The 103,062-nt window shown below is 45.9% G+C and carries 96 protein-coding genes (1 of these 96 running past the window's edge); 22 read left to right on the top strand and 74 right to left on the bottom strand.

From position 1 onward, the window contains the following. From tnpA to FHS57_RS21820, 3 genes are all read left to right on the top strand, one after another. The coding region (gene tnpA / locus FHS57_RS21830) for an IS200/IS605 family transposase (RefSeq protein ID WP_183977381.1) at positions 1-288 on the top strand (288 nt) is incomplete at its 5' end. A gap of 223 nt (positions 289-511) precedes the next feature. After that, entirely contained in the window at positions 512-805 is a 294-nt protein-coding gene (locus FHS57_RS21825) for a type II toxin-antitoxin system HigB family toxin (RefSeq protein ID WP_122932810.1), read from the top strand. Positions 806-808: 3 nt separating this feature from the next. After that, positions 809-1,204: a helix-turn-helix domain-containing protein gene (locus FHS57_RS21820; protein ID WP_122932811.1), complete on the top strand. Its 396-nt coding sequence runs from the start codon at positions 809-811 to the stop codon at positions 1,202-1,204. Here the strand turns inward: FHS57_RS21820 and FHS57_RS21815 are convergent. From FHS57_RS21815 to FHS57_RS21795, 5 genes are all read right to left on the bottom strand, one after another. Next, entirely contained in the window at positions 1,201-4,326 is a 3,126-nt protein-coding gene (locus tag FHS57_RS21815) for an efflux RND transporter permease subunit (protein WP_183977379.1), read from the bottom strand. The genes FHS57_RS21820 and FHS57_RS21815 overlap by 4 nt on opposite strands. Positions 4,327-4,490: 164 nt before the next feature. After that, entirely contained in the window at positions 4,491-4,856 is a 366-nt protein-coding gene (locus tag FHS57_RS21810) for a four helix bundle protein (protein ID WP_183977377.1), read from the bottom strand. 222 nt (positions 4,857-5,078) lie between these two features. After that, on the bottom strand, positions 5,079-6,869 hold the full coding sequence (locus FHS57_RS21805) for an efflux RND transporter periplasmic adaptor subunit (protein WP_183977375.1): 1,791 nt from the start codon (positions 6,867-6,869) through the stop codon (positions 5,079-5,081). After that, a complete protein-coding gene (locus tag FHS57_RS21800) occupies positions 6,866-8,059 on the bottom strand; it encodes a TolC family protein (protein WP_183977373.1) in 1,194 nt (397 codons plus the stop codon). The genes FHS57_RS21805 and FHS57_RS21800 overlap by 4 nt, the downstream gene beginning before the upstream one ends. Positions 8,060-8,280: 221 nt before the next feature. Next, positions 8,281-8,724 carry a hypothetical protein gene (locus tag FHS57_RS21795; protein WP_183977371.1) on the bottom strand — a complete coding sequence of 148 codons (444 nt, stop codon included), beginning with the start codon at positions 8,722-8,724 and terminating at the stop codon, positions 8,281-8,283. A 134-nt stretch (positions 8,725-8,858) separates the two neighbouring features. Here FHS57_RS21795 and FHS57_RS21790 point away from each other — a divergent pair, with 134 nt between their 5' ends. Continuing rightward, positions 8,859-9,272, top strand: a complete 414-nt coding sequence (locus FHS57_RS21790; protein WP_183977369.1) for a DoxX family protein — start codon at positions 8,859-8,861, stop codon at positions 9,270-9,272. Between the two features lie 711 nt (positions 9,273-9,983). On the opposite strand, the gene accC is transcribed toward FHS57_RS21790, so the two are convergent. The 4 genes from accC to FHS57_RS21770 all read right to left on the bottom strand — a co-directional run bounded on the left by accC (position 9,984) and on the right by FHS57_RS21770 (position 12,674). Further along, entirely contained in the window at positions 9,984-11,483 is a 1,500-nt protein-coding gene (gene accC / locus FHS57_RS21785; RefSeq protein WP_183977367.1) for an acetyl-CoA carboxylase biotin carboxylase subunit, read from the bottom strand. An 86-nt stretch (positions 11,484-11,569) separates the two neighbouring features. After that, entirely contained in the window at positions 11,570-11,995 is a 426-nt protein-coding gene (locus FHS57_RS21780; protein ID WP_183977365.1) for a heavy metal-binding domain-containing protein, read from the bottom strand. Beyond that, complete coding sequence (locus FHS57_RS21775) at positions 11,992-12,198, bottom strand: hypothetical protein (RefSeq protein ID WP_183977363.1); 207 nt, start codon at positions 12,196-12,198, stop codon at positions 11,992-11,994. Before FHS57_RS21775 ends, FHS57_RS21780 begins: the two co-directional genes overlap by 4 nt. Further along, entirely contained in the window at positions 12,162-12,674 is a 513-nt protein-coding gene (locus tag FHS57_RS21770) for an acetoacetate decarboxylase family protein (RefSeq protein WP_183977361.1), read from the bottom strand. The genes FHS57_RS21775 and FHS57_RS21770 overlap by 37 nt, the downstream gene beginning before the upstream one ends. Positions 12,675-12,824: 150 nt before the next feature. Between FHS57_RS21770 and FHS57_RS21765 the strand changes: the two genes are divergently transcribed. Together FHS57_RS21765 and secDF are read left to right on the top strand one after the other, a co-directional pair. Then, the gene (locus tag FHS57_RS21765; RefSeq protein WP_183977359.1) at positions 12,825-13,193 is read left to right on the top strand and encodes a hypothetical protein; all 369 of its coding nucleotides are present in this window, start codon (positions 12,825-12,827) and stop codon (positions 13,191-13,193) included. A 174-nt stretch (positions 13,194-13,367) separates the two neighbouring features. Continuing rightward, positions 13,368-16,439 carry a protein translocase subunit SecDF gene (gene secDF, locus FHS57_RS21760; RefSeq protein WP_183977357.1) on the top strand — a complete coding sequence of 1,024 codons (3,072 nt, stop codon included), beginning with the start codon at positions 13,368-13,370 and terminating at the stop codon, positions 16,437-16,439. A 70-nt stretch (positions 16,440-16,509) separates the two neighbouring features. Here secDF and FHS57_RS21755 read toward each other — a convergent pair whose 3' ends face one another. Further along, the gene (locus FHS57_RS21755; protein ID WP_157607557.1) at positions 16,510-16,683 is read right to left on the bottom strand and encodes a hypothetical protein; all 174 of its coding nucleotides are present in this window, start codon (positions 16,681-16,683) and stop codon (positions 16,510-16,512) included. 83 nt (positions 16,684-16,766) lie between these two features. After that, the gene (locus FHS57_RS21750; RefSeq protein WP_183977355.1) at positions 16,767-18,251 is read right to left on the bottom strand and encodes a xylulokinase; all 1,485 of its coding nucleotides are present in this window, start codon (positions 18,249-18,251) and stop codon (positions 16,767-16,769) included. Between the two features lie 72 nt (positions 18,252-18,323). Here FHS57_RS21750 and FHS57_RS21745 point away from each other — a divergent pair, with 72 nt between their 5' ends. Beyond that, positions 18,324-19,175, top strand: a complete 852-nt coding sequence (locus FHS57_RS21745) for an alpha/beta hydrolase (RefSeq protein ID WP_183977353.1) — start codon at positions 18,324-18,326, stop codon at positions 19,173-19,175. Here FHS57_RS21745 and FHS57_RS21740 read toward each other — a convergent pair. From FHS57_RS21740 to FHS57_RS21720, 5 genes are all read right to left on the bottom strand, one after another. Then, positions 19,126-19,716, bottom strand: coding sequence for an NTP transferase domain-containing protein (locus tag FHS57_RS21740; protein ID WP_183977351.1), 591 nt, complete (start codon positions 19,714-19,716; stop codon positions 19,126-19,128). The genes FHS57_RS21745 and FHS57_RS21740 overlap by 50 nt on opposite strands. After that, positions 19,713-20,702 carry a YheT family hydrolase gene (locus FHS57_RS21735; RefSeq protein WP_183977349.1) on the bottom strand — a complete coding sequence of 330 codons (990 nt, stop codon included), beginning with the start codon at positions 20,700-20,702 and terminating at the stop codon, positions 19,713-19,715. Before FHS57_RS21735 ends, FHS57_RS21740 begins: the two co-directional genes overlap by 4 nt. Positions 20,703-20,762: 60 nt before the next feature. After that, positions 20,763-23,513, bottom strand: a complete 2,751-nt coding sequence (locus tag FHS57_RS21730; RefSeq protein WP_183977348.1) for a S8 family serine peptidase — start codon at positions 23,511-23,513, stop codon at positions 20,763-20,765. Positions 23,514-23,599: 86 nt separating this feature from the next. Beyond that, entirely contained in the window at positions 23,600-27,634 is a 4,035-nt protein-coding gene (locus FHS57_RS21725; protein WP_221225695.1) for a S8 family serine peptidase, read from the bottom strand. Positions 27,635-27,679: 45 nt separating this feature from the next. After that, positions 27,680-29,788 carry a molybdopterin oxidoreductase family protein gene (locus FHS57_RS21720; protein WP_183977347.1) on the bottom strand — a complete coding sequence of 703 codons (2,109 nt, stop codon included), beginning with the start codon at positions 29,786-29,788 and terminating at the stop codon, positions 27,680-27,682. Positions 29,789-29,928: 140 nt separating this feature from the next. Between FHS57_RS21720 and FHS57_RS21715 the strand changes: the two genes are divergently transcribed. Beyond that, on the top strand, positions 29,929-30,171 hold the full coding sequence (locus tag FHS57_RS21715) for a type B 50S ribosomal protein L31 (RefSeq protein WP_183977346.1): 243 nt from the start codon (positions 29,929-29,931) through the stop codon (positions 30,169-30,171). A gap of 71 nt (positions 30,172-30,242) precedes the next feature. Here the strand turns inward: FHS57_RS21715 and FHS57_RS21710 are convergent, their stop codons facing one another. The 33 genes from FHS57_RS21710 to rplC all read right to left on the bottom strand — a co-directional run bounded on the left by FHS57_RS21710 (position 30,243) and on the right by rplC (position 50,419). Next, on the bottom strand, positions 30,243-31,016 hold the full coding sequence (locus FHS57_RS21710; RefSeq protein ID WP_183977345.1) for an SDR family NAD(P)-dependent oxidoreductase: 774 nt from the start codon (positions 31,014-31,016) through the stop codon (positions 30,243-30,245). A 25-nt stretch (positions 31,017-31,041) separates the two neighbouring features. Next, positions 31,042-31,962 carry a bile acid:sodium symporter family protein gene (locus FHS57_RS21705; protein WP_183977344.1) on the bottom strand — a complete coding sequence of 307 codons (921 nt, stop codon included), beginning with the start codon at positions 31,960-31,962 and terminating at the stop codon, positions 31,042-31,044. 83 nt (positions 31,963-32,045) lie between these two features. Further along, positions 32,046-33,701: a carboxylesterase/lipase family protein gene (locus FHS57_RS21700; protein WP_183977343.1), complete on the bottom strand. Its 1,656-nt coding sequence runs from the start codon at positions 33,699-33,701 to the stop codon at positions 32,046-32,048. A gap of 113 nt (positions 33,702-33,814) precedes the next feature. Continuing rightward, positions 33,815-34,915, bottom strand: coding sequence for a glutamine-hydrolyzing carbamoyl-phosphate synthase small subunit (gene carA, locus FHS57_RS21695; RefSeq protein WP_183977342.1), 1,101 nt, complete (start codon positions 34,913-34,915; stop codon positions 33,815-33,817). A 119-nt stretch (positions 34,916-35,034) separates the two neighbouring features. After that, positions 35,035-35,778, bottom strand: a complete 744-nt coding sequence (rplQ, locus tag FHS57_RS21690; RefSeq protein ID WP_028523609.1) for a 50S ribosomal protein L17 — start codon at positions 35,776-35,778, stop codon at positions 35,035-35,037. A 111-nt stretch (positions 35,779-35,889) separates the two neighbouring features. Beyond that, positions 35,890-36,879, bottom strand: coding sequence for a DNA-directed RNA polymerase subunit alpha (locus FHS57_RS21685; RefSeq protein ID WP_028523608.1), 990 nt, complete (start codon positions 36,877-36,879; stop codon positions 35,890-35,892). A gap of 131 nt (positions 36,880-37,010) precedes the next feature. Next, on the bottom strand, positions 37,011-37,622 hold the full coding sequence (gene rpsD / locus FHS57_RS21680; protein ID WP_028523607.1) for a 30S ribosomal protein S4: 612 nt from the start codon (positions 37,620-37,622) through the stop codon (positions 37,011-37,013). A gap of 103 nt (positions 37,623-37,725) precedes the next feature. Continuing rightward, on the bottom strand, positions 37,726-38,121 hold the full coding sequence (rpsK, locus tag FHS57_RS21675; protein WP_183977340.1) for a 30S ribosomal protein S11: 396 nt from the start codon (positions 38,119-38,121) through the stop codon (positions 37,726-37,728). A gap of 85 nt (positions 38,122-38,206) precedes the next feature. Further along, complete coding sequence (gene rpsM / locus FHS57_RS21670; RefSeq protein ID WP_028523605.1) at positions 38,207-38,584, bottom strand: 30S ribosomal protein S13; 378 nt, start codon at positions 38,582-38,584, stop codon at positions 38,207-38,209. 8 nt (positions 38,585-38,592) lie between these two features. Next, entirely contained in the window at positions 38,593-38,709 is a 117-nt protein-coding gene (rpmJ, locus tag FHS57_RS21665) for a 50S ribosomal protein L36 (RefSeq protein ID WP_028523604.1), read from the bottom strand. Positions 38,710-38,801: 92 nt separating this feature from the next. After that, positions 38,802-39,020: a translation initiation factor IF-1 gene (gene infA / locus FHS57_RS21660; protein WP_013927416.1), complete on the bottom strand. Its 219-nt coding sequence runs from the start codon at positions 39,018-39,020 to the stop codon at positions 38,802-38,804. Between the two features lie 21 nt (positions 39,021-39,041). After that, entirely contained in the window at positions 39,042-39,836 is a 795-nt protein-coding gene (gene map / locus FHS57_RS21655) for a type I methionyl aminopeptidase (protein WP_183977338.1), read from the bottom strand. A gap of 8 nt (positions 39,837-39,844) precedes the next feature. Then, positions 39,845-41,158: a preprotein translocase subunit SecY gene (secY, locus tag FHS57_RS21650; protein WP_183977336.1), complete on the bottom strand. Its 1,314-nt coding sequence runs from the start codon at positions 41,156-41,158 to the stop codon at positions 39,845-39,847. A 62-nt stretch (positions 41,159-41,220) separates the two neighbouring features. After that, positions 41,221-41,667, bottom strand: a complete 447-nt coding sequence (rplO, locus tag FHS57_RS21645; protein ID WP_122932842.1) for a 50S ribosomal protein L15 — start codon at positions 41,665-41,667, stop codon at positions 41,221-41,223. 14 nt (positions 41,668-41,681) lie between these two features. After that, the gene (gene rpmD / locus FHS57_RS21640) at positions 41,682-41,861 is read right to left on the bottom strand and encodes a 50S ribosomal protein L30 (RefSeq protein ID WP_028523600.1); all 180 of its coding nucleotides are present in this window, start codon (positions 41,859-41,861) and stop codon (positions 41,682-41,684) included. Between the two features lie 12 nt (positions 41,862-41,873). Further along, a complete protein-coding gene (rpsE, locus tag FHS57_RS21635) occupies positions 41,874-42,389 on the bottom strand; it encodes a 30S ribosomal protein S5 (RefSeq protein ID WP_028523599.1) in 516 nt (171 codons plus the stop codon). 6 nt (positions 42,390-42,395) lie between these two features. Then, positions 42,396-42,749 carry a 50S ribosomal protein L18 gene (gene rplR / locus FHS57_RS21630; RefSeq protein ID WP_028523598.1) on the bottom strand — a complete coding sequence of 118 codons (354 nt, stop codon included), beginning with the start codon at positions 42,747-42,749 and terminating at the stop codon, positions 42,396-42,398. Between the two features lie 29 nt (positions 42,750-42,778). Then, positions 42,779-43,336, bottom strand: a complete 558-nt coding sequence (gene rplF, locus FHS57_RS21625; RefSeq protein ID WP_028523597.1) for a 50S ribosomal protein L6 — start codon at positions 43,334-43,336, stop codon at positions 42,779-42,781. 16 nt (positions 43,337-43,352) lie between these two features. Beyond that, positions 43,353-43,751, bottom strand: coding sequence for a 30S ribosomal protein S8 (gene rpsH / locus FHS57_RS21620; RefSeq protein ID WP_037300144.1), 399 nt, complete (start codon positions 43,749-43,751; stop codon positions 43,353-43,355). A 78-nt stretch (positions 43,752-43,829) separates the two neighbouring features. Continuing rightward, a complete protein-coding gene (rpsN, locus tag FHS57_RS21615) occupies positions 43,830-44,099 on the bottom strand; it encodes a 30S ribosomal protein S14 (protein WP_028523595.1) in 270 nt (89 codons plus the stop codon). Positions 44,100-44,126: 27 nt separating this feature from the next. Next, complete coding sequence (gene rplE, locus FHS57_RS21610; RefSeq protein ID WP_183977334.1) at positions 44,127-44,681, bottom strand: 50S ribosomal protein L5; 555 nt, start codon at positions 44,679-44,681, stop codon at positions 44,127-44,129. Positions 44,682-44,740: 59 nt separating this feature from the next. Continuing rightward, positions 44,741-45,094: a 50S ribosomal protein L24 gene (gene rplX / locus FHS57_RS21605; protein WP_028523593.1), complete on the bottom strand. Its 354-nt coding sequence runs from the start codon at positions 45,092-45,094 to the stop codon at positions 44,741-44,743. A 3-nt stretch (positions 45,095-45,097) separates the two neighbouring features. Continuing rightward, complete coding sequence (gene rplN / locus FHS57_RS21600; protein ID WP_028523592.1) at positions 45,098-45,466, bottom strand: 50S ribosomal protein L14; 369 nt, start codon at positions 45,464-45,466, stop codon at positions 45,098-45,100. 2 nt (positions 45,467-45,468) lie between these two features. Beyond that, on the bottom strand, positions 45,469-45,747 hold the full coding sequence (rpsQ, locus tag FHS57_RS21595) for a 30S ribosomal protein S17 (RefSeq protein ID WP_028523591.1): 279 nt from the start codon (positions 45,745-45,747) through the stop codon (positions 45,469-45,471). Between the two features lie 39 nt (positions 45,748-45,786). After that, positions 45,787-45,987 carry a 50S ribosomal protein L29 gene (gene rpmC, locus FHS57_RS21590; protein WP_028523590.1) on the bottom strand — a complete coding sequence of 67 codons (201 nt, stop codon included), beginning with the start codon at positions 45,985-45,987 and terminating at the stop codon, positions 45,787-45,789. Between the two features lie 11 nt (positions 45,988-45,998). Further along, complete coding sequence (gene rplP, locus FHS57_RS21585; protein ID WP_122932845.1) at positions 45,999-46,433, bottom strand: 50S ribosomal protein L16; 435 nt, start codon at positions 46,431-46,433, stop codon at positions 45,999-46,001. A gap of 50 nt (positions 46,434-46,483) precedes the next feature. After that, the gene (rpsC, locus tag FHS57_RS21580; RefSeq protein ID WP_183977332.1) at positions 46,484-47,296 is read right to left on the bottom strand and encodes a 30S ribosomal protein S3; all 813 of its coding nucleotides are present in this window, start codon (positions 47,294-47,296) and stop codon (positions 46,484-46,486) included. A 16-nt stretch (positions 47,297-47,312) separates the two neighbouring features. Next, complete coding sequence (gene rplV / locus FHS57_RS21575; protein ID WP_051397943.1) at positions 47,313-47,681, bottom strand: 50S ribosomal protein L22; 369 nt, start codon at positions 47,679-47,681, stop codon at positions 47,313-47,315. Positions 47,682-47,698: 17 nt separating this feature from the next. Continuing rightward, complete coding sequence (gene rpsS, locus FHS57_RS21570) at positions 47,699-47,977, bottom strand: 30S ribosomal protein S19 (protein WP_028523586.1); 279 nt, start codon at positions 47,975-47,977, stop codon at positions 47,699-47,701. Positions 47,978-47,987: 10 nt separating this feature from the next. After that, on the bottom strand, positions 47,988-48,812 hold the full coding sequence (gene rplB / locus FHS57_RS21565; RefSeq protein ID WP_028523585.1) for a 50S ribosomal protein L2: 825 nt from the start codon (positions 48,810-48,812) through the stop codon (positions 47,988-47,990). Between the two features lie 36 nt (positions 48,813-48,848). Then, positions 48,849-49,139, bottom strand: coding sequence for a 50S ribosomal protein L23 (gene rplW, locus FHS57_RS21560; RefSeq protein WP_028523584.1), 291 nt, complete (start codon positions 49,137-49,139; stop codon positions 48,849-48,851). Between the two features lie 4 nt (positions 49,140-49,143). Further along, complete coding sequence (gene rplD / locus FHS57_RS21555; RefSeq protein ID WP_183977329.1) at positions 49,144-49,773, bottom strand: 50S ribosomal protein L4; 630 nt, start codon at positions 49,771-49,773, stop codon at positions 49,144-49,146. A 25-nt stretch (positions 49,774-49,798) separates the two neighbouring features. Then, positions 49,799-50,419: a 50S ribosomal protein L3 gene (rplC, locus tag FHS57_RS21550; RefSeq protein ID WP_028523582.1), complete on the bottom strand. Its 621-nt coding sequence runs from the start codon at positions 50,417-50,419 to the stop codon at positions 49,799-49,801. Between the two features lie 447 nt (positions 50,420-50,866). Here rplC and FHS57_RS21545 point away from each other — a divergent pair, with 447 nt between their 5' ends. Beyond that, positions 50,867-51,730: an outer membrane beta-barrel protein gene (locus tag FHS57_RS21545; protein WP_183977327.1), complete on the top strand. Its 864-nt coding sequence runs from the start codon at positions 50,867-50,869 to the stop codon at positions 51,728-51,730. Positions 51,731-51,736: 6 nt separating this feature from the next. Here the strand turns inward: FHS57_RS21545 and FHS57_RS21540 are convergent, their stop codons facing one another. From FHS57_RS21540 to FHS57_RS21530, 3 genes are all read right to left on the bottom strand, one after another. Next, entirely contained in the window at positions 51,737-53,095 is a 1,359-nt protein-coding gene (locus FHS57_RS21540) for a CotH kinase family protein (RefSeq protein ID WP_183977325.1), read from the bottom strand. Positions 53,096-53,210: 115 nt separating this feature from the next. After that, the gene (locus FHS57_RS21535) at positions 53,211-53,834 is read right to left on the bottom strand and encodes a response regulator transcription factor (protein WP_183977323.1); all 624 of its coding nucleotides are present in this window, start codon (positions 53,832-53,834) and stop codon (positions 53,211-53,213) included. A 25-nt stretch (positions 53,835-53,859) separates the two neighbouring features. Beyond that, a complete protein-coding gene (locus FHS57_RS21530) occupies positions 53,860-56,691 on the bottom strand; it encodes a sensor histidine kinase (protein ID WP_183977321.1) in 2,832 nt (943 codons plus the stop codon). A gap of 189 nt (positions 56,692-56,880) precedes the next feature. Here FHS57_RS21530 and prfA point away from each other — a divergent pair, with 189 nt between their 5' ends. The 3 genes from prfA to FHS57_RS21515 all read left to right on the top strand — a co-directional run bounded on the left by prfA (position 56,881) and on the right by FHS57_RS21515 (position 59,711). Further along, positions 56,881-57,957, top strand: coding sequence for a peptide chain release factor 1 (prfA, locus tag FHS57_RS21525; RefSeq protein WP_183977319.1), 1,077 nt, complete (start codon positions 56,881-56,883; stop codon positions 57,955-57,957). A 129-nt stretch (positions 57,958-58,086) separates the two neighbouring features. Continuing rightward, positions 58,087-58,521 carry a (4Fe-4S)-binding protein gene (locus FHS57_RS21520; protein WP_183977317.1) on the top strand — a complete coding sequence of 145 codons (435 nt, stop codon included), beginning with the start codon at positions 58,087-58,089 and terminating at the stop codon, positions 58,519-58,521. A 65-nt stretch (positions 58,522-58,586) separates the two neighbouring features. Further along, positions 58,587-59,711 (top strand): acyltransferase family protein, encoded by a 1,125-nt coding sequence (locus FHS57_RS21515; RefSeq protein WP_183977315.1) that lies wholly within the window; start codon positions 58,587-58,589, stop codon positions 59,709-59,711. Between the two features lie 293 nt (positions 59,712-60,004). Here FHS57_RS21515 and rlmN read toward each other — a convergent pair whose 3' ends face one another. Together rlmN and FHS57_RS21505 are read right to left on the bottom strand one after the other, a co-directional pair. Further along, entirely contained in the window at positions 60,005-61,072 is a 1,068-nt protein-coding gene (gene rlmN, locus FHS57_RS21510; RefSeq protein WP_183977313.1) for a dual-specificity RNA methyltransferase RlmN, read from the bottom strand. Between the two features lie 78 nt (positions 61,073-61,150). After that, positions 61,151-62,164, bottom strand: a complete 1,014-nt coding sequence (locus FHS57_RS21505; protein ID WP_183977311.1) for a quinone oxidoreductase family protein — start codon at positions 62,162-62,164, stop codon at positions 61,151-61,153. Between the two features lie 116 nt (positions 62,165-62,280). Between FHS57_RS21505 and FHS57_RS21500 the strand changes: the two genes are divergently transcribed. Beyond that, positions 62,281-63,426 (top strand): hypothetical protein, encoded by a 1,146-nt coding sequence (locus tag FHS57_RS21500; protein WP_183977309.1) that lies wholly within the window; start codon positions 62,281-62,283, stop codon positions 63,424-63,426. 5 nt (positions 63,427-63,431) lie between these two features. Here the strand turns inward: FHS57_RS21500 and FHS57_RS21495 are convergent, their stop codons facing one another. From FHS57_RS21495 to FHS57_RS21485, 3 genes are all read right to left on the bottom strand, one after another. Next, complete coding sequence (locus FHS57_RS21495; RefSeq protein ID WP_183977307.1) at positions 63,432-64,451, bottom strand: PorP/SprF family type IX secretion system membrane protein; 1,020 nt, start codon at positions 64,449-64,451, stop codon at positions 63,432-63,434. 79 nt (positions 64,452-64,530) lie between these two features. After that, a complete protein-coding gene (gene crtD / locus FHS57_RS21490; RefSeq protein ID WP_183977306.1) occupies positions 64,531-66,000 on the bottom strand; it encodes a 1-hydroxycarotenoid 3,4-desaturase CrtD in 1,470 nt (489 codons plus the stop codon). Positions 66,001-66,027: 27 nt separating this feature from the next. Continuing rightward, complete coding sequence (locus FHS57_RS21485; RefSeq protein WP_183977304.1) at positions 66,028-66,873, bottom strand: MOSC domain-containing protein; 846 nt, start codon at positions 66,871-66,873, stop codon at positions 66,028-66,030. 59 nt (positions 66,874-66,932) lie between these two features. Here FHS57_RS21485 and FHS57_RS21480 point away from each other — a divergent pair, with 59 nt between their 5' ends. Then, the gene (locus tag FHS57_RS21480; protein WP_183977301.1) at positions 66,933-67,631 is read left to right on the top strand and encodes a YjjG family noncanonical pyrimidine nucleotidase; all 699 of its coding nucleotides are present in this window, start codon (positions 66,933-66,935) and stop codon (positions 67,629-67,631) included. On the opposite strand, the gene FHS57_RS21475 is transcribed toward FHS57_RS21480, so the two are convergent. Next, the gene (locus FHS57_RS21475; protein WP_221225694.1) at positions 67,620-68,693 is read right to left on the bottom strand and encodes a patatin-like phospholipase family protein; all 1,074 of its coding nucleotides are present in this window, start codon (positions 68,691-68,693) and stop codon (positions 67,620-67,622) included. The genes FHS57_RS21480 and FHS57_RS21475 overlap by 12 nt on opposite strands. 64 nt (positions 68,694-68,757) lie before the next feature. Between FHS57_RS21475 and FHS57_RS21470 the strand changes: the two genes are divergently transcribed. After that, the gene (locus tag FHS57_RS21470; protein WP_183977297.1) at positions 68,758-71,049 is read left to right on the top strand and encodes a T9SS type A sorting domain-containing protein; all 2,292 of its coding nucleotides are present in this window, start codon (positions 68,758-68,760) and stop codon (positions 71,047-71,049) included. Here the strand turns inward: FHS57_RS21470 and FHS57_RS21465 are convergent. Continuing rightward, on the bottom strand, positions 70,969-72,246 hold the full coding sequence (locus FHS57_RS21465) for a hypothetical protein (protein WP_183977296.1): 1,278 nt from the start codon (positions 72,244-72,246) through the stop codon (positions 70,969-70,971). The genes FHS57_RS21470 and FHS57_RS21465 overlap by 81 nt on opposite strands. A gap of 6 nt (positions 72,247-72,252) precedes the next feature. After that, entirely contained in the window at positions 72,253-73,269 is a 1,017-nt protein-coding gene (locus FHS57_RS21460; RefSeq protein WP_183977295.1) for a CobW family GTP-binding protein, read from the bottom strand. A gap of 127 nt (positions 73,270-73,396) precedes the next feature. On the opposite strand from FHS57_RS21460, the gene FHS57_RS21455 reads away from it, so the two are divergent. The 4 genes from FHS57_RS21455 to FHS57_RS21440 all read left to right on the top strand — a co-directional run bounded on the left by FHS57_RS21455 (position 73,397) and on the right by FHS57_RS21440 (position 81,084). Continuing rightward, a complete protein-coding gene (locus FHS57_RS21455; RefSeq protein ID WP_183977294.1) occupies positions 73,397-75,376 on the top strand; it encodes a M1 family metallopeptidase in 1,980 nt (659 codons plus the stop codon). Between the two features lie 164 nt (positions 75,377-75,540). Beyond that, a complete protein-coding gene (locus FHS57_RS21450; protein ID WP_183977293.1) occupies positions 75,541-78,135 on the top strand; it encodes a carbohydrate-binding domain-containing protein in 2,595 nt (864 codons plus the stop codon). Positions 78,136-78,293: 158 nt separating this feature from the next. Further along, positions 78,294-80,279 carry a family 10 glycosylhydrolase gene (locus FHS57_RS21445; protein WP_183977292.1) on the top strand — a complete coding sequence of 662 codons (1,986 nt, stop codon included), beginning with the start codon at positions 78,294-78,296 and terminating at the stop codon, positions 80,277-80,279. Positions 80,280-80,361: 82 nt separating this feature from the next. Then, positions 80,362-81,084 (top strand): SIMPL domain-containing protein, encoded by a 723-nt coding sequence (locus tag FHS57_RS21440; RefSeq protein ID WP_183977291.1) that lies wholly within the window; start codon positions 80,362-80,364, stop codon positions 81,082-81,084. A gap of 64 nt (positions 81,085-81,148) precedes the next feature. On the opposite strand, the gene FHS57_RS21435 is transcribed toward FHS57_RS21440, so the two are convergent. Further along, positions 81,149-82,858, bottom strand: a complete 1,710-nt coding sequence (locus FHS57_RS21435) for a VRR-NUC domain-containing protein (RefSeq protein WP_183977289.1) — start codon at positions 82,856-82,858, stop codon at positions 81,149-81,151. A 744-nt stretch (positions 82,859-83,602) separates the two neighbouring features. Between FHS57_RS21435 and FHS57_RS21430 the strand changes: the two genes are divergently transcribed. Continuing rightward, on the top strand, positions 83,603-85,159 hold the full coding sequence (locus FHS57_RS21430) for an OmpA family protein (protein ID WP_183977286.1): 1,557 nt from the start codon (positions 83,603-83,605) through the stop codon (positions 85,157-85,159). A 104-nt stretch (positions 85,160-85,263) separates the two neighbouring features. On the opposite strand, the gene FHS57_RS21425 is transcribed toward FHS57_RS21430, so the two are convergent. The 3 genes from FHS57_RS21425 to FHS57_RS21415 form a co-directional block, all read right to left on the bottom strand. Beyond that, entirely contained in the window at positions 85,264-85,668 is a 405-nt protein-coding gene (locus FHS57_RS21425) for an Hsp20/alpha crystallin family protein (RefSeq protein WP_183977285.1), read from the bottom strand. 87 nt (positions 85,669-85,755) lie between these two features. Further along, positions 85,756-86,271 (bottom strand): uridine kinase family protein, encoded by a 516-nt coding sequence (locus tag FHS57_RS21420; protein ID WP_183977283.1) that lies wholly within the window; start codon positions 86,269-86,271, stop codon positions 85,756-85,758. A 112-nt stretch (positions 86,272-86,383) separates the two neighbouring features. Beyond that, positions 86,384-88,177 (bottom strand): acyl-CoA dehydrogenase, encoded by a 1,794-nt coding sequence (locus FHS57_RS21415; RefSeq protein WP_183977281.1) that lies wholly within the window; start codon positions 88,175-88,177, stop codon positions 86,384-86,386. Positions 88,178-88,434: 257 nt separating this feature from the next. Here FHS57_RS21415 and FHS57_RS21410 point away from each other — a divergent pair, with 257 nt between their 5' ends. Beyond that, complete coding sequence (locus FHS57_RS21410; RefSeq protein ID WP_183977279.1) at positions 88,435-89,433, top strand: glycoside hydrolase family 43 protein; 999 nt, start codon at positions 88,435-88,437, stop codon at positions 89,431-89,433. Positions 89,434-89,491: 58 nt separating this feature from the next. Here the strand turns inward: FHS57_RS21410 and FHS57_RS21405 are convergent, their stop codons facing one another. The 3 genes from FHS57_RS21405 to aat all read right to left on the bottom strand — a co-directional run bounded on the left by FHS57_RS21405 (position 89,492) and on the right by aat (position 92,926). Beyond that, positions 89,492-91,645, bottom strand: coding sequence for a xanthine dehydrogenase family protein molybdopterin-binding subunit (locus FHS57_RS21405; RefSeq protein ID WP_183977277.1), 2,154 nt, complete (start codon positions 91,643-91,645; stop codon positions 89,492-89,494). A gap of 26 nt (positions 91,646-91,671) precedes the next feature. Beyond that, positions 91,672-92,163, bottom strand: a complete 492-nt coding sequence (locus FHS57_RS21400) for a (2Fe-2S)-binding protein (protein ID WP_183977275.1) — start codon at positions 92,161-92,163, stop codon at positions 91,672-91,674. Between the two features lie 142 nt (positions 92,164-92,305). Continuing rightward, positions 92,306-92,926, bottom strand: a complete 621-nt coding sequence (aat, locus tag FHS57_RS21395; RefSeq protein WP_183977273.1) for a leucyl/phenylalanyl-tRNA--protein transferase — start codon at positions 92,924-92,926, stop codon at positions 92,306-92,308. Between the two features lie 62 nt (positions 92,927-92,988). On the opposite strand from aat, the gene FHS57_RS21390 reads away from it, so the two are divergent. Beyond that, on the top strand, positions 92,989-93,681 hold the full coding sequence (locus tag FHS57_RS21390) for an SGNH/GDSL hydrolase family protein (protein WP_183977271.1): 693 nt from the start codon (positions 92,989-92,991) through the stop codon (positions 93,679-93,681). A 6-nt stretch (positions 93,682-93,687) separates the two neighbouring features. On the opposite strand, the gene FHS57_RS21385 is transcribed toward FHS57_RS21390, so the two are convergent. From FHS57_RS21385 to FHS57_RS21355, 7 genes are all read right to left on the bottom strand, one after another. Next, positions 93,688-94,797 (bottom strand): hypothetical protein, encoded by a 1,110-nt coding sequence (locus FHS57_RS21385; protein WP_183977269.1) that lies wholly within the window; start codon positions 94,795-94,797, stop codon positions 93,688-93,690. A 192-nt stretch (positions 94,798-94,989) separates the two neighbouring features. Continuing rightward, positions 94,990-95,604, bottom strand: a complete 615-nt coding sequence (locus tag FHS57_RS21380; RefSeq protein ID WP_183977267.1) for an outer membrane beta-barrel protein — start codon at positions 95,602-95,604, stop codon at positions 94,990-94,992. 13 nt (positions 95,605-95,617) lie between these two features. Further along, a complete protein-coding gene (locus tag FHS57_RS21375; protein WP_183977265.1) occupies positions 95,618-97,402 on the bottom strand; it encodes a serine/threonine protein kinase in 1,785 nt (594 codons plus the stop codon). Between the two features lie 24 nt (positions 97,403-97,426). Beyond that, entirely contained in the window at positions 97,427-98,275 is an 849-nt protein-coding gene (locus FHS57_RS21370; protein WP_183977263.1) for a Stp1/IreP family PP2C-type Ser/Thr phosphatase, read from the bottom strand. Between the two features lie 14 nt (positions 98,276-98,289). Then, complete coding sequence (locus FHS57_RS21365) at positions 98,290-99,180, bottom strand: serine/threonine-protein kinase (protein ID WP_183977261.1); 891 nt, start codon at positions 99,178-99,180, stop codon at positions 98,290-98,292. A gap of 6 nt (positions 99,181-99,186) precedes the next feature. Then, entirely contained in the window at positions 99,187-100,863 is a 1,677-nt protein-coding gene (locus tag FHS57_RS21360; RefSeq protein WP_183977259.1) for a trypsin-like peptidase domain-containing protein, read from the bottom strand. Positions 100,864-101,431: 568 nt separating this feature from the next. Continuing rightward, positions 101,432-103,062, bottom strand: partial view of an ABC transporter ATP-binding protein gene (locus FHS57_RS21355; protein ID WP_183977257.1) — the 3' portion only. It continues 151 nt past the right edge of the window; only the last 1,631 of its 1,782 coding nucleotides appear in the window; its start codon lies off the right edge, out of view; it ends in the stop codon at positions 101,432-101,434.

Below are 103,062 nucleotides of genomic sequence, written 5' to 3'. Positions count from 1 at the left end.
CTTAAAGAAATCATTCGGCAAGTGGCAATAGAGAATGATTGGGAAATTGCCACTTTAGACGTAATGCCCGACCATATCCACGTATTTGTAAAGGCGACTCCCATGGATAGCCCTGCCAATATTGTAGCCAGAATGAAGGGACGTTCTTCTTTTGAATTAAGAAAAGAGTTTCCTTACTTAAAAAGCCGACTACCCTCTTTGTGGACACGTTCTTACTATTGCGAATCAATCGGAAGTATTTCAGCCTCGGCTATTACGAAGTATATTGAGAATCAAAAGGCGCGCTAATGAATCGCCTTCGCACAAACCTAAATATCCTTCGGTATATTATCGCTTACATCCCCATTCTAAAGATTGGGGTTTTACGCTAAATTTTCATAAAACACGTTCTTGGGAAAGTCAGGTAAGTGTTGAATTTGGGTGATGGGTGGGTTTGGCAAAAAAGAAAAATTTTGATTTTGATTATTTAATTTTGTTTTTTGTATTTTTATAACCCAAAGCAAAAACGCAATTGGTCATCATTTCAAAAACAATCATTCGTGAGTTTGGACTAAAGCACGCTGATGCAAACGATGCGCTTAATGATTGGTTTGCTACTGTCTCAGAAGCAAACTGGTCAAATTTTACTGACATAAAACAAACTTTTAATTCAGTTGACTATGTGGGCAATGAGCGATTTGTTTTTAACATAAAAGGCAATCGTTATCGCCTAGTAACAATGATTTTTTTAGACATTCGTACAGTATTTATTCGTTTCATAGGAACTCACGCAGAATACGACAAAATTGACTCAACCACTATTTAAACAATGACTTCCCCACTAAAAACCGAAGCTGAATACAAGCAAGTAATGGCTGAAATTGAGACGTTTTTACAAAAAGCTACTCATAATGAAGGTTTTACAAGCCTTTCTCCTGAAGAAACAGAACGTCTCCGAAATCTATCTTTACAAGCAGAAGCTTACGAAGACGCTATCCCAATCATGCCTTTACAAATTCCTACCCCTCAAACACTTTCTGACATGCTGAGTTTAAAAATGTTTCAGTTAAAATTGAAACAAAAAGACTTAGCAGCACTACTTGACATCACGCCTACCCGACTCTCAGAAGTGATGACGGGCAAGCGTAAAGTCAACATGGATTTAGCTAAACGACTTTATCAAAAATTAGCCATCGACCCTGCGTTTATTTTAGAACATGCTTAAAACTCCCGAACCTTATTTTTCTCTTTGAAATAAGTATCAAGGGCTTTTTGTCCAAAAACATAAAACACAACGGGGGTCACTACCATATCAAGTAACGTACTAGATATTAACCCTCCCAAAATCACCGTCGCCACAGGGTAAAGAATTTCTTTCCCTGCGGCTTGGGAATCGAGGGTAAGGGGAATGAGCGCTAGGGCTGCCACCAAGGCCGTCATCAGCACTGGAACGAGGCGTTCGAGCGATCCGCGGATAATCATTTCTTTTCCAAAATGCTCACCTTCGTGCTCGACAAGGTGGATGTAATGCGAAATCATCATGATACCGTTACGGCTTGCGATTCCCGTTAGGGTAATAAAACCCACCAACGTTGCTACCGAAAATACCCCTCCTGAAAGCAACACCGCCACTACACTCCCCACCAGTGCCAAAGGGACATTGAGCATGATTTGAAGCACAATACGGCTTGATTTGAAATGGGTAAAAAGTACCAAGAAAATACTAACAATCGAAATAAGACTCAGTAAGCCAATCAATTGTGTCGCCGACTCTTGGCTCTCAATCAGTCCGGAATAAACGACATACGTACCTTGTGGAAGTTGCAACTTGCCTACTTGCTTTTTTATTTCTTCGACGGTACTCCCCAAATCTCGTTCTTGAACATTGGCCGAAATCACCATGCGCCGCTGCGTATTTTCGTGCATCACTTGGTTGACGGTTACGGTTTGTTCGATGTCAGCAATCTGTTCCAAAGGCACCAGTGTCCCGTCGGGAGTACTGATTTGAGTACTGCGAATGGCTTCAAGGTTTGAACGTTCGTGTTCGTTGGCACGAATGAGAATATCAAACGTTTTCTGTCCGTCGTACATCTGTCCCGTTACTTTTCCGTTGTAAAACACCTCTAGCTCTTCTGCCACTTTTCCAGCCTGCAATCCAAAACGTTGGAGCGCATCGCGTTTGATACGAATCTGCAACTGAGGCACCATCACTTGGCGCTCGATACTCAAGTCCACCACCCCCTCAACGCCTTGCATCACATTTTTGATTTGTCCTGCGGTGGTACGAAGTTCGGCTAAATCGTTTCCATAGAGTTTAAGCGCTATTTGCGCCTGCACTCCCGAAAGCAAGTGCTCAATTCGGTGCGAAATAGGCTGTCCCACGCCAATGGTAACGCCCTTCATCACCGACAGTTTCTCTCGAATTTCAGCGATGATTTCATCCCGACTTCGCTTGGTATCGGGTTTTAATTCTACTTCAATTTCGGAACGGCTGACAGGCTCGACGTGCTCGTCGAGTTCGGCTCGCCCCGTGCGGCGACTGGCATATTCTACCTCGGGGACTTCCAACATGCGTTTTTCGGCCAACGTCCCCAACCGATTCGACTCCTCCAACGAAGTTCCAGGAGGAGCAATAAGGTTAATGGTAAACGAGCCTTCGTTGAAAGGTGGCAAAAACTCCGTTCCTAAAAAAGGAAGCGTACCAACCGAAGCCATAATCAACAAAATAGCCGTAACTAGAATAGCCTTGGGACGCTGCAATGCCCACTGCAACAGCCTCATATCCTGCTTTTTAAGCCACCGCACCATCACAGTATCTTGCTCCTCGCCCTTTTGTCCCTTGCTTTTTGCCTCTTTGCCTTTCAACAAAAAACTACACAACACAGGCGTAACGGTAAGCGACACCAGCAATGAAGCAATAATCGAAGTGATGTAAGCCAAACCTAACGGCGCAAAAATCCGCCCTTCGACGCCTTCCATAAAGAACAAAGGCACAAATACGAGAACCACAATGATGGTAGCATAGACAATCGAATTGCGCACTTCGGAACTGGCTTCATATACTACCCGAAGCGTTGATTTGGGATTGCCTGCGGCTTGGTTTTCTTTCAAACGCCGAAAGACATTCTCAACATCGACAATGGCGTCATCGACCAACTCACCGATGGCAATGGCCAGCCCGCCCAACGTCAGGGTATTGATAGAAATATCAAACAATTGAAAAATAATGGCCGTCATCACCAAAGACAGCGGAATGGCAGTCAGCGTAATAACCGTCGTACGGAGATTCATCAAAAACAGGAATAAAATCACCACCACCAATATAAACCCATCCCGCAATGCTTCGGTGACGTTGTGGATGGAGTTTTCGATGAATGATTTTTGCTGAAAAATCTTCGGGTTCAACGACACATCACGCGGCAACGCAGGCCGAAGTTCTAGGCAGGCTTTTTCTACCTCATCGGTCAAGGCTACGGTATTGGCACCTGGCTGTTTTTCTACCGCCATAATCACCGCAGGCTTTCCGTTGATGCTTCCGTCACCTCGCTTAAAAGCCGCTCCAAATTTTACGTCGGCCACTTGTTTGAGTAACACAGGCTGGCCATGTCGGCTGGTTACGACCGTATTGGCCAAATCGTCCAGCGATTCCGCCCGCCCTACGTTTCGGATCAAGACTTCCGAACCGTATTCGTAGTAAAAATTCCCCGTGGTATTGCGCGATGAAAGCGACAATGCTTTTTCCAATTCGTCGAGTCCTACGCCAAATTGTTTGAGCTTACTACTCGATACTTGCACTTGGTACTGCAAACGGTCTCCCCCAATCGGAATCACTTGTGACACTCCTTTGATAGTCAACAATCGACGCCGAACGGTAAAATCGGCCAAGGTTCGAAGTTCGGCAGGCGAAGTACTGTCTGCGCTCATTCCAACGTACATAAACTGTCCCATTACCGACGAAATAGGCCCCATAATCGGCTTAATTCCGTTGGGTAAGGTCACGGTTTGGAGCTTTTCGGCCACCAACTGCCGTGCTCGGTAAATTTCGGTATTCCAGTCAAACTCCACATAGACCATCCCCAAGCCAATCGCCGAACTACTTCGCACCGACTCTACTCCAGGTGCGCCATTGAGGGCGGTTTCGACGGGTAATACAACTTGAGTTTCTATTTCTTCGGGAGCTAAGCCGTTGGATTCCAAGAATATCGTCACGCGGGCACGGTTCAGGTCGGGCAATACATCAATGGGCAGTCGAATCGCCGTGTAGGCCCCTCCTACCAACAATATCCCCGCAAACGCCAATACAATCAGCCGATTGTTTAGCGAGAATTTTATCAAAGTGTTTAACATTTTTTCTCAATCTGTAAGTGAACAAAGGGCAAGAGGCAAACATGCCAAAGGCAAAGGGCAAGTATGCACAAGACAAATGTGAAAAGGGAAAACCGAAAATATGCAAGAAGCAAAAGCAAGTATGAAAGGGGCGAATCATTAACGAGTCAATTCACTTGTAAGCTTTAATACTTTTCTGGAAATGCCATCATATGGTTTAACAGTCGTCCTATTTCATCACTTTTTAAAGACAAGTCTTCAAACTGGGCTTTTGACACATATCGACATGCCAATGAAAAATCAAGCCAAACTTGAGTTTCTGTATTTTCCATATCAGCGTCCGAAACTTTCGATATAAAGTGGGCGGGATAACGTCTCTTCCGAAAAGCTTCACCCAAATTAGCGCAAACACTTCGCGATGAACGGCGTATTTGGTCTGTTAAAGCATACTTTTCTTCTTGGGGAAATCCCTTAGAAATAGTGTATATCAGCATCGCTAACTCAAATGCTTTTTTATAAACTGACAATTCTTTGAAGTGACTTGCTGGCATTGTGAATAAAAGCTAGTAATTGAAGAAGTAGGAATACTTCAAAAAGACTACTACTACAACTAAAAGTAACTTTTTACGTGCTTTAAGCGGGTTGTGAGCAACCCTTAGCACCGCGCATCACCACTCTTTCACCCTTCGCCAACTTTCCATTTGCCCCTCGCCAACTTGCCTCTTACCAACTTGCCCTTTTCCTATTTGCATTTTGCCAATTTGCCATTTGCTTTACTGGTTTAGGAAAATCATTTTCAATTGATACGAAGAAGTAACTACTACTTTTTCTCCCGAATGTACACCCTTCAAAATAGTCGTAGATGCTCCGTTGTTGTTGCCAATCGCCACATATTCCACCCTGAAACGCTCAGGCGACTCTTTTACAAACACACAAGGTTTGCCGTTGAGCTGGCTTAACGCGCTATTGGGCAACGCCAACGTCCGATTTTCGTCGCGTGCTTGCGCCCGCACGGTCACGTATTCGCCAATTTTAAAATCACCGTCGGGGTTTTCAACTTCAAAGAGCATTTTTTGCGATTGGTTGGCGTTTACGACTTGCGCCGCCGACAATAACCGCACTCGGTTGGTTTTATGCTTTTCGCTCTCTCGCTGACATTCCACCTCAAAGCCCGTTCCTAAGCGAACTTTGTCGGCATCTTGCTCAAATACTTGTGCTTCGACATATACTTTGCTGAGGTTGGTAATGGTAAAAAGCGTTTCGCCTGTACCCACTGTCGAGCCAATCGCCACCGCAAACGGTGCCACTACGCCCGAAATCGGTGCCGTAAGCGCAACCAAACGGCTATTACCTTTGCCATTTTTAGCAATGTTGTTAAACACTTTGAGGTTTTCTTGCGCTTTGCGAAGGCGGGCTTCGGCTTCAACCATGTCACGTTTGGCAGCAATGTCCTCGATTTTTTTCAAGCGGTCGTACTCCTTTTGAGCCGTCGCCAATTCCACTTCCAAATTGTTGCGTTCGGCTTGCAAACTCACTTGCGTACTGGCGTCGATGGTCTGTTCGACGACCGCCAACGTCTGTCCTTTGTTGACACGCTGCCCCACTCGGGTAGTAAGCGAAACGATACGCCCCACTTGCGGTGTCTGCACCACCGCCATCCCCGTCGAAGCAGGAATCACCGTTCCATATAGCTGGGTTGTTTCGCGGAAGTTGCCCGTTTCAACAGGATTGGTCAGTACTTCAAATAGGAATTGTGTCTCTTTAGGTACTTCAAACGCATCACCATTAGCTTGTTGTCCTTTGGCATTTTGCTCCCCCTCGTGATTATGACCGTCGTCTTGGGCTTGACTAGGCTGATAGGTCGGAAAAAGGCAAGCACCGATGAGAAGAATCGAAAAAAGGGTTCGGTTTTTTCTCATGGCCAAAAACATGGCGATTAAACCGATTACCAAACCACCGCCAAACATCACCCACATTCGCCAATTTCCTATTTGCCACTCACCCGTTTGTTCGTTGGCTTCCTCGTGGGCGTGTTCCGACTCGTCGTGGCCTACCAGTACCCCTTTCAGCACCATCAAATCGGGGCCATTGATGCCTTCAATTTTAGCAGTGAGTGAAAAAGTGCGCTCCCGACTAAACCGCGACGTAACCTCATAGATACCCGCCTCCTTGGGTTTTATGTCAAACGTAGCTTTGGAATCTAACGAGGCCGAAAGTGCGATTTTCGCATTGCTAATAGGTCGATTGGTAGCAGGGTCGGCGACGTAGAGCGTCAGTTTTCCCGCTTCGTTGGCGTGCAAGTGTTCATATTTTAAAACCAATTCATAGCGGTCCGATACCGCTTCGGCCTTTTTGGCTTTGATGGTTTCAGCCGCTGGCTCATGAGCTCCGTGGTCATGGTCATCGTGCATGGTACCATCGGCGTGCATGTGCTGAGCGTACGTAAAGCCCCCCATTCCCCAAAGGAAGCATATCAACAAACAAATGAGCTTATTTAAGTTTGCAAAGAGCCCTCTAACAATTCCTCCATCGGGGGTTAGGGGGCTGCTATCTATCTTTTTCATAAATTTCCTGTTAGGTGTTGTATGGTCAAAATCGACTGAAAATAGCTACGTTGGGTTTCGATGTAGCGAAGTTTGATAGTGTAGGCGTCGTTGGTCGTTCGTAGAAAATTGATGTAATCGGTTTGACCATTTTCAAAAAAACGGCGGGCTGTTTCAATAATCGTATTGGCTTGTGGTAGGGCCACACTTTGGTAGTAGGCTAGTGACGTTTTAAATTTCGTCGCCTCATTTTGAGCCATTTGCAAGTCGAGTGATACTAGCTGTTTTTGCGATTCCGTCCGCTCATGGGCGACTTCTTGCGCCGTTTGAGCGGCCTCAATTCGGCTTTTGTATTGCCCCCACCAAAGCGGAATACTCACCCCCGCCCGCAGACGAAGCCCCATCCGCGTTTCTGGCGTACCTTGATTGTAATAGCCTACCACAAAACTGGGCAGTCGGCTGCTTTTTTCTACCCCAACTACCTTTTGACCAACCACTTCCATTTGCTTGGCCATTTCTACAAGCGGAGCAGAATCCACATCACCTAAAGTATCCATAAGCAGCGGTATTTTGTCCAACGGAAGTACTGCTACCTCTGGCGCGAGCGCATTCCCCATCAATATCCCTAGTTGATTTTTTTGCAAGATTACCTCTTGACTAGCCATCGCAACTTGGTTACGGAGTTCCGCTGCTTGCGTTTCTGCAAATACCAACGCTAGCTTGTCGATGGTGCCTACTTCAAAGCTCCTCTTTGCGGCAATGGCGATTTGGGCGTAAGCGCTGTCCTGACTTTGAAGTTGTCGAAGGTACGACTGCCCAAATTGCGCATTGAGATACGTCCATTTTACCCGAAATTTCAGCTCGTTTTCGGTAATTTTTTGGTCTTTTTGGGCCAACCCCACGTACGCTTGCTGTAATTGTGCCTGCTGATGATAGACCGTAGGCAAACGGAAACTTTGCTGCACGCCCAACGTATAAAACACCCCTGTCGGACTATCGAACGTCAGTTCAGGGTTAGGAACCGCTCGGGTGGAACGGATGAGTTGCTCGTTTTGCTTTATCACCAAACTCGAAGCTTTCAACGCACGGCTGTTCTTGAGCGCTGCTTCCACGGCTTCTTCGGGCGTCAGCGTACGTTGTGACCACGCGCAAGTACTCAACACCCACCCAAGTCCGACCGTCAAGGCTGACTTTTGCCAATAAGTGTTCATCAAAAATGAAGATTTGATTTAAAAATTGAGAAAAAGTAAGAGGCGAGTTTGCAAGGGGCAAGGAGCGAATTTGCAAAGGGCAAGGGGCGAGTTTGCAAGGGGCAAGCCCTCTTGCCTATTTGCTTTTTGCAAACTTGCCTTTTTGCCATTTGCTTATTTGCCTTTTGCCTACTTGCTATTCGCCTTTTGCTTACTGCTTTTTGCACACTCGTGCTTTTTTTCTAAATCAAAAAGCGCTGCACCAGCACGAGAAGAAAACGCCCGTACGTTCGTCGAAAAACGTAGGGTGGTTCAAAAAAAGCAGTACGTATCTCTTCTTTTTGGAAGAAAGTAGTCCTGTAGAAAAATGTAGAAAAAGAGGGAATAAAAGGAGCAAAAACCGTAGAGGAAAACGCCAAAGCTTTGGTCGTAACTTCGGCATAACAGTACACAAAATTGACTTGCCCTTCTTCTTCGTGAGACTGAAAACCCGAAGCGGCCTCGTGATGATGATGTTCATCTTCGTGCTCTTGGTGTTCACACGATGTTTCCGCCCAGCTTGAAAGAATATGCCGATGCGTTCCATGCTCCTGACACGAATGTTCCAGCACGCCATAGCCATTGCCCGCCCAAAGGGCCAGCAACGCCATTGTCAACGCCAAAAACTGTTTCAGAAGCTTTTTCATCAAAACCGATTTTTAGCAAAAATAAATCAAAAGCGCGTGCAACAGGGTTTCAGGTAGTAAAAAGCGTAAAATAAGTCTGTCAAAACCTCTTTGGTTTTAGTATAATTGCACCAAAAGATAACTCCTAAACGACCATGACACTACTCGGCTTTCCTGTATTGGTACTTGCAAAAATCCTGTTTGCGGCTTTCAATGGCATTTTGTTTACACAATCGGGCTTAGACAAGGTTTTTCACTACCAAGGCAACCTCGACTATTTTAAAGACCATTTTAAAAAATCGCCGTTGGCTTCCAGCGTTGGGGCGCTGATGCCTACCATTACCTTGCTTGAGACATCAGCGGGGTTGGTCTCCTTGGTTGGCGTAGTACTTTTGCTCATTGGGAGTGACTTGGCCAATGTGGTAGCGGCTTCGGGTATGTGTTTGGGGGGAGTTTCGTTGGTGTGTTTATTTTTTGGACAACGGCTGGCGCAAGACTACGCAGGTGCCGCATCGCTAGTGCCTTATTTCTTAATGGCCGCAGGTGGATTGGTTCTGTATTCTTTGTAAGCATTCGGGTTGTGAGCAACCCTAGGCACAAGAGTGCTGTGTGTTTGGATACTACTATCCAAACATGGGGTTTCTCAAAACCCAATTCAAAAATCGAGGTTGTGAGAAACCTCTGTCACAGTTAAGAATTCGGGTTGTGAGCAATCCTAGGCACAAAAAAGAGGGTTGTAAGCAACCCTCTACACAAGTAGTACTGTGTGTTTGGATACTACTATCCAAACACAGGGTTTCTCAAAACCCAATTCAAAAATCGAGGTTTTGAGAAACCTCTGTCACATCTGAGTATTCTGATTGTGAGCAACCCGAAACACGAAAAAAGAGGGTTGTAAGCAACCCTCTACACAAGAGTGCTGTGTGTTTGGATACTCCTATCCAAACACGGGGTTTCTCAAAACCCAATTCAAAAATCGAGGTTTTGAAAAACCTTTGACACAGCTGAGCATTCGGGTTGTGAAAAACCCTAGGAACGAAAAAAGAGGGTTGTAAGCAACCCTCCACACAAGAGTGCTGTGTGTTTGGATACTACTATCCAAACACGGAGTTTCTCAAAACCCAATTCAAAAATCGAGGTTGTGAGAAACCTCTGACACAGCTGAGTATTCGGGTTGTGAGCAACACGAAAAAAGAGGGTTGTAAGCAACCCTCTACACAGTAACCCGCCACACAATCTCGTAATTCCTCATTCGTAATTCGTAATTCCCCACTCCTTCCTTATTTCACTCGATTGGTTTTCCACTTGCTTTTGGCAGCCACAGGAACCGTCGTACTTCCACTGGTAGGTTGTTTGGTTTGATTCATTAAATAGGCTACCAACGCCGCCGCGACTTCTATTTCTTCCTGATTGGCTTCTCTTTTGAGGACTTCGGGGATGAAGTAGTGTTTGACAAAATGCGTATCGAAGTTGCCCGAAGTAAAAGCTTCGTGCAACATCACAAAACGGCAAAACGCCAACGTTGTTTGTACCCCCGTGATTTCGTATTCGTCAATGGCCCTTACCATTTTATCAATCGATTCCTGGCGCGTCGCCGCGTGGGTGATAAGTTTGGCAATCATAGGGTCATAATAAATCGGGATGTCCATGCCTTGCTCAAATCCATCGTCCACCCGAACTCCATTTCCTTGCGGACGCACGTACGTTTTCAGGTTTCCAACATCGGGCAGGAAGTTATTCGTTGGGTCTTCGGCATACACCCGAATCTCCATCGCGTGCCCGTTGATTTCAAGGTCTTCTTGCTTGAGCTGAAGTTCTTGGCCTTCGGCAATATAAATCATCTGGCGCACCAAGTCCACTCCCGTAATCATCTCGGTAACTGGGTGTTCTACTTGAAGACGCGTATTCATTTCGAGGAAATAGAAGTTCAGTTGGTCGTCCACAATAAACTCCACCGTCCCTGCGCCATAATACCCGCACGAGCGAGCTACGTCCACGGCGCATTTGCCCATTGCTTCTCGGATTTCGGGCGTAAGGCACGACGAAGGCGCTTCCTCTACTACCTTTTGGTGACGGCGCTGCACCGAACACTCCCGTTCAAAAAGGTAAATAATATTTCCGTGCTGGTCGCCCAACACCTGAATTTCGATGTGCCGTGGCGAGGCCACGTATTTTTCGACAAACACCGCTCCATCGCCAAAAGCCGAAATAGCTTCACTGACGGCGCGCTCCATTTGTTCGTCAAACTCTTCTTCGTTTTCGACAATACGCATTCCTTTTCCACCCCCACCCGCACTTGCTTTAATCAACACAGGATAACCGATTTGACTCGCAATCGCTTTGGCTTCGGCGCGGTCGGTAACGGCATCGGGGGTACCTGGCACCATGGGAATTTTATATTTTGCCGCCGCCCGTTTTGCCGACAGCTTATCGCCCATAATTTCGATACTCTCTGCCGATGGCCCCACAAAAAGAAGCCCTGCGTCTTTGACCATTTGTGAGAACTTGGCATTTTCGGACAAAAACCCGTATCCTGGGTGAATGGCATCTACGCCCAATTTTTTACATACGTCTATAATTTTGTCACCCCGCAAGTACGACTCTGAAGATGCCGCTGGGCCAATACATACCGCCTCGTCGGCATAGCGTACGTGCAACGCGTTGCGGTCGGCTTCACTATAAACTGCCACCGTTTTAATGCCCATTTCGCGGGCAGTTCGCATGACCCGAAGAGCAATTTCCCCACGGTTAGCGACCAGAAGTTTGTTGATTTTGCGCATGAACAGCTAGATATTTTTCTATAAAGGCACCGAAAGTTACAACATATCGTTCAGTGTCATAGAATTATCTTGGTAAAACAGTATAGCTATTGGTTCCCGTACTTCACGGCAGTTCCTGCCATGACAAAACCTTGGTAATCTTTTCCTGTGTAATATTGGTATTTGACGTTTACGATGGCATGGGCGCCCATGCTTGTCGCCTGAATGATTAATTGATCAAGCAAAGCCTTTTTTTGTTCTTCGTCATTGCCACGGTACAGCATTCGTCCGCCTTTGGTTTGCTGGTTGCTCAACGGCACTTCCTTTTCTACTTTCACGGGGCCAATGGGTGTGTAAACCCGCGTTGTAGGCTGATTTTCGTAAAATACATCAATCGGATACGTTGCATCCGCCAATTTGATAGGAATTCCCAAACCTCCGTCGGGGGTTGTTACAGGTCGCGCACACGAAAATGCACCCAGCACAATGACTACCAAATACGTAAAAGGAAGAAGTTGTCGAAGAAATCTCATGGTTCAATTTTTCTAAAGTTTGCAACGGGAAACGTCATCGTAAAGTTTTTTACAACCAACACTCCCCACGGTTTGAAAAGAGCAATGTCAGGAAACAAGGCCGCATTTACCTTGATGTCGGTCAGTTTTCCAAAATAAGCCTTTCCTTTCGCGCTGGGCTGCGTCACTACCCACTCGTCGCGGAGTTGCTGCGTGATACGCACAAAGGCAGAAAGGCCGTTGTTAAAGGAAACGAAAAACTCCCTCGGCGTATTGTCGCTTCAAAGAAGGGCTCATCTCCCTGTTTTGCTACCAACTTGTCGGTACGTTCATCAAGGGCTTGAAAGTCAAAATCACACAATTCTTTGGGAATGCCCCAATTTTCGATGCCGTTCCAGACACTATTTGCGTCAGAAACGTAAATTTTTGAAATCGAAAACGTGTTTTTTTCCAACAATTCAAATACCCCTGGAATAAACAGCAATTCGCGGTAAGGACCAACGGGTGTAGTATGGTAATCGACCAGCATCATACTTGCTAGTAAACCTTTGTAGTTATCTCTTTGATAATCAAATAAAAAACACTTTTCTCTAACAAATTTTTCGGGCAAACGGTACAAGAAAATATAGCCATTTCCTGTCAGCGACCACGGCGCAGGAGCTATTAGAGAAGGCGTCGGTAAGTGTTCGGTAGAAAGCATCTTTTTCAATAAAAAAGGGAGGCAAATGCCCGTTTTGTAACATTTTCAAGAAAGATATAGACGAAACAAGCAATATAAAAAATAGAGGCACTTGTTTAACAAAAAAAATGGTACGAAATTTGTCACCGCTTTTCTGAGCAAATTATTTTTATGAAACAACGGAAACTTTACACACGGGTTTTTTCTGCGGCGCTGGCCTTTTTGTTGCTTTTTACAGCAACAGCGGGAAAAGCATTGTCGCTTCGTAAAGTTAGCCCGAAAAAGCCCGTTGCCGAACAAACTGCTAAAAAACAACAAAACAACGACGAGCGTCCTGTCATTCAGGCAATGTCGTTGGAGGCCGTAGTAGCTCCTGCTATTTCGTTTGATTTTGAGCAAACATTCTACCTTCTTCCCAGCATTTGGTGCATCGAACTCCCTTCGGTCAGTCTTCTTCCGAAGCGTTTTGATGTTTTCTACTACTTTTTCTCCTTTTTCCGAAACGTTTTCGGCCACTTTATTGCCACAAACGCCCCCTAATAGGTACGTCACGGTAGCTTTGTACCCATTGCTTGTTATCCATTGAGGTAAAAGCTGGGACGAAGTCCTATTGCCATGTTTTTTACTCCCAATTTATATCAACTTTCGAAAGTTAAACGCTTTCGTACAACTTCAATTCAATTAGTGTAAACCAATTTTATCAATCATAAACTAATGCAAAACAGACTTGGTATTTGGATTTTGACAGTGGTAGTAGCGCTTTTGAGCATTTACTACTTGTCATTTACGTTTGTAGCGCGCAGCATCCGTAGCGATGCCGACGCATTTGCTACAGGCAAGGATGGTGTTGTTGACACCAAGAAAAAAGAACGCTATTTAGATTCACTTCGCCGCGAGCCTGTTTATTTGGGTTCTACCTACCAAGAAGTGACCCAACGCGAGCTTGGCTTGGGTCTTGACCTTCAAGGTGGGATGCACGTCGTGTTGGAAGTAGCCCCTACTGATATTATGAGAGGCTTGGCAGGTGGCAATGCCCGCAACAGCCAAGTAAATGAAGCCTTGAAAAAAGCCGTTGAAGCTCAGAAATCAAGCCAATCTAACTTCGTTGATTTGTTTGTAACTGAATTTAAGCGTTTGGCGCCTTCAACTTCATTGGCACAAATTTTTGCAAACAGCACCAACCGTGGCAAAATCAACAGTACTTCTTCTGATAGCGAAGTAACCGCTTTCTTAAAAACAGAAGTGGATGGTGCTACTAGCCGTGCGTTCCAAATCATCCAACAACGGGTGGACAAATTTGGGGTTGCTAACCCGAACATTCAGCGTTTGCCAGGAACAGGCCGCATCTTGATTGAGTTGCCAGGTGTGGACAACCCTGAGCGTGTGCGTCGCCTTTTGACTGGTTCTGCCAAATTGGAATTCTGCGAAGTATATACACTTAACGAAATTTCTCCTGCCCTCAATTCACTTGGAGCGTATTTGACGCAGTTGGATTTGGAGAAAAAGATTGCTACCAAAGGTTCGGCTGCTGCTGACACTAGCAAAGCATCTGACCTTGCATCACAATTGGCAAAAGGAGCAAAAGCAGATACAACCAAAACAGACACAACGGCCAACCAAACTGGTTTAGCAAGCTTGTTTGTGCCTATTTCGCAAGGCCAGTTAGGTGTTTATGCCAAAGATACCGCTCGTGCAAACGACATTTTGGCCCGCCCAGAAGTAAAAGCCATGTTCCCATCAGATGCCATCATCATGTGGGATCGTAAGGGAATGGAAACAACTGACAAGCGTAATGAAATTGTGGGTGTTTATTTCATCAAAAAATCAGGCGGTAAAGCACCACTTGAAGGAGATGTGATTGTGGACGCTGGAAACGACTACGACGACCGTGGCCGTCCAGAAGTAACAATGCGTATGAATGCCGAAGGTGCTCGTAAATGGAGAAACCTTACGGCCGCCAACGTAGGTCGCCAAGTAGCGATTATCCTCGATGGTTTTGTTTATACAGCGCCTAACGTACAAAACGAAATCCCGAACGGAAACTCAAGCATCACAGGAAGCTTTACGGTAGAAGAAACCAAGGATATGTCCAACGTGTTGAAAGCAGGTAAATTGCCAGCTCCAACTACAATTGTTGAAGAAGCTATCGTGGGTGCAACCCTTGGTTCTGAGTCTATCAATTCAGGCGTGATTTCTTCGTTGGTAGGGTTATTGGTAGTATTAATCTTTATGTTGTTCTATTACAACAAGTCTGGATTTGTTGCCGACATTGCCTTGGTTATCAACCTATTCTTCTTGATGGGTATCATGGCATCGTTGGGTGCAGTTCTTACACTTCCTGGTATTGCAGGTATTGTTCTTACAATTGGTATGGCCGTCGATGCCAACGTACTTGTCTATGAACGTATCAAAGAAGAGCTATTAACAGGCAAAGACATAAAACTTGCCATCGCAGACGGTTTCAAACACGCACTTCCTTCTATCTTAGACTCCAACATTACAACTTTACTTACGGGTGGAATTTTGTTCTTCTTAGGTACTGGTCTTATCCTTGGTTTTGCTACTACCCTCGTGATTGGTATCGTTACCTCACTTTTTGCTGCGCTATTTGTATCACGCATCATTTTAGAATGGTGGGTTGGCAAAGGAAACAAAATTGAGTTCTTCTCTAATTTCTCAAAAAATTGGTTCCAAGATACTCACTTTGACTTTATCTCTCGCCGCCGTGTTTATTACACTATTTCATCGGTGATTGTCGCTGCGGGTATTATCTCAATGATTTTCAAAGGATTTGGTCTAGGCGTTGACTTTAAAGGTGGACGTAGCTACGTCGTACGTTTTGAAAAATCAGTTACTACGACTGACGTCAGAGAAGCATTGACAGAGCCTTTTGGTGCTGCACCAGAAGTAAAAACATACGGTGGAACAGGTATTGGTGCCAACGAGCAGGTCAAAATCACTACCAGTTATTTGGTGGAAGACACTGCACCTGATGCCGATAAGCGTGCTGAACTTAAACTCAATGAAGGTCTAAGTAAACTTGGAAATAAAGCAACCATCCAAAGCTCACAAAAAGTAGGACCAACGATTGCCCATGACCTTATCATGACCTCGTTGAAGTCTATTTTACTGGCTATATTAATCGTTGGGATTTATATCTTCCTTCGTTTCCGTCGAATGGGCTTTGTGTGGGGATCTGTGGTCGCATTGTTACACGACGTACTCGTTACAATGGCCGTGTTCTCTATTTTCAACGGAATTCTTCCATTCTCATTGGATGTTGACCAAGCGTTTGTGGGTGCGATGTTGACCATCATGGGTTATTCAATGAACGATACTGTCGTTATCTTTGACCGCGTTCGTGAGTACCTCAACGACAACCGTGGTAAAAAAGAAACGATCTCTACGGTTATCAACAATGCCTTGAACAGCACCCTTAGCCGTACTGCCGTAACGGGTATTGCCACGATTTTAGTACTCCTCATTCTCTTCCTTTTTGGAGGTGAAGTAATTCGTGGATTCTCATTTGCTATGTTGGTGGGTGTTATCGTAGGTACCTATTCTTCATTGTTTGTGGCGACACCTATCGTGGTTGACTCGCTTACACGTGCGCAAGCAAAAGAAGATAGCCTTCCTGCTGATGCAACAAAAGCTGCGCCAGCTCGCCTTATCTCTGATTTTCCAGATGGTGTAGGTGAATTGGAAGCTCCGCAAGACGACGAGCAACAAGAAAAACCTAAAAAAGAGAAAAAGGCGCCATTGATTAAGCCTTCTTTGAAAAAATAAGGGACATCATTCGTCACCAAACAAAAAACGGAAGGCATTTGCCTTCCGTTTTTTGTTTGGTTGATCTTAGCTATTCAATGCTTTTGTGAAGGCTATTATAGTATCCTGCAAAAACTGCACTTTGGATGAGTGTACCAACAATACCCGTCAATACATCACCAAAAGTAAACAACAATACTACAATCAAAACATAGAATGTAATCAATACGCCTGGACCAACTTGTTGTTCCTTATGTGCTTCCATTGAAATCAATGTTTGAGTGGTTGAAGAAAAATATCGTCGCAATTTAGGCAAAAAAACGTTTGACGCTCTTCTCCTTTTGTGATTTATTCTCCCAATGCTTTATTCAGTGCTTGCTCCCAACGGGCATAATTTTCGGCATAGACTGCGCGAAGTGCCTCGTTTGGCTCAAAAGTTGCGATTTGATTTAAACCTTCAAACGCCGACTTCACATCGTAAACTCCCACGCCAATTCCTGCCGCACGCGCTGCTCCTTGCGCTCCGTCGGTGTCGTACAATTCGATGGTAGCGCCTGTTGTATTGGCAAAAGCTTCGCGGAAAAGTGGGCTCAAAAACAAGTTGGCATGACCCGCCCGCACCGTCTGCGTTTCTACGCCCATTTGGCTCATGACTTGTAATCCGTAATTAAGAGCAAAGACGATTCCTTCTTGAGCGGCTCTGAAAACGTGCGCCGACGAATGGGTATTGAAGTTCAACCCTTGCAAATGCCCTCCTACCAATCGGTTTTCTAAAACACGTTCGGCTCCGTTTCCGAATGGCAAAAACGTGAGTCCTTCTGCTCCAATCGGCGTCTGAGCTGCCAGCTGATTCATTTCATCATAACCTAGTCCACCCGCAAAACGGCGCACCCAACTGTTCAAAATCCCCGTTCCGTTGACGCACAGCAATACGCCGTTGCGTTGTGCTTCGGGCGTGCTATTGACGTGGGCAAAACTATTTACCCTCGAAAGTGGATCGGCTGTAGGTTGGGCATTGATTCCATACACTACCCCCGACGTTCCTGCCGTCGTAGCCACTTCGCCTGGGTTGAGGACATTAAGTGAAAAAGCATTGTTGGGCTGGTCACCTGCGCGGTAGGCAATCGGGATGCCCGCTTTTAGTCCTAATTCTGCCGCCGCCGACGCCGAAAGCTGGCTTTGAGGGGCAAACGTGCCAACGATTTCGGGAATAAATGAATTGTCGAATCCGTAATAATCCAACAATGCTTGCGATACTTTCTGCTCCGCAAAATCCCAGAAAATCCCTTCTGACAAGCCCGAAACGGTCGTTTGAGGCGTACCCGACATCCGAAGTGCTAGGTAGTCGCCTGGGAGCATAAAATGCCGAATTTGCGAATAAATATCAGGTTCGTTGTCTTTTACCCATTTGAGTTTCGACGCGGTGAAGTTGCCTGGAGAGTTCAGCAAATGCCCCAAACAAGCATCGTCTCCCATGTCGGCAAACGCTTTATTTCCAATTTCTACCGCACGACTATCGCACCAAATAATCGAAGGACGCAACGGGCGCAAGTCTTTATCGACCACCACCAAACCGTGCATCTGGTACGAAATCCCAATCCCTGCGACCAAGTCGGCCGAAAAATTGTATTTATTTTTGAGTTTGTGCGTGGCGTTTACGGCTTCTTGCCACCAGCTATCGGGATGCTGCTCTGCCCAGCCTGCACGGTGCGCAATCATGCCCATTTCTTGCTCAGGCGAAGTGGCAGTTGCTACTGCTTTTCCCGTTTCAATGTCAAGTAATGCAACTTTTACCGACGAGCTGCCTACGTCATAGCCTAAAAGATATTTCACTGATACGTTTGATTTTGGTGGTTACAATAAAAGAAAAATTGTTATTTTCGTAGAAAAAATTATCCAAAACAAATGCTTGATTTTTTTACTACCGAACGATTGGTTTGGATTGGAGCCATTTACCTCGTTTTGTGCTTGTTGGCGTACTTTATTCAACACAAATTTATCTTTAAACCCGAAAAACTCCCGCAAGATTTTATTTATAATTACGAAGACTCCTTTGAAGAACTGTTTTTTGAGCCCGAACCTAACGTCCGTATCAACGCACTTCGCTTTTATCAAGACGACATTTCCCGAGGGCTCGTGGTCTATTTTCACGGCAACACGCGAAGCATCAAAGGTTGGTCAAAATATGCCAAAGACTTTACCCAACACGGCTACGACGTACTGATGATTGATTACCGAGGTTTTGGCAAAAGTACGGGAAAACAAACCGAGGAAGGGCTCAAAAACGATGCGCAACACATCTACAATAAAATGCGCTCCAAATACGGTTATTCCGAGGAGAAAATCATCATTTATGGACGCTCGTTGGGGTCGGGCTTTGCCACAAAACTGGCCTCGGCCAATCACCCAAAAATGCTTATTTTAGACGCTCCTTACTACAGTTTTACCCGCCTCACTACCCGATTTTTACCTTTTTTACCTGTTTCCTACATTCTCAAATTTTCGATTCGTACCGATGTCTGGATTCGTTACGTCAAATGCCCCATTTACATTATTCACGGAACCAAAGACCTGCTCATTCCCTTTCGTTCGAGTGTGCGGTTGATGAACCTTATTCCTCAATCGGCTCGCCTTATTCCGATTTATGGCGGCGGGCACAACAATCTTCCGAATTTCCCAGATTATCACCGTCATTTGGATGACATTCTCAACGACCGTTTTGATTTGATTTTTGACAAGTACGAAAAGCCGTTTTGACTTTATCACACTCATCAGGCGTATTGATATTTTGTAACCAACGTTCGTCAGGACAAGCAAGCCCTTGGATGCCCATTTTTCGCAACAGTTTGGTGGGTGAAAACTCCCCCTTGGCCATTGCTTCTCTCAACCATTTTTCGGACGTTGGCTCCCAAATCCCCACCAAAGGCTCTAAAAATCCCGTGGAAGGATGTCTAAAAACAGTGGCAGGCAAGTGCGCCTCCCGATGAGCCACCAAATAGTCCACTGTTTTTTGGTTGACAAAAGGCATATCACAGGCCACCACCAGCCACGGGGTAGATGGTTGGGAGAAAATAGCGCTCGCAATTCCTCCCATTGGCCCGACCTCCAACGAATCTAACAAAAGCGGCGCATTTTCGAACAAGTCTTGTTGCTCTTTCCGACATGATAGGTACGTCGGGGCAACACCTGAAACCAATTCAAATAAGTATTCCCACTGAGGTTTCGCGTGATAAGAAAGCTGGCTTTTGTCAGCCCCCATGCGCGTACTACGCCCTCCTACCAGAATGAGCCCGTTCATGGTTTTTGTAAGAACTCTAGTGCCCTTACTTCCGACCAATAAGCCCCTTTTTGGTCAAAACGTCGGGGTCGAAACCCGCAATGCCCGCCTTGCGCAGTAAGTTCTAGCCACACATTGGGCATAGCTGTAATAGTCTTGATGGGCAAACTTTGGTAAGGAACCAACGGATCGTTTTCGGCATTCACAATGAGGGTTGGCACCGCAATTCCTTCGACAAAATAGGTAGAACTACAGCGCCGATAGTAGTCATCCGCTCCTAAAAACCCATGCAATGGCCCCGTATAAATATGGTCAAAATCCCAAAATGTTTTCACCTTCTCCCATTGCGAAACATCGAAACGGTCGGGATATTGGGTAGCTTTGGCTTCAATTTTTGGCTTTAGTGTTTGCAAAAAACGCCATAGATAAACCTTATTTTCTGGTTTTTCGATGTTTCGGCTACAGCCCAACAAATCCATTGGCACGCTAAAAACCACCACTTTATGAATCTGCTTGGGCAACGTTTTTCCTCGTTCGCCAGCGTACTTTAGCGTTACGTTCCCCCCCAAACTAAAGCCCATCAGTGAAATCTCCGTATAGCCTTTGGCAATGGCATACTTCACCACAAAGTCCAAATCAGAGGTTTCGCCACTGTGATAAAACCGAAGCTGACGATTGATTTCTCCGCTACAACTGCGGTAGTTCCACGCCAAGCAATCGTATCCATGATGATTCAGCAAACGGACCATTCCTGTGATGTACTGACGCGTGCTACTTCCTTCCAATCCATGCGAAAGAATCACCAAGGGTGGCTTTGAAACAATGTCAGTAGAAGTTGAGGGTGCGAAACTCCAGTCAATATCCAGAAAATCATCGTCGAGCGTCGTGAGACGTTCACGCTGATACGGTGGTTTAATTTTCCGAAACAAGGCAGGAAATATGCTCTGATAGTGGCCATTGGGAAGCCACCGTGGAGGCTGGTGGGTGTGCGTACGCAAAAGAGGCATAAACAAAACGACTTTACAAAGACAAACATAACTTTTCTTTGTCAAAGTTCAGCGTTGTTGTTAGTGCTTAATAAAAGGCTTTGCAATCACCCGTCGCCCGTCGCTTACCCGAATAAAATACTGCCCAGTGGGCAATTCTGATACATCAAACTGGTTCAAGAAAACGCTTCCGTTGTCATAAAGAAGCTTTTGCGCGAGCGTTCGTCCATCGTTGGTGATAATTTCGGCCGTTAAATCATACGTATTGTCCGATTCGTACGCTACCGTCAAGGCATCTACCACGGGATTGGGATACAGCGAGAGCTTTTCTTTTAAGATTAAAATTTCGGGTGGGCTGTTCGTAATCGGGCTATTAGGCGCGTATTGGGTATTGGTCAGTTCAAGTACTTTTGACGCAATCGAACATCCTCGCTGGGTAATTTCTACGCTATATTTTCCTGCGAGGGCTGCCACCAATCGTGGCCCCGTTGCAGTAGGAATCACCGTCCCATTCAAAAACCAGCGATAGGTCATTCCTTCTCCTGTACTCGTTGTAAGACGAATACTTCCGCTTGGCGGAATAATTGTCCCGCTATTGGTTGAAATGACGGGACGTTGTAGCGACGAAACAAGTTGGGTGGACGGGGTTGTGACCACACAACGCCCTGCCGTAATCACCACACTGTAATTGCCTGCTTCGGTAGGATTGAGGGTTGAGGTGGTTGCGCCAGCAATATTTTCTCCATCCCGACGCCATTGATATCTATATCCCGAACCCGCACTGGCTGTCAGTAAAATAGGGGTACCCGCGCAAATGGTCGCGGTACCTTCTGGGGTTATTTTGGCATTGACATTGGTCACGGCGACCGATATTGTTTTCGATTGTGCCGAACACTGGTACCCAATGGCTTTTACACTATACACTCCTGCTTGCGTAATTTCGTAGGTAGGCGTGGTGGTGGTGCCAACCACGTTTCCATCTTTCAGCCATTGGTAAGTGATGGCGTTGTCTCCCTGCACTTGCAACTGCACTTTATTGCTGCTACAAATGGTAGTGTCTTGTCCTTTCAGCATTTGCACTGCTGCCACACAATCTTGCGGCTTTACACCGCTCATAATCAGTGTGTAGGGCTGTCCGTTATTTCTCAAGGTACGTTTATGCCGTACGGTCACGGTATAAACCTTCCCCGTCGGAGGAGTCAGAATAAGTACCTGCTCTACATTATCTCGAATGTTGTCACCGCCCGTAGCTGCCTGAGTGGGCTTCGTAGGGTCGAGCACCCAAGGGAAGTAGGTTGTTCCAGCTTCGTCGGTCAAGCGAACGTCCAAATCATTGATTAATTTCAACGACGGACTATCTACATTTTGGGTAGAAATACCCGTCGCAATCCCCTCTGGGTCGGTCCAAGAGAGTGTTACAATCAGCGGTTCGGTACCTGCGGCGATGACTTTTTGCTGGTAGGTTTCGTTTTGTTTCAACGTATTTTCCAACAATACGTGTCGGTTCACCGTATTAAGCACTACTTGAGCAGCTTTTTCGGCGTTCAGCAAACCCCATCCGTACTCATAACTTGGCCCCACTTTTCCTTTTGGGGTACTTGCAGTATGAAGCACCAGGCCCTTCAACGTAGCCGAACGCATAAAATAATTTTGACGACGGTAAAAAAGCTCTTGCAGCAAAATCAACGACCCTGATACATTGGCGCTGGCGGTAGAAGTCCCCGACATGGTCGCGTAGGCATTGTTGGAGGAGGCAATCGAGGAAATAATGTTGCTCCCAACCCCCAGCAAATCGGGTTTAATACGCCCGTCGTCTGTAGGGCCCCAACCACTAAAATCAGCCACTTTAAAATCAGTAATGGTCGTTCCTTGCAGTTGAATAGCGGCACCGCCCACCGTTAAAATATTTTTAGCATTCGCCTCCGACGGAATAGCGTCATAGGCATCATTGCGGCTGCGTTCCAGCAAACTAGTTTGGCTAGTATTTCTCAAAAAATAAGGAGAACCAATAGGGGGACCCGTTTCGGCATGTTTGTTATCGGCCGATTTTACGATTAAGTAATAAGGGCTGTTTGCGGCCAGTTGGTCTAAATCGCGGGCTTTGTCGTCATAAAACCCAAAACGATAATCTTCTGTTGCGCTAATTGACGTATTTCCCCACCATTCCCATTTAAGGTTGGGGTTGGTTCCTGGGCGATTTTCGTTAAAAACCCAACCCACCACGGGGCCATAAGCATGATTTGAAATGAGCATTCGAGTCGCTTCTCGGGCCATTTCTACCAAATCGTCGGTATAGTCCCAAACGTCCAATTTTGCCCCGAAGGCCATTCCTTTCACTTGCGGATTAACCCCTGCGGCAGCCATCGTTCCCGACAAGTGGGTGGCATGATCACTCAAGACCGTACTTTGGTCTTTTAGTCGTACCCTACCTCCAAATTCAACGTGAGACAAGCGCGGCAAGCCACCATCCCAAATACAAAGGCGCCCGTCGAGCTCAGGCAAATCCCCTTTTAAGTCCACACCCAGCCCCCCACCAACGTAAAGCCCCGTGGTATGTGTTCCCATCGAAGCGACGACATTATGGCTGGTATAATAGACAGGCTCGCCGACTGCGTCCACTCCTTGTAAAGTCAAAATTCGTCCGTTGGCATATTTTTTGCTAGTAAACCAACCTTTCTTTTTTGCATTTTTGAGCGCCCATTGACGATTTTGGGTATAGCGTTGTTGAAGACTGTTGACGAAGAAATGAGAGACAGAATCGTTCTTCAAAAGTGGTACAACTTGCGCTTGAACGCCAACGAAGAATGTAGCGGCTGATAAACAGAGCACCATAAAACACCTGTTTATCAGCCGAGTAAAAAAAAATAATAGTGTAAGGGGTAAAATAATTGCCATTCCTATCAAGTACAGCGCGCGCTCTAAAGCTTCTGTATCGTATGCACAACGCGCATTGGTGTACCCTCCTCTTCGAATATAGCAAAAAACGTACCGCTTTGCAAAAAAGTTACGTTAAACTGCGTCCGAAATGTTTTTTCAATTTTTTCCATTTGCTGTTGTCCTACCATTCGGCCGCCTAAGTCGTAGAGCGTTGCTCTGATGGCTGTCGGTTTGGTATTGGTCGGCGGTACGTATTCACATACCAAAAATGCGTGCGCAGGATTGGGATACACCCTAGAGGTTGCAACGGTCGAGGTAGCATTGTCCTCCAAAGCTGTAATGGTAATTCTGACTTCATCCGATACCACTTCTCCGCAGCCACTCACGTTGGCCCTTACGGAATAACTGCCCGTTTGAAACGCCGTAAACGTAGCCGACGTTGCGCCAGGAATTGGCAAACCATTGATCAACCATTGATTACTTGTCGTCGCATTAGAACGAAGCGTAATTCCATCCACAACGGTGATGGTAGGCTTCTCGGGCTTACGGGTAGTCAAGGCGACGGGCGTCGATAACGTTGGCAAACAATTATTGACCGAAGTGCTTACCGCATAATTACCCGCCTGGATTGCATCAAAACTGTTGCCGACGGCTCCGCTAACTGGCTGACTGTTGAAATACCACTGATAAATCCCCGCATTTACTGGTGCTTTCAGGGTCAGAGAACTACCTTCACAAATACTCGCAGCCCCGTCAAAACTAATGCTTGGGGTGGACTTAGTAGCGGTTTTGGCGGCAATTGCCACTCTTTCACTCGGACAGCCAAATGATTTAACTTTCAAATCGTACAAATAATAATACGCATTGGTAAGGGTATCCACGGTATTGTTTTGGGCAAACAGCGCTCCGCGCAACGCAATCACCCCAGGAATGCTATACGGGAAACCCGTGACCCCCACATTGCTACGGTAAATCGTGGCACCGTTTTCGTATTCAATGGTGATTTTATAATTCCCCGCTTGCGGAATCGACAGATTGAGCGGATAGACTTTCCCTTCGTCCGAAGGGTCATCCGCATATTGTCCCGCAGGTGCGCCCGTATTCGGTACATTGGGGTTTCGGCTGGCCGTCACGTCTATTGTCGTACTCGACACGAATCGGTCGTCCAGCCCCATGACGGTAAAAGTCAATCGACCCGACGTAGCCGTGTATAATCGGGCACTTTCAAGAATCAAAGGTACTTCGGTTTTAATCAACGGCGCAGGGCCAAAATTTCCCGCGTAAGACCCTCCTCCGTGAAGCGACTTAGATGCTGGGCCTACATTCCCACTGAAGTCATTTAATGCCACATAAAATGTTCCGTTGGGGACTTTCAACGAGCTACTTGCAAAATTTCCAATCGCAAATGGCTTTGCTTCCGTGGGACTATCGTACCAAAAAGCCGTGCCCGAATCCCGCGAAATCAAGGATAACGGATCCGTATCACAGTAAGTCGCGGTGGCCAAAGTAACCGTTGGAACGGCGGCAACAGTCCGAACCTCACGAAGAACGTTATTGGCCGTATCTTGATCATTTGCAAGGTTAGTACGGCAAATAAACTGGTAATTTTGACCAGACACCAATTTACTTAACAGTGCATCAGAGAGTGTCATCGTAGCCGTTGAAAAAGGAGCAATCGCTTGATTAACATTCCCGTTTATTGTTCCAACCAATGCACCAGAGGCATCCCGCACTTGCACCGAAACGGGGATATTTTGTTGCGTTTCGGTTCCTACATTTCTCACCTGTACGGTGATATTCTTCAGTTGGTTACCACAAAAATTATTTTCTGGAGTTACCAACGACGCCAAGGCTACATCCCGCGTTGGACGGACATAACGGACTAGGTATTCTTGCGTTTCGCCCTTGGCATAGACTCCGCACGCCACCACCGACGAAGGTGTGTTGGTTTCGACGCATACAATCCGAACACGTGCCAAATTTCCTACCACTAACCCAGAAGGCGCTTTTACATCCGCTTTGAATGTCGCATTACCTTTTAGTACATCCGACGTTGCCACATTTTCATTGGGGTCGTCAAAATCACCGTCACCATTCCAATCCACAAATGCTTTTACTACTTTGTCAAAATCGCCGCCACAGCTTGTTAGTTTCACTTCCAATGGCAACGTTTGTCCTGCCGCCACAGCGACTACTTGCGTTGTAAAATCGCTGTAGTCTTGGCAACCCTCTTTTCCTGCTTGCACCACATTGCCGAATGTCACTTGGGCAATTTTGGTATCTGCGTTTGAATTTGCCTTCGATTCGCAAAACACCTTCCCGCCTATTCCACTCACAATCAAGGCATAAGCCTGTGATGTATTGGTTAACGTGGTTCCTTTGTGCTTTACGGTAATTGTATAAGTACGCCCAGGAACGGGATTGGTAATACGTATTTGTTCGACGTTATCCCGAATATTATCACCCTGCGTTGCATTCTCCGACGGTTGATTCGGATCTAGTATCCAAGGCAGCGATTCCATCGTTCCATCACTCACACGTATGTCTAGGTCATTAATTAGTTTGGGAGTTCGGTTGTTGAAATTCGCCGCCGATACGCTACTCGCTTGGGCTTCGGGGTCCGTCCAGCAAATGGTAGCCACCAACGGACCACGTCCCGACGCAACCACTTGCGTACTATAAACTTCATTGATCGCCAGCGTACGCTCTGTCAATACATGGTTCAAATCACGGTTCAATATCACTTCGGCAGCCTGCTTCATATTCAAAAGCCCCCAGCCATATTGATAGTCAGGCCCAGGATTACCCGCATCGTCGGCGGTATGAATTGCCAAGCCTTTCAGCGTTGACGAACGCATAAATTTCTTGTTTTGCTGCTGATAAAGTTCCTGTAACAAAAACAACGACCCTGATACGTTTGGCGATGCCATTGAGGTGCCACTGAGCACTGTATAAGCGTTATTGGACGTGGACGTTGTCGAAAAAACACTCACTCCAACGCCTACAATATCGGGTTTAATGCGACCATCGTCCGTCGGTCCCCAACTACTAAAACTTGAAATTCGGGGGTCTGAAATTTGGTTGTAGCCATTGCTTAACACACTCACCGCACCCACCGTCAAGATATTTTTGGCATTCCCGTAGGTCGCAATCAAATCATATCCATCCTGATTAGCTCGTTGGATGGTGCTAGTCCGAGTTGAGCCTCCCAAAAAATACGGCGTTCCCGCAGGAGGGCCATTTGAGCCTCTTGCATTTCCTGCGGCATTGACAATTAAATAATAGGGCGCGTTATAAGCAACACGATCCCATTCTCGCGCGCGGGTGTCGTAGAACCCCATTTTATAGTCGTATTGCTCATTAACCGTTGAATCGCCGTACCATTCCCATTTACGGTTCACATCGGTACCAGGGCGGGCTGAATTATAACGCCAGCCAGAAACTGTTCCGTAAGAATGGTTAGAAATCAACACATCAGGGGCCAAGTTGACCATTTCTGGGGTATCGTTGCTAAAATCATGGGCCAAAAGCGTCGCGGCATTCGACATTCCTTTAGCCCGAGGATTCACCCCCGTTGCGATCATGGTTCCACTGACGTGCGTAGCGTGGGCATCTGTCGTTGTAACATTATCTACCTGAGTCACACGCCCTGCCAGTTCGGTGTGCGTTCCAAGTACCTGTCCACCGTCCCATATTGCCAAGCGGTCTTTCATCGGCGCACTACCTCCTGTCAAATTTAGTCCAAGGCCGCCATCGTTATAAAGTGTATTTGTGCGTGTTGTGAAGGCAGCCCCAACGTTGGTCGTGGTAATATCATACAAAGGTTGTCCCGTTTCGCTTACCCCTGCCAGAATCATCACCGACCCATCGGGAAAGGACTGTCGTTCTACCCAATTATTCTTCTTTGCTAATTGCTGCAACTCAGCCGCCGCTAGTCGGTATTGATTATCAATTGATTGTCGTACATTTCTAATCTTTTGCTGCTGTTCGGTCGAATATAGTGGCGAGCGCTGGGCATACATAGTTGACCCAATCAGTGCCGACACACAGAAAATCAAGTAAAAACGAAAGTGCATGATGAAGCGATTTTTCTTTTTAAAACGTGAAAATGGGGCTTGAAGTTATACAAAACTCCGCAAATCATAGCAGTTTTGTACACGTACTGGCACGCCTCCAAATACTGCATTCCCCGTCAAGTCATCCAGCACTTGTTCATCCGTTAAGTCATTTACGCTAACCCCTGCGTGAGCCTGCGCCACATTTAGCCTAACTCCGCCTCGCCCATGCCCATAACCGTGCGGCAAACTCACCACCCCTCGCATTATTTTTTCGGTCAGTTCCACCTCTACCTTCAGTTCTCCTACCCGTGATAGTACCTCGACTTTCGCTCCCGTTTCAATCCCTCGTTGTTGGGCATCTTGTGGGTGCATCAATAGTGTACAACGGTTACGTCCCTTCACCAAGCGTTCTGAATTGTGCATCCACGAATTGTTATCTCGAACATGGCGTCGATTGATAAGCAATAAATCAAAATCTGAAGACGCAGGTTGTGCCAACGCTTTTTTGATTCGTTCTACATCTTTGACCAATAACGGTGGCGCCAACCCAACTTTTTTATTTGAAGTCTGCAAACGTGCGGGTAAACAGGGTTCTAAAGCTCCCAAATCCAAGCCGTGCGGATGTTGTCGAAGCGTATCTAAACTTAATTTATATTTCCCAAAACGCAGGGCTAAATCGACTTTTGCGTGCGGGTCTTCGGGAGTAAATGAGGGAGAATAATGGCCCGTCAAACGAGCTGTTAGTTCCTGAAAAATCTCCCAATCATATTTCGTACCTGTTTCTTTGGAAAATAATGGCTCCGACCATCGTGCTACATTTCGGATGGCCAAGGCATTAAAAGTCAAATCATAATGCGCTACTTCCAAGCCTGTCGCAGGGGGTAAAATGAGGTGGGCATGGCGGGTTGTTTCATTGATATAGATGTCGATGGAAACCATAAATTCCAACGTTTCAAACGCCCGATCCAACTGCTGCCCGTTTGGCGTCGAGAGAATTGGGTTTCCGCAACTCGTAATCAGCGCTTTTATTTGTCCCTCACCTTCCGTCAAAATTTCTTCTGCCAAGGTCGAAACGGGAAGTTCACCCATGAACTCAGGCAATCCACGTACCCGACTTTGGTAACGGTTGTATTTGTTGTACTCCCCTTTGGAGGCAGCTAAAATATCCATGGCAGGCTGGGTAAACATGGCTCCACCCGCTTTATCAAGGTTTCCAGTGACACAGTTGAGGGCATTCACCAACCATTGACAAGCGCCTCCAAAAGCTTGGGTTGACAACCCAATTCTCCCATACGCAACCGCCGATGGGGCATTGGCAAACTCCCTAGCCAACTGTCGAATGTGTGCTGTTTCAATCCCCGTACGTTCAGTTACCTGTTCAGGTGAAAAAGCCGCTACTAGCGCTTTCAACTCCTCCAATCCATCAGCATAGGCTGGCACTTTTTCTAGTTTTTCTTCAAAAATCACCTGTAACATAGCCAACAATAAGAATACATCCGTAGCAGGACGAATGAAGAAATGGGCGTCGGCCTTGGTGGCAGTTTCGGTATAACGCGGGTCAACGACCACCACTTTGCCACCGCGCTGTTGAATCGCTTTCAAACGATTTGCCACGTCAGGTGCGGTCATCAAACTTCCATTAGAGGCAAGGGGGTTGGCTCCCAAAATCAACCAAAAATCGGTACGATCAATGTCAGGAATGGGTAGTAAAAAGGGATGTCCAAACTGCTGCCAAGCAGCAAAATGGTGGGGTAATTGGTCGGCCGAAGTGGCAGAGAAAATGTTTTTTGTCTTCAACGCCCTCATCAGATTCGTTCCTGCCAAATACGTCCCAGAATTATGCACCGATGGATTTCCCGCATACATTGCGACTGCATCAGAGCCATCACTTGCCTGAATTTTCCCCAAACGGGCCGCGACTTCCTCCAACGCTTCTTCCCACGTTATTTCCTCCCATCCAGCAGCGGTTCGGCGCACGGGTTTCTTCAAACGATTGGGATCTTCATAAATATCTTTCAATGCCACGGCCTTGGGACAAACATGCCCACGGCTAAACGGATCGCTTTTATCTCCTGCTATCGAAACCACTTGATGACCCGTGTAGTGGATTTCAAGGCCGCAAATGGCCTCGCAAAGATTACATGCACGATAATGTACACTCGAATTTGTCATACTTTACATTCGTTTGATGCAATATAAATATTTTTACCAAACTTCTTTGGGAGGATACTTTTTTGATTTTCAAAAAGTTACTATCTTTGCGTCCCGTTTTGAAACAAAGCATCGTAACATCATAAAGCGCTGATACAGAAATGAAAAAAGGAATTCATCCAGATTACAGAGAAATCGTATTTTGGGATTTAGCAACTGATGACAAGTTCGTAACACGTTCTTGCGCCCCAACAAAAGACACTATCGAGTTTGAAGGAAAAACTTACCCTGTGTTCAAGGCCGAGGTAACTTCTCAGTCACACCCGTTCTACACTGGTAAAAATACATTGCTTGACACGGCTGGTCGTGTTGACAAATTCCTTAGAAAATACGGAAAGAGATAATTCTTGTTCGTTTTTTTACCACAAAAAAAGGAGCTGCCAAAACAGCTCCTTTTTTTGTGTCCATGTGAAAGCTACGAATGATAAGGCGACGGGCTCACCGACGTCCAGCCTCCATCTACAACCAACGACTGCCCAGTCACGTGGCCTGCCCCTGGCGAGACCAGAAACAATGCCGCATTGGCAATATCTTGCACAGTTGCAGGGCGCCCCATGGGTGTAATTTTACTCCACGTTTGGTTATAGGCTGGATCTTCAGCCGTGCGTTCCGTCATTGTCGCGCCTGGTGCTACGGCATTAATGGTAATCCCATAGGGAGACAGCTCCACCACCAAACTCTTCGCTAGCATTTCGAGGGCCGCTTTGGTCATGCCATAAGCTGCCAAAAATTGGTGTGCTTGGTGGCCTGTTACCGACGACATCAACAACACACGCCCTCCTTGCCCCTGTAGGCGCATCTGACGCGCCGCCGCTTGGGTCAGGAAGAAACTACCCCTAATGTTCAAATCTAACAGCTGCTGAAGCGATTCTGGGCGATACTCAAAAAAGTCACCAAACGTCGTCATACCTGCATTTGCCACGACTGTCGTCAGTTTTCCAAAGACCTTCACAGCCTCGGCTACCATTGCTTGCACAAAATCAACGTCGGCCGCATTTCCTGGATAACTGATACAATTTCCTCCTTGCTGCTGAATGGCAAGCGCTCCTTCGTCCGACAATGTTTGATCGAGGTCGTTTAGCACAACCGCCGCTCCCCGTTCTGCCAACTGACGGGCTATTTCTAGGCCAATTCCTTGGCCAGCCCCCGTTACAATCGCTACTTGGCCACTAAACTCTTTTTCTTTCATGTATTCGCTTCTTAGTTCTACCTACTTATTCGGTTGGTTTTTTACTCCACCAACTCGCCAACAATGACCCTGTAATGTTCATAATTGGGCCAAACAATGCTGGAGCTAAACCTACCGTTGCTACTTTCCCCATTTGGAGCGCAATTCCTGAGGCTAAACCTCCATTTTGCAAACCTACTTCAATAGCGACTGTTCGGCAATCTTGTTCGGGAAGTTTCAATAATCGCGCGCTCCAATACCCCAACACATACCCTGTCAAATTATGAATCAATGTACACACAATGAGTATCCCTCCTACCTTCAACAAGCTCTCTCGTCCTGCAGCCGTAATGATACAAATAATAACGGCAATTCCTGCCATTGAAACCAAAGGCATGTATTTGTTTAGAAATGCGGTTTGGTTTCTAAAGATTTTATTCACGGCCAACCCCACACCGATGGGCAAAATGATGATTTTTAGGATTTCAATCATCATCTTCATAAAATCAATTTCGATAAATGACCCGCCCAATAATTTCATCAAAAGAGGAGTAAGAATGGGAGCCATCAGGGTTGCACAAGAAGTAATAGTCAGCGATAAAGCCACATTTGCCTTGGCAATGTACGCCATCACGTTTGAGGCTAAACCGCTCGGTGAACAACCAATTAGAATTATTCCCGCCGCAATTTCAGCAGGAAAATCAAAACTTACGGCCAAAGTATAACCCACCAAGGGCATAATAGTGAATTGACAAACAAGGCCAATGATGACACTTTTGGGAGATTTCACAACCGCTTCAAAGTCTTTTGGGCTCATGGTCGTTCCCATGCCAAACATGATAATCTGCAAGAGCGGAACGATAAGGGTTTTTAATTGAAAGTCCCCAATTTGGGTAAAAGTTTGAGGGAAAAATAGGGCAAGTGTTGCCGCTACAATGATGGATAAGGTATAAAGGTAATTTTTCATGTGAGGTTAAGGAATATAAAATTAGGCAAAAGCCGCACCCACAAAAGCGTAGGTACGGCCAAAAATACCCTGCAAATAACAGGTTATGCTAACGACTTTCTTGCGTCGCGGTCGGGGTCATTTTTTACTACTGGTACATCATCAAGAATCATTGTTTCTCCTTTTCCTGTGGTGTATTGTGGCCAATTGGGCAGGCCACCTCCGTTGGGGTTTCCTGTCCGTGCAAAATTGACAAACGATTTGGCCATTTTCTCTGCAAGCCGTCTTGGTCGCGCTCCCCCACCCGTGTGCGTGAGCATCAAATCGGTATTATAAAACCAAAAACAAATATCGTCGCAGTGGAAAGCCCGCATTCGCCCATCAAAAAGAGGGGGTTGCCACCCAAACCAAGCCACATACACAGGCGCTTTTTGTTTTACCTTGGCATCGGCAGTCGCAATTGCATTTTTACGATTACTTAATATCATCGACCAAATTTCGACTGGCTTTTTATCAGGGAATGTTTTTGAATAAGCATCCGCTACTTCTCCCGACTTTTCGCCAAAACGCACTTTCAATTTTTCTTTGACATCATTCATCGATACTTTTTCGAGTGCGGAATCAACCCTACTCGGCGACTGTTCGTTGAAGGTTGTGGAGATAATCATCGGAATATCGGCTGAAAAGTGCGCCGAATCGCTATAAAAAGGCGTCGCCGATAAAAACGTTCCATCTGCTACAGGACTAAACCCTCCTCGCGTTAGGTTCAACCGCTTTGCCTCTTCGGCCATTTTGGCTACGGCACGATTGGCAATATCTATGTACTCACGCCACGGTATTTGCTGTAATTTATCAATTTCATTCGCGCCTAGCCCCGCTTCTTTGAGCACCATTGCCCCCAATTTCTCGGCGTATTCTTTGTTTACCCCTCCTAACGATGACCCACTCAATGCCACCGCTTTATGAAACAGCCCTTTGGCCGATGGCATTGCCATCAAGGTGCAAACTTTTGCCCCACCGCCCGATTGTCCAATGATTGTAACGTTAGAGGCATCTCCTCCAAAGTTGGCGATATTGTCCCGTACCCATTCAAGGGCTGCAACAATATCTAACATACCAACATTACCTGAAGCAGCAAACTTTTCACCTCCTACTCCCGCGATGCTGGTAAAACCTAACGCCCCAAGACGGTGGTTGAGGGAACAAAATACGACATTCCCCATTCGACTCAAGTTCTCTCCATGATACCCATCTTGCTCGATACCATTTCCATTAACAAATCCACCGCCGTGCAGCCATACAACGACTGGGCGTTTTTTGGTATCTAATGCAGGCGTCCAGACATTTATCCGAAGGCAATCTTCGCTTACATCGTCGTAGTTCCAATGGTCAACAAATGAAGCGTATTGGTCAGCATACCGCTTTTCCATGATTTGAGGTGCCGTATTTCCCCACCATACAGCAGGACGCACCTCCGTCCACGACGTTGGTTTTTGAGGTGGCATAAACCGATTTGCACCCGAGGTATCTGCCCCATACGGGATTCCTAGAAAAGTATGAACACCTCTCAAAATAAACCCTCTGACTCGGCCATAGGCTGTATTTGCGACGGCGATGTTATCGCCAACAAATAAAATTTGCTCATCCTCTTTTGGCTGAACGTTGATTGGTTGCGCACTAGAAGCAAGCGGGGTACTTACTCCCGCCGTTGCGGCACTAAGCCCCAGCGTCTGAATAAAACTTCGGCGATTAGCTTTCATAAAGTGAAACGTATTTAAGAGTGAACTGGTAAAAGTCAACACTTTACAAAAGCCTTTTAAAGCAAAAAACTCCCCAAGGATTTGGGGAGTTTTTTGGATATTACTTTGATTTTTTATGCTTTAAACAACTCAATAAAATTGTCGAACAAATAGCGTGAATCGTGCGGGCCTGGCGATGCTTCAGGGTGATACTGTACTGAAAATGCAGGCTTATCTTTCCGCTTAATGCCTTCAATGGTTTTATCATTGAGGTTGATGTGCGTCACTTCCACATCAGGATGCGCTTCGATTTCTTCTGGGCTTACTGCAAAACCGTGGTTCTGTGAAGTAATCTCACAAAGTCCCGTTTGGAAGTTTTTCACGGGGTGGTTCAATCCGCGGTGACCGTGGTGCATTTTGTAAGTAGAAATTCCACTTGCCAACGCAAGGATTTGGTGCCCCAAACAAATTCCAAAAATGGGTTTGTTGGTACCCAAAAACTTCTGAACTGTTTCGACAGCATACGGCATTGACGACGGGTCACCCGGGCCATTTGAGATAAAGAAACCGTCAGGATTCCAAGCCATCACTTCTTCAAAAGGAGTTTTAGCTGGGAACACCTTGCAGTAGCAGCCGCGTTGCGTCATGTTCAAAAGGATACTTTTTTTGATACCATAATCCATCACCGCGATTCGGTACTGCGCCGTTGTTTCATCGCCCATGAAGTAAGGCACTTTCGTAGAAACTACCGACGACAACTCCAAACCTGCCATGTTAGGCACTTCTTTTAAGTGCTCCATGAGTGTTTTTTCGTCCAAGATTTCGGACGAAATGATTGCGTTCATTACCCCTTGTTGGCGAACGTGACGTACCAATTGGCGGGTATCCACTTCGCTAATTCCAACGATATTTGCTTTTTCAAAATACGTTTGGAGCGAAAAGTCAGCTGTTTTGCGAGAATAAATACGCGAGAAAGAGTTGCAAACCATCCCGCTAATTTTTACAGAATTTGATTCTTCCTCGCTGTCCAACTGTACACCGTAGTTACCAATGTGAGAATTGGTGTTGACCACAATTTGCCCAAAGTACGAAGGATCAGTATAAATTTCCTGATAGCCAGTCATACCTGTGTTGAAGCAAATTTCGCCACCCATTGTACCAATTTTGCCAAGCGCCAACCCTCTGAGGGCTGTTCCGTCTTCGAGAAGTAAGAGTGCTGGTTGTTGAGAACCCATTTTTTAGTTGGTGTTGAATAATTTGTTTTGCAAATTTCCAAAAAAAGGGGCTAAACTTTCGTTTAACCCCTTCTGTATTTTAACTTTTCTTCATTTTATAAAAGTAATTCTGAGAAAAGTTATTCTTGGCCTCCGTTTAATTCGTCTTGCCAAGCTTTCAATTCATCAAATTTACCATCGCGAGCGAGGGCAGCTTGCTGAGGCCATGTGGCAGGGCTCTTAGAACCGATACCTGCAGCCGATACGATTTCTTGAATTGCTTCAGGAGTTGAGTCTGCCAATTGAGCAAAGGTTGTTACACCCGCTGCTACAAGCGCGCTTGCAATTTTTGGACCAATTCCTTCGATGATTTCAAGGTCATCAGCAGCAGTTACTTCCGCTGTTTCAGCAGCAACTTCTTCCACAACTGGTGCAGAAGCTTTTACTTCAGTTTCAGCTTTTTTACCACCACGACGACTACGACGTGTTTTTGCTGCTTTTTCTTCAACCGCAGCGAGGAGCGTTTCGTTGAAGTCAACTAGCTCAATCATACAAACTTCGGCAGCGTCACCTTGACGAGTACCCAATTTGATGATACGAGTGTAACCTCCAGGACGGTTGGCGATTTTGTCAGCAACTGTACTGAACAATTCTTTTACAACCTCTTTCTCAGGGATGTAAGAGAAAACGATACGGCGGTTGTGCGTAGTATCTTCTTTAGAGCGAGTCAAAAGGGGCTCAACATATTTTTTGAGTTCTTTTGCTTTCGCTAAAGTAGTTTCGATACGCTTGTGGATAATCAATGACGAAGCCATGTTACGTAGTAAGGCACTACGGTGTGAGGAGGTACGCCCCAAATGGTTGTCTTTTTTACCGTGTCTCATTAGTTTGAGTTTTTGATTAGCTTCGAGCTGCGGCAACCGCGCTTCAGAATACTAACCGGTTGAACAATACATAAAAAGACCTTTCTCTTTGCAGAGAAAGGTCGAAAGATTTTAGTCTTCGTCGAGGCGGTATTTCGCTACGTCCATACCAAACGTCAAATTCTTCTCAGCAATTAATTGCTCCAACTCAGTCAATGACTTTTTACCGAAGTTACGGAACTTCATCATATCAGCCACTTCGAGTCTAGCCAAATCACCAAGAGTTTTGATGTCTGCCGATTTAAGACAGTTATAAGCACGTACTGATAAGTCGAGGTCAGCCAAAGGCGTTTTCAACAACTTACGCATACGCAACATTTCTTCATCTACTTCGCTCACTTCGTCATTTTTCTGAGTTTCAAACGTCATCGTTTGATCAGAGAACAACATAAAGTGTTGAATCAAGATGTAAGCAGCGCCTTTGAGGGCTTCTTCTGGGTGGATAGACCCATCCGTGGTAACCTCAATAAGTAGTTTTTCGTAGTCAGTTTTCTGCTCTACGCGCGTATTTTCTACGCTGTACTTAACGTTTTTGATTGGTGTGTAAATGGCGTCAATTGGAATATGACCAATCGGTAATTCCAATGTACGAGGTTCGTCAGCAGGGACATAACCACGACCTTTCTCAAGGATAATCTCCATTTCGAAAGTCATTTGGTCGTCGATGTGACAGATAACGAGGTCAGGATTCAAAACCTGAAACGATGATGTAAACTTAGCGATGTCGCCAGCTGTCACCACCGATTGGTTTTTCACACTTACCGAGATTTTGTTATCAACCAATTCCGAAACCTTCTTGAAACGAACCATTTTGAGGTTCAAGATGATTTCGGTAACATCTTCAACAACTCCCTCAATCGAAGAGAATTCATGAAGAACACTTGGAAAACGAACGCTAATGATAGCGTAGCCTTCCAGCGATGAAAGCAGGATACGACGTAACGCATTTCCTATTGTTACACCGAAACCTTTTTCCAGCGGCTTGAACTCAAACAACCCGTGAAAGTCGTCGGCTTTTTCCATTACGACCTTGTCAGGCATTTGGAATGCTAAAATAGACATAGGATTAGCAGTTTTTTTAGAGTCCGAAGAGCGGTTATTAACCGCAAAAAAGTATGTTTTTCTAAACATACAAAAACAAAACCCTTGACGTGGTAATCCACCCCACAAGGGTTTTGTAGAATAATTTAAGACTATTTCGAATACAATTCGACGATAGCTTGCTCGTTCACGTTTTCAGGAATCTGATCACGTTCTGGGTACTGAACAAACTTACCAACCATCAAACCGTTATCCCACTCAAGCCAGTTAAAACGTTTTGCGGCAGCTGTACGAGCTACGATGCTATCGTTGATAGTTTCAAGTGATTTTGATTTCTCACGAACGCCAACTACTTGGCCTGGGCGCAACGAGTACGAAGGTACGTTTACGACTTCGCCATCAATAGTGATGTGTTTGTGAGTAACCAACTGACGAGCAGCACGACGAGTAGGAGCAATTCCTAAACGATATACTGTGTTGTCAAGACGTGCTTCGCAAAGTTTAAGCAAGTTTTCACCTGTGATACCTTCACGTACTGCTGCACGGTGGAAAAGGTTACGGAACTGACGCTCCAAAATACCGTAAGTATATTTTACCTTTTGTTTTTCTTGCAATTGAAGTGCATATTCTGACTTCTTGCTACGACGCCCTCTGCCGTGTTGGCCTGGAGGGTAGTTCTTTTTACTAAGTGCTTTGCTTGGCCCTAGGATAGCCTCACCAAAACGACGTGAAATCTTCGATTTCGGACCTGTATAACGTGCCATGTGAATTGATTTAGAATAAACACAAAAATTACCGTAGGAACAATCTAGCAACCCCAGTGTCCAAATTGCTGATTGTTCGTACGGTGTTATAAAATCTTAAAGATTATACTCTTCTGCGCTTTGGAGGGCGGCAGCCATTGTGAGGTAGTGGAGTAATGTCCTTGATGGTAGTCACTTCAATACCTACGTTTTGTACGGTACGGATAGCAGACTCACGTCCAGAACCTGGTCCTTTTACAAACACTTCTGCTTTACGCATTCCAAGGTCATATGCTACTTGGGCACAGCTTTGAGCGGCTGTTTGGGCAGCATAGGGCGTATTTTTCTTTGAGCCTTTGAAGCCCATTTTACCAGCTGATCCCCAAGAGATAACTTGACCAGACAAATTGGTAACTGAGATGATAATGTTGTTGAAGGAAGCTCTAATGTGAATTTGACCCACTTGCTCCACTTGTACAACGCGCTTTTTTGCTTTATCCTTACGCTTATTTTGAGCCATTGTTTTAATCGGTATCTGTTAGCAGTTATCTGTTATCCTACTCATTATTTCAAACAAATAACGGACAACAGTTAACAATTATGAATTACTTCGTAGCCTTCTTCTTATTCGCTACAGTCTTACGCTTACCTTTACGAGTACGGCTATTGTTCTTCGTTCTTTGTCCACGCAAAGGAAGACCTTTACGGTGACGCAAGCCACGGTAACAACCGATGTCCATCAAGCGCTTGATGCTCAACTGAACTTCTGAGCGAAGGGCGCCTTCAGTAGTAAATTCACCATTAATGATTCCACGAATAGCATTAGCTTCTTCGTCCGACCATTCAGCTACTTTTTTGTCGTAACTAATTCCAGCTTTTTCCAAAATTCTACGAGCGGAGCTACGTCCAATTCCGAAGATGTAAGTAAGCGAGATTTCGCCACGTTTTTTGTCTGGAATGTCAACACCTGCAATACGTGCCATATCTTAAATTATCCTTGTCTTTGTTTGTACTTGGGATTTTTCTTGTTGATCACGTAAAGTTTACCTTTACGGCGAATCACTTTACATTCAGCACTGCGCTTTTTAATAGACGCTTTTACTTTCATTTTTGTATTTGATTTTGGATTTTAGACGATAGGACTTTCAAAATCAAAACGAACTACTTAAAGCCCTACTATCTATTATCAAGTTGTTACCTTTATTTATACCGATAGATAATTCGAGCTTTAGATAAGTCATAAGGCGACATCTCTAATTTCACTCGATCACCCTGCAAAATCTTGATATAATTCATTCGCATCTTTCCGGAAATGTGAGCAATTACTTCATGCTTGTTTTCGAGTTGTACTCTAAACATTGCATTTGAGAGTGCTTCTACGATTATTCCGTCAACTTCGATGAGTCCTTGTTTTGCCATATACTCTTTTGGTAAGGAAAATTAGACGCTTACCATTAACGTCGTATTTTGGGTTACTTCTTCGATATACTTAAACGTTGTAAGAATTTCAGCTTTACCTTTTCGAACCAATACTGTGTGTTCAAAGTGAGCCGCTGGTTTTCTATCCGTTGTTCTAATCGTCCAACCATCTTTTTCTTGAACTACATTACGTTTTCCAAGTGTAATCATTGGTTCGATAGCAATAACGATTCCTTCTCTTAGCCGAGGGCCTTGTCCTTTTTTTCCGTAATTTGGAACTTCTGGTCCTTCGTGCAGGTTTCGGCCTACACCATGCCCAACTAATTCTCTTACAACACCGTATCCAAACTTTTCAACATAGGTTTGGACAGCATATCCTATATCTCCTACTCGTTTGCCTTCAACTGCTTGTTCAATACCTAAATAAAGCGACTGTTTTGTTCTTTTAAGGAGGTTTGAAACTTCAGGACTCACATTTCCAATCGGATATGTATAAGCACTATCGCTATGAAACCCATTTAACTTTACGCCACAATCAATCGAAATAATATCGCCTTCCTTTAGTTGGTACTGGCTTGGAAAACCGTGAACCACAATATCATTCAAAGAAATACAAAGTGCCGAGGGAAAACCATTGTAACCTTTAAATGACGGATGCCCTTTATGGTCTCTGATAAACTCATCAGCAACTTTATCGAGCTGCTTTGTAGCCACGCCTGGTTTAATCCATTTAGCTACTTCTGCATGTGCTTTGCCTAACAGCTGGGCACTTTCCTTAATGAGTAGTACTTCTTCTTCTGACTTGAGAAAAATCATCTTCTTTATTAGGCAGCTACAGTCTCAGTACGTCCTTTCACGCGCCCTGACTTCATCAAGCCTTCATAATGCTTCATCAATAAGTAGCTTTCTACTTGTTGTAATGTATCAAGTACAACACCTACTAAGATAAGAAGCGAAGTTCCACCAAAGAATTGAGAAAACTCTCTTGTCATACCTGACATACTTGCAAGTGATGGTAAGATAGCAACAACTGCTAACAAAATCCCTCCTGGCAATGTGATTCGGTCTAATACAGTAGCGATGAAATCAGATGTAGCAATACCCGGTTTTACACCTGGGATAAAACCACCCCCACGCTTCATATCGTCTGATATTTGTTGTGGGCTAATAGCAATCGCCGTATAAAAGAAAGTAAAGACAATAATCAAAGTTGCAAACAATACATTGTACTGCCAAGTCGTGTAGTCGTTGAATGTTGTAGCAATAGAACTAGCTACATCACTTTTCTCTGCAAACAAACCAGCCACTAGTGATGGGATAAACATCAATGCTTGCGCAAAAATGATTGGCATTACTCCTGACGTGTTAAGTTTCAAAGGCAAGTACTGGCGTTGACCCCCCATTACCTTGTTACCAACCACCTGTTTTGCATACTGAATAGGTACTCGACGTACTGCTTGAGTCAATGCTACTGCAAACATTACCACCACAAAGAGAGCAACAATTTCTGCAACAAAAATCAACAGACCACCACTACCGCGTGAAGCACCTTCCTGAACAATTGCTTTTGGAAAACGAGACACAATCCCAATCATAATCAACATTGATGTTCCGTTTCCAATTCCCTTGTCAGTGATACGTTCACCTAACCACATACAGAATATTGTTCCTGCAGTAAGGATAAACACGGCTGAAATGGTGAAAGCTGCACGATCAATCAATAAAGCTTCCGAAGAGATGGTTGTTTGTAAATAACTTACCGATTGTGCGATGGTAACAAAGATTGTTAATACACGCGTAATCTGATTAAGTTTCTTCCGTCCAGACTCTCCTTCTTTCTGCATTTTTTGAAAGTAAGGCAACGCCATTGTCAATAACTGAATGGCAATTGACGCAGAAATGTAAGGCATAATACCTAGCGCAAAGATAGATGCTTTCGTAAATGCACCACCGAGGAAGGTATCTAATAAGCCTAAAAGACCTGAATTATTCACCTCAAGCTTGTCACTATCAATACCTGGAAGTACGATGTACGAACCAAGGCGATAGACCGCGATCAATAGAAGAGTATAAAGAATTCTACTTCTAAGCTCTTCGATTGAAAAGATATTTTTTAAGGTCTGTATAAACCGTTTCATGCGTTTTTAGATTTACCTGTGTAAAAAATCAGGCAAAGTTACGAAAATCTTTTGAATCAAGATTATAATGTAACCGCTTTACCACCTGCTTTTTCGATAGCTTCGGCAGCAGTCTTAGAAAAAGCGTGAACTTTTACTTCAACAGCAGCTTTTAATTCGCCACGATTAAGCACTTTTACTAAGTCTGTTTTAGATACCAATCCATTGCTGTAAAGTGTCTCAATATCGATTACAGTAGCATTTGTTTTTTCAACAACTGCTTGGATTGCATCCAAATTAAGAGCTTTGTATTCAACGCGGTTGATATTCTTAAAACCGAATTTAGGTACTCGTCTTTGAAGCGGCATCTGTCCACCTTCAAAGTGACTTTTTTGGCTATATCCCGAACGAGACTGCGCCCCCTTGTGTCCGCGTGTAGAAGTTCCGCCCATTCCTGAACCTTGACCTCTACCCAAACGTTTTTTTGTTTTTACCGAGCCTGAAGCTGGTTTCAATGCGCTAAGATTCATTGCTATATCGCGGATTAAATCTCTTCAATTTTCACTAAATGATCTACCTTGCGAATCATACCTTCAAGGGCTGGATTCACATTAATCTCGACACTACGATTGATTTTGCCAAGACCTAAAGCAGCAAGAGTGCGTTTCTGGTCTCCTGGACGGCCAATCATACTTCTAACTTGTGTAATTCTTATCTTTGACATTGTCTCAAAAGATTATCCATTAAACACTGTGGCCAACTTTACTCCACGTTGGAATGCAACTTGGTGCGGAGCTCTCATTTTAAGAAGCGCGTCAATTGTTGCCTTCACTACGTTGTGAGGGTTAGAAGAACCTTTTGACTTGGCTAATACGTCGTGTACACCTGCGGCTTCTAATACGGCACGCATCGCACCACCTGCGATAACTCCAGTACCTGGAGCTGCTGGCTTAACAAATACTAAGCCACCGCTGAATTTTCCGTGCATTTCGTGAGGAACTGTTCCTTTAAGAAGTGGAACTTGCACGAGGTTTTTCTTCGCGTCTTCAATTCCTTTTGCAATGGCGTCAGTTACTTCGTTAGCTTTTCCTAATCCGTAACCTACAACGCCTTTGCCATCTCCAACGACTACGATTGCAGAGAAGCTAAAGCGGCGTCCACCTTTTACTACTTTGGCAACACGGTTGATAGCTACTACCTTTTCTTTAAGGTCAGCTTCGTTGTATTTCAAAGGTTTGATACTGTTTGACATATCTTTTTAGAATTTGAGACCACCCTCACGAGCGCCGTCTGCCAATGCTTTTACTTTCCCATGATACAAATAACCATTGCGGTCAAATACAACCGCACTTACGCCTGCTGCGAGTGCTTTTTCGGCCAATTTAAGACCTACATTCTTTGCATCTTCAACATTGACACTCGCTTTTGTAGCATCAAGTTCAAGAGATGAAGCAGAGACTAATGTTAGACCTTTTGTATCATCAATTACCTGCGCATAAATACGAGCGTTTGAGCGGAAAACAGAAAGGCGAGGCTTTTCTGAAGTTCCTTCTACTTTTTTCCGAATCCGGTATTTGATGCGCTGTCTTCTTTCGCTTTTTACTGAAGCCATGATTGCTTACAATTTTTTCAGATTACTGATTACTTCTTAGCAGCAGCTTTACCAGCCTTACGTCTGATTTGCTCACCCACAAAACGAATACCTTTACCTTTGTAAGGTTCAACCTTGCGGAACGAACGAATTTTCGCCGCGATTTGCCCGAGTAGTTCCTTATCAATACACTCTAAGAATACTTTCGGGTTTTGTCCTTTTTCCATCGTTGCGCTTACCTTCACTTCTGAAGGTACTGCGAAATAGATACCGTGTGAGTATCCAAGGCTAAGCTCCAAAATATTATTGTTAACAGAGGCTTTGTAACCTACCCCTACAATTTCTAATTGTGCTTTATACCCTTCGCTTACGCCCACAACCATGTTATTAATGAGTGCACGGTAAAGTCCGTGCAATGCTTTGTGACGTTTTTGCTCAGTTGGACGAACAACTGTCAACTCGCTGCCCTCTACTTCCACCTTGATATCACGGTCAATATCACGAGTTAATGAGCCTTTAGGCCCTTTAACGGTCACGACGTTATCGTCTGACACTGATATTGTAACGTTTGCAGGTAGCGTTATCGGCTTCTTTCCTATACGTGACATTTTCTTTCAGGTTTTATCAGTAAACGTAACACAGCACTTCTCCACCCACGTTAAGTACGCGAGCTTCTTTGTCAGTCATTACCCCTTTTGAGGTAGATACAATTGCAACGCCAAGACCATTCAAAACGCGTGGCATTTCTGCTGAACCAGAGTACTTACGAAGTCCTGGCTTACTTACACGTTGTAAATCAACAATGGCAGACTGCTTTGTTACTGGGTTGTATTTCAAGGCAATCTTAATAGTACCCTGCGGGCCTGTCTCCTCGAACTTGTAGTTCTGGATAAAGCCTTTATCGTAGAGTACCTTAGTAATCTCCTTCTTAATGTTAGAAGCAGGTATTTCCACAACCCGGTGCTTCGCCCTTATGGCGTTTCTGATTCTCGTCAGATAGTCTGCTATGGGATCGGTTATCATTTCTCTACTGATTTGTTGCTTCCCTTCTGTAAAAGGGCTGCAAAGTTACGGAATTGATTTTGAAAACAAAAGCGATTTTTACCAACTTGCTTTGGTTACGCCAGGAATTTTTCCTTGAGAAGCCATTTCGCGGAAAACAACACGGCAAATACCAAACTTGCGCATGTATCCTCTTGGACGGCCTGTAAGGCGGCAACGGTTATGCAAACGAACTGCCGATGAACTACGTGGCAATTTGTCTAAACCTTCCCAGTCACCAGCTTCTTTCAAAGCAGCACGCTTTTCAGCGTACTTAGCAACTAGCTTTTGCTTTTTCAATTCTCTTGCTTTTACTGATTCTTTCGCCATTTCCTTATTTCGTTGAAAAAGGGATTCTTATTTTTTACCTTTTGTAAAGGGCATACCAAGAGATTTCAACAATTCGTAGCTTTCTTCATCTGTCTTTGCAGAGGTTACGAATGTAATATCCATACCTGAAATCTTATTCACTTTGTCAATTTGAATTTCAGGGAAGATAATTTGCTCTTTTACACCGAATGTGTAGTTACCGCGGCCATCAAAGCCTTTGTCGCTAATTCCTTGGAAGTCACGAACACGTGGTAAAGCGATGCTTGTTAGACGATCTAAGAATTCGTACATTTTGTCTCCACGAAGCGTTACTTTCACGCCGATTGGCATTTTTTCGCGTAACTTAAAGTTAGAGACCGCCTTCTTAGACATTGTTGGAACTGCCTTCTGACCTGCAATAAGTGTGATTTCTTCCAATCCAGCATCAATCAATTTCTTGTCAGATACAGCAGCACCAATACCTTTATTGATAACAATTTTATCAAGGTGTGGTACTTGCATAATTGATTTGTATTGGAACTTCTCATGCAAGTGAGAAACGACTTCCTTCGTGTATTTCTCTTTTAATCTCGTAGTTGCCATTTTGATTATTAGTTTGTGGATTTCCGACCCACAGTTAATTTATAAGTGACAAACGAAAACTACTTTGAAGGATCTGGGATAAATTTCCCTGATTCTTTTGAATAGCGCTGTAGTTTCCCTTGCTCGTTGAGCTTGCGTCCTGTGCGGGTTGGCTTACCAGTAGCTGGGTCAATCAACATCAAGTTACTGATATGAATTGATCCTTCTATCTTTTTAAGCTCACCTTGAGGATTCGCGGCAGTTGGCTTAACGTGTTTTGTGACAAGGTTAACACCTTCCACAATCGCACGCTGTTTTTCAACCAACACTTTGGTGATTTTGCCCGACTGGCCTTTTGAGTTACCAGCTATCACTTCTACTGAGTCTCCAGTACGAATGTGCAACTTGGGCTGTTTGTTGAATTTTCTTTCCATTGCTTACAATACTTCAGGTGCCAATGAAACAATTTTCATAAAGTTTTTCTCACGCAACTCACGAGCAACGGGCCCAAAAATACGGGTACCACGTGGTTCGTCTTGGTTGTTGAGTAACACGACGGCGTTATCCTCGAATCGAATGTAAGAACCATCTTTACGACGGATTTCTTTCTTGGTACGAACAACAACGGCCTTAGAAACTGTACCTTTCTTTATGTTGCCCGAAGGAATTGCCTGTTTAACTGTCACCACAACTTTGTCACCGATAGATGCGTAGCGCTTGCCAGTACCACCCAATACACGGATGACAAGTACTTCTTTCGCTCCACTATTATCAGCAACAGACAGTCTTGATTCTTGCTGTACCATTGTTATTTCGCTTTTTCAATGATTTCGACTAATCTCCAACGCTTATTCTTACTGAGTGGGCGTGTTTCCATTACGCGAATTGTATCGCCAATGCCACACTCATTATTTTCGTCATGCACCATTAATTTGGTAGTTTTTTTCATAAACTTACCGTATTTCGGGTGCTTTACTTTACGCTCTACCGCGACAACGCAAGATTTCTCCATTTTGTTGCTTACTACGCGGCCAACTCTGACTTTGCGTAAATTTCTTTCTACGGTTGTTTGTGCTGCTGCCTCCATTGTGTCGGTTATTTTACAATTGGGGTCTCCTGACCATTATTACGCGCTTGCGACTTTATTTTTAGCCGACAATTCCGTGATCAACCTAGCTATTAGGCGGCGCGTATTGCGAATACGCATCGGGTTTTCGATCGGAGATACGGCATGAGCAAACTTTAACTTTAAAAGACGATCTTGCTCTTCAGCAATAGTTTGCGTCAATTGTTCTACCGTTAGCGCTTTTATTTCACTATTTTTCATTTGACTAATACTTATTCTGCTTCTTCTTGATGATCGCGACGAACTACGAACTTAGTCTTAACGGGAAGCTTCTGAGCGGCTAAACGAAGAGCTTCATTAGCTAATTCGAGTGACACACCTGTGGCTTCAAATAAGATTGTACCCGCTTTTACTGGGGCTACCCAATACTCAGGAGCACCTTTTCCTTTACCCATACGTACTTCGAGAGGCTTCTTTGTGATTGGCTTATCTGGGAAGATACGAATCCACACTTGACCTTCACGTTTCATTGCACGGGTAACTGAGATACGAGCTGCCTCAATCTGACGGGCTGTAATCCAGCCAGGTTCGAGCGCTTTAATGGCAAACGTACCGAAAGCAATTTGGTGGCCACGAGTAGCCATGCCTTTTTCAGACCCTTTGCTTTTTTGTTGTTTGCGGAACTTGGTTCTTTTCGGTTGTAACATGGTTCAGCAGTATTATTCGGTGTCAACTAAGACCCGTTTGCTTTCGATAATTACTTTTTCTTGTTACGGTTGTTGTTGTTGTTGCGGTTTTTATTGCCGCCACCGTTTCCACCACGACGGTCACCACCTTCGCGGTCACCACCACCTCTACGACGGTCGCCACGCTCTCCGCCACGGTCATTTCCACCGCTACGTTCTGCTGCTGCTGCACCACCGCTGATTGGTGATAAGTCACGCTTTCCAAAGATTTCACCTTTGAAAACCCATACTTTGATTCCAATCTTTCCATAGACGGTCAAAGCTTCTGAGATAGCGTAATCGATATCAGCACGAAGTGTATGCAAAGGCACGCGACCTTCTTTGTACTCTTCGGTACGTGCCATTTCAGCACCGCCTAGACGACCTGAGACACGAACTTTGATACCTTGTGCTCCTACACGCATTGCCGAAGAAATTGCTTGCTTCATGGCACGACGATAAGAGATACGGTTTTCAAGTTGTTGAGCGATTGATTCACCTACCAATTTAGCATCAATTTCAGGACGCTTGATTTCGTAGATGTTGATTTGGATATCTTTACCCGTAATCTTTTTAAGCTCTTCTTTGATTTTATCTACCTCGTTTCCACCTTTACCGATTACGATACCTGGGCGAGCCGTGTGAATCGTAAGCGTAATGCGCTTCAAAGTACGTTCAATTACTACTTTAGAGATGGCGCCTTTTGGAATACGAGCGGAAATATATTTGCGGATCTGCTCATCTTCAATCAACTTGTCAGCAAACTCACGTCCGCCGTACCAGCTTGATTCCCAACCACGGACGATACCGAGTCGCAGACCTACAGGATTAACTTTCTGTCCCATTCGTTATTGAAAATTTTTAGGCTTCTTGTTGGATTAATTCTGCTGATGCATCATCTACCACAAGTGTAATGTGGTTTGAACGCTTACGAACGCGATAGGCACGGCCTTGAGGAGCCGGACGCAGACGCTTCAACATAGTACCGCCGTCAACGAATACTGTCTTTACATACAGTTCAGCGTCTTCAAGTTTAGTATCCTCGTTGAGCTGTTGCCAGTTAGCTACGGCTGACATCAAAACTTTTTTCAAAACCGGAGCGGCAGCCTGTGGCTGATACTGCAAAATCGCCAATGCGCGGCTCACTTTCTGGCCCCGAATCATGTCGGCTACTAACCGCATTTTACGAGGTGAAGTGGGTACGTTTCTTAATATAGCTCTTGCTTCCATTTTCTTTGTGACTATTACTATCGCTTACCTTTGTCCTTTTTGGCAATGTGCCCACGGAAATTGCGCGTAGGAGAGAATTCGCCCAACTTATGCCCAACCATGTTTTCGGTTACGTACACTGGGATAAACTTGTTTCCGTTGTGTACTGCAAAAGTGTGACCAATAAAATCTGGGGAGATTGTACTGCGTCTTGACCAAGTCTTGATTACTGATTTCTTGCCTGAATCATTCATGGCATCTACTTTAATTTGCAGACGGAAATCAATATATGGTCCTTTTTTTATCGAACGTCCCATTTATCTTCGATTATTTTTTACGTTTGCTAATAATCAAACGGTTAGAATACTTTTTCGGAGTACGGGTCTTTTTACCCTTCGCATATAAGCCCGTACGAGAACGTGGGTGACCACCTGACGCACGACCTTCACCACCACCCATTGGGTGATCGACTGGGTTCATCGCAACCCCACGTACACGTGGACGAATACCTAACCAACGCTTACGACCTGCCTTACCAAGGCTCACGTTCATGTGATCGGGGTTAGATACTGAACCTACCGTTGCCTTACATACTGCAAGAACCATCCGCATTTCGCTTGATGGCATACGCAATACTGCATATTTACCATCACGTGCTACTAACTGAGCGTAAGTTCCCGCACTACGAACGAGCTGACCTCCTTTGCCTGGGTGCAATTCCACGTTGTGGACAATTGTACCGATTGGCATCACAGCAAGCGGAAGAGCGTTTCCTACTTCTGGAGCTACTTCGCTTCCAGAGATAATTGTTTGTCCTACAGCAATTCCTTGTGGAGCAAGGATGTAGCGTTTTTCACCATCTTGGTACTCTACCAATGCGATACGAGCTGAACGGTTTGGATCGTATTCTACTGTCATTACAGTACCTGGTACGTCCAATTTATTACGCTTGAAATCGATGATACGGTACATGCGCTTGTGACCACCGCCAATGTAACGAGCAGTACGACGACCTTGGCTGTTACGTCCACCTGTCTTTTTGATAGGGGCTAACAAGCTTTTTTCTGGCTTGTCGGTCGTAATTTCGTCAAACGACGGAGCCGTACGGTAGCGCTGACCTGGAGTTGTTGGTTTGAGCTTAATGACTCCCATTGTTGTTGTTCAATTATTTGCTACTTCAACGGTTTATTAAACAATATCAGCGTAGATATCAATAATCTCGCCTGCTTTCAATGTCACAATGGCCTTTTTGTACGTTGAAGTAATACCACTAATGGCCTTACCGCGTGACATTCTTGTTTTCTTTCTACCAATCGAGCGCATTGTATCCACACTCGCTACTTTCACGCCGTACATCTTTTCGATGGCGTTGGCGATTTCAATTTTATTGGCAGTTTTTGTTACCTCAAATACATACTTGCCCAAGTTGCTAAGAGCAGTAGCTTTTTCGGTCAATATTGGTCGCTTAAGTACACTCATTGTCTTACTTGTTCAAGAGATTTTCTAACTTCGACACCGCTGTTTCACTGATTAACAACACCTCAGCATTCATAAGGTCGTATGTATTAACATCACCTGCTGTAGTGATATTTGTTTTAGGAATGTTACGTCCTGACAAATACACGTTGTTATTGTATTCTGGCAAAATAAGAAGTGTTTTCTTACCAGTAAGTGAAAGCGCGCTCAAAAACGAAAGGTATTGTTTTGTTTTTGGAGCATCAAACGTAAAGTCTTCTACTACCGAAATACCGTTTGCTTTAGCTTTCTGTGAAAGCACTGACTTACGCGCCAACGCTTTTACTTTTTTATTCAATTTGAAGCTATAATCGCGTGGTCTAGGACCGAATACACGGCCACCACCTACGAATACTGGCGACTTGATTGAACCCGCACGAGCTCCACCAGTTCCCTTTTGGCGCTTGATTTTTCTAGTTGAATAAGAAACCTCGGCACGCTCTTTTGACTTGTGAGTACCTTGACGTTGATTGGCCAAGTACTGTTTCACATCCAAATATACTACGTGCTCATTTGGCTCGATGCCGAACACTTCATCGGAAAGAGAGACTGTTTTACCAGTCGCTTGTCCTTTTATATTTAATACTGAAAGTTCCATTGTCTTGATTCGCCGTTGCGATTGATTACTTTTCAATGATTACAAACGAATTCTTCGCACCTGGCACTGAGCCACTGATAACGACGATATTCTGCCCAGGGATTACCTTCAACACTTTGAGGTTTTGAACCTTCACACGGTTGTTACCCATACGACCTGCCATGCGAATTCCTTTGAATACACGCGACGGAAACGAACAAGCCCCAATCGAACCTGGGTGACGTTGACGGTTGTGCTGACCGTGAGTTTGGCCTCCAACCCCACCAAAGCCATGACGCTTTACAACACCTTGAAAACCACGACCTTTGGCAGTTCCAACCACGTCCACAAAGTCTCCTTCAATAAAAACGTCAGCAACTTCCAACGTCTGACCCAAAGCAAGTTCTTGTGTGAACTCTTTGAACTCGACGAGCTTGCGCTTAGGAGTAGTTCCTGCTTTTTTGAAGTGACCCATGAGCGGCTGAGTCGTGTGTTTTTCTTTCTTCTCACCGAAACCGAGCTGAATAGCTTGGTATCCATCGGTTTCTTCGGTTTTTACTTGCGTTACAACACAAGGACCAGCTTCAATAACCGTACACGCCAGAGCCTGCCCGTCCGCATTGTACACGCTTGTCATTCCGATTTTTTTTCCTATTAAACCAGACATCTTTTTGATTTACAGCAGGTTATACAATTTATTTTACAAAATGGACTGCAAAGGTCAACATTATATTTTTGCATTCCAAATTAGCCTTCGTATTTATTTTCTAAAGACACAAAAAAAGTCAGATGATAGAACACCTGACTTCAGTTGCAACCAAATTAAAGCTAATAAACTAGCTAAATTTTTGCTTTGAACTCAGATGCGGTTTCCTTAATTCAGGACCTTCACCCAATGTATGTCTTGACTAGAAAATATACGTCTTTTGAAAAGGCTTGCAAAGGTCTTAATTATTGTTCAATATTACAATACATTGCAACAAAAAAGAAAAAATATTTTTTTGTTTTTGAGGCAGTTACGCCTTCTTTTCGCAAATTCTACCTAAATCCATATTAACTTTGGCATCATTTTCGTTATTGTCGCTGTAAACATACGAGGCTTAACCCGTAAAATATGACACAACTCCCTCTTCGATTGGCTAGTTTGTTGGTATGTGTGATTGGTTCTGTATCTGTTCTAGCCCAATCGTCCCGTAATTCTCACCTGTATCGTAATACTCCTGCTTTTGGCGTTGTAAAACTTAGTGTGGGAACTGGTATTTCCTATTACATGGGCGACATGCGCGCAAAAACTGATTTGCGCTTTATTCAACCTCACATTGCGGCGGCCATTACTTATCGGTTGGCCGAACGCTTTTCGGTACGCGGAGAAATTGACTTTTATCGTATTTCTGGAAAACAAGAAGGCGGGCCTATTTGGTACAATAATCTTTCGTTTCGTTCGGACAACCCTGCTGGGTATGTGGGACTACAAGCAGATTTGTTCCGTTATCACGATGAACGGGCAGTGAATCCTTATTTATTTGGTGGAATCGGAATCACTCGCATTACCCCTAAAGCACAGTACCAAGGAACTTGGCATAGCCTTGCACCGCTACAAACGGAAGGTGTTGCCTATAAACGCAATGTGCGCATTGGGGTCATCGGGATTGGTACCTCTTGGAAGTTCAACGAGCGTTGGAGTTTTGCCGTCGAGTTGAGTAATAACTACGCGAACTCCGACTATTTGGACGACGTCAGTACAGTTTATCCTAATCCGACAGGAATGTCTGAACTTGCACTCCAACTTTCTGATCGCCGCCCAGAGCTTGACCCTGCGACACTTCCAACAGGGTATCCTGTTAGAAATGAGGCAGGTGCGCAACGCGGAAACCCCAAAGTAAAAGATTCGTACGGTTTTTTATCTTTTCGGGCAGAATATCTCTTGGGAACCCAAGCCCGCCGTGCGGAGCGCCGCAAACTCAAGTGCTATTATTGACACCTCTCAAGGAACAAAGCTAGCAACAGCTTGATTTCGAGCGACAACATGCTGTTTCAACGATGGAAGCGCTGCCGTAAAGCTTGTCGTATTGGTAAGATTTGAATACGGTGCTTGTTCTTTCTCGGTGCCGTTTACGAATGGGGTAATCAGGTTTGTATTTTTATCAAAAAGCGCGTTCATTTTCGCGGTCGTAAAGACGTTATCGTTGAAGTCTTTCACGTACGTTTTGTATTTTTGATAATACACTGCATCGTCGGCAATGTACCGAATCAAGGGCCAAGAAGCCGCAACACCCGCCAAGGAAAGCTGGACTCTTGCATTACTGGTCAAGGCTTCGTTGTTATCCCACGGAATCCACGTTAGTTTTTTCGAGGAATGGTTGTATAGATAATGGTTGTGCGCCATGGCTCCGTACGTATCCCAATTGACCATGGTTGTGTTAACAGCTAACCATTTTATAAAGTGGTCAACGTTGAATACTTTTTCAAGATTAGTACGCCACTGGACTGGGTTTGACGTTCGGATAGGCGCATTAAGTGCCGTTATCGTCGCTTGAATATCACTCCAATCAGCCAAATCTTCGTTGTTTTTTTTCTCAAACTGAGTTTGATTAAAGGTCGTGAAGTTTGATTCTGGTTTATATACGTTCCCCTTATCTTCTCCAAACTGAGCCTTGAGCATTTCGTCTTCGATGGTTTCGAGCATGGTATAAACCCCGCAGTATTTTAGTCCTTCGCCAAAATCAATATAGACTTTGTAGAAGGCCGTTTGCGCCGCAGGAATTCCCGCCATTCGAAAAATATCAGCCGTTACTTTTTCTCGAATAAGTGAGTTGTCCTTAAAAGCAGGCGACATCGACAACTCCTTAAATCCATAAAACCGTTGGTCTAAAATTGCGGGATACTGGTCTTCAAATTCATCCATTTTTAACCGAAACGGTAATTTGTAGATACCCGCTCGCCAAATAGATGATAAGCTTGAGTTTCCTTTTAGTCGAAAACCTACTTTGTACCACTCTTTTCCGTTAAATTTCATCGAAACCGCCACATAACGCGGTTCGGTAGTTGTATTGACTCCACCACCTCCGCCACCAGTTCCCCCCACGCCAAAATCGGAACCTTTCAGTGTTTTCATATCGGCACGGATGGCCGTCCAGTCGTCTTTCGTCATCCTAATTTCTAACGAATTGACGTTATCTTGTGGGAAAACAACCGAATAGTTAGCATCGGCTTTCTTTCCGTGAGTTTCGTCCGTCCAATCGGACAATCCAGCATGGTCGGGCGTAGTTTCTTCTGGATTTTTACAGCTTACGATTATTCCTACCAAAAGGCTAACGACAACAAGTGCGTGAATAGGTTTCATACAAGCATCAAAGAGAAGGGTGTCAGAAATAGGGCTTAAGTTCAGCTAGTTAGTTTGGATTACGCTGACTTTTTCTGTTTTGATGCAAAATACTATTTATTCTTGCGGATTTCTTCTAAATCAATTTTTCTTTGCGCGCTTTTTCTATCGCTTCTGCCTTTGAATGAACCTCTAACTTCCAGTAAATATTTTTGATGTGAGTCCGAATCGTTTCTTTATCGACAAACAGCTCATCGGCAATGGTCGTGTAGCTTTTTCCTTGGGCAATTCGCTCTAACACCTCCGTTTCGCGGGCAGTTAGGGGCGATTGGTAATTTTTTTGGAAGGACGCAACCACCATTCGAGCGATATTGGTACTCATGGGCGCTCCGCCTTGGCGGATTTCTCGAATGGCGTCAATCAAACGACTTGGGGGCATATTTTTGGTCAAATAGCCTCCCGCTCCTGCACACAACGCCTTGAACACTAAACCATCGTTTTCATATACCGTCACGACGATGAGCTGGGTTTGGGGGCGGAGTTTTTTGGTACGTTCAATCCCTTCCACTCCTCCCATGCGAGGTAGTTCCAAATCCATCAAAACAACGTCGGGGCGGTCATTGGCTAGATTTTTGAGGTAATCTTCGCAGTTAGAATAGGCTCCTACCACCTCAAAATCAGGCGTCTGACTTAAAAGTGCCGCAAAGCCTTCTCGGATAATGTAGTCGTCTTCGACCAAACAAAGGCGTGTTTTTATCATGTTAAGTAACTGATTTTTAGTTTAATTATGCACAAGGCCGCTCAAATAAAACGACAAAACCTCCGTGTTTAGGCGAAGTGAGTGTCGCTACACCGCCAATTTTTTCGGCCCGCGTTTGAATATTCATCAAGCCATTTCCTGGTCGGCTTCGTTCTAAGTCCACGCCTCGGCCATTGTCTTGCCATTCGATGCGCAATAAGTCAGGAGTGGGGACAAACGAAAGGGTTGTTTCGGTCGCTTGAGCGTGTTTGAGGGTGTTGCTCATGGCTTCTTTGAACAAAAGCACCAAATGCCGACTTGCACCCGTAGGCAAATTGACGCCACGAAGCGCATCGTTTAATCCTTCTACGTTAAATCGTATTCCTGTTTTGTCAAAAACGTCGTCCCCAAAGTCTTTCAAACGAACCGCGATTTCATACAGGCTATCGTGTTCGGGGTTAATCGCCCAAATAAAATCTTTGGTTCCTTGGTACATCCGATTGGCATTGTCGCTGATTTTGGTCAACAACTCCCCTACTTCACCTCCCACTTGGCCATTCATTCGGTTTTTTACTAATTCGGTCAAGAGGGAAATCCGCGTGAGGGTATTTCCAAACTCATCGTGCAAATCTTGGGCAGCTAGTTTCCGAACGCGCTCGTTTTCCTCCAATTTCGCTCGCTCAAGGGCAAGCAGTTGTCGAACATGATTATCATACAGCAGTTTTGCCACTGCCGCCACCAATAGAAAAAGGAGTCCATAAAACCACCACGTTTTCCAAAAAGGCGGGGTAATCACCAGCGATAGTTGTAGGTAATCTCGGTCGTTCCACTTTCCTTCGTTATTGGCCGCCTTTACCCATAATTTATAGTTGCCAGGATTAAGATTAGTAAAATCGACAAAGCGGCGCGTGCCCGTATAGACCCAGTCCTTATCAAATCCTTCGAGACGGTATGCAAACTGATTGCTTGAAGGATTGGTATAGTCCAATGCTGCCCACTCAAAGGAGAAAAAGTTTTCGTCGTAGTCTAAACGAATGGGCTGACCGCTCGCAATGATGCTATCTAAATGAACAACTGGTTTTTCAAACTTTTTAAAAGAACGTAGCAAAATCCGTGGGAGGTGCTTGTTTATCACCAATTCATCGGGGCGAAAACTGAGCAACATTCCGTTTCCACCCACAAAAAACTCCCCATCGGGGCTGCGATGAAACCCTCCCGAATTGAACTCCAAGCCTCCCAAGCCATCTTGGCTGGTGTAGGTGCGAAATGTTTTCTTTTCAGGATTGAAGCGAATAAGCCCGCCGTTGGTCGTCAACCACAAATCCCCTGCTTTATCGCTCATGGCACCATAGACAAACGAATTGGTAAGGCCATTTTTTTCGGTAAAATGTTCAAACTCTACCTTTCCATCTTGGTGTTTTGCCAAGCTCAACCCCTTGGCTGAGCAAATCCAAACGCGCTGTTTGGCGTCCACGTGCACGTCCAAAATCATATTACTGATGAGCGACTTGGCATCGTTGGGGTTGTTTTGAAACAAACGTGCGTACTGAGTTGGGGAAGGCCAATAGATAAGTCCTTGCCGCATTCCAATCCACATTCCTCCTTTGGCGTCACGCTGAATCGTTCCTACTGATTCCAACTTTGCTTTGGTGGTCTTAGAAACAGGCAGCTCTTTCCACGTACGAACTTTTTTTTGCGGGTCAATTTGTGCCAAGTAGCCCCGCGTCCCGACCCAAACTTGTTGGCTTGGGTCTTCATAAATTCGCAACACCCACGGCTGATGACCTTCGTACAGTGGCAGATTAAACGTTTCAAATTGCTGCTGGGTATTGTCCAAATGAAACAACCCCGTGTTTCCTCCTACCCAAAAACTACCCTGTGTATCTTCCAAAGAGGTTTCGACGATGGTATTGGGGGGCGTTTTGTACGTTCGGATGTCGTGCGTTGCCCGATGAATACGGTACAAGCCAGAATAAGAACCCACCCACAGATGCCCTTTTTTATCGGTCGTTAACCCAAAAAACGTACGAGTAGCTGCCGATTCTTGGGTAAAAAGGCGTTCCCAATGCTTAAAAGTGTTTTTGGAACGACTGTATAATTGCACGCCCGCTTCGCGCGTTCCTATCCAAACAATATCTTCATCGGCCTCATTTCCCTCGTACAAACAAGTAATATGGCTACTTTTCAAACCATTGGTATCAAAAAAATCTTCGTCAAAAGCATCTAAAGGCACGTATTGCTGCTTATCCGCTTCATAGCGAAACCGATAGATGCCTTGGCCGCGCGTTCCGACCCACACAATGCCCAGGTGGTCGGTTATAAGCGAAGAAACGGATACCTTCGCAGGAAGTAAGGGGGTAATTTGAGCCAATAATGCTTTTTTCGCATCGTCAGGACTGCGTTTTGTTACCTTAAACTCCGTTTCATTGGTGGCCATAACCCACCAAGTCGTTTTTGTCTGAACCCAAATGGCCTTATTTTTATCTTCAATGATTTGTAAAATGACCGTTTTGAGCTGCGAACTACGTCGAAACGTCCCTTTGGCAAAATCATAGCAGTTGAGCCCCTTGGCAGTACCTACCCAAAAACGCTGTTTGGAGTCTTCGTGAAGCGTCGTGATAAAATCATCGGACAAGGAGGTAGAATCAAAAGGCGCTTGACGAAAGACCTGCACTCGCTGCCCATCGTAGCAATTGAGGCCATCTTGCGTCCCAAACCACATCAAACCACGGTGGTCTTGTAAAATACAGTGGACTTCATTTTGGCTTAATCCCTCGTTGGTTCCTAGGTGATTCCAAAAGTCAAAGCCAATCGGTGGCGCAGCGTTTGCCCAAGCCGCCCACATCCACATAAGCCCGATGAGTAGTTTCGTTTTCATACTTTCAAACAAAAGTATTGGTAACTGAGGGTTTACGCTTCCCCCAAAGTGGGTGAAATGTATTTTTGTCGTACCTTTGTATATTCAAAACGGATTTCATCAGAGTATCTGCTCTACATACCCCCTCGCAAGGCCAAACTTCTGATTATCTGCGGGGCTATGTAGTCATCAAAGAAACACAAAATACCAATGTTAGAACAGTTAGAAGCTATAAAAGAGCGTTTCGAAGAGGTCTCGCAACAAATTGTGCAGCCTGAGGTCGTTTCTGACCAAAAGCGCTTTTCAAAATTGAGCAAAGAATACAAAGACTTAGACAAAATCGTACAGAAGTACCAAGCGTACAAAAAAGTACTGAGCGACATCGAAGGCGCTAAAGACCTCGTTGCCAACGAAAGCGACGAAGAAATGCGCGATATGGCCAAAGCGGAATTGACAGAGCTTCAACCGCAAGCCGAAGAGCTTGAAGCAACGCTCAAAGATATGTTGATTCCTAAAGATCCCAACGACAGCCACAATATCATCCTTGAGGTGCGTGGTGGTACAGGTGGGGATGAAGCGGCGATTTTTGCGGGAGATTTGTTCCGCATGTATCAGCGTTTTTGTGACCGCATGGGCTGGAAAGTCGAAATCATGGACTTTACCGAAGGAAGTACGGGCGGCTACAAAGAAATTATTGCCAGTATCATCGGCGAAGACGTGTACGGTAAGCTCAAATTTGAATCAGGGGCACACCGCGTACAGCGCGTTCCTGTGACCGAATCGCAAGGACGGGTACACACTTCGGCGGCGACGGTAGCGGTATTGCCAGAAGTAGAAGACGTCGAAGAAGTAGAAATCAACCCTGCCGACATCGAAATCATCACTTCGCGTTCGGGAGGTGCAGGTGGACAGAACGTCAACAAGGTAGAAACCAAAGTACAACTTACCCACAAACCAACGGGCATCGTGGTGGTATGTCAGGTAGAACGTAGTCAACACGGTAACCGCGAGCGCGCCATGAACATGCTTCGTTCAAAACTATACGAAATGGAGTTGAAGAAGCAAAACGAAGCCGTTTCGTCGCAGCGTAAGTCGTTGGTCGGAAGTGGTGACCGTTCGGATAAAATTCGTACCTATAACTACCCCCAAAGCCGCGTGACAGACCACCGCATTGGTTACACCATTTACAACTTACCTGCCTTTATGGAAGGTGAAATTGGCGATTTTATTGAGCAACTTCGGATTGCCGACAATGCCGAACGCATGAAAGAAGGAATCACGGCATAACACGCTCACATTTATACCACCTGACAGCAGAAAATGCTGTCAGGTTTTTTTGTGCCACATCGTAGCGGGCATGACAGATTTTCGTTAGATTTCGTAGTTTTTGTTCCCTTTATCATCTTACCTTATCACATGGAAAAGCAAATTACCAAACATTACACCAATGGCGAAGTAACCGTTGTGTGGCAACCGCACCTCTGTGTTCACTCTGCCATTTGTTTTCGAGGGCTTCCTACCGTTTTCGACCCACGCAAACGCCCTTGGATAACAACTGAAGGTGGAAGCACTGTCGCTATTGTGGAGCAAATCCAGAAATGCCCTTCGGGGGCTTTATCTTATTTTATGAATACCCAAGTAGAAGAGCAAGAACCCGTAGAAGTAGAAACTGAAACCATCATCGAAATTCTTCCTAAAGGGCCTTTGTTGGTCTATGGCAACTTAAAGGTCAAAGACGCAGCAGGCAACGAAACCAAAAAATCACAAGTAACTGCTTTTTGCCGTTGTGGCCAATCGGGCAACAAGCCTTATTGCGATGGCTCACACGTCACGGCCAAATTTGAAGGATAAGTAAATAGTACATTCGACCTTTGTGAGCGTACCTTTCTAAAACCCGAATTATCTAATCTACCCCTATGAATTCACCTTCTACCGATTCTCGCCCCAAACGGTTACTGTCGCTCGATGCCTTGCGAGGCTTTGATATGTTCTGGATTGCGGGAGGCGAAAACATTTTTCATTCGCTGGCCGAAGCCACTGGCTGGACGGGAGCCATCTTAATGGCCGAACAGCTCTCACACCCCGAATGGAACGGCTTTCGAGCGTATGACCTTATTTTTCCTTTGTTCTTGTTTTTGGCGGGTGTTTCAACCCCTTTTTCACTTGGCCGCCGTATGGAGCAAGGTGCCGACCGCTCACAGTTGCTTCGCAAAATCATCCAACGCGGACTCACGCTCGTTTTGCTGGGTATTATTTATAACAATGGATTAGAGATTAAACCCTTGTCCGAAATGCGCTTCCCAAGTGTTTTGGCTCGGATTGGTTTGGCAGGGATGTTTGCCCAAATCATTTACCTTTATTTCAGCACAAAAGCGCAATACATTTGGTTTGTTTCGCTGTTGCTGGGCTATTGGGCCTTTGTGATGCTTGTCCCAGTGCCAGGTTGCGGAGCAGGTCACATGACGATGGAGTGTAATCCAGTGAGTTATCTTGATCACCTGATTATTCCAGGGCATTTGCACAAAGGCATCCACGACCCCGAAGGTTTGTTTTCTACCTTCCCTGCCATTGCTACGGGATTATTGGGAATTTTTGCGGGAAATTTACTCCACGCCGATGAACGCTCTACAAGCCGCCAACAAAAAACGCTTTATTTGTTTGTGGTAGGCATCGTATTTTTAGTGCTAGGAAAACTTTGGGATTACGTTTTTCCCATCAATAAAAACCTTTGGACGAGCTCGTTTGTGTTGTTTGTAGGTGGCTGGAGCCTCGTTTTATTATCCATTTTTTACTGGATTATTGACGTTCAAAACTGGAACCGTTGGGCGTGGGTACTAGCCGTTATTGGTATGAACTCCATCCTTATATATATGAGCGATAGTTTCTTCGATTTTCATTATACTTCGGAGCACTTGTTTGTAGGAATCGTCAAGTATTTCTCGGAACCCTTCCAGAAAGTATTTTATCACATCGGATTTGTCGTAGTCGAGTGGCTCGTTTTGTACTTCCTTTATAAGAAGAAAGTCTTTTTGAAAGTGTAGGTGCTAAAGCACAGTTAAGTAGCTAATCAAAAGTTTTTGAGTAATACAATGTAGCCTCGGTAGAGGCGCAACATTTGTAGTAGCAGCAGGAGTTTTTTTAAATTTTTGCTTCGGAGAAGCATAACAAAAGCCAACGAGTTATGCTTCTCCGAAGCAAAAGGATTCTAACTTTATGGGCGGATTACTACTACAAAGGTTTCGCTTCGCCGAAGCGAAATAAACAATTAATACACTAAAATTTATGCGCAACTACTTAACCCCAGCTTAAAAGCATGGGGTTAGAAATCCAAACCTTACTCTTGTTCCGATTTTTCGCGATTAGCCAATTGCCCACAGGCGGCATCAATGTCTTTACCTCGGCTGCGGCGTACGTTGACTACTACCCCTTTGTCTTCCAAAAACTTGGCAAACTGCGTCAGCTTATCGACCCCCGTGTTTTTGAAATCGGCTTCGGCAATAGGGTTGTATTCGATGATGTTTACTTTTGAAGGCACTTTTTTGGTGAACTCCCACAATTCTCTGGCATCCTGAATCGTATCGTTGAAATTGTGAAACACAATGTATTCAAACGTAATGCGATTTTGGGTTTTACGGTAAAAATGCTGCAACGCCTCCGCCAAGTTTTTCAACGAATTCGACTCATTGATGGGCATGATTTTGTTGCGCTTTTCATCGTTGGCCGCGTGAAGCGACAATGCCAAGTTAAACTTTACACCATCGTCACCTAGTTTGGTAATCATTTTGGCGATACCCGCCGTAGAAACCGTAATTCGTTTGGGCGACATTCCCAATCCATCGGGCGAAGTGATTTTTTCCACTGATTCGATTACATTGGCATAATTGAGCAGGGGTTCACCCATTCCCATATATACAATGTTCGACAAAGGAATTCCGTAGTTTTCCTTGGCTTGGCGGTCGATAGCCACCACTTGGTCGTACATTTCAGCCGCGTCGAGGTTACGTTTACGATCCATGTAGCCCGTCGCACAAAACTTACACGTCAGCGAACACCCTACTTGGCTCGACACACAGGCCGTCATACGGTCGTCGGCAGGAATCAAGACCCCTTCAATTAGATGGCTATCATGCAGTCGGAAGGCCGACTTGATGGTTCCGTCCGAGCTTTTTTGGGATTTGGCCGTTGCGATGGACTTTATTTCAAAATGGGTATCCAATAACTCCCTCGTTTTGAGCGAGAGGTTACTCATTTGTTCAAACGACGTGGCAGATTTTTTCCACAGCCATTCTGCAATTTGTTTAGCACGAAAACCTTGTTCCCCGTGGGCCGCTAACCAGTCTTTCAACTGTGCTACCGACAGTTTACGAATATCTTGCTTTTTTATGGTTGTTGTTTCTATCATGTTATAAAGACGACAGTTTGGCCATTGCGATGAGCCAAACTGTCTTATTTTCTGCAAAGTTACTGGCTTTCAGGGCAATCATCCAACTTTCAGGACAATCTTCCCAAATTGGGCACCACTATCCATGTGTTGTAAGGCGGTTTCAATCTCTTCTAAGGCAAACACTTGATCCACAATAGGCTCAATTTTGTGCGCGGCTAAGAAGTGAATCATATCGGCAAATTCTGCCTCCGTCCCCATTGTTGACCCATATATATTGAGTTGTTTAAAAAATACCTTCCCAGGCACGATGTCGGTAATGTTCCCCGTAGTTCCGCCAAAAAAACAAATACTTGCTCCTGCCGTGGCCACATCTATCAATTTGGCAAAACTTGCCCCGCCTGCACTGTCGATGATGATGTTGAAATACCCACTACGGTCGCCACCCGTGGCGGCGATTAGGTTTTTGGCCCAGTTGGCATCTTTGTAATTCACGCCGCCTTTGGCTCCCAACGCAACTGCCTTGGCAATTTTTTCGTCCGAACCCGACGTTACCCATACCTCAGCCCCCGCCGCTACTGCAAACTGAAGCACAAACAGCGCTACTCCGCCACCGATACCAGTCACCAGCACACGATCGCCTGCTTTCATACCTGCGCGCGACATGAGTGCCCGCCAACCCGTCAAGCCAGCCAATGGCACGGCCGCGGCGGCTTCGTACGACAAATGGGTAGGTTTTGTGGCAAGGTATTTTGCTTCAACTTTCAGGTATTCGGCAAATGTTCCGTGGTCGGGCATTCCCAAAATTTTGAAGCTTTTGCTGTAAAAAGCAGGATTTTCTCCCCAATTGTGCGACGGGTTAATAATAACATCTTTCCCTAGCCATTCTTCCGAAACTCCTTCTCCTACTTCTACCACCGTACCTGCACCGTCGGAGCCTAAAACGGCGGGGAGTTTAATCCCAGGATAAAGACCTTGCTGAATAAAAACGTCGCGGTGATTGAGGGCGGCGGCTTTGATTTGCACCAGCACTTCACCCGTGCCCGCGCTTGGTTTTTCAACTTCTTGTACCGTAACGGTTTGTTTGATTTCTGGAAGAATAGCGGCTTTCATACAAAACAAAAAAGTTTTTTGAGTGTCAACTTCCAATACAAACAACCTTTTGGGATGAATGGTTGACAGACCTCCAAAAATTTCGTTATTTTTGAACTAATAAGCCATGAATAGTTATGAAAGCCCCCTCTTTACTTTTGCTAGTAATTGCTTCGCTTTTTGTCCGATGCGCTACGGGCGAAACAGCCCTCAAAAAAGGCAGGCTCGACCTTGCTATTAAGCAATCGTCGTACCGCTTGACCAAACGGCCTTCGCATACCAAAGCAGCGAAGGTCTTCATCGCTGCCTACCAAGCGCAGGAACGGATTCATCAAGACAACATACAGTTACAAATCAGGAACAATCAACCCTTTAAATGGGAAGATGTCTTGTACCAATACCAGCGTTTACAACAAAACTTTCAACAGTTTTCGAAGTGTACGGCTTGTCGTTCGCTGATTCAGCCCCTGCCTCGCCCTTACACCGAAAGTATAGAACAGGTACGCGACCTCGCCGCCGCCGAACGCTACGAAGCAGGGATTCTCGCGTTTAAGCAACAAGGCAACCGCCAAGCCTGTAAGGAAGCTTTTGCTCATTTTACAAAAGTGAAACAACTGCGGTCGTCGTACAAAGACGTGGAGAAATTACTGCCGTTAGCCAAAGAATATGCTACGCTGCGGGTGGTGATTGAGCCTTTTAAGGACGTGCATTCACTTTCCAAGAATGACTACAGGTATTTGGAGGAGAAACTAGCAGATGCGCTATTTGATACTCGCCAACCGCACGAATTAGTCCGCTTTTACCCTCCTGCCGTTGCTCGTTACGACAGCATTCCGCCTCATCATTTGATTCAACTTAGTTTTACCAAATACAGCTCCCAAAGCGAAACTTTGTCGTCGAGTTGTACGACCGTTGAAAGTAACGAAACGTACAAAGTAGGCACCAAAAAAATCAATGATACCACCGAGGTGGACGTGATGGAAAAGGTAAAAGGAAGCCTCACTACGCACCGTCGGGAGTTGTCAGCGAGTTGTCGGTTAGAGTTCAAAATCATTGATTTGGACACCGAGCGCCCGCTTCATTCTGATCATATCAACGATTGGGCAGATTGGGCCGACGAATGGCATGAGTTTAGCGGAGACACCCGGGCCTTGAACGGCAAAGTGCTGACTACTTCCAAAAACCTTTTTCCGCCTTCGGATACTGATTTTTTCCGAGACATGAGCAAGTCACTGGCATCGCGGCTGCGCAAACGCCTCCAAGATTTTTACCGAAAAGAGTGATTCTATTACCAAAAAGTGCGCGAAGAAGTATAGTGACTTCGTGGGCCAAGCGTGACTCCCAGCGTAATTTCGTGCGACCCTCTCGTAGCCACTTGTAGCGTAGAAATGGGGTACTCATAGGTATAATTAACCCTCAATTGCTGAGCTACTTTTGCCCCAAAAAAAGCCGTAAAAGACTCTAATTGGCGGTAGGAAGCCCCAAACCACCAATCGGAAGAATAGCTTATTTTTAAATTCAAATCCCAAGATAGCGGCGCACTAGGTGCTTTTTTTAGCAAAACAGAAGGGGTAAAATCCCAATCTTCCACCAACGGTAAACGATACCCCGCCGTCAGAAAAAAGTGAGGAACGACCTTGCCTTGCCAATTGCTGCTACTGTTTTTAAAGGAGAGCGTTGAAGGCCAAAGTTGGTTTACCGAAAACCCACCAAAGAAATCGGTCGAATACACCCAAACGCCCGCGTTTAGGTCGGGACGAATGACGGATAGTTTTCCCGATGCCACCAACGGGTCTTGTGGATTTGCCAAACGGATTTGGTCAAAATCAAGCGTATGCTGACTTAGCCCTGCCGTTAGCCCTGCGCTTACCTGCCACTCTTCATTTATTGGATAATGATAGGCGCCCGTTGCGCCCATCGAAAACCGCGTCCACGGCCCCGTTTGGTCCCGCACCACCGTCAGCCCTGCCCCTGCGTGCGCATCGGGCTGCGACGAATACCGTTCTCGCCCAAAACGAAAACGAGGAGACGAAGCGGGTTCTATGCTAAAATCAGGATTGCCCAAAGGCAGGTGAGCCGTCAAATAAAACGTTCGAGGCGCATCTTCGAGGCCGCCCCACTGCTGTCGATAGCCCACTCGGGCATCGGCATAGCTTTCGATTCCAGCTACGGCAGGGTTGATGAGAAAATGATTTTGTAAATACTGCGAATAATGTGGCACCTGTTGCGCAAAACTTGCTCCCACTACCAAAACCCCCATCACGGCCCACAAGGTAGTCTGCCCAAACACACGTTTCTTCCTGTTCAACTTATTTTTTCAAAAGGGTATCAGATTCAAGGATTTATTGCAAAAATCGCGCCTAAAAATACCCTTTACCCGAACTTTATCAAAGCTCGGCGGTCGCAATTTTAGCCGACAAAATCGCCAGCGGAATTCCGCCTCCAGGGTGTACGCTTCCTCCTACAAAGTAAAGGTTTTTGAACTGACGGGAAAAATTGGCGTGACGAAGAAACGCCGCAAAGCGATTGTTGGAGCTATTGCCATACAGTGCTCCCTGCGAACTTGACGTCTTAGATTCGATGGTGCGCGGGTCTAAAATCGCCTCACACTCAATCAATTCGGCTAAGTTAACTCCTAAATTATGGCTTAATTTCTGCACAATTGCTTCCCGCGTTTGGGCAATGAGAGCGTCCCAATCCTGTCCTTCGTTATTGGGGGCATTGACCATTACAAACCAGTTTTCACCTCCCGCTGGCGCGTCGTCAGGTTTATATTTGGAAGTAATATTGATGTAAACGGTCGGGTCAGAATAAATGGTTTTCTTTTGAAATAAATGCTCAAATTCTGTACGGTAATCGTTGGAAAAGAAGATGTTGTGAAGCTCTAGTTCGTTAAATTGCTTTTTTACCCCCCAATAAAAAATCAAGGCCGAACTTGATTTGGGTTGACGCAAGATACGTTCAGGTTGGCGGGCGTTGGGTAGTAATTTGCGAAAGGTATTCACTACATCCATGTTAGAGACGACGACATCGAAGGTTCGCTCTTCTACTTTTCCGTTATTAGTTAGCTGTAACCCTTTTACCTGATTGTCTTCCGTTAAAATGTTGGTTACTTTCGTTCCGAAATGAAACGTCACGCCCAAGTCCTGCGCTAATTTTACCAAACTATCGGTGATGTCCACCATTCCTTTTTTTGGAAAAAATGCCCCAATGTTGTACTCCAAATGCGGGATGATGTTCATCGTCGCGGGAGTTTCGTAGGGGTTAGAACCGTTGTAGGTAGCATAACGGTTGAACAATTGTACCACCCGTGGATTAGAAAACCGCCGTTCGTTGGCGCGGTTCATGGTGGTAAAAGCGTCTAAACGGTGCAAATTTGCGTAACCTTTGAGCGCATCTCGGTTAAAATACGTCCCCAATTTATGCAACGAGCGGTGTAAAAACAGCTTCTCGGTAACATCGTATTTTAGGGCGCTGTCGTCCAAGTGTTCCAACACGTCTTGGGCGGGTACTCCCAGCGTTTGTTCGAGCGCTTGCGCAAACTTTTGCTGGTCGGCATGGGCCGTTAGTCGAACCCCATCGTCCCAAAAATACCGACACACTTCTTCTAATCGAATATAATCAAAATAGGCTTTGGGGTCTTTTCCCGACAAACGAAAAAGCTCATCGACCAACTGCGGCATGGTAAACAACGACGGCCCCGCGTCGAAACGATAACCGTTTAATTCAAAACTCGACAGTTTACCTCCTGGATAGGTGTTGGCCTCAAAAACGTGCACTTCATACCCCTTATTGGCCAGCCGAATGCTCGTTGCAATGCCTGCAATTCCTGCGCCAATGACCGCTGCTGTTTTCATTTGTGTTACAGACTTCCCGTCCGTTCGTTAAATTCCTTCACTCATTGTATAACGCACCTTCCGACTAACGACCACGACCTCATCTCCTACTTTAATACGACCCGATTCTTGCGTGACGACGTTTTGGCCAAAGAAAATCTTATTGTTTCTCTTTCGATAGCTGGACAGCGTACGCAAAGGTTCTTTGCCCGAAATCTCCCCTTTTTCTGGGTCAACCGTGGTCAGAATACAGCGGGCACAAGGTTTTACGCCGTAGAAGCGGATTCCTCCTATCGTAAACTCGTACCATTGGTCTTCGTCGTAAGGCTCGCCTCCTTCAAAAACAAAGTTGGGGCGAAAGCGTACCATAGAAACTGCGTCGAGCAGTCGAGTGTTTAAATCATCTAACGAAGATTGGCCAATCAACAAAAAAGGAAAGCCATCGGCAAAGCTTACGTTGACGTCGAAAGGGGCGTAATCTGGATCAGCCAAACGCGGCGAAGTATCAGGCAAATACATTAAACGCACCGAAAAACCCAACGCCTCCGTCAGCCAACGGTTACAGGTGTCGTTGACTACGACGGCTTCGATGGTATCGTCCCAAACGGTCACAGGTACCAAATCGAAGGTTTCAGGAAGTGCAGGTACGGTTAAGGCCCCCAAGTCCCGCGTACGGTGTCGAAGTTCCAAGCCATGGTCGGTCAAGGTTACCTCAATTAGCGCCATGGTCGGATGTTGGCGCTGAGTTACAAAACGATTGGTGTCATCAATCACCACCCAACGGCGATCAAAGCGTATCCCCCGCTCTTCGACTTCGGCCTGCGAAACCCGAATTGCGCCCAATGATTTGACGGGATAAATGTAAATGTCGGAAAGAATGAGTGAAGTGTTCATAAAACAAAGTAACGTCGATTTTCGTATTTTTGGAAAAAATAGCAACCTAGCTGTCCACAATGCCTACTTACAAGCATCTTTTTTTCGACCTCGATCACACTTTATGGGATTTTGAGCGTAATTCGGCCGAATCTCTTTCTGAAATTTACCATACGTTTGAACTGCATAACCACGGTATTTTATCGCTTGGCGATTTTGTCAAAACCTTTATTGAAATCAATACGCAACTTTGGGCCGATTTCGACCGTGGCCACATTGCCCACGGTTTTATTCGTGAAAATCGTTTTAGATTGGTCTTTGAGGCGCTCAACGTCGATAACCTCGCCGTTGGAAAAGACATGGGAGAAGAATACTTGCGGCTTTTACCTCAAAAAGCTCATTTGCTCGATGGCGCCGTGGAATTACTGGATTATTGTGCCAACAAAAACTACCAACTCCACATCGTCACCAACGGTTTTGATTCGATTCAAGCCTCCAAAATGGCCAGTTCGGGCATTCAGCAGTATTTTGAGCACGTCATTACCAATGAAAAAGCAGGGGCTAAAAAGCCTGATGCCCAGATTTTTGAGTTTGCACTTCGCTCCGCCAACGCCCGCTCGGAAGAAAGTTTGATGATTGGCGACAATTGGGAAGCTGACATTATGGGAGCGCTCCGTTTTGGCATCGATGCTGCTTTTTACAACCCCAAAAGCCTAAAATTTGAGCAAACACCCACCTACGATGTGCAGCATTTGAACGAGTTGATGTCAATTCTCTGAGGTCGTGGTGGTGGGTTTACAAAAATCACAAACACCTTTTTTACCGCTTTCAATCAACGTATTTTTTTCCAACAAAGATAGCTTTCGGACTTTAACGCCAATGCTCTGAAAATCAATCGAAATCGTTCGTTTTAAATCTTCAGGGCGAAAACTGGCTCGATTGGCAGCTTCCGAAACAAGGTTATAAAACGCCCCCATGTAGGTTTTGAAACTGCGAATGGGGTAAGGCGCTAACCCGAAGTTCTGGGCATCGGCCTTGATTTGCTCGGCACTTTCGAGGCGCAAACCGAGGGTTTCGTGGTTAAAAACGTAGGCATCGGGCGACAATTGGGGCTGCGGTTGACTCAAAAAGCGGTTTTGGTCAAACAAACCAATCGGATAATTGAGCAACAACCCGCCGTCCACCAGCACGTCGGCGGGAACCGTGCGCGGAGGGCGCGAATAAAAACGCCCCGTACTATCCATAAACACCGCACAGTAATACAAAGGAATCGACATGGACGCCCGTACCGCATCCGCAATCGCGAGGTTGGGGAAATTCTCGTACGACAACACCATTGGTTTTTGCTGCGTGAGGTTGGTCACCGTTACGTACAAATCTTTGAGGCAGCTGTCGCGTTGGGCGAGTTCATGCAGTTCCCCAAAAGTCAACCCCGAATTACCCGTTCTAATCTCAATCTTTTCACCCATCCAGCGTCGAAACGCATCGCCTCGGTACCAGCCAAAACGCTCCACCAATCGCTGAGCCCCTCCCACAAAAATGTATTGACCGTCGTTGAACGACTCCACTTTCATCTCAGAAACCAAGTCTGTCAATTCTGCTGCCGAATACCCTACTGACAGCAACGACGCTTGAATGGCACCCGCTGACGTTCCGCCAATGCGACGAATATGGTGCAACATCCCTCTTTGTTCCAATTCTTGCAACGCTCCACAATACGCCACGCCGCGAATCCCACCCCCTTCAAGCACTAGATTATGGTACTTTGGCTGCGCCAATGCCGTTGACAAACCCCAAACAAAATGAATGAAAAGTCCGTTGAGTAAGAGTCTAGGTAACACTTTTTGGGCCATAAAAACGTTTTTTGTTGTGTAACGATTTTGCTAAAGAAAAATTGAACAACGAATGAAGCTTCTGCTACCAAATTTCACCACACCACTCGTCCATTTCTGCGCTTGTCGCGGTTTGGTGGGAATTATTTTAGGTGTATGCACGACTTTCTCGGCATTGGCTCAGTCGTTTTCTTTTCAGTGGGATAATGCCGTTCCCGTGACAATGCAGGAAAAAAAGCTTCTTAACCCTTGGGCGGGTGGGCTAAACAATGCTCAGTTTTCTAAGATGCACCTCAACGACGATGGGGTCGAAGATTTGGTGGTTTTTGAACGTTCAAGCCATTCCGTCAATACTTTTTTGGCCGTACCGCAAGCCACTGGATTGCAATGGAAACACGCCCCTGAGTACGAAACACGCTTCCCAGCGGACATGCTTCATTGGATGTTGCTGGTTGATTTTGACCAAGATGGCCGCAAAGACCTTTTTACCAGCACCAACGGCGGTATTCGGGTTTTTAGAAATGTAGCTACCTCCAACGGTTTTTCGTGGTCACTCATTGCTGACCCCATTCTTACGCAAGGTTTTTCAGGAAATATCAACTTATACGTTCCTTCCACCGACTTACCCGCGATTGCCGACATCGACGACGACGGAGACATTGACATTCTGACTTTCGATTTTACGGGGACTTCGGTCGAACTTCATCAAAATTTTAGCAAAGAGCAAAAAAGTACAACTCCGTTCATTTTTAAGAAAACCACCAACAATTGGGGACGCTTCAGCGCTACTTCCTTTTGTGACCAATATCTTTTTAATCTTCCACCTATCGACGTTGCGCTTCAAAACCTCTCCAACGCGCGCATTGCCCACGCAGGAAACACCCTTTGGGTCGGCGACCTCAACGGCGACGGCAAAAAAGACGTCCTGCACGGCCACGTTGCTTGTGACAACGTAGTGATGCTGACCAATGTAGGTGGAAACGGAATGGCGGCACTGATTGGCAGTGCTCAAGCTTCCTTCCCTGCCGTCACCCCCATCAATTTCCCCGTTTTTCCTTCTCCTTATTTAGAAGACATCGACGGAGATGGCCAAAAGGACTTGATTGCCAGCCCCAGCAGTACCGACATTGCGACCAATCCGTTGCTCAATTTGCGGCAATCCAATTGGTTGTATAAAAACGAAGGAACCACTACCAACCCTAAGTTTACCTATCGTCAAATGGATTTTCTCCAAGATGGGATGATTGATTTGGGAGAGAACGCCACCCCTGCCTTGGCGGATATTGATGGCGATGGTGACTTAGATTTAGTCGCGGGTTACGGTGGTTTACGCGCCACCGATGGCTATCGGGCAGGCATTGCGTTTTTCCGAAATACAGGTAACGCCACCCAAGCAGCCTTTGAATTTATCAATGAAGACTTTCTCGGGCTGAGCGCCCAGCTTTTTAAAAAAGAAAACGTGAGTATGGTCAATGCCAAACCTTTTTTTGCGGATTTGAACGGCGATGGCACTACTGATTTGGGCTTTTGGGCCAATACTTTTAGAGGAATGGACATTCGCTACCTGCCTAATCTCGCCCCACGTGGACAAGCAATGCGGCTAGATACGAGTCGAATCACCAAAATGCCGCTTCCTAAAAACTTTACCAACGGCGAAAACTTGCTCTACTATGACATTGATAAGGATGGAAAACTAGACGTACTGGTGAGTAAAAATTCGGGGAATGTGGAGTTCCATCAAAATGTGGGAAGTACGGCATCCCCCATCTACGAACTTAAAAGTGAAGCTTTTGGCGGAATTGACGTTGATTTTGAACGCCGAGCCCAAGGAATGGTCGTAGCCGACCTCAATGCTGACCAAAAACCCGAACTTATCATGGGGGATTTGCTGGGTCGCTTGCGTGTTTACCAAAACTTTACCACACTGACTACGTTTAAAAGCGACAGCAACCTCATTTTCAACGCATTTAGCAATAAATCTGAATTTATCCGCATTGGCGTGGGGCTCTTCCCTGCGGTAGGTGATATCAACGGCGACCAACTGCCTGAACTCCTTATTGGCAGCAATACGGGTGGGATTCGTTTTTTGAAAAACAACTCACCCAAGGGCACTCCCACTGGCAACGAGCTGGAGTTTATCGTGTATCCAAATCCTACTTCCAACTTTCTTTACGCCCAAGTTCCCGAAAAAGGAACGCTTGAGTTGTTTTCCATCAGTGGACAATTCATCCGCAGCCTCGTTGTTCCACAAGCCACTACCGAGCTCCCAATGGATACCAGCAAATTACCTGCGGGCTTGTATGTCCTGCGTTTTACGACCGCCAATGACGTTAAAATGTCGCAAAAGGTAATAATAACCCGCTAAGACCGCCAAAGCATACACCGCGTAGCCCCAACTTTCGCTGACAGTCCAGCACTCTACGCACCAGCGATGTGTTTCGCTAGGAAAACGCCCAAGGTCAGGTTCTACTTCGTACAAACGCATCAACGGCAGCGACATCAGAAACACGTAGCCAGTGACCCAAGTAGGCTGCTGGTTTAAGCGTACCAGCAAAAATGTCAACACAAACGGCATTCCGTTAAATAAAATTCGGCTCGTATCACCGCCTCCAAACACGCTGAGAAACAGCCATAAAACCACCTGGAATTGTAAATAGGCACTCACCTCACCCCCTGAGTCCCCCTCTCCTTGCAGGAGAGGGGAATTTTGAACGCTTTTCTCCTTCCAGGGGAGAGAAATAAAACGCTTATTGGGTGAGGCAGATAGCCACAACGTTCCAAAGGCCAATAACCAGCTTATGGGAATCCGCGCTAATAATTCTGGTTCTACCAAGTACCTTTTTGCCACCCGAAGCAATGTTACTAGGGAGTTATTTCGCCAATCGGACGTGGGGGGCGGGAAAAAATGTGAAGCTATGGAATGTGCCAACAAGGCCACCAATAGGGCTAATAATGCAATAAAAAAAGGGCGTTTTGACTGGTTGAAAACAAAGCTATTCACCCCATTCCACAAAGCTATACAGCCAATGACGGCAATAAAAGACTCCTTTTGTAGCGTTCCTAAAGCGGCCACAAGCACTATAAAAAGCCATTTTTTATTTTCTACAACCCCAAAAAACAGCAAGAGCGTTAACCAAAAATAGCTTCCCACATCTGCCGTTACGGGGTCGGGCAGGTACATGCGCACCAGTCCTTTCCAATGAAAAAGTAGCCAAAACAATCCCAGTCCAATCACTGAAAGGCGAAGATGTAGTCGTTGCCAAATCAACGTCAGTAGCCCCACAGTCAGCACCACAAACAGACCATTGAGGCCGACAAAATCCATTTTTAGGTCATGGAAGGGAAAATGCGCTGCCAACCACGGGCTCAAAATTCGGGTATTGAACGGAAAAGAAGAGAGATATTCAGGCGTAAGACCTCGAAAATACCGATAGCTTTCCGCGTATTTATGGGCGTCAAAACGCCTATCCAACAGTTCGTAGGAATACGTGGGCTGCACCATCGCGTACGTCAAGTACACCATGGCGCTCAAACCCATCGCTATCCCAACGTTTTTTTTCATGTTGGGTTATTTTTGTTCCAACAAACAACCTTTCAAACCTTCTTCCAAGGTCTTCCACGGAAGCGGGTTACCTCCGATGCACTCCACGCGGCTGTCGCGGCGGTAAGCAAGGTACTCAATCGAAAACTCGCCTCGAACTGAATTAATCAAGACCCAATCGACGCCCGTCCGAAACGCTCCTTTTACTCGTTCGACATGTTTAAGGGAAGTCACCCAAGCTTTTAACTTTTGCAAATCAAAGACCTCATCGGGCGAGAATACCCAACCGCAGCTGTATCTTCCTAAACCGTGGCTTTCTTTCATCAACGGCTTGCCCACTTCAGGAATCGGTAAGTCGTGTGCTTCATCGTGATGATGGTGGTGGTGATGTTCGTGCTCATGGGCATTGGGGTGCAACGCTTTGCGATTGGGAAAAGGCTCGATATTCAACCAATGAGGGTCAACATCGCCCTGTGCGACCGCTCCAATTAGAATCTTCGGCGGAAACAGTTCTTTGGCCCAGCCCAAAAACTCACGCGTCAATTCTTCCCCTGCGAGGTCTATTTTGTTGGCAATCAACACATCGGAAAGCGTAATTTGGTCAATGAACGTCTCGTGCTCGCGGTATTCCTCTTTGTCCCATTGCCGAGGGTCCACCAAGCACACCGTCGCCCGAATATCAAGTACGTCTTTCAAAAATTTTCCACGAAGCATGTCCAAAATGGCCTCTGGATGCCCCATTCCCGTGGGCTCAATCAAAATCCGATGCGGCTTGATTTGGCGCAGCACCAGCGTCAGGGTCATTTGCATGGGCAGATTGGCGGAGCAACAAATGCAGCCCCCCGCGACCTCTTTCACTACTAGTCCATTTTCGTCCGCACCCGCAAAAGGCGTGTGGTCAATGGAAACCGACCCAAATTCATTGATAATCACCGCCCAGCGTTCATCGGCGGGTTTGCGTTTGAGGATATTTTGGAGCGTTGTCGTTTTGCCTACGCCCAAAAAACCTGTGATCAAATTGACGGGTATTTTTTGTAATGCCATACGTTCTTATTTTTTTCTTTTACCCCAAATTGGGGGAAAATACGCCCAAAATTGGCGATTCTAATTGTCTTTGTTACGTTTTACAACAATTCTGTTTTACCTTCGTTTTTCTGCAAATTTCACTAAAATGTTTCGACAACTCTGTCTTTTATTTTTAATTGGTCTTGCCACGTTGAGCCATGCCCAACCCACGACCTCCAAATACGATCCACACGTATTATTTAACCCATTGTTTAACTACCAACCTGCCAATGAGTTTCGAACAGGAAGCGGTGCTCCAGGGCCTCGTTATTGGCAAAATCGTGCCGACTATAAAATTGCAGCTACCCTCGATGAGGGCGCTAATCAAGTCAGCGGTGAAGTAGAAATTACGTACACCAACAACAGCCCCGAAACGCTCCCTTTCCTCTGGCTCCAACTCGACCAAAACGCCTTCAACGATAACTCTCGCAGCGGCAAAACAACGCCGCTCAGTGGTGGGCGTTATGGCAATTCGGGGTTTGAGGGCGGCTACGTGGTTAGCACCGTGACCGTCCAGCAAGGAAAAGGCAAAGCGGCACCTGCCGAGTACATTGTCGATGATACCCGTATGCAGATTCGCCTAGCCGAGCCGCTCAAGTCGGGTGGCGACGTTATCAAAGTCAAAGTCACTTATTCGTTTAAAATTCCGTCGTACGCCTCCGACCGCATGGGAAAACTCGACACGCGCAACGGCATAGTTTACGAAATGGCGCAGTGGTATCCTCGCATGTGCGTTTTTGATGACATCGAAGGCTGGAACGTATTGCCCTACCTTGGCGCGGGCGAATTTTACTTAGATTATGGCGATTATGAATACAGCGTCACCGTACCTTGGAACCACATTGTGGTAGGTTCGGGTGAATTGCTCAACCCTACCGAAGTACTCACTTCGGAGCAACTCAAACGCCTTGAAGAAGCCCGTAAAAGCGACAAAACGGTGATGATTCGCACCGAAAAAGAGGTGAAAGACAAAAACTCTCGCCCCAAACAAGAAGGAATGCTCACGTGGCGCTTCCGTTGTACTAACGCCCGCGACGTAGCCTGGGCTACTTCGCAGTCATTTGTTTGGGATGCCGCCAAAATGAACCTTCCCAGCGGTAAACCTGCTTTGGCGCAGTCGGTGTACCCTGTCGAAAGTGCGGGTAATGACAGTTGGGGACGCTCCACAGAATACGTAAAAGGTTGTTTAGAATTTTATTCAAAATATTTACTCGAATACCCCTACCCCGTCGCCAGTAACGTGGCAGGAATTGTGGGTGGGATGGAATACCCTGGCATCGTTTTTTGCGCCCACAACGACAAAAAAGAATCGCTTTGGGGCGTTACCGACCACGAATTTGGGCATACTTGGTTTCCGATGATTGTGGGAAACAACGAGCGTAAATTTGCGTGGATGGACGAAGGTTTTAATACTTTTATCAACATGCTTTCAACCGAGGCATTCAACGACGGCGAGTACAACCAAGACCGTTTGGACGATATCCAGAACATTGCCCCTACGCTTTTCCGCGACGGCGCCGACCCTATCATTACCATTCCAGACGTTATCAAAACGACTAATCTTGGTTGGGATGCGTATTACAAGCCTGCGATTGGCCTCAAGATTCTGCGGGAAGTGGTAGTAGGCCGCGACCGTTTCGATTATGCTTTTAAACAGTACGTAAAACGTTGGGCTTTTAAACACCCTACCCCTTACGACTTTTTCCGTAGCATGGAAGATGGCACGGGCGAAGATTTGGGTTGGTTTTGGAAAGGATGGTTTTACGAAAACTACAAACTCGACCAAGCCGTCAAAGAAGTACAATACGTAGAACAAAGTCCCGCCAAAGGTTCTATCATTACGATTGAAAACTTAGAACAGTGGGCTTTACCAGCCGTCGTAGAATTGGAAGAAACTAACGGTAAAAAAACGCGGATTCAACTCCCTGTTGAGGTTTTTCAACGCAGTGGTTCGTGGACGTTTAAAGCCCCGACCAAAGGGCCGCTTAAATCGGTCACGATTGACCCAGATTCAAAAACCCCTGACGTCAACCCTCGCAATAATACGTGGCGACCTGCTCGCTACATTTCTCCCGACGAGAACTAATCAAGTGACTTTCATTTCCAGCCGAGGCCCGCAATGGTCTCGGCTTTTTTGTGTTTTATTCCCCAAGGAACAGCCTCCAACTGCAACGCAAACGCAAAAAGGCACGTAAATCTCAAAAGTACACACACATAGATACACCAATACTCTTTTTACCATCTGATACCATGAATCAAAAACGTTTTGCAGTAGCGAGCTTTGTCTTGGCCCTTATTTTGGTTTTTCAAGCCTGTAAAGACAAGGAAATCACCGCCGAAAACGCTGCCACCATCACATCATTAAATTGTTCAAGTGCTACCTTCTCAGCTTCTGCTACAAGCGGAGCTTCGTTTACTGCCACCGCGAGCGTACCCTATACGGGCGGAAACGGCGCCTCCTACGCTGAAGGAACGGCCATTGCTTCTACAGGCGTGACGGGATTAACTGCTACCTTGTCGGCGGGTACGTTATCCAACGGCAACGGAACGGCTGCTTTTGTCATTACAGGAACTCCTTCGACCGCAGGAACGGCCAGCTTTGCCATTGATTTAGGTGGGCAATCGTGTTCGATAGCATTGCCTGTCACTGCCTCAAAAGCGAGTGTCGCAACGCTCACGGGAACCGTAAATCCTACCACAGGAACCAACGGCGTAGCATACACGGGTACGGTGACCATCACCTACACTGGCGGGAATGGCGGTGCTTATGATGTTTCCACCGCTTCATCGACGGGCGTAGAAGGGCTTACGGCTACTTTGGCGGCAGGTACACTGGCGAATGGCTCGGGCACGCTGGTCTATAACATTGCGGGAACGCCTACTTCGACGGGCACGGCTGTTTTTAACTTGAGTTTGGGCGGACAAACCTGCACAGTTTCTGTAACTATCAGTGCTTCAAGCACCGCCTCTACTGCCAAAGACACCGTTGTGATTACCTATTCAGGAACCAGTGCTTCTGTTAGTAATGCCTTCCAAAACGACGGCGTAACAGTAACTACCAGCGGGGCTGATGTCACCGTAAAATCAACCAATACCTCCAAAGAAATTGTGTACCTTTTATCGGGTACTGCCACCAAAGGCAGCTTTAAGATTTACAGCGAATACAAATTCAACATCACCCTCAAAGGCGTTAGCATTACCAACAGCGCAGGCCCTGCCATCAATAGCCAGTCGAGCAAAAAAGCAACCATCAATGTCATCGGAACCAACACCCTTGTCGATGGCACCACCTATGCCACCAGCTCAGAAGACCAAAAAGGAACACTTTTCGGCGAAGGACAATTGAGTTTTATGGGAACAGGTACGCTGAACGTGACGGGTAACAACAAACACGCCATTGTATCCGACGACTACATTTACGTCAGCGAGGCCAATATCGTCATCAAATCGGCAGCGAGCGATGGTATTCACGCCAATGATTATTTTGCAATGGACAACGGCAGTGTCACCGTAACTGCCGCAACAAGTAACGGCATCGAAGCCGAAGAAGGCTACGTTGTTATCAACGGCGGGGTAGTCACCATCAACAGTGTCAACGACGGAATTGCCGCCTCTTACGAAGGTACTGATGCCGCCGTTACGCCTTATGTATTGATAAAAGGAGGTAAAATCACGGTCACAACGACGGGTGATAAAGGCAACGCTATCAAAAGCGAAGGTTACACGACAATCGGCACAACCGATGCGGTTACACTTACCGTTTCGGGCAAAGGTTCTAAAGGAATCAAAACGGGCGGCGATTGCACCATTACTTCGGGCACGGTTAAAATAACCACCTCTGGAGCAGCTTATTACGACACAGCCGACGCCGACATTGCCGCCCCAGCGGGAATTAACTGCGACAAAAACCTCGCCATCAAAGGCGGAACATTAACCGTCACCAGCACAGGAACGGGTGCCAAAGGCATCAGCGTTGACGGAACAGCAACCATCAGCGGAGGTACCACCACTATTTCTGCTACTGGGACAAAATATACCTATAACACGGCCAATACCAGCGAAGCCAAAGGTTTTAAGAGCGATGGTTCTTTTGTGATGAACAATGGTGAACTCAACATTGCCGCTACCGATGATGGCTTAAAGTCAGAAACGTCGATTACCATCAATGATGGCACGGTAAACGTTACTAAATCATATGAAGCCATGGAATCCATTATTATTAAAATCGCAGGCGGAGTTGTTAACTTAACCGCAACCAATGATGGCTTAAATACCTCGTATGGCACCGTTTCGGGCGGAACCGAGTCGAACGACAACAGCCAATTGACGGTAAGCGGCGGGATTGTGATTGTGACAGGTTCCGATGCCATTGACAGTAATGGCAACTTCACTATTTCAGGCGGAACGGTTATTGCAAACGGAAATGAGGACATCGACGTCAATGGAAACTTTTTGGTCAATGGAGGCTTTTTGATTGGAGCCGAACCAGCTAGTAACATGACCAAAGCCATGGGAACGGCCTCTACCCAAGTTGGAATGTTTATCAAATCAAGTGCATCTGTAGCCACTACCTCTCTGATTCATATTGAAGATGCCTCTGGGAAAGACTTGTTGACGTTTAAGCCCAAAACGGCCTCGGCTTATTTCCATTTTTCAAATCCAAGTTTAACCAAAGGAGGTCAGTATAAAATCTACTTCGGCGGAACGTACACGGGCGGAAGTTACATAGGCAACTCGTCGGGATGGGGCCTATATACGGGCGGAACGTATTCTAACTCAGGCGCTACGCTCAAGTCAACCACCACGACGTCGAGCTCGGCTACGGTGAATACCGTTTCGTTTTAATTACTATTCCCCTTTTACTTCATACCACGCCGAGGCACTTCGCAGTGTCTCGGCTATTTCTTTTTCCCCCTCCCCTGACTTTGTTCTTCCCCAAACGTACCATTATGTGAGAGATTGGCGTTAATTTTGCAGGGTTTTCTACGTTGAGCTTTCATACCATGTCATTTTTGAAATATACACTTCTTTTACTGCTGATTAGTTGTTCGCTTTTTGCCCAACCCAAACGTGAGTTTCGAGGGGTCTGGATTGCCAATGTGGGCAATGTTGACTGGCCCTCTCAAAAAGGGCTATCGGCGCAGCAACAGCAGCAAGAACTTCGCGATTTACTGGATTTGATTCAACTAAGGGGGTTAAATGCCGTCTTTTTCCAAATTCGCAACGCCTGTGACGCCGTTTATGAAAGCAAGCTCGAACCTTGGTCGGAATGGCTAACGGGGCAGCAAGGACAATCTCCTGGCTATGACCCGCTCGCTTTTGCCATTCAAGAATGCCGCAAGCGTAACCTTGAAATTCACGCTTGGATAAACCCCTACCGCGCCGTTACTGATATTCGTCGGGCGTCGTTAGCACCCAACCACATCGCCAAAACGCACCCCGATGTGCTACTTTCGTACGGAACGCTACGGATTCTCGACCCAGGGCGGCCCGAAGTGCGCACCTTCGTCACCCGCGTGGTTATGGACGTCGTTCGCCGCTACGACCTAGACGGCATTCATTTCGACGATTATTTTTACCCGTATCCCGTTCCTAAAGTAAGCCTCAACGACGAAGCAACTTTCCAAAATTACAGCCGAGGTTTTACCAACAAAGCCGATTGGCGGCGCGATAACGTCAATTTGCTCGTCAAAACCGTGTCTGATAGTATTCGTCGCGTCAAACCTTGGATTAAATTTGGGGTATCACCTTTTGGTATCTGGCGCAACCGCAGCAGCTCGCCCGAAGGCTCCAACTCACGCGGTTTTGAGGCTTTTTCGGGCAATTTTTCCGATTCTCGTAAATGGGTACAAGAAGGCTGGGTGGACTACATCGCCCCGCAAGTCTATTGGAGCATGGGAAGTACGACCGCCAATTATGCCCAATTGGTGTCGTGGTGGAGTGATAACGTCTCCGAACCTCATCTCTACATCGGCCACGGCGTTTATAAAGTCAACAGTGATTCCCACTGGAAACGTCCGCTGGAAGTGCCCAATCAAGTGCGCTATAATCGTTCGTTTGAGAATGTTCATGGAAGTATTCTATTTAGCGCCAAAACCCTTAGGAACAACCCCAACCGCTTTTGCGATGCACTTTGTCAGGAAGTGTATCAAAGTCCCGCGTTGGTGCCTGCCATGCCTTGGAAAACCCAAGCAGCTCCACCGAGCCCTAAAGAACTAACCGCAAAATTGAACGATAACAACACGGTTACTGTCTCGTGGTCTTTTCCGTACCAGTTGACGTCCGAGCGCGATAAAGCTCGCTATTTTGTGGTGTATCGCAGCAGCCAACAATCGTCGATTGACCTGCGCTCGGCCCAAGCCATTCGAAGCATTGTGGTAAAAACCGAAGGTGCATCTACCTTCAGTTTTACCGATACCCAAGTAAAACCCAACACCAAGTACAACTACACGGTGAGTGCTTTTAATCGCCTGCACAACGAAAGTCAACCCACGGAAGCCAGTAGCTTAACCACCAATTCCAAACCGATTGAGGCAGCGCCCGAGCCTGAAAAGATTATTCTACCATTGGCAACCCAACTCAAGAACGCGCCTATAGTAGCTAATTCGGAAGAACCAATGGAAGCCGTTGCGGCCGCTAATGAAGAAGAAGAGGACGACGAAGAAGAAGTGGAAGAACAAAAAACACCTGCAAAACCACAAAGCACTTCTATCGCTTCGACCGAATCGGATGAGTTTCTTCAAATTTTTCCGAATCCATTTAATCAACAAATCAACATTCGCTACCGCTTACCCGAAGCCGCCGAAGTATCGCTTTACGTGTATGATTCGCGCGGAACGCGGGTGGGTGCTTTGGTGGTCAACAAGCAGCAAGAAGCTGGGAATTACACCGTTCACTTCAATGTACAGTTCATGAGCGAAGGCACCTACTACGCCCGACTCATGGCGGGAGAAGTGCAGAAAACCGCCAAAATCACCTTGAAGCGTTAGGAATCATTAACAAAACTATTCACAATTTGGGGACTACTTTGACGTTTTTAGCCCAAAACCATCTAATTTTTCTTTACTAACCATGAAACGTTTCGTATTAACAGCCGTTTTGCTTGTATCAAGCCTATCCATGTTTGCTCAAACATCTACCACCGTGGACAAAGACCCCATCAAAAAAATCGAGGTGACAGGCACTGCCGAACTCGAAATCGTACCCGACGAGCTTTATTTCACTATTTCGTTGAAAGAATATTTTAAAGACGAAAAAAATCAGAAAGACAAAGTATCGCTCGAAACGCTTGAAAAGCAACTGATTGAAGCCGTTAAAAGTGCAGGTTTGCCCAAAGAAAATCTTTCGGTCAGTGGCGTAACAGGCTACCGCGAATGGACGGGCAAGAAAAAACCCCAACACTTTTTGGCCGCCAAGCAATTTCAACTGAAACTTTCAAACGCGAATAATATCAACGACCTCATGGCCAAAGTCGATGACCGTGGCGTCGAATACGTAAACATGAGTCGGGTCGAACACTCGAAAAAAGAGGAGTTTCGCCGCCAAGTAAAAATCAACGCCCTCAAAGCGGCTAAGGAAAAAGCAGGCTATTTGTTGGAGTCGATCGGTGAAAAACTAGGCGAAGTACTCGAAATCCACGAAGTAGAAGAAGGCAACGTCTATCCGATGTACAAACAAGCTCAGTACAACGTACGAATGATGGCCGCTGATGCCATGCCTGAGTCGGGCGGTGGACTTGAATACGAAAAAATCAAGTACAGCTACCGTATGAATGCGACGTTCCGCATTAAATAATTGGTTGTCAATCTTCAACCTACTCCAACCTCCCGAAAGTTTTGAACTTTCGGGAGGTTTTTTTTTAGCCTAAATCGGCCTTCCATTCCACGCGCAATACCCGCGCATTGACCCCCAAATCGGCCATGAAGTGCATCCAATGCAGCTGCTGAGCCGAAAGGTGGTCGGTCGGAGACTTTACTTCCACGAGCTCCAGTCCTTGTTCGCTCCACACCATCAAATCGGGAAAACCTCGGGTGTTTTCGCGTAAATTCGTCGCCATTTCGAGCAAAATAGCCCGCAGCTGCATCGGGCTGAGACTTTGCGCAATCAATTTCACCAATTCCAACAAGATGTCATTCCAATCGACCAATACGTTGGCAATCCCAAACTTTTCGATAAACGTACTTTCAAGCACTTGGGCAACTTTTTCGTTGGTATCCAACTCCGACAGTCGCTCACGGATTTGGGGAGCACGTTTTCGGTAAAAATCAGGTTGGTAAAAATCCGATGGCATCCGTTGCAAGGGATGATGGATAGCCTGAACGTTAGTATCGTAAATAATTTCCCAAAAAATAAGCCCAAATAGCCCCCGCCATGGATAATTTTCGGCATGAACAGCCCCGTAACCTTTTTCTACAAAATAGTCAGCCACTCCCTGTTCGACCCGATACCGATAGCTAATCGGGACTTGTACACTGCTCGATTCTTGCAAAAACCGCGTGACACTCTTTTTCACCCGTTTTTTGGTACTCGTAATTTTTTCCTGAAAATCAAGCGCAAAAAAACGTTCATCGGCATTTTGGGGGGTATGCGCAATCGCCTCGCACAACGCCATAGCCTCTTCCACAAACCCCATCCGATGCAGCAGTCGAACCCGACGCTCCCGCGACGGAATCTGGTCGATCAACTGATACACCGTTAGCGCTTGTTCGGGTAATTTTTGTCGCTCCAAAAACGCCCCCACTCGGTTTATCAGCTTGACATACCCAGGTTGGGCTACGTCGCTGAGCGTATGCAAGGCCGATTGCCAGTTCATAAACCAATCGAAAATTTCTTCGGGCGGAGTAGCTGCTTCCTGAAATTCATAGAATTGCTGCGCCGTCAGCGACACCATAAATTTATCCTCAGCATCTTGGCGCGTGCCAAAGCGTGCCGTGTAAGCATCGTCGCGGTAACGTTCAAAATTCACTTTGCCCAAATCACGCACCACAAACTCGGTCATGTCGGCATGACGATTGCCAAAAAACAAGAATTTTAGCATCATCACCTCCACTTCGTAGCCTACTTTAATCACAGGTTCCCCCAGCAATTCGGGGGAATTGATGCGCGATACCAATAGCTCAAACGTAAACGTATGACTCAAAAAACGAATCAAATCGGGCTTTTTGAGGGGTTTGAGCGATAATTCAGTCGGAGGTGCTAATTTTATCCATTCGTCTTTGGTAAATAAATTCAGGATTTCGCTGGCATAAGCTTCGTGTTTTACCTCCAAAGGTTCAATAAAACCGCGTTCTTCCAGTTCGTAAAGTGCCGCAGGAATATCTTCGAGTTCATTGTATTTCAACTTATTGGTTCTAAAAAAAAGCCCTCTCCGATTACTGAATCGCACAAAAAGGCACTGAGCATCTTCCGACAGCGCTCGAAAATCGGCGATAAACTGTTGTTCGGCTTCATTGAGGATTTCTCCGTAAAGTTTTTCCACAAAATCAACCAGAAACAAAAAGTAATCAAGGTAATACTTGGGCGGAAGTTCGACGGGAGGTGTGGCTTCGTTGGGTACTAGCGACTCCATTTGTGAGGGTTTGAATGGGTTATTGTTTGATTGTAGCTTTGGAATCGCAAAGGTGTGCCGTTGGATTCTCAAATCCAACACTGAGGTTTCTCAAAACCTCGTTCACAACTCTTGTTTTCAGAAACCGACCAGCCGTTATTGTAACCGCTGACACAAAAACGTGCAAATGCGTGCCGTTGGATTCTCAAATGCGTGCCGTTGGATTCTCAAATCCAACACTGAGGTTTCTCAAAACCTCGTTCACAACATTCGGTTTTCAGAAACCGACCAGCGGTTATTGTAACCGCTGACACAAAAACGTGCCGTTGGATTCTCAAATCCAACACCGAGGTTTCTCAAAACTTCGCTCACAACATTCGGTTTTGAGAAACCGACCAGCGGTTATTGTAACCGCTGACACAAATGCGTGCCGTTGGATTCTCAAATCCAACACTGAGGTTTCTCAAAACCTCGCTCACAACATTCGGTTTTCAGAAACCGACCAGCGGTTATTGTAACCGCTGACACAAAAACGTGCCGTTGGATTCTCAAATCCAACACCGAGGTTTCTCAAAACCTCGTTCACAACATTCGGTTTTGAGAAACCGACCAGCGGTTATTGTAACCGCTGACACGCGCTTTTGCGGACAAATGTCGTAAGTTTGCCCACAAAAATGTTTTGAATATCAATTTTAGCAACTATTTCGTTAAAATGGTACGAAATTCGCTTTTTAGCGTAGAAAAGCCTCTAACTTCCATTTTGAAATGAAGTCAACTCTTATTGCTTTTAGCTGTTTTATTTTTCCAACTGCGATTGTTTTTGCCCAGCCTAAAGTCGAAAACTTGGGCAATGCCATCAACTCCGAATACAACGAAATCAACCCCGTCATTTCTCCCGACGGCAAAACCCTCTATTTTGGGCGGGTAAGTCATCCCCAAAACGCCCACGGTCAAGAAGGAAGCCAAGACATTTGGTTTTCGGAGTGGCAAAATAGCCAATGGAGTTTGGCCAAACGAATGACTCCTCCGCTCAACAAAGAAGAATACAACTGTGCGTACAGTGTCACACCCGATGGCAATACCTTGCTGATTATGGGCGCTTACGACCGTGGTGCCTACGAAACGCGCGGATTTTCGTTTAGTAAGCGTACTGTCAATGGCTGGTCGGCTCCCAGTAAATTGAATATTCCAGGATTGGAAGGAATGAGTAAAGGCGAATACATGTGCGGTTTTTTATCGAACGATGGCAAAACATTGCTCATGGCTTTTAGCGAGAAAAAACGCAGTACCAAAGACGATTTGTACGTAAGTTTTCTCCAAAAAAATGGCACTTGGACCAAACCACAAACCCTCGGCGTAGAAGTAAATACCGACGATTTTACGGAAACAACACCCTTTTTGGCCTCTGACGGTGCCACCATTTATTTTTCAAGCGACCGCCCAGGGGGACAAGGTAGCAACGATATTTATTATACCAAACGCATTGATAAAACGTGGAAGCGCTGGTCAAAACCTGTCAATCTAGGCCCAGCTATCAATACCGATGGCTACGATGCCTATTATGCCATTGCAGCAGCAGGTGATTATGCCTACATGGTTTCAAAGAAAAATACCCTCGGCAAAGGAGACATCGTTCGCATTAAAATCAAATCGGACGAGCCTTCTGCCGCACCTATCGTACCTGCGCCTGACCCAGTAGCATTGGTGAGTGGAAAGGTTGTTGATACCAAAACGGGTAAACCGATTGACGCTCGCATCATTTACGAAAACCTTGCTGATGGTACGGAAGTGGGAACTGCTCAAACTGACCCCCGCACGGGAGAGTACAAAATTGTGTTGCCCAAGGGTGTGAAATATGGCGTGCGGGCAGTGGCGAAAGACTTTATTGCCGAAGCTCAAAGCATCGACCTTACCAACATGAAAGGTGGGTTTCAGGAAGTAAACGGAACCAACCTTACGCTTGTACCGATTGAAATCAATGCGGTTGGGGTACTCAATAACCTCTTTTTCGATACTGGTAAAGCAGCTTTACGTCCCGAATCTAATGCTGAGCTAGACCGTATGGTGCTCACTTTCAACGAAAATCCAGGCTTGGTGATGGAAATTGGAGGGCATACCGATAACGTTGGTACGGATGCTGCCAACTTAAAACTTTCGCAAGAACGTGCTGATTCAGTACGGGAATATTTTATTGGCAAGGGCATTGAACCCGACCGCGTGCAAAGTAAAGGCTACGGAGAAGCCAAACCAAAAGCCACCAACGACACCGAAGAAGGACGCCAAATCAACCGTCGGGTAGAGTTCAAGATTTTGAAGAAATAAAGGCTCTATTTTACTCAAATAAAGGGGTGCTCACAGTTTTCCGCATACGTCGGGGTGTGAGCACCCCTTCGCACGTCAATCGGGGTGTGAGCGCCGCTTCGCACTTACCATTTCTCAATGTCGATATGACGACGGAAGTTTCGCTTGGCGTGATTAAAGGGAATCGAAATTTTTAGCACGTTGGCTTGAGCATCAAAGCGTGCCACAATTTCCTCTACATTCACGTCATTTGGCAAAAACAAACTACCAATTGTATGGGCTGTTTTTAGGTTGTCTAGTCCCTCGGGACGTTCGGCAAAAAGATCGACGAAGTGATATACCCAAAGACGGTCATTGACGACATCTAGGCCAAAGTTGTCGGCACTTACTCCTGCTTTTTTGACTTTGACTTCATACCCTTCTTCGTTTTGCTGCACTGCCAAAGTAGGCTCGCTCATACCTCCGTTGGTGGTATTGGCGTAGTCGATGGCGGTAATTATATCTTGCGGAATTTCAATCTTTGCTTTCATTGTCGTAAGTGGTTGCTGTGTGATGATACAAGTACAAACCACATACCAACCCCATTTTCACGACAAAATGGCTTCTTAACAAATGTACTAACTGCCAGAATGGCGCAAAAACTCCACAATTTCTTCCATTGGGTACGGTTTTGCCCCATCAATCTCCATCAGATTGGCCAGCGAAGCAGGAGGTTGGCCGTAGGCTAAGAAACTTTCCCAAATGTACGTCACGTACCATTCGGGCTCTTGCCCCCAGCGCGTATCGGCCGCTTTCCGAATCCGAAAGGTTTCTTCCGAAATAACTGTAAAAAAACAGCGGTCGTACATCGAATTTAATTCAGCATCGGCAAACGCTAAAAACCCTTCAACCACCACAACGTCAAATTGAGTCTGCAAAAAAGCGACTGTTTTACGCAACAATTCAAAGTCAATCGAGGCAGGGATTTCCCAATCAATGTGATCGCGAACGAGTGGGATGTCTTCTATTCGGTTCACAAAATCGTCTTGGTGCAGCGTAATGGCCTTTTTGTTTTGCGAACGTTCGTGCCAAACCAGTGTTTCGGCGAGGGTAGTTTTTCCAGAACGGCTTCGGCCGCCGATACCAATAATCATTTTGTCTGTGGTAGGTTAAAGCACAAACTTAAAAGCAAAGTCCCTCAAAAACAACAAATCCCGACAATTGTCGGGACTGTTGCTTCGGTTTTCAATTGTTGATTTTTATCTTTTAAAGTGCTAACTCTTTTTCGGTTTCAATGGTCAACACTTCGGTATCTTTTAAGCGAACCGCCAATCCAAGCGTTTTTGGCACTTCGTAGTGGAAATAAAACTTCATTGTATGAATTTTGCTTTCGTAAAATGCCAATTCGTCGCCTTCAGGTTGTTGGGTAAGGAGCGCATTTTTGGCCACAACTCCTTGTTTCAGCCACTGCCACGCCACGGCAATAATCCCAAACATTTCCATAAACAACGTTGCATCCATCAAGTAGCGCTCAATGTCGCCCTGCATGGCATACGGCATCAAGGCCATCGTTACTTCTTGCAAACGTCCCAACTCCGCTTTCAACTTTTGGGCATAAGGCTTCAATTCCTCGTGGGTTTCGGCTTCAGCAATGGTTTTTGCCACTTCGGCAAACAGCAATTGCGCAGGTTTCCCGCCCTTCATGGTCATTTTACGTCCCAACAAATCCTGCGACTGAATGCCCGTAGTACCTTCGTAAATAGGCGTAATACGAATATCACGGTAGTATTGCTCCAGAGGAAAATCTTCCGTAAATCCGTAACCTCCAAGCACTTGCAAGCCATTGCTCACAGCTACCAAACCCATTTCGGTAGGGTACGTCTTCGCAATTGGCGTCAACAATTCGAGGATGAGGTGGTATTTTTCTTTCTCTTCGGGATCTTCACTAGCGTGGGCAATGTCAACACAACGCGCCGTTTCAAGCAACAACGACAGTGAACCTTCTACTACGGCTTTTTGTAAAAGCAACATCCGTTTTACATCGGGGTGCTGAATAATCGGAATTTGCGGACTATCCAATGCGCCTTTTTCGTTCAAACGGCGACTTTGTGGACGTTCTTTGGCGTACTGCACCGATGCACAATAAGCCGCCGACGCAATCGCCGCGCCCGTCATCCCGACGCCGATACGCGCTTCGTTCATCATCTGAAACATGTACGAAAGCCCTTTGTGTGGCTCACCCACTAACCAACCACGGCAGTCGTCGCGGTCGCCCATGGTGAGGTGCATGGCAGGCACACCTCGTTGTCCTAATTTATGATATACTCCCGTAGAAGTCACGTCGTTGTCAGCGCCATCTAGGCGGTATTTTGGCACCACAAAAAGCGAAATGCCTTTGGTACCTTTGGGAGCGCCTTCAATACGCGCCAACATCAAGTGAATGATGTTTTCACACTGGTCGTGGTCGCCCGCCGAGATAAAAACTTTTTGCCCTTTAACCAAATAGCTTCCATCGGTTTGCGGAGCAGCAGTGGACGTAATGTCCGAAAGCGAGCTACCCGCTTGAGGCTCGGTCAACGCCATCGTTCCTTGCCATTTGCCCGAAAGCATGTTGGCTACGTAGGTTTGTTTTAATTCATCCGTACCAAACGAGTTAATCAACCCCGCGGCTCCTGAGGTCAAACCCGTGTACATCATGCCATTGTTGGCCGCCATGACGATAAAGCCCAAGCACGAACTCACCGTTTCAGGCAGTTGTTGACCACCATCTTCAAACGAAAAACTTGTTCCAATCAAACCCGCTTCGCCCATCGCTTTGAGGTAATCGCCCACTTTTGGATGAACCGTCATTTTTCCGTTATGCAGTTCGGGGGGATTACGGTCAAGGTCGCGTAAGTAAGGATACATCAAATTATCCCCGATTTGGGTTACCGCATCAATCGTCATATCAATCGTTTCGCGGTCGTGAGCATTGAAATACGGGTATTTGTTAAGCGAGGCGGCGTCGAATACTTCGTGAAGTAAAAAGTTGAGATTACGACGGCTATAGTATTGTGCCATTGGAGGTTAAGTGTTTTGGGTATTATGCAAGCATACGGTTTGCAAATATAGGAGGAATTTCATTGAAACAAAAAAGGGAGATTATGAACGCCCTGAGACACATTATATTTACGTCTTCAATACGTATCGTAGAAGTACAGCCACCAGCAGCATCTCGTTTTTTATCGGGCTGGCAGGATAAATAGGAGGTGCCGTTGAGTAGATAAGTAGGTAGCGTTTAGTTTACCAGATAAAATAACTAATCGTAACCCGAAAAAATGAAATCAATTCTTATTTATCCTCTCCTTTTATTTTCCGCTCTACAGGCATCAGCACAGGCAAAGCGAGAAGTTTTTTTTGCAGATGTGACCGTCTATGTAGAAGGAGGCAAGTATTACCTTACTGGGTCAAAAAGTGGAAACGATGGGCCGCAAGGATTTGCGTTTTTAGAATCAAAAGACCTGAAAACATGGACACTCCCTGCGAAGTCAAAAGATTCACTGGGGATGGTTCTGACCAAAGGCGACCACACCTTCGGCACCAAGGGCTTCTGGGCACCCCAACTATTCAAAGATAAGGGCACTTATTATATGACCTATACGGCCGATGAACAAACCGTTTTGGCAGAATCAAAATCGTTATTGGGTCCCTACAGGCAAAAAGAAGTGGGGCCTATTGATGGCACTGAGAAAAATATTGATTCCTATATTTTCAAGGATTCTGACGGCAAATATTATCTCTATTGTGTCCGTTTTGACAGAGGAAACTACTTGTATGCCGCCGAATTTGACCTGAAAACCAGAAAGATAAAACCCGAAACCCTGAAAAGATGTTTTGACCAAACTGAATCTTGGGAGGCAACGCCTAATTTTAAATCAGGCCCCATTATGGAAGGCCCTACGGTTATAAAATTGAAAAATAAATATTACCTGTTTTATTCAGCCAACCATTTCCAGAATATCGATTATGCCATTGGCTATGCCGTGGCCGATTCGCCCTACGGCCCTTGGGTAAAATATAAGAACAATCCTATCATTCATCGTTCAATCGTTGGTGAAAACGGCTCAGGACATGGAGACCTGTTTGAAGGACTTGACAAACAACTGTATTATGTTTACCACATTCACAATTCTTTAGAAAAAGTAGGCCCGCGCAGGACACGCATTGTACCAGTCGTAAAACAATGGGATGAAAAAGCCAATGTTTACACGTTTAGCGTAAAAGGAAAGGAGGTCATTGTACCCGTAATTATTCCAACAAAGCGAGTCAGAAACTAAACCCCATCAAAAAAGCCCAATGAGTTCATTGGGCTTTTTGATAAATAAGAGATAATAGTTATGCCAACGTATTCAAGTCAAAAGGCAATCGACGAATGCGTTTTCCTGTGGCGGCAAAAACGGCATTGGCCAATGCAGGGGCAATCGGCGGGAGTCCTGGTTCGCCTACGCCTCCTGGCTCTGCACCACTTTCCACAATATGAATTTCTACTTTGGGCATTTCGTTCATCCGCATCACTTGGTACTGGTGGAAGTTGGTATGGTCTGATTGGCCATTGGTAAAGGTGATGCCTTTTTTCACCGCAGCCGTAATCCCCATCACAATATTTCCTTCAGTTTGGGCTTTTACGTTATCGGGATTTACGTAATGACCGCAGTCAATCACCGACACTACTTTTTCGATTTTTACGCCCGTGCCTTGTTTTGCTACTGTCACGCAACAGGCACTGATACTTCCAAACGATTTGAAAATTGCAATGCCTTTTCCCTGTCCCGCAGGCAGTTTTTCACCCCAATTGGCTTTTTCGGCCAGCGTTTCTAGTACTTTTTTGAAACGGGCATCGCTCATCAGTTCCAAACGAGCTTTCAATGGGTCTTTGTTGGCCGCGTGCGCCAACTCATCGAAAAACCCTTCTTGACTGAAACCAAAGTTGGACGCATACACCGAACGCCACCAAACGATAGGGATTTCGGTAGGAACGTGGGTATAAGAAATTTTAAACGCAGGAATATTATATTTCTGTTCTTTTTGACTCAACTCGCCACATACCCAGTCGTCGGGTTTGTTGCTAGGCGCTTTAAATACCTGAAACTGAATCGACTCACCAATCGGATGATGGTGGTAAGCCACGATGTTTCCTTTGGCATCTACCCCTCCTTGCATCCGCGCCATCATGCCTGGGCGGTAAGGGCCTTGTGTGATGTCATCTTCCCGCGTCCAAACCAATTTTACGGGCTTTTTCACGTCTTTTGAGAGAAAACAAGCCTCCAATAAGAAATCGTGGTACGCTTTACGTCCAAATGCTCCACCCAACAACGCTACGTTGATTTTGATTTGTTCGGGCTTTATTTTCAAATACCCTGCCAAATCGCGCAATGCCCAGTCGGGCCCTTGAATCGGTGCCCAGACTTCGGCCGTACCGTCGTCTTTGATGTGCGCAATGGCATTTTCGGGCTCCATAGGTGCGTGCGCCAAAAACGGTGTTTCATACACAGCCTCTAATTTTTTGGCAGCCGCTCCAAACGTCGCGGCAAAATCGCCTTCTTCTTCCGCTTTTAGCCCTTCTTTGGTCGCGGCTTCAGCACATTTTTTAAAGTAAGCGGCCGTTGTCAACGTTTGCCCTAACGTACCGTTATCCCACTGCACTTTTACCGCTTTTTTGGCCGAAAGCGCCGCCCAATAATTATCGGCAATAATCGCAACGGCTTCCGACGTACGGTGCGGCATTGGGCGCTCGCATTTTAACACTTTTTGTACTCCTTTGATTTTCAACGCTTCCGAGTCGTCGATGGATACTACTTTTCCGTGAATCATCGGGCTGTGTAGCATCACGGCATACACCATGCCTGGCACTTCTACGTCGATACCATACACGGCTTTTCCCGTTACGCGGGCAGGCACGTCCAAACGAGGTGCGTATTTTCCAATGATTTTAAAATCTTTGGCGTCTTTCAATTTAGGATTTTTCGGAATTTCGAGCTTTGAGGCATCGTCTGCTACTTCCCCGTAGGTCAACGATTTTCCGCTTGGACGGTGAATCACCTTTGCTTTTTCGACATAACATTCACTTTCAGGAACGCTCCAGCGCTGGGCAGCGGCTTTGATAAGCATTTCTTTGGCTGCCGCTCCTGCTTGACGAATCGGCGTCCATAAAGCGCGCACGCTACTGCTTCCACCCGAGGTTTGATTCCCGTATTTTCCTTTTCCGTCCGACTGCGCAATGGTTACTTGGTCGAGGCTTACTTCCAGCTCTTCAGCCAACAACGACGGAACCGCTTGGGTAGAGCCTTGCCCCATGTCGGGACGCGGGTTAATGAGGGTGATTTGTCCCGAAGGCTGAATCACAATAAAGGGGTTGATTTCGAGGGCCAACGACAGTGGGTCGGTAGTCATGTTTACGACGGCATTGCCTTTCGCAAAACTCGATACCCCCAGCACAAAACTCGCCGACGAAAGTCCGAGGGTTTTTAGGAATGTTCTTCTATTACTCATGTCTTTTTTTGCGTTTTGAGAATGGATTACTTACCTCCCGACATTTCGCCTTTGGGTGATTTAGACTTTGCCGCCGTATGAATCGCTTTACGAATGCGGTCGTAGGTACCGCACCGACAAATGTGGCCTTGCATGGCACTGGTAATGTCGGCATCGGTTGGGGTAGGTTTGTCTTTCAACAACGCCGCGGCCGCCATAATTTGCCCCGATTGGCAATAGCCACACTGCGGTACTTGTTCGTCAATCCAAGCTTTTTGAACAGGATGAAGGTTTTCTTCGGTACCAATTCCCTCGATGGTCGTAATTTTACTTCCTACCACTGACTGAACTGGCAATACACACGAGCGAGTGGGGTGACCGTTCATGTGAACAGTGCAGGCGCCACACTGTGCCATTCCGCACCCAAATTTTGTTCCTTTCAATCCAACAACATCGCGAATGGCCCACAAAAGTGGCATTTTAGGGTCGATATCAAGGTCATGTTTTTTTCCATTGATATCTAAAGTGATAGCTGCCATAGAATATAAAATAGCTTTGTTTTTTAAGTAAAGTTTAGGATAAAAACGGTCAAAACCAAGCGCCCCGACCGAAGATACATTTTTGCGACCTCATCCTACACAAACGAAGGATGAATCGACAAAATTTGAAAAGCGAATTTTCTTACAATGAAGTAAACAAATGAGCTACTGAATCATCGGTAAAACGCGCTTTTTGGGCAATACCGCGCTTTAAAAGTCGAACATAGTCTGACTTCGGAATCTCAATCGCCCCAAATCTACGTACATTGTCATTGATGAATTGGGTGTCGAGCAATTCATACTTTTGCCGACGAAGGGTTTCAATCAGGTAATGAAACGCGACTTTAGAAGCATTACTAACCGTATGAAACATGGATTCGCCAAAGAAAACTGCCCCAATAGCCACCCCATACAAGCCGCCAACGAGTTGGTTGTCAACGTAGGTTTCAACGCTGTGGGCAAAACCAAGTCGGTGCAGTTCGGTGTAGGCATCAATGATTTCTTCCGAAATCCAGGTGTTTTCTTCATCGGGACGCGGCGCGGCGCATCCCCGCATGACGCCCTCAAAATCGGCATTGATGCGTATTTCAAACGTGCCTTTGTTGAGAACAGGACGCAATGACTTGGCAGGTTTGTACGTATCCAACGGAATAACAGCCCGAGGGTCGGGAGAATACCAATACAATGTACCGTCGGAATCTGCCATCGGAAATATCCCATTCATATATCCGTAAATAAGATCGTCGGCAGAAAGTAAAGACATAGAATTATTGAAGGTGGTTACAAACAAAAATAGTATCCAACACGTTGAAAAACAAAAAAACCATGAAGTGGATTTATAGTATATTGTTGCTGATTTCAGCTTGTTCTGCTCAAAACTCGTCCTCTATGACACCCGAAACCCCTATTAATCAGGGCGAATACCGCTACCTTTCTCTTGGAGATTCATATACAATTGGAGAGCGCGTTGCCGAAAATGAACGATGGAGTGTTCAATTGAGCGAAATGCTCCGCCAAGAGGGGGTAAAAATTGGTACACCCGAAATCATTGCCCGTACGGGATGGACAACGGCCGAATTGGCAGAAGGTATTAAAAATAAGAACCCCAAAGGACCGTACAATTTGGTGTCGTTGCTGATTGGGGTCAACAACCAATACCGTGGGCAAAGTTTGGAACGTTACCGAACGGAATTGCAAGATTTGCTTCAACAGGCGATTGGGTTTGCGGGGGGAAATATCCAGCGTGTTTTTATGCTTTCGACACCCGACTGGGGCGTGACGCCCTTTGCCCGTGGCTCAGACACAAAAAAAATCGCGTCAGAGATCGACGCGTTTAATGAAGTAGCCCAACAAGAATGTGAAAAACTAGGAATTGCCTTTATTGATATTACCGCACTTTCAAGAACTGCCCAAAACGATGCGTCCATGATTACCTACGATCAATTGCATTTTTCGGGTAAAATGTACCGTCAGTGGGCTGAAAAAGCACTACCAACGGTACGTAGATTGCTCAAATAAGTTTATTTATTCAAAATGGCGAGTCTCCATTTTTTGCCGAGCCAAGTCATCGCGGAGTGTTTTCGCCATTTTTACAAACATGTCGCCATCGCTGGTATCAAACCCGTTTTGAATCAAGCCAAGGGCTTCTTTTTCGCTATCGTCTGGGCGGTCGAGTAGGTAGTACAATTTTGCCAAGTTGTAATAAGCCGAATAGCGCATTTTTTGTTCGCGCTTGTCGCTACCCTTGTATTTTCTCTTTAATTCTTCAAAATAAGACATCACTGGCCCCAAGTTTTTTTCCAACACCTTAATGTTGCGAAACGCCGACATTTCGGTCATCAGTTGTTTTACGGCTTTGATGGCTTCTTGCTGAATAGGGTACTCTGGGTGGCTTTTTGAATCCAAAATCCACAAATGGTCACGGCCTTTCGATTCGTCAAACCCGTATAAATCCGCCAATTGTTGGTTGATGGTTGAAATGGTTCGGTTCACCCATTCTCTCGTAATTTCCTCCCGAATCAAGACTTGGTTATCGCGGTAATAATCACGAACATCCATTGAGTTCTTAAATTCACTCGTTTTGTACGTTTGGCTATACGAACCCGTTGAACCAGACATTACTTTGAAAGATTCATTAGAAACATTGGCTTGCTGTAAAAAACGGTTTTTTTCCATCTCTTTGGCCTGTGCCTCTGCTTGTTTTTGGGTAGGCGTACGTGGCCCCATAATGGCATAATTTCCATCTGAGCTGTATTTTACTTCCGCCCAATAATATACTTTTCGTTCCGTCACTCGCCCGTCTTTGTCTTTCTTCTCTTCTACCCGCTCTTTGATTTCGTAACCCAAGATTTTGAAGCTATTAAACTGTACTTCCACGCCTACCGTGGGGTTCTGGCTTACTTTATCAAACCCACCCACGCGAATTCGATCGTAAATTTGGTTGACGTCCGTTACAATTCCGAGACTTTTGGATGTTTCCACTCGCACTCCAAAAGTACGCTTCGCAGGGTCGATGTATTCTTTGGGAAGTTTAAGGTAACTATAATCAAAAGAAAAGCGGTCTAAATCCACTTTTTGAGCAAAAGAGCTTATACTTAAAAATACGACACAGGCCCCAAATAAGATATGTTTCATAAGTAGTTTAGATAATGTTAGAGACGCAATTTATTAAAAATGGGAATGTAAAGCATAAAAAAAGGTTCTGTACGATTTGTCGGGAATTACCCTTCATTTCATACAGAACCCCTTACATTATGCAATAAAGTAGGGCAATTTGAACTTCTCACGTATTTTAAGACGAGAAGCAAAAAACAAAGTCACCGATTTCTAATTGAAAAAAAAGTTGATACCTAGCGAAAATTGGAGCGTGCGCACATCGGGTCGGTCTTGGATACCGCGACTGTTCACTTGGAAAGAGTTAAATTTCCCAAAAGTGCCCGTGGCGTTGGCGTGTAAGGCCAAATTGGGAGATAAAAAATAGTTTACTCCTGTTCCTAATGCCAAGGAAGGGCCTTTAAGACGGTATTCGACCAAATCTCCATTGAACAAAACGGGATTGATGAGCAAATTTACTCCTGCCACTCCTCCTTCTACGTAGGGTCGCAACCGCTGGAGCGTACCGCCAAAATGCACCCTAATGCCAGCCCCTAATGACGAAATGCGGTAGGTATCCCAGTCGTTTTTAATGGCAAATGTTTTGGCATTGTACTGCGCAAATACCTCAAAACGCTGATTCAGCCCATAGCCCAAACGCAGCCCACCTCCCACTCCTATGGGTTCTAATTCATCAAGATTTAAAAAATAACTCGACGACCAATTTCCCACTCCCGCATGAACGCCAATGTTGAATCCTTCGGTGTTAGATTGAATATCTTGTGCTTTGACGCTTGCGGCATAGCCTAAAAAGCCCATCACCATTACAAGTAATTTTTTCCGTATCATGAGTAAATGTTGTTTAAAGTTGGAGTGTAAGCGTGCTACGAGACACGCGAAGATTGTTGACGCGGCGTCCTCGTTGAAATACGACTTGATCGCTTGATTTATCGCTATATTCAGGAAATTTGACGGGCAACCACTGCCCATTGACGGCTTCGACTGCTTCAAAACGAAGCGATAAGAGGGCCTTTTGGGAATTGCTCGACGAGCGCGCATCCTGCACGATTGCCCGCACCCGTGCCCCCGTTTGCACCACCGTGACGCCATCAACCGAAATCTCCGAAACCGTTTGCAACCAAACCGTTTGTCCTTCCGAAGCGTCGGAAGTCACCGTTTGCGCAAACGCTACCGAAAATGGCTCGTTTCTCACCTCCACCGTTACGTTTCGTTTGGCAGGTTCTTTTTTCACAATGGGTTCTTCTTTTTGAACGGGCTTAGGCTCTTCTTTGGGCGAAACGGCAACGGGCGCTTCTTCGCGAGGTTTTTCTTGGACAGGCGTTTTGGGGGACTCTTTTTTACGGACAGGCTTCTGCATTTTGGGCTCGGTAGGTTCAGGTTCAATTTGCTTTGGCGCAGGCGGCAAGGAAACTACGGGCGACGTCGTGGACGGTGTTGTTATAAGTTGGCGGTTTTCAACAGCTACGTTTGTCGAATCAGGCTTTATTTCTTTGACCGTAGGCGAAATGTCTGAATGTAATTTGGAATGCGTGGTCGTGTCTTGGGCTACTTGTGACGTAGGCGTGGGGTCGGTATTGACAAACCAAAAACCAATGATTCCAAGCGCTATCACAATCGCCCCTAATAGAATCAACCCTTCCAAACTCAGCAGCTGTGATTGTAGTTTTGAGTTTTTTTTGGGAAGGGTGTCGGAGGTAGAGGACGCCAACCGCGTCGGCCCTACCTGTGGTTTATTCGGTTGGGCATTGGCCAATTTCGTCGCAGGCAGGGTTTTCCCCGATTTTCCCTCCGCCGTTTGCCACACAATCGGCCCCGCCGCTACCACCGACAACAGCGCATATTTCAGTTCCGAAGCCTTTTCAAAGCGTTTTTCGGGCTTTTTTTGAAGTAATTTATCCAAAATTTCCTCGACCGACCTTGGCAAATCCGCAATCCGATTTCGGATGGGAATCGGCTTTTTGGTCAAAATTTGGGTAATGAGCGTGGACTCCGTCGTTGGCTCAAAGGGCATTTTTCCCGATAACATTTCGTACATCAACACCCCCATGGCGTACAAATCTGACTGCACCGAAGGCTCGGCACCGTTGAGCAACTCGGGCGCCATGTATTCGAGGGTGCCAACTACCCTATCAGCCCGCGTCAATCGTTGGCTGCCCATCAATCGAGCAATGCCAAAATCCATCAATTTTACCACGCCTTCGTGGGTCAACATCAGGTTGGCAGGTTTGATATCACGGTGTAAAATGCCTTTGTTGTGCGCGTGTTGCAAGCCATCCAACGCTTGCGCGATAATCCGAAACGTCGTTTCTAACGACAACTTCCCGTGTTTGGTCAACAGCCGCTCAATGGTGTATCCATCGACCAACTCCATCACCATGAGGTTATCGGTGCGGTCGTGCAGCAAGTTATAAAGCGTCGCAACGTTGGGGTGGTTGAGCTGCGCCGACAACACCGCCTCGTTCCGAAAACGCTCCATAAACGTCGAATCTTTCAACAGATGCGGATGCAGCATTTTAATGGCTACGGGGCGACGAAGGAGCGTATCCGTTCCTCGATACACCGTCCCCATCCCTCCTTCTCCGAGAAGTTCTTCGACGTGGTAGTTCTGAATCGTGCGCCCAATCATAGTTGTCCTTCTTTACGTAAACGTTTATCCATTGATTTCTTCGGTGGGTCGAACCGACTGAAACGATTCGTTACTCATGCGCTCAACCAGCAATACCGTGATATTATCGTGACCGCCTCGTTGTTTGGCTAATTCGACCAATTGATGTGCGGCCTCGTTGAGCAGGGGAATCATGAGTAATTGCGCAATTTCATCGTTGTTGAGGTAGTCATACAGTCCGTCGGTGCAAAGCAGCAAGCGGTCATCATTTTCAAATACTTGGGGCAACGCTTGCACGTCAATCTCTACCTTGTTGTGCGTACCCATCGCTCTCGTGAGTACATTACGTTCGGGATGTTTTTCGGCTTCAGCCGTCGTAATAATACCCTGTTGAACCAGCGACTGAACGTAGGTATGGTCGCTGGAAAGCGGTAACAGTTGTCCATTTTTTAAAATATACGCCCGACTGTCGCCCACGTGGGCCAAAAACAGTTGGTCTTCACATACCGCAATCGTCGTGCAAGTCGTGCCCATGCCTCGGTAGCGCGTATTTTTGCTTGCTGTTTGCCAAATAGACCGATTGGCTTTGGTCAACGCAAAAAACAGGCTTTCTTCGGGCGATTCTTCGCGTTGGTAATAAGTTTTCGCGACCGTTTCTACCGCTAATTGGGAGGCTATTTCGCCCGCAGCGTGGCCGCCCATTCCGTCGGCAACAATGGCCAAAAAGCCCTTAGTAGTTCGAATCAAGGCCGTGGCAGGGCGAACAAACCGCGCCGCATCTTCGTTGTTGACCCGCACACACCCGACATCCGACACCACCACTGCGCGCAAATCCACCGAATTTGAGGAAGAGGCTTCCGCTGTTTTGCCCGATAACCATTTTTTCCAAAACATAGCTTTATAGGGAGTTATCTGTTTTTAAACCAACGTTTTACGGGTAGCTTTTCCACAAATTCGGTCAAATTATCCACCCAGTCGGCCAACCCAAATCCATTGTCTGACTGTGGGCTTTCTAACTCCTGAATCAAGGCCGCCGCGCTGATGCGACTGGTTGGATTGACACGCAACAGTTTACCAATCAAGCGTTTGCTCCGTTTCGAAATTTGTGGCGCCAACAAATCGGGCTCGGTATAATCTCCTTTTTCAATCTTTACCCGAATCTCGGTTTCGGTACGTCCGTTGAAGGGCAAATAACCCGTCAGCATTTCGTACAACAAAACCCCCAGCGCCCAGCAATCTGACTGCATACTTACCTTTCCTTGAAACTGCTCAGGAGCCATGTAATGCGCCGTTCCGACGATGTAGCCTTCTTGCGTCAACTTAGGTGTATAAGCCGATTTGGCGATTCCGAAATCAAGAAGTTTGGCAAAACTATCTTTGTTGACCTTCACATTGCCTGGCTTCAAATCGCGGTGAATAATTCCTTTTTGGTGTAAATGAGCCACTGCGGTAGCCACCTGCGCCAACACTTTCCACACAAACGACTCAGGAAGCCGTCCTTGACGCTTGATGAGTTTTTCAAGCGTGATTCCCTCCACGTATTCCATAATGATGCAGGGAGTGCTGTCTTCGATAACGTATTCGTACAGAGCGGCAATGTGGGGGTGCTGTACCGAGGCTTGGATGTAGGCTTCGTTCCGAAAACGAGCCGCTTGGTCGGCACGGTACAGCACCTTGACGGCGGCCGTTCGGCGAGTAGTCTGATGCTGGGCCATGTAAACCTCCCCCATCCCTCCTGCTCCCAACCACTGCGTAAGTTGGTAGCCTCGAATTGTTCGATGTATTAATGGCTCTTGCATCACTAATTAGTTGATTACTTTGGTATTTCCCATCAATTCTAGTCCGTAACGAATCGGTACGGCAAAGGTGATTCTTGTCGCATCGGCGCGGCTGGTACTGGCCGTAAAAATGCCAATCACATTTCCTTCTTTGTCAAACACAGGCCCACCGCTGTTTCCTGCCCCCGTCGCATTCACGGTCAGCTGATAATAATCCCCAAAGGTGCTGTAATAACCTACCACGCCACTTTCTTTGGAAGTATTGCTTGTTCCTCGAATGACTTTACCAACGCTTCCGTCCGTGACCGTTGGGTCGGGAACTATCACCACTTGTGTAGTACGATTCGCAAAATCATTGCCTGCGGTTGCGACCACTACGCTGGGAGAGATGCCTGGATAGCCCATGGTGACCACTTTTTGGCCTGGAGCAATCGTCGCATCTGCATCTTTCATCGTCACGGCTTGCATTTCGCTAGGTAAATCAATTTTAATCATTGCCACATCGTGCTTGTTGGATACCCGAACCACTTTAGCAGGTGTACGCTGGTCGTTTTTGGCAAACGTTACATCTATATACGTATTCGTTCCATCAATGATTTTTCCTGAAACGGGCTTTCGACCAAACAGTTTTGTCTCGGCAGGTATCCAGCGGATGTTTTGTCCCATTTCTTGCGTGATAATTCCCGCTATTTGCATCTCTCCTCCTTGGAAACGGTACAACACCCCAGGGAAAGCGTCTTGAGGAAAACTGTAATACGAATGCCAGCTTGCTGCGACGTGGCGGTTGGTGAGAATATAACCTTCTTTTGACACCACAAATCCCGACCCGCTTCCTTGCAGCGCAATCGGCTGGCCATTAGGCGTATTTTTCTTTAAATCAAGCAAAGGTTCGATTTGGCCATCGACTTCTACATAGACTGGAATGGGTCGGTCGATGCCCTTGTAGGTTTCGTAGCGGTGGTAAATATCGTCGCCCGATGGCGCGTGAACAAGTTTTGAACTAAACTCAATAAGTACCACTTTATCTATATTGGCTTTGGCAATGGCTTCGGGGTCAAATGATTCTTTGACAACATTCGTAACGTTGGTAACCAAGGTCGTATCATTTTTGACGACGTTAGTAACTTGCGGGGCGATCTTGTCCTTAAAAGCAAAAAATGCTGCCCCTGCGACGATGATAAGCCCAGCGACCGAAGCCACCAATGTGCGCTGCGATTTTTGGCGTTCGTGCGTGATGACGCGCTCAAACGTTTGCTTTCCGATTCCTGATTTTTCGGGAGAAGCCGCTGCTACTTCGGCGGGAACAAACTCGCTGGTGGGCTTCACCACTTCGACAAAACGCGTAGCGGGCATCAATTCAGCGGGGCGAGGATCCACATCAAATAAAAACACGGGGCCATTGCTTCCCAGTTGCACCTCGTCACCTGGCTGAATCGGTGTGCTGCCTTTCACGCGTGCCTTGTTGACAAAAATCCCGTTTCGGCTGTTGTTGTCAATCAAGGTAAATGCCAACGGGCCGTCTTTGACAATTTTTCCATGTTCACGGCTCACTACGGTGTCAATTTCGGGGTCAAACTGCACGTCGCTATCGCCCGAGCGGCCTAATGTAAGTTCGTTGTGTCGGCTAAAATCAAATTCTTCGATTTGGTTAGCTTTGGCACCTACAAGGTGACGAATGACAAAATTTTTAATAGAAGGGTTCATTGCTGTACTATTTTTAACTGTTTGAATGTTAGTTTCTGTTTTTGGGCGCGAAAGCTTTTTGTTTGTTTCTTTCTTGCTTTTGAGTGATACAAAGTTCCCCCAAAAGCCGACGCCAGTAAATCCAGAAACACCTACATTCTTTTTTAGGAAAACCTGTATTTTGACGTATAGGAAAACCTATATGCCTTCGGTCTGCTAGCCCCCGAGTCAGACGATAGTCAGACTCACCTCCTGCCAAAGCCGTTGTATTCGTTGCTCACAACAAAGCTCGGTCTGACTATCGTCTGACCGAAGCCTGAGTCAGACGATAGTCAGACTCACCTCCTGCCGAGGCGGTTGTATTATTTGCCCACAACAAAGCTCGGTCTGACTATCGTCTGACCAAAGCCTGAGTCAGACGATAGTCAGACTCACCTCCTGCCGAGGCCGTTGTATTCGTTGCTCACAACAAGCTCGGTCTGACTATCGTCTGACCGAAAGCCTGAGTCAGACGATAGTCAGATTCACCTTCTGCCAAAGCTGTTGTATTCGTTGCTCACAATAAAGCTCGGTCTGACTATCGTCTGACCTATTGCAAAACCGTAGCGGCTAGGCGGCCAATGTTGAGCGTACGGGCGTTGGAGTCTATAATGTCGCGGTAGAGCCCGCCTTCGGCATACAGGCTTTCGTGGTTGCCACAGCCGATGATTTCGCCTTCTTGCATGACATAAATCTGGTCAGCATCCATGATTTGGCTGATATTGTGCGAAATAATCAGCACCGTTCGGTCTTTTTTTATGGCATCAATGCTATCCTTGATTTGCTCGGCTGTAATCGCATCCAAACTAGCCGTAGGTTCATCGAGAAAAATAACAGGCGGGTTTTTGAGAAATAAGCGCGCAATGGCAATCCGCTGCTGCTGCCCTCCCGACAGCGCTTTGGCTTCCGATTGATACCCTTTAGGAAGTTGTAGAATCTGATCGTGTAGCGATGCTTTTTTGGCAGCTTCTATAATTTCCTCCCCTGTCGCTTCCAGTTTTCCGTAGCGGATATTTTCCTCCACAGTTCCCGAAAAAATATGGTTTTTCTGCATAACCAAGCCCACGTTTTCCCGTACCCAATGTTGGTCATAATCACCCAACAAACGCCCATCAAGTAAGACTTGACCACGCGAAGCACTGTAAAAACCTGTAAGCACGTTCATGGCTGAACTCTTCCCCGCCCCCGACAGCCCTACCAAGGCCGTAGTTTTTCCTGCTTCAATAGTCAGCTGTACGTTTTTGAGCGCTTGTTTTCCGTTAGGATACACAAAATCAACTGCTTTCATCTCAAACGTACCTTGCATTTTTTGTTCTTGTACGCCCCCCTCCGCTACGAGGTAGGTATCGTTTTCAATCATGTCAAAAAAGCCTTCGGCGTAGGTAAGTGCTTCGCTGTATTCGTCATAGATACGGTGTAGATGCCGCACGGGAGCGGATACGTTGTTGAACAACATGATGTGCAACAAAATCGCCCCCACGGTCATTTGTTGGTTCAACACAAAATAAATCGTCACCACAAACACCATTATAATTCCCAACTGCTCAGCAATACTTTTGAGACCATCAAAAAGGTAATTGGTACGGTGGTGCTTTACTTCACTGTCCGATAAAAACTGCGTAAGGGTCTGCTGGCGACTGGCTTCGTAGCTTTCGCGCACAAATGACTTTACCACAAAAATGGATTCAATCAAGCTAAAAAGGGTATTGGCTTTCTCTTCCCGAAAGTGCTGAATGCTGTGTCGAATGGACTTTTGCCGCCGCGATTGCTCACGGCTAATGAGGGCATACAAAGGCATGACAAGGGTAGCGCACACGCCCACCCAAATGTTTTTTTTGTACATCAATGCCAACGCCAGTGCGGCATTGGCAAACATGGGCACGATGTCCACAAAAATATTTTTGACGGTTTTGGTCAGGCTTTCAATGCCTTTGTCGATGCGTTTTTCGAGTTTACCGATGGCATTTTGGGGCAACGCAAAAAACGATAAATGGTACGAAACCATCCGTCGAATGGTATAATTATGCAAATCTGCCGCTAATCGAAACCGTAAACGGTCGCTCAAAAACTTTTGCCCCAGTTGAATCAGCAAGCTCAAGATTTCTTTGCTCAACAAAATCAACACCAACCAACCCACCACCGTCCAGGCATCGAGCCCTTGGGTCTTGTCGCGGAGCATCA

This window comes from Runella defluvii, from assembly GCF_014195535.1.
GTDB classification, from domain to species: Bacteria; Bacteroidota; Bacteroidia; order Cytophagales; family Spirosomataceae; genus Runella; species Runella defluvii.
The sequence above is the reverse complement of the archived record's forward strand: the minus strand, read 5'-3'. Positions and strand labels throughout refer to the sequence as shown.

Excerpts from the sequence above, each read along its gene's own strand:
- rpmC (WP_028523590.1), bottom strand. The coding sequence starts at position 45,987 with ATGAAAAATAGTGAAATAAAAGCGCTAACGGTAGAACAATTGACGCAA.
- rplB (WP_028523585.1), bottom strand. The coding sequence starts at position 48,812 with ATGGGAGTCATTAAGCTCAAACCAACAACTCCAGGTCAGCGCTACCGT.
- rplX (WP_028523593.1), bottom strand. The coding sequence starts at position 45,094 with ATGGAAAGAAAATTCAACAAACAGCCCAAGTTGCACATTCGTACTGGA.
- FHS57_RS21815 (WP_183977379.1), bottom strand. The coding sequence starts at position 4,326 with ATGTTAAACACTTTGATAAAATTCTCGCTAAACAATCGGCTGATTGTA.
- FHS57_RS21745 (WP_183977353.1), top strand. The coding sequence starts at position 18,324 with ATGCTTGATTTTTTTACTACCGAACGATTGGTTTGGATTGGAGCCATT.
- FHS57_RS21445 (WP_183977292.1), top strand. The coding sequence starts at position 78,294 with ATGTCATTTTTGAAATATACACTTCTTTTACTGCTGATTAGTTGTTCG.
- FHS57_RS21700 (WP_183977343.1), bottom strand. The coding sequence starts at position 33,701 with ATGAAAGCTAATCGCCGAAGTTTTATTCAGACGCTGGGGCTTAGTGCC.
- rplD (WP_183977329.1), bottom strand. The coding sequence starts at position 49,773 with ATGGAACTTTCAGTATTAAATATAAAAGGACAAGCGACTGGTAAAACA.
- FHS57_RS21535 (WP_183977323.1), bottom strand. The coding sequence starts at position 53,834 with ATGATAAAAACACGCCTTTGTTTGGTCGAAGACGACTACATTATCCGA.
- FHS57_RS21450 (WP_183977293.1), top strand. The coding sequence starts at position 75,541 with ATGAATCAAAAACGTTTTGCAGTAGCGAGCTTTGTCTTGGCCCTTATT.
- FHS57_RS21415 (WP_183977281.1), bottom strand. The coding sequence starts at position 88,177 with ATGGCACAATACTATAGCCGTCGTAATCTCAACTTTTTACTTCACGAA.
- FHS57_RS21545 (WP_183977327.1), top strand. The coding sequence starts at position 50,867 with ATGACACAACTCCCTCTTCGATTGGCTAGTTTGTTGGTATGTGTGATT.
- FHS57_RS21425 (WP_183977285.1), bottom strand. The coding sequence starts at position 85,668 with ATGAAAGCAAAGATTGAAATTCCGCAAGATATAATTACCGCCATCGAC.
- rpmJ (WP_028523604.1), bottom strand. The coding sequence starts at position 38,709 with ATGAAAGTAAAAGCGTCTATTAAAAAGCGCAGTGCTGAATGTAAAGTG.
- crtD (WP_183977306.1), bottom strand. The coding sequence starts at position 66,000 with ATGAAAACAGCAGCGGTCATTGGCGCAGGAATTGCAGGCATTGCAACG.
- FHS57_RS21765 (WP_183977359.1), top strand. The coding sequence starts at position 12,825 with ATGAAACAACGGAAACTTTACACACGGGTTTTTTCTGCGGCGCTGGCC.
- FHS57_RS21685 (WP_028523608.1), bottom strand. The coding sequence starts at position 36,879 with ATGTCTATTTTAGCATTCCAAATGCCTGACAAGGTCGTAATGGAAAAA.
- FHS57_RS21805 (WP_183977375.1), bottom strand. The coding sequence starts at position 6,869 with ATGAAAAAGATAGATAGCAGCCCCCTAACCCCCGATGGAGGAATTGTT.
- rpsM (WP_028523605.1), bottom strand. The coding sequence starts at position 38,584 with ATGGCACGTATTGCAGGTGTTGACATTCCAGACAAAAAACGTGGCGAA.
- FHS57_RS21730 (WP_183977348.1), bottom strand. The coding sequence starts at position 23,513 with ATGGTGCTCTGTTTATCAGCCGCTACATTCTTCGTTGGCGTTCAAGCG.
- FHS57_RS21400 (WP_183977275.1), bottom strand. The coding sequence starts at position 92,163 with ATGGCAGCTATCACTTTAGATATCAATGGAAAAAAACATGACCTTGAT.
- FHS57_RS21705 (WP_183977344.1), bottom strand. The coding sequence starts at position 31,962 with ATGAAAAATTACCTTTATACCTTATCCATCATTGTAGCGGCAACACTT.
- rpsN (WP_028523595.1), bottom strand. The coding sequence starts at position 44,099 with ATGGCGAAAGAATCAGTAAAAGCAAGAGAATTGAAAAAGCAAAAGCTA.
- FHS57_RS21455 (WP_183977294.1), top strand. The coding sequence starts at position 73,397 with ATGTTTCGACAACTCTGTCTTTTATTTTTAATTGGTCTTGCCACGTTG.
- rpmD (WP_028523600.1), bottom strand. The coding sequence starts at position 41,861 with ATGTCAAAGATAAGAATTACACAAGTTAGAAGTATGATTGGCCGTCCA.
- FHS57_RS21380 (WP_183977267.1), bottom strand. The coding sequence starts at position 95,604 with ATGATACGGAAAAAATTACTTGTAATGGTGATGGGCTTTTTAGGCTAT.
- rplF (WP_028523597.1), bottom strand. The coding sequence starts at position 43,336 with ATGTCACGTATAGGAAAGAAGCCGATAACGCTACCTGCAAACGTTACA.
- FHS57_RS21460 (WP_183977295.1), bottom strand. The coding sequence starts at position 73,269 with ATGGCATTACAAAAAATACCCGTCAATTTGATCACAGGTTTTTTGGGC.
- FHS57_RS21725 (WP_221225695.1), bottom strand. The coding sequence starts at position 27,634 with ATGCACTTTCGTTTTTACTTGATTTTCTGTGTGTCGGCACTGATTGGG.
- rpsD (WP_028523607.1), bottom strand. The coding sequence starts at position 37,622 with ATGGCACGTTATACAGGTCCGAAATCGAAGATTTCACGTCGTTTTGGT.
- FHS57_RS21755 (WP_157607557.1), bottom strand. The coding sequence starts at position 16,683 with ATGGAAGCACATAAGGAACAACAAGTTGGTCCAGGCGTATTGATTACA.
- FHS57_RS21370 (WP_183977263.1), bottom strand. The coding sequence starts at position 98,275 with ATGTTTTGGAAAAAATGGTTATCGGGCAAAACAGCGGAAGCCTCTTCC.
- FHS57_RS21405 (WP_183977277.1), bottom strand. The coding sequence starts at position 91,645 with ATGAGTAATAGAAGAACATTCCTAAAAACCCTCGGACTTTCGTCGGCG.
- FHS57_RS21410 (WP_183977279.1), top strand. The coding sequence starts at position 88,435 with ATGAAATCAATTCTTATTTATCCTCTCCTTTTATTTTCCGCTCTACAG.
- rpsC (WP_183977332.1), bottom strand. The coding sequence starts at position 47,296 with ATGGGACAGAAAGTTAATCCTGTAGGTCTGCGACTCGGTATCGTCCGT.
- rlmN (WP_183977313.1), bottom strand. The coding sequence starts at position 61,072 with ATGATAGAAACAACAACCATAAAAAAGCAAGATATTCGTAAACTGTCG.
- FHS57_RS21515 (WP_183977315.1), top strand. The coding sequence starts at position 58,587 with ATGAATTCACCTTCTACCGATTCTCGCCCCAAACGGTTACTGTCGCTC.
- accC (WP_183977367.1), bottom strand. The coding sequence starts at position 11,483 with ATGCGCAAAATCAACAAACTTCTGGTCGCTAACCGTGGGGAAATTGCT.
- FHS57_RS21530 (WP_183977321.1), bottom strand. The coding sequence starts at position 56,691 with ATGAAAACGAAACTACTCATCGGGCTTATGTGGATGTGGGCGGCTTGG.
- FHS57_RS21500 (WP_183977309.1), top strand. The coding sequence starts at position 62,281 with ATGAAAGCCCCCTCTTTACTTTTGCTAGTAATTGCTTCGCTTTTTGTC.
- FHS57_RS21790 (WP_183977369.1), top strand. The coding sequence starts at position 8,859 with ATGACACTACTCGGCTTTCCTGTATTGGTACTTGCAAAAATCCTGTTT.
- FHS57_RS21715 (WP_183977346.1), top strand. The coding sequence starts at position 29,929 with ATGAAAAAAGGAATTCATCCAGATTACAGAGAAATCGTATTTTGGGAT.
- rplW (WP_028523584.1), bottom strand. The coding sequence starts at position 49,139 with ATGAGTGTACTTAAGCGACCAATATTGACCGAAAAAGCTACTGCTCTT.
- rplP (WP_122932845.1), bottom strand. The coding sequence starts at position 46,433 with ATGTTACAACCGAAAAGAACCAAGTTCCGCAAACAACAAAAAAGCAAA.
- rplC (WP_028523582.1), bottom strand. The coding sequence starts at position 50,419 with ATGTCTGGTTTAATAGGAAAAAAAATCGGAATGACAAGCGTGTACAAT.
- map (WP_183977338.1), bottom strand. The coding sequence starts at position 39,836 with ATGATTTTTCTCAAGTCAGAAGAAGAAGTACTACTCATTAAGGAAAGT.
- FHS57_RS21390 (WP_183977271.1), top strand. The coding sequence starts at position 92,989 with ATGAAGTGGATTTATAGTATATTGTTGCTGATTTCAGCTTGTTCTGCT.
- infA (WP_013927416.1), bottom strand. The coding sequence starts at position 39,020 with ATGGCAAAACAAGGACTCATCGAAGTTGACGGAATAATCGTAGAAGCA.
- FHS57_RS21385 (WP_183977269.1), bottom strand. The coding sequence starts at position 94,797 with ATGAAACATATCTTATTTGGGGCCTGTGTCGTATTTTTAAGTATAAGC.
- FHS57_RS21365 (WP_183977261.1), bottom strand. The coding sequence starts at position 99,180 with ATGCAAGAGCCATTAATACATCGAACAATTCGAGGCTACCAACTTACG.
- rplO (WP_122932842.1), bottom strand. The coding sequence starts at position 41,667 with ATGAATCTTAGCGCATTGAAACCAGCTTCAGGCTCGGTAAAAACAAAA.
- FHS57_RS21485 (WP_183977304.1), bottom strand. The coding sequence starts at position 66,873 with ATGAACACTTCACTCATTCTTTCCGACATTTACATTTATCCCGTCAAA.
- FHS57_RS21740 (WP_183977351.1), bottom strand. The coding sequence starts at position 19,716 with ATGAACGGGCTCATTCTGGTAGGAGGGCGTAGTACGCGCATGGGGGCT.
- FHS57_RS21430 (WP_183977286.1), top strand. The coding sequence starts at position 83,603 with ATGAAGTCAACTCTTATTGCTTTTAGCTGTTTTATTTTTCCAACTGCG.
- rpsE (WP_028523599.1), bottom strand. The coding sequence starts at position 42,389 with ATGTCAAACAGTATCAAACCTTTGAAATACAACGAAGCTGACCTTAAA.
- FHS57_RS21720 (WP_183977347.1), bottom strand. The coding sequence starts at position 29,788 with ATGACAAATTCGAGTGTACATTATCGTGCATGTAATCTTTGCGAGGCC.
- FHS57_RS21540 (WP_183977325.1), bottom strand. The coding sequence starts at position 53,095 with ATGAAACCTATTCACGCACTTGTTGTCGTTAGCCTTTTGGTAGGAATA.
- FHS57_RS21465 (WP_183977296.1), bottom strand. The coding sequence starts at position 72,246 with ATGAAAAAAAACGTTGGGATAGCGATGGGTTTGAGCGCCATGGTGTAC.
- rplQ (WP_028523609.1), bottom strand. The coding sequence starts at position 35,778 with ATGAGACACGGTAAAAAAGACAACCATTTGGGGCGTACCTCCTCACAC.
- aat (WP_183977273.1), bottom strand. The coding sequence starts at position 92,926 with ATGTCTTTACTTTCTGCCGACGATCTTATTTACGGATATATGAATGGG.
- FHS57_RS21520 (WP_183977317.1), top strand. The coding sequence starts at position 58,087 with ATGGAAAAGCAAATTACCAAACATTACACCAATGGCGAAGTAACCGTT.
- rpsS (WP_028523586.1), bottom strand. The coding sequence starts at position 47,977 with ATGGGACGTTCGATAAAAAAAGGACCATATATTGATTTCCGTCTGCAA.
- rpsH (WP_037300144.1), bottom strand. The coding sequence starts at position 43,751 with ATGATAACCGATCCCATAGCAGACTATCTGACGAGAATCAGAAACGCC.
- FHS57_RS21375 (WP_183977265.1), bottom strand. The coding sequence starts at position 97,402 with ATGATTGGGCGCACGATTCAGAACTACCACGTCGAAGAACTTCTCGGA.
- FHS57_RS21810 (WP_183977377.1), bottom strand. The coding sequence starts at position 4,856 with ATGCCAGCAAGTCACTTCAAAGAATTGTCAGTTTATAAAAAAGCATTT.
- secY (WP_183977336.1), bottom strand. The coding sequence starts at position 41,158 with ATGAAACGGTTTATACAGACCTTAAAAAATATCTTTTCAATCGAAGAG.
- FHS57_RS21820 (WP_122932811.1), top strand. The coding sequence starts at position 809 with ATGACTTCCCCACTAAAAACCGAAGCTGAATACAAGCAAGTAATGGCT.
- rpsK (WP_183977340.1), bottom strand. The coding sequence starts at position 38,121 with ATGGCTCAAAATAAGCGTAAGGATAAAGCAAAAAAGCGCGTTGTACAA.
- FHS57_RS21435 (WP_183977289.1), bottom strand. The coding sequence starts at position 82,858 with ATGGAGTCGCTAGTACCCAACGAAGCCACACCTCCCGTCGAACTTCCG.
- carA (WP_183977342.1), bottom strand. The coding sequence starts at position 34,915 with ATGGGTTCTCAACAACCAGCACTCTTACTTCTCGAAGACGGAACAGCC.
- rplE (WP_183977334.1), bottom strand. The coding sequence starts at position 44,681 with ATGGCAACTACGAGATTAAAAGAGAAATACACGAAGGAAGTCGTTTCT.
- FHS57_RS21470 (WP_183977297.1), top strand. The coding sequence starts at position 68,758 with ATGAAGCTTCTGCTACCAAATTTCACCACACCACTCGTCCATTTCTGC.
- FHS57_RS21735 (WP_183977349.1), bottom strand. The coding sequence starts at position 20,702 with ATGCCTCTTTTGCGTACGCACACCCACCAGCCTCCACGGTGGCTTCCC.
- FHS57_RS21800 (WP_183977373.1), bottom strand. The coding sequence starts at position 8,059 with ATGAACACTTATTGGCAAAAGTCAGCCTTGACGGTCGGACTTGGGTGG.
- rplR (WP_028523598.1), bottom strand. The coding sequence starts at position 42,749 with ATGGCTTCAGTAAAAAGCGAAAGAAGACAGCGCATCAAATACCGGATT.
- FHS57_RS21505 (WP_183977311.1), bottom strand. The coding sequence starts at position 62,164 with ATGAAAGCCGCTATTCTTCCAGAAATCAAACAAACCGTTACGGTACAA.
- secDF (WP_183977357.1), top strand. The coding sequence starts at position 13,368 with ATGCAAAACAGACTTGGTATTTGGATTTTGACAGTGGTAGTAGCGCTT.
- rplV (WP_051397943.1), bottom strand. The coding sequence starts at position 47,681 with ATGGAAGCAAGAGCTATATTAAGAAACGTACCCACTTCACCTCGTAAA.
- FHS57_RS21360 (WP_183977259.1), bottom strand. The coding sequence starts at position 100,863 with ATGAACCCTTCTATTAAAAATTTTGTCATTCGTCACCTTGTAGGTGCC.
- FHS57_RS21710 (WP_183977345.1), bottom strand. The coding sequence starts at position 31,016 with ATGAAAGAAAAAGAGTTTAGTGGCCAAGTAGCGATTGTAACGGGGGCT.
- FHS57_RS21480 (WP_183977301.1), top strand. The coding sequence starts at position 66,933 with ATGCCTACTTACAAGCATCTTTTTTTCGACCTCGATCACACTTTATGG.
- FHS57_RS21795 (WP_183977371.1), bottom strand. The coding sequence starts at position 8,724 with ATGAAAAAGCTTCTGAAACAGTTTTTGGCGTTGACAATGGCGTTGCTG.
- FHS57_RS21780 (WP_183977365.1), bottom strand. The coding sequence starts at position 11,995 with ATGAGATTTCTTCGACAACTTCTTCCTTTTACGTATTTGGTAGTCATT.
- rplN (WP_028523592.1), bottom strand. The coding sequence starts at position 45,466 with ATGGTACAGCAAGAATCAAGACTGTCTGTTGCTGATAATAGTGGAGCG.
- FHS57_RS21770 (WP_183977361.1), bottom strand. The coding sequence starts at position 12,674 with ATGCTTTCTACCGAACACTTACCGACGCCTTCTCTAATAGCTCCTGCG.
- rpsQ (WP_028523591.1), bottom strand. The coding sequence starts at position 45,747 with ATGGAGGCAGCAGCACAAACAACCGTAGAAAGAAATTTACGCAAAGTC.
- prfA (WP_183977319.1), top strand. The coding sequence starts at position 56,881 with ATGTTAGAACAGTTAGAAGCTATAAAAGAGCGTTTCGAAGAGGTCTCG.
- FHS57_RS21440 (WP_183977291.1), top strand. The coding sequence starts at position 80,362 with ATGAAACGTTTCGTATTAACAGCCGTTTTGCTTGTATCAAGCCTATCC.
- FHS57_RS21420 (WP_183977283.1), bottom strand. The coding sequence starts at position 86,271 with ATGATTATTGGTATCGGCGGCCGAAGCCGTTCTGGAAAAACTACCCTC.